The sequence below is a fragment of the Anaerolineales bacterium genome (assembly GCA_003105035.1).
Lineage (GTDB): Bacteria > Chloroflexota > Anaerolineae > Anaerolineales > UBA4823 > FEB-25.
Genome location: PQAL01000033.1, coordinates 115,344 through 230,686 on the forward strand (window position 1 = coordinate 115,344; position 115,343 = coordinate 230,686).

A 115,343-nucleotide genomic window follows, 5' to 3' on the forward strand; every position below is an offset into this window, starting at 1 on the left:
CAGCGCCCATCATGTACGTCTTCTTCTTGCTGATCATTGTTTTAGCGATCATGATCCGCCGACCGGAGGCAGTGGACGGTCGTACTGAGCTGGTCAAAACGCTTGAAATTGTGCGCGAGCAGCTTTACCGTCCACTAGATACTGTTGAAAGGGAGCATGTAGAAGCGGATTTGAATCGGGTGCTTGAGACAGACAAAGACAGCCTCCACCAAGATCTGGCCAGGAGGCTGTTGGACATCATACGCTCGGATACACGCACTGCTCCGGTTGAGGAACCGGTATGGTGGAGGCGCTTCATCACTAAGGTAGAAGCCTGGCTAACGGAAGTACGCTTGCTTTGGCTGATTGGCGCAGGGATGGTGCTCCTCGGATTCATGACATTGAAAAATCCGCTCCAGGTGTGGTTGGGGCTGGCTTTGCCCGATTCAACCATACTAAATTTCTTCAATGCACATTTTGGCAGGCAAATTTCGCCTGTGGATGCCCCCTCGCTCTACGGTACCCGTTTGATTTTAGAAGTAGTGGTAGGCTTGCTTTTGTTCGTTTCTGCCATCCTTTTAGCGATGGGGAAGAAGCGCCCTGCAATTAACCTGGGATATCTTAGCCTGCTGATATCGCTTACCGTGTTGGACATGCTCTTGTTCTACTTCGAACAATTTTCAACAGTGTTCATTGTCCTGGTTCAGTTCCTGGTCTTGTTTGGTATCATCTTTTACCGCAGGCGCTATCTGCAGATCAACACCTGATCCTCAGAGATACTGTTTGCTAATACGGGCTCATTAACGGGATTCCCATGTGGAGCGGGATTGGATTCAGCAGCTGGATAGCTCTCAAGATGCGTCTATCCATACTTGCTGACATGCGGTTTTCGATCAAACTACCCCCGGGGGTAGATTCATGGTTTAGGAGTATGCTGCGGGTCCTGGTCATGGTTGCCACCCCCAGGAGAGGGTTGCCCCTGACCATTCCCCGGCGTCGCTTGCACTGTGCCTGGATCAACCGGTTCTTGCCGGACTTCGGTGGGGGTATTACCCAGCGGCTGCATATTATCATTCTCCGATTGGGGAGTGCCCTGAGGATTTCCAGGGGAATTTTCAGGCTCTTCCGTTGTGAAATTATGCTTGATTTGCTGCTGGTTACGAGCACGCTCGCGAACCCGCTCCCTGAACCCTTTCGGATCTGCTTCTCCGTAGTTACTTAGCTGGACCTGTTCGTCCAGCCTTTGCTGCAGCTGGATCGCGGCAGGCTCAGCTTGGGCGGGTAGCTGGATGATCAAATCCTGCAGGGTAATCCCCTGGTTTTCCGCATTTCGCTTGATATTTTCAAGCGCTTGGATCATCTGTGTGTCATCCAGTTGGGTTGCATACTGCAGCGCTTCTTCCAGCTGCTGTTGGAAGCGTTCAGAGCTTTGCTGGCTCACCGGAATACCTTGATCCATCAAGGTAGAAATTTCATTCATCCTGCGGTTGGTGTATTCCAGGGTAAGCCTCAGTTTTGCCTGGGGTGAGCCAGTGAGGGATAAGCGCAGGTCTTCACTCCAGGATTTGAGCGGGTAAAGCGGTTGACCCGGCAGGCTATCCTGGGCAGCGTACACCGTCAGGCTGCTGCCTACCAACAGGATTAACAACGCCAGCATAGCGGCAGTCAGAACTTTCAGGATAGGACGAGTCTTCCAGAGGCTCATTCCCTTCATGCTCGCTGGAGAGACAGACTCTGTACTCGTCTCAGCTACGCGGGCCTGGCGGAACCCTTCTGACTGTTTGAGATATTTTGCCTTGATCTCATCAGCTGTAGCTGGATTCAACGGCGGGGTGGGGTGTAGTGGGGAGAATATTCGCTTTCCAAATTCGTCGATTTCTTTATCGGTTCTGCTCATTATATGCTTTCCTCATCGCCACCCAGGATACGCCGTAAGGCTGCCAGCCCGCGGTGTTGTAGGGCTTTTATTGCGCTGATCGGTTTGTTCAAGCTTCGGGCGATGTTTTCATTCTCCCATTCTTCAAGATATTTCAAGACAATTACCTGGCGTTGCTCCGGAGTAAGCAGGGTCAATGCCTGCCTGAGCTGTTGCCTTTCCTGGGAAATCGAGGCTTGCAGGTGAGGGTCATCTGTGTCACCGGATGGCAGGTCAGCCTCCAGCGCTACGATTAGCGGTACCTTGCTGCGATAATAATCCGTCACCCAATTGTGGGCAATCCGGTACAGGTAAGCCTGCAGGTAAGTGTCGGGCCCATTCTCGTGCTTGAGTGCAACTAAAAAACGACTGAACGTCTCAGACATACACTCTTTCGCCAAATCCTCATCACCCAGCAGGCGGTAGGCATAGCGGAAAATTCCTGGGCTGAGGGTGTCGAAAATCTCTTCGAGTGCTTTGCTTTCGAAGTTTTTCGCTCGTTCCAAGATTGCCTTGTCTGGGCTCTTCTTCATATTCTATGACGTAAATAACCGCGGAAAGAAACGGGTACTCCCAACCTTATCATTGTAATTGCGAATCATCCAGGTCAATAATTATAAATCAGCGGTGTGGATGACATCCGCACCGCTGATTAGCGTTTGTTAATTTCGGATTATCCTTGGTCACCCACCGGCTCGCCAGCCGGCATGCCCACATATACGGTGACCAGTGTGGCTGTAAAGACACCATCCAGCAGGTTACCATGGATCGCCACTCGATCACCGACGGCGAGCTGTTCGAATGGAATTGCCACCCTGTTTGAACCATCCTCTGCACTGCCTTCGGTTTCCGGGTTGCCCATGTTAAGGGCACCAGGCTCACCCATCTCTGACCCTTCATCGTTCCCCTGAGTGATCTTATAGATCTGGGTAGTATCAGTGAATTGTAGGGCTAATGTTTCACCGATATACTGCTTGACTTGGGCGTTCCCGTGGGTTAAGGTGACGGTGATGGTTTGAGTTGCAGGGTCAATCGCGCTGATCTCCCCCTGCAAGTAGAAAGGGCTGCGCATTCGCGATTGTGCTTGATTTCCATTGCCCTTTTCACCGTTGTTCCCATTCCCCCTGACGCCATTATTCCCATTTCGATCCTGGGTCTGCTGCTGCTCTTGTTCCTGGTTTCTATCCTGGTTATGCTGTTGGTCTTGTTCCTGGTTTCTATCCTGGGTCTGCTGCTGCTCTTGTTCTTGTTCTCTCACCTGATTTTTATCCCCCGAAGAGACAACGGTAGAATTCCCATTGCCAGGATTGGCAGCTACACTGTTCGGATTACCTGGTGTTTTTGCCATGACCGGGACAGCAAGAACTGCGAGCATGATCAGGATGGTGCCGATAACGGTCACTTTTTTCATTTCATTGGTCTCCTTTCACATTTCACCTGTGGAGTAGGTCTTACACTCACAATATTTATGACGCAGAATAACTGGCTGAGATATGGGACTGCGGGAAATCTCATAAAAGGTTAATCATGCATAGAGTTTTTTGATGCATGCATCCTAACTACCACGATTGGTGCATGATTATCCTAGTTAATACCCCTTAAAATCACCTAAATGGGGGATGACCTTTCATCAATAATTTCTATAATGTAATGGAAATAATCTGATAGGAGAATCATATGGCATTCAAACAACGCTTTATATTAACATCATTGGTAGTATTATTACTCGTAGGCTGCAGCGCGAAAAGGCCTACTCCTACTAGTACCAGCCCATGGACCGAAGAAACCGTAACCTTCACTAGCGCAGCAAACCAATTACGTGGTATTCTTACATTACCAGGCACACCCGGCCCTTATCCAGCCATTGTCCTCATCTCAGGCTCAGAAAACGAAGACACAGGTTTACGCCCCGGTGTATATGATTTATTCATGACGCATCAGGCTCACAATATGGTCCAGGCTGGGTTTGCCATCCTACGCTACGATCCACCTGGTGTTGGCAAGTCTACAGGTGACTCGCACTTCGAGACGTTGGATGACCGTGCCAGAGAATCGATGGCAGTCGTAGATTACCTCCAAACTCGGCGGGATATCCAGCTTGATCGAATCGGACTTTGGGGTATTAGCCAGGGAGGCTGGGTAATAGAAATGGCTGCTGCAGATAATCCCCAGGATATCGCCTTTATCATCTCGGTTTCAGGCTCTGGTGTGTCGGTGGCAGAGCAGCAGGTGTGGGGCGTTGAGACACAGAGTAGGGCAGCCGGCTTGTCTGAAAGTGATATCGCTAAGGCAGTGTTATTCGCCCGTTTACTGATTGACTGGCAGCTCACAAAACCGGTTTACCAGACAGCCAATGAAACTGCTGCAGCAATGCTCGGTGAAGGCCCGTGGCAAGATTTTAAGAAATTGATCTATGAACCAGGAGAAATTACACGATACGAGTCACTTCAGGCGGGGATTGGTATCCTGGAAACAATCCAGGATGAGCCCTGGACGAGCGCTTTGTATATAAAACAATTATATCTACCCCAGCTTCGCAGCATCACACCTGACCAGGCAGATGTCCTGCAAGGATCCTATGGAGATACTCTGCTCACTGACCCCAAAGATTTCTTACCCAGGGTCACATCACCAGTTCTCGCCTTTTTTGGAGAAGCTGACCAGCTAGTGCCCGCGCAAAAGAGCGCGGAGTTATACAAGATGTACCTCAACCAGGCTAGGAACAAGAATTTCAAGATCGTCGTATTTCCTGACGCTGATCATGGGCTTAATGGCGCGACTGATGAATATTGGAAGACACTATTTGAATGGCTTGGTGAGTTGTACAATACTTAATAAACCTTCATTGGAGAAATAGCTTTTGCGAGAAATCATTGCCTTTATGGTGAGGAATTTATTTATTAATACAGTCTCCAATCACTTAAATGGGTGATGACCAATCATCCACCCAGCGGATATAGTTGAGAAAACCTCATCAATTGGAGAGTATTATGAGCAATGGACATGGATTTGACCAACCCAGCGCATACCAGATCCGTCTTAAATGTATACTTGACCTTTCCTGGTTAATGGTTTGATGGCTTCACCATAATCACCGAGGTGATGAGACCGTCCTGGTTGGTGTCGTTCTCAATCGATCAGCTTTACAGGGCATCCTGGCCAAGATCAACGACCTGGGATTAACGATTGTTTCGATAGTAAAAATTAGTAAACTTGAAAGGGAGGAATGAATTATGGATAAAATGGCGATCCGTGTTCAATCACTGACGCGCGACTTTGGTAATGTGCACGCCCTGGATAGCCTTTCGCTGGAAGTCCCTGCCGGGATCGTTTTTGGTTTCCTGGGACCCAATGGTGCTGGTAAAACTACCACCATCCGTTTGTTATTGGGGTTACTTGAGCCCACATCGGGTCAGGCTGAGGTGCTGGGCTATGATACCCGGACACAGGGTGGTCAGATCCGCTCCCAGGTGGGCGCACTGCTCGAAAATAATGGCATTTACGAGCAAATGAGCGCTGAGGATAACCTGGAGTTATATGGCAGGGCGAACTTGATTCCAGCTGCGGACCGGAGGCAGCGAATCCAGCAGTTGTTGAATGAGATGGGCTTATGGGAACGACGCAAAGACCTTGCTGGAAGCTGGAGCAGAGGTATGAAGCAACGGCTGGCGCTTGCCCGGGCCATCCTGCATCATCCCCGTCTGGTCTTATTGGATGAGCCGACCGCAGGATTGGATGTGCAGGCGGCAGTGCAAGTGCGTGAGAGTCTGTCCAGTCTAGCGGAAAGGGAAGGGGTGACCGTCTTCCTGACCACCCACAACATGGCCGAAGCAGAAAAGATCTGCACTCAAATCGCGGTCATCCGCCGGGGGCGGCTGGTTGCCCTGGGTGCTCCCGATGAGCTGCGAGCAAAAGCGGGCAAACTGCAGGTGATCATCAGCGGAGGAGGATTTTCTGAGCAGGTGCTGGATATGCTGCGGAAACGGCCTGATGTGGAATCGGTTGAAAAGCAAAACCACCAGCTGGTGATTCAGATGCACACTACCCCAGACATCCCAACCTTGGTTAACCTACTCGCAGGCGAAGGGGTGCAGGTGACTGAGGTAACCCAAGGAAAAGCCAGCCTGGAGGAAACCTACCTGCTATTGATGGAGGAAGAAAAATGATCACCGATATCATGACAATCATTTGGAAGGAAAGTAAGGGCTTGCTAAAGCAGGGCAAGGGTCGTTCCAAGCCCATCCTGATCCTGCTGACGCCGGTTTTGATGTTTGGGATCATCCTCCCGATCCAGTTCCGGGAAGAATGGCTGACAATGGCCTGGTCACTGGCTATAGCATTATTCACACCATTGATTCTGATTGCGCCAACCATTTGTGAATCTTTTGCCGGCGAGCGCGAGCGACACACACTGGAGACTCTGCTTGCCAGCCGCTTGCCAGATCGCAGCATTCTTTTTGGGAAGATGATCATCCCCATTCTTTACGGTTTTGGAATGACGGTCTTTCTTTTGTTAATGAGCTTGATGGTTGTGAACCTATTGATTGGGGAAGGAAAGTTTCAATTCTACCCAATGAATATCCTGATCACTGATCTTGGATTTAGCGCTTTATTCTCAGGCTTGATGGCGACCCTGGGCATCCTGGTTTCACTTCGATCAGCAACCGTGCAAAGTGCTCAGCAGATGCTGATGATGATCGTCATCATTCCAATTTTTGGGCTCCAGGCGCTTATCTTCTTGTTTCCCATGGAAAAAACCAGGGAATTCCTGGGGAGATTCGATCTCAACCAGTTCCTGCTGATTTTTCTAGGAGCCATGCTGCTGGCAGATGTTGTCTTGCTCTTGGCTGCCATGGCCAGGTTCAAGCGATCCCGGCTCATGCTCAATTAGGACGGGGTAAGTCGCATATATTCCTCACCGGTCAAACTTAAGCAAATCGACGATTCGGCAAATGCTTCAACGAAATTGCCTTAAGAAAAGTGGGAATATCGATTTTACAAGGAGAAAAACGTCTCTAATAGGAGGCTCCTATGGAAAACAGCGAGAGAAATGTGAAGATTGACATCCCAACGCTGGTGGCAATATCGATCATTACCTGGGTGTTAGCGGTTTCTTTGCATGAAGTTGTTGGCCACGCGCTGACTGCAGTTTTTTTGGGGCTGGATGTCAAACTGGCAACGTCTACTGGAGTGGAAATTCTTTCAGACCAGGTGTCGTATGACCTATGGAGTACATCGAATGTAAGGACGCTCCTTGCTGCGGGGACGGTGATTAACTTTATCACCGGGGCAGCCGCGTTACTTATTCTGCACTTTCGGAAACCAACCTCCAAAGCGAAGCAATATCTCTTATGGCTGTTCGCAACATTCAGTTTTGTTATTGTGATCATGTACCTTGTTACCACAACTGCCATTGGCGCAGGTGATTGGATTGTCGTTGTACAAAATTTGAATCCGAGAAACCTATATATAGGCATCATCATTGGCATAGGGATTTTGCTTGCCCTTCCATGCTACGCATTGCCATTAAAGGAATGGATGCCTGACATGAAAGGCAACCGCCTGACGCTACTCAAAATTACCTTTATACCCGTAATAGCACTCACCATAACTCAAATTCTTTCGACTTTGAGAAGCCCTTACCTAAAAGAGTTGGGAGGGCAAAATCCAATGCTGGCTTCTACCTTTGTCTGTATTCACCTTGTTTTATGGGCGATCCTGGTAAATTTGATCCCTGTTCCCCGTTCATTGAGGGAAATTGAGAGCATTAGTTTAGGGCGATCCCCGATCTGGCTCGTCACTGGCATCGTGTTTTTCATTTTCTTTGTATTCATTCTTGGTGCTGGCATCGGACCTCTTAGCGGGTTGGGAGATTGAGGTGGTAATCGAGCTGCCAAACACAAGCATTCTACTTATTCAATCCTTGCATATTGATTTATGATATTGTACAGGCATGAGCGAAGTTCTCATCAGATTTGCAGATGATGTGTGGACACAGTTGACTTCATTAGCAAGGGGCTATTTCGAAAAGTTGATGTTGGATGGAGTATTTAGTCGAAGAGGGTAATATGACAGATCTTCCAAAGGTGATAGAAACAATTGAACATGGCTTGCTGAAACCAAGCGGTAAAAGTAGCCGACCACGAAAGAAAATGGAACTAAGCCAGCGTATGGAATATTATAAAGTACCTGGCATCAGCATTGCCATCGTGGACCAGGGAGAGCTGGCCTGGGCAAAAGGGTATGGCGTAATGGAGGCTGGCAAGGAGAGAGAAGTAGCTGCAGAAACGATCTTCCAGGCTGCTTCGATCAGCAAGCCGGTGACAGCCATGCTCGCTCTGCACCTGGTGGAGGCGGGGCTGCTTGACTTGGATGCAGATATCAATGATAGCTTACGCTCTTGGAAAATACCGGATAATAAATATACCCGGCTGCTTCCGGATGGTACACAATTGAAAGTCACTTTGCGCGGTTTGCTTTCCCACACCGCTGGGATGGGAATCAGAGGCTACGTCGGCTACCCAGCTGGTAGGTCACTGCCTACCTTGCTGCAGATTCTGAATGGCCAACCACCAGCAAACTCAAGGCCTGTGCGGGTGGTTCAGGCACCTGGGAAAGCTTTTAGATACTCTGGCGGTGGATATGTTGTGGTTCAACAACTGATCGAAGATGTGACAGGCAGATCCCTGACCGATCTTGCTCAGGAGAATATTTTCGACCGGCTTGGCATGTCAAGCAGCACATTCAATCACTTGCTGCCCGAAATTTATCTCCCAATGGCTGCCACTGCCCACCGTAAGAGTGGGGAACCAATTCCAGGTAAATGGCATACCTATCCTGAGAATGCCCCCGCGAGTTTATGGACTACCCCATCGGATTTGGCACGCGTGATCATCGAAATGATCAAATCTTATAATAATGAGTCAGCCCAGGTACTCTCACCACAAATGACTCAACAAATGCTCACACCGCAGATGGGCATCGCTACCATGGGATTGTATATAATCAAGTCGGGCGGCAGGATCAGGTTCGAGCACCCTGGATGGAACGAAGGTTTCCACTGCCTAATAATCGGTGACCTGACCACTGGCCAGGGACTGGTCTGGATGACCAATGGGGAGAATGGTAAGACCCTGGGTTGGGAGGTGACCCGTGGTGTGGCCAATATCTTTGGATGGTCGTGGTGAGCTGCCTGTGGAAAATCCTTTACGGAGATATATTCAGTACCTCAAATGATGGAATCGCGTAGATTGGGACGGAGTGGCATTATCGTCAGCCCATTGGGATTAGGTACCGCTCGCATGGCGGGATTGGGCTGGCGCGAAGACATCGCGCCTCAAGTCACTCCTGATGCAAAAAGGGAGGCTGTTCGTGGGATTCAGGCAGCGGTTGACATGGGCATCTCCTTATTTGACACCGCAGAAAATTATGGCCAAGGTGTGAGTGAGAGCATTCTGGGAGAGGCGTTGCAAGGCCGTCACTCCGGAGTTGTGGTGGTAACTAAGTTCGGCGAAGATCCCATCCCGGGCCAGGAGGATCCAAGGTCGTTGGAGGCTGCAGTCGTTCAGCAGAAATGCGAAGCCAGCTTGCGTCGCCTGATGTTTGATTGCATCGATCTTTATCTATTGCACCGCCGGGATTACCCGCTCGAGCGAGCTCCGGAGTTGATGCAAGTGCTCGAAGACCTGGTACACGCAGGCAAGATCCGCTATTATGGCTGGAGCACTGATGACATTGAGCGGGCCAGGCTGTTCGCAGGCGGAGAGCACTGCACTGCCATCGAGCATCGCTTGAATATATTCAACGATAATCCAGGTATGCTCGAGCTCTGTCAGGCACAGAACCTGGCCAGTCTGAACCGAGTTCCACTGCTCATGGGAGTGCTCTCCGGCCGCTGGTCGACCTCCACGAAGCTTAAAAAGAGCGACCCGCGTGCGGTATGGTTTAGAGACGAGGGCTTCTTGAAGCTGTTAGCCTGTACGCAGCAAATTGAACCGTACCTGCGAGCTGATGGTCGTTCATGTGTACAAGGAGCGTTGGGGTGGGTATGGGCACGCTCTCCTGTAACAATTCCGCTGCCAGGGTTTCGCAATATGAAGCAAATGAAAGAAATAGCGCAAGCACAGAAATTTGGCGCGCTGCCTGTAAATGCTATACAGGCCATCAACGCGCAATTGATGGTAATGGGGATATTTAGCTAAAGTTGGTGCTTATTAATTCCATGTCGATCATGGGCGATAAAAGATATAAAAGACGATAATTTTCTTGTTCCTTTTATTTTTCTCTATAGCACCAACAAGCAGAGGTTATGCTCGCAAGTGTTACAATTCACTTTTGATAACAGAGTGCGACAGTATTGAATGTAGATCAGATATGACAATTTGGCATAATCTAAGTGTTCAACAGGTTTGTGACCAGTTAGAAGCACCAGCAGTGGGGCTATCAGATGAGGAAGTCCAGGCAAGGCTGAGGCGCTGGGGCAGCAACCGTCTGCAAACCCGTAAAACGATTTCCCCAATAAAACTGTTCTTCAAGCAATTTGCGAACTACTTCATCCTCGTGCTCATTTTCGCAGCCGCCCTGGCTTTCGCAGTCAGCTTCCTGCCCGGGCAAGGTGAGCGTAAGCTGACCGCCTACTTCATCCTTCTAATTATCCTGGTCAGCGTGTTGCTGAGCTTCTTCGAGGAATATCGCTCGCAGCGCGAGCTGGAAGCACTGGGAAAGCTCTTGCAGTTCCACACGACTGTGTTGCGCCAGGGAGTACGGCGAGAGGTTGACGCTGAGCAGATCGTTCCTGGAGATATTTTAGTCTTATCACAGGGCCAGAAAGTAGCAGCGGATGCCCGTTTAATTGAAGCACACAGCTTACGGACGGATGAATCGACATTAACTGGTGAAAGCCTGGGGGTTGATAAGGGCGTTGAGCCAGTCCCGACCGATACAATCCTGGCAGAGCGCTCGTGTATGGTATATGGGTCAACATTCGTCACCCACGGTAGCGGGCTGGCGGTGGTGGTGGGCACCGGGAGTGCTTCGGAAGTAGGGCAGATCGCCACCGCCCTGGGAGTGATGAGTGAGCGGATGACACCCTTCCAGGTGGAGGTACGCAAAATGGCGCGCCAGATGACCTGGATCATCGGTTTTCTGGCGGTCCTGGTGGCAGCTATCCTGTATTTCGTTATGCATGAACCCCTGGTGGATGTGGCACTGAACACCCTCAGCCTGGCGGTTGCCACGATCCCTGAGAGCTTGCCGATTGTGCTGACCTTCGCCTTATCGCTGGGAGCGCGACAGATGAGCCGCCGTGGGGCGGTGGTGAGGAACCTGTCGGTGGTCGAATCGCTGGGGAGTGTGGATACGATCTGCACTGATAAGACTGGCACCCTCACCCAGAACCAGATGGCCGTGCAGCAGCTGATGGCTGGCGGTCAGCTGGTGAGCCTGGATAAAGATTTAAATTACGATGGGGCAGTCAATGCCTTGCTGCAGTCAGCCGTCTTATGCAATGAAGCTTCGATCGATGGCGGGGAGGGTGGAAAAGCATTGGGCGACCCGGTGGACACCGCTCTGCTTACCGCTGCCCAACAGGTGGGGATGGATATCGACCAATTACGTACCAGCGCTCCACGGGTGCAAATGATCCCGTTCAGCTCGGAGCGCAAAATGATGACCAGTGTCCATGAGCTGGACGGGCAGCTGGTTGCCTTCACCAAAGGTGCCCCAGGGATCGTCCTGGCTCACTGTTCTGTGTGTGAAGCTGGGGGGCATAAGTACTCGATGGATGACCAGCGCTGCCAGATTGTGCGGAAAATAATCCAACAGCTGCAAGGGCAGGGAATGTACGTGCTGGGCATGGGAAAAAAGCAATTGGCCAGTGACTATGATCGCTCCCAGGTGGAGCAAGAAATGAGCTTCATGGGATTGCTGGTGCTCATGGATCCGCCGAGACCGGGTGCGGATGAAGCCATCGCCAGGGCGAAAACAGCCGGAATACGCGTGGTGATGATCACCGGCGATAACGGCCTGACTGCCCAGGCGGTGGCAGGCAGGGTGGGGATTGGTCAGCATGTGGTGGATGCCCGAAACCTGGAGGGACTGACTAATTCCGAGCTATTTGAAGAGGTGCGGGATGTAGATATCGTCGCCCGGGCAACACCCCAGGTCAAGCAGATCATCCTGCAGGAGCTGCAGAAAGAGGGTCACTTCGTCGCCATGACTGGCGATGGGGTGAATGATGCCACTGCCCTCAAGCAGTCGGACGTAGGGGTGGCGATGGGCATGCGTGGTACCGATATCGCCAAGGAATCATCCATGATGGTGCTGCTGGACGATAATTTTGCCACCATCGTAGATGCCATCCAGGAAGGCCGGCGCATCTTCGATAACATCCGCAAGTTCACCAACTACCTGCTCAGTACCAGCCTGGGGGAGGTGTTCGTGGTGCTGATGCTATCGATTTTCGGGTATTTCCCCCTTTCAGCGGTCATGCTGCTGTGGATCAATGTGGTCACAGACCTGATCCCGGCCAGCGCCCTGGCAGCTGACCCGGCAGTGAAAAATGTGATGAAACGCAGGCCTCGTCGCCACAATGAACCGATCATGAACAAGGCGATTTATGCCACCATTGCTGGGAGCATCTTCCGCACGTTGATTGCTTACGGGCTGATCTTCTGGGTAGGCCTGCAGCTGGGTGGATTGGTCTACGCCCGCACGATGTTATTCACTGCCATCGTGTTGCACGCCTTCACTCGCGTAATGGTGGTCAGGCAGCTGGATGACCTTTCAATCTGGTCGAACCCGGCTTTACTGGTTAGCTATGCTGTGGCCGTAGGCTTGCAGGTGCTGGCACTATACACCCCCCTGCGTAATGTCTTCGGCGTGGTGCCGCTTGGCTGGCAGGCTTGGGTGGTTATGGTCGCCGTTACTGCTGCCTCATCATTCTTTGGAGTATATATGACGCGCTGGATCCTTAAATTAGTGCCACTGTGGGATGATAAAGGGCCCGCAACCGAAGGGCAGGTGTAAAGACTTCAGGGCGGATGGTGTGGTCAGTCGGGGTGAAGCATCCGCAACTGGTAATCATGGAATCTTCGACCCAAATTGGGTATGCTTTGCTCTTACATTGAGTCAGGGGGAAGCTTTGAGCCTCAGCATGCGGAAGGTGGATTCAAGCTCGAGGGCGTGCCGGTTGCGCGGCATTTCTCCCAACCCCATGTGCATACCGCCATACAGGTAATAACCCTGTTTTTCGCTCAGGTAGCGGGGTGGGAAGCAGTAGGTGCCGCGCTCAGTCCGGAAGGTTTCCAGGTGGGCCAACCCCTGGCTGAACCAGGCACTTTTTCGGCCGCTAGCAAAATGCGCCATCAGTTCGAGGAACAGCACCAGCTTCTCGGGCAGGTTATCACCCGGTAAACAAGCCAGGAATACGCGCCCGGCTGCATAGGGGCGGTGTAAATGGGCGTTCCAGATATAACCATCGGAGATTTCCTGGAAGCGGGGATCGAGCAGATACAGGACGATCTGCTCAACCTTCTGCTGGGTGAGTGGATCATCTTTGGGCAGATAAGCCATCAGATACAGGTCATAGCAGGTGGGTAAGCCGAGATATCCCCAATGGCTGTTGAAGTGTGGCCGATAAAAGAGTTTTGTGTCGCTGTGCATCGAATGTTGGCTGGGTGGCAAGCGCTGGCGTTCTGTTGCGCTCATGAAGAAATCGTAATCCTGCCTGCGAGCCAGCTCATAGAGCAGGTCGATGCGTTGTGCGATCCAGTATGCCACTCGCGGCTCAGCAAAGTACCCCAGACGCACCAGGAATGGTACCAGAATAAGGGCTTCTGCGTGGTAAGCCTCGCCATCCGCGATGGCAAAGTAAGGTGATACGTGTTCATCCAGGTCAGCCATCCCAGCCCGGAAGCCATATTCAGCCAATTTCGCTAGCACATTCTCAAGCGAGGCATCCATCGAGTGGTGCACCGGTCCACTGCCGAGCAGACCCAGCCAGTGATGCACTTCCTCGCAAACCAGCAGGTCGGCCAGAAGTGCCTGCCTGTTCTGGGAGTGATCCTCCACCTTTAATTGTGATGCTGTCAGCCAGCGCAGGATTGGACCACTTTCGTTCAATAAATGATTAATCGGTGAAGTATCCATAGGGAGGGTTGGTAAGAACACCGTTAACTATAACATGATGGGTCAAATATCAAATATGGGAGTAAATTTATTAATAAAAAGCAGCACTATGGTTCGGAGCTCCACAGTGCTGCTTTGAAAACTACCCTTTGTTCTTATTGAATGCAAGTCAGCTTAGCACCTGCCGTAACACGCGTGGCTGTGTAGGTTCCATCGAGTAACGTCGCATGGACGCTAACCTTTTGGTCGACAAGAAGTTCATCGAAGGTGATTGGTGTAGCTGCACCATCTGGATTGCGCAGCAGAAAGCGCGTGCCATCCGTGGTTTGGATGGTCACCGTCTGACTTATTGAGGGATTTCCGAGACGGTTTCCACAAGCCACATTAACAGTGATAGTGCGAGCATTAGAATCCAAGCTGGTGATCGTACCGGAAAGGGCAAAGGGAGTACGAACCCCATTTCCAAGTTGAACACCAGTACTGTTGCCATTTGCTGAGCCATTATTTGCCGGTCCGGGACCTTTGGCAAAAGCCGGGACAACTGCGAGGGCCAGCATGAGAATTACCAGGCCTATTCCTAATAGTTTTTTCATAGCTATTCCTTTCAAGAAATGAGATGGGTAGTGCAGTTTTGCACTTTTCTACTTACTATGACGTGTATTTAGATAATTAGATATGGGATGAATATAATATTCACAGAATATTCACAACCCGCATGGTTATAATTGCATGCGGAGTGAAAGCATGTCATGGAAACTTCTCACGATAGTCTGATGCATCGCCCTGAACAGTTACGGCGCGAAGCTGATACCCTGCTGGAAAGGGTCAACTTGCTTTCTCTGGTCAGCCCATATGGCCGGGTGGTATTCACCGGTAGCTACTACTTGAACGTCATGGTGTATCCTGACCTGGATTTATACCTGCCGTTGATCACGCTACCGCAGTTATTTACGATCGCAGCGCAAATTGCAGAGTGCAAGCTGGTGACCCAAGTAGTGTATGAGCCGAGTGATGATCCTGTGAACCTGCCCGGGGGTCTTTATTTAAAGGCGCGTTTTAATTACGGAGAATGGGGCAGACCATGGAAAATCGACATGTGGTGTCTGCCGCAAGATGTGATCCGGCGCAAGATGGCAGAGATGGAGCATTTTCGAGAGAAGCTGAGCCCAGAGATACGAGAGAAAATCATTCAATATAAATTATCGATCCTCACCCTCCAACACCGCACCCCCATGTATAGTGGGTATTACATATATAAAGCATTCATCGATGAGAACCTGGAGGATTATGAGCGTGTGACTCACTACCTGGAGGCAAACGGTATCCATATGGAGACTCACTGATTTAACCAAATCTTCAATGCTCAAGTTTAATCTATTCATAAGCTTTTTGAAGCTAATTATCGACGATACTAAGGCATAATAGAAATTAGTACTTGGGAGGCAATGATGCCAGATACTGATACGGTGCTCTTATTTACCCACAATGGCCTTGGGCACGGGGAGCAGGCTTTACAACATAAACTGGCAGGTACATACCTGAAGCTTTTGGATGAGCACAACCTGCTGCCAGGGGCGATATGCTTCTATACCGAGGGTGTATATCTGGCTGTTGAAGGCAGCCCGGTGATTGAAACGCTGCAATCCCTTGAGCGCAAGGGTGTGCCACTGATCTTGTGCTCCACCTGCTTGAATTATTACAATATTATGGACAAGGTGAAGGTGGGTATCGTGGGTGGGATGGGCGACATCCTGGAGGCACAGCAAAGGGCTGCCAAAGTGATCAGCCTCTGATCAGCCTCATCCGGGGGAGAGCGTATTCGGGAGGTGTGTGATGAAAAAGAATACGATTTACCTGTTCCAGGTGAAGGGCATCCCGATCGGGCTTGACCCGTCCTGGTTTCTTGTATTCGCCCTGGTGACCTGGATCCTGGCGGTTAATTATTTCCCATCAGAATTCAAGCAGTGGAGCCTGGTTCAATTTTGGTTGGTGGCTGCAGTGACAGCCATCCTGTTCTTCGTGAGCGTATTCCTGCATGAGCTGGGTCACTCGCTGGTTGCCTTGGGCTACAAGTTGCCCGTGAAGAGCATCACCCTGTACATATTTGGAGGGATTTCGGAGATAACTTCCTCGCCGGCCAGCCCGCTGCAGGAATTTGTGGTTGCCGTAGCTGGCCCGTTGACGAGCTTGCTTTTGGCAGCGTTTTTCTATGTGATACAGGTGCTATTTCAGGGTATCGCCCCGGTGTATGCCTCTGCCAAATACCTGGCTTACATCAACGCTTTGCTGGGCGTCTTCAACCTCATCCCGGGATTCCCGTTGGATGGGGGTAGGGTGTTTCGGGCCATCGTATGGGCGGTCACGCGTAACTTGCGCCGGGCAACGGAGATCGCCGGTTACCTGGGGCAGGCGATTGCCTTCATTTTCATCTTACTGGGGGTGTGGCTGTTATTCCGGGGAGACTGGATCAACGGCTTATGGATCGCCTTTATCGGCTGGTTCCTTGAGAGCGCGGTGGTAGGACAGGTGCAGCAGGAACGCATGCATGACCTGCTGGCTGGCCATACTGTGGATCAGATCATGAGCCGCTCGTGTGTGATGTCCCCGGCAGAGATCACCCTGCAGGAGCTGGTCAATAGTTACTTCCTGGGCCAGGGGCAGCGCTGCGTGGTGGTCATGCGCCTCGAGCAACCCGTGGGATTCCTGACCCTGCATAATATTCGTGAGCTGCCGCGTGAGCAGTGGGCCTCCACCCAGGCCTGGCAGGTGATGACCCCCATGGACAAGGTGAAGGTGACCGGTCCCAAGGTGGAGCTGGTGAAAGTTTTGGAGGAGATGGGGACTGATGGAGTGAACCAGATGCCGGTGATGCAGGATGGACAGGTGGAGGGCATGCTGACCCGCGAAGATATCGTTAATTACATGAAAACCCTGCAGAAACTGGAGAAGTAAGCTTGATTTCAGCCAGGTGATGTGGAGTGCTGATTGGATTTCAGGGGAATATTCCTTAGGCCTGATTACCAGGGTCGGTGCTACAGCCCTTCATCATAAACCATTTGCCAGGCATGCAAGCTCTTACAGGTCGATGCGCATTACGGCTTCATTGCCCATAAACTCACCCGTGAGGGTGAAACCATAATGGCGGTAAAACGGCTCGGGACCATCGTCACCTGGGTGGCAGCTGAGGGAGAGCGCGTGGGCATTGGGCCGAGTGCGTACATGGGCGATCAACAGGTCAAGGGCTGTTTTGCCGAAGCCGAGTTTCTGATAATGGGCATCGACCATGAAACGCCACAGGAAATATTCGCTCTCTTCCGGGTTATCGTACAGCATCAGGAAACCCACCGGCGTCTCGTCGGCATAGATAGCCCGAAACCAGGCCTTGGGTTCGAAATAAGCCTCGGCAATGGAGACCGAGTTGGGTGCAACGAAATGCTTTTGCACCTCACTAACATCCAGGCGGCAAATGACCCTGACGGTATCCGCGGTCACCTCGCGTAAACTGACGACCGAATTTCTGTTAATACTGGCGGGTTGATCGGTCATAGGATACTCCTCGGGATTGTAAGTATGTTTCAAGTGATCGCATAAATGGACTACTTACTATACAAGACGATATGCATTTTGCCAAGGGAGATGCCAGCCAAATGCGGAATTGCCTGGCGCAGTCCTATTTAGCCGGCATGTTATAATCCAAACCTGCGGTAAAACCAAATATTAATAGGTTCATATGCCATTTTGGACTATCTTCCTCATCGCCATAGGCCTGGCCATGGACTGTTTTGCAGTCTCGCTGGGGGTAGGGACTGCCGGCACAGCTGCAGGACCACGACCAACCTTCCGTTTGTTTTTCCACTTTGGCCTGTTCCAGGGTGGGATGACCTTGCTGGGCTGGCTGGCAGGCAAGACGGTTGTAACCTATATCTCCAACCTTGACCATTGGGTGGCGTTTGGTCTGCTGACCTTTGTGGGCGTGCGCATGATCATCGGCGGGCTGCGTAAGGAAGGGGAGCAGCCAACCATCCCCGATCCGTCACGCGGTCTGACCCTGGTGATGTTGAGTGTGGCCACCAGCATTGATGCTCTGGCGGTTGGGTTGAGCCTGGCACTGCTCTCGGTGAACGTGTTTTGGGCGGCGCTGTTGATCGGCGGTGTATCGGCTGCATTATCGTTAGCAGGTTTAATGCTCGGAAACCAATTGGGGACGCGTTTCGGCAAGTCGATGGAGGTACTGGGCGGGATCATCCTGATCGGGATCGGCTTGCGAGTGGTGATCACACACCTGGTAGGGTAACTGGTCGACTGTAAGCGTCGTACCCTGGTCATAAACGATGTATCAACCTCATATATAGCGCTTTCCTATGCAACCAATAAACAGTTTATAATTCCTAGAGTTCACAAGCATGGTTCCATACGGGCAATTGTCTGGGAATATCCCATATCTCACATCCTGGGCGATCGGGCTCACCATTTTATTTAAACCAACCATGATAGAAGTCTTGCTTTTTTATTCTTATTTTGGGGGGTCATAGGATGAGCGTGGGCGATCGATCCAGGTTTTCACCTATTCTTTCCATCCTGATCGTAATTGGGCTGGTCTTGATAAATTTCATCATTCAGATCGGCATGGTGCCCAATTATAAGAATGTGGGTGTGGATAGCGGCACTTTTGCCTACTGCGGGCAGGTGATTCACGATGGCGGGCTACTGTACCGCGATTGCTGGGATAACAAACCTCCCGGTGTCTATTATCTGAATGCAGCGGCCATCAGCCTGGGTGGTTCAAACCCTTTCTCCATCTGGTTACTGCAGGCCGTCTGGCTATCGGTTGCTGTTGTGGTATTCTTTTTCATCCTGAAAAGTATCTGGGATCATAAAGGCCTGGCAGCCCTGGGTGCCTTCATCCTGCTGGTATACGTGCTTTATCCGGGCATCTTCATGGGGGGTAATTTTACGGAAACATATGCTATCCTGCCGGCTGTGCTCTCGATTGGGGTGTTGTGGGCGTACCTGGGTTCAGGTCACAGGAGATGGCTGGTTATCCTGGGAGTGCTGGCTGCGTCTGGATTCCTGCTAAAGCCCACCTACATCGCCATGGGGTTGGCAACTGCCATCCTGGTCGGTTATCTGGAGATCAGGCGCAGGGATGCGAAACACCTGGTGATTAATCTGGCCATCCTGCTTGTCTCGGCTTTTATCCCCGTGCTCATCGTAGGCCTGTATTTTCTGGCCAAGGGGGATCTCGGTAATTTATGGTTTGCAGTATTCACCCATAATTTTACTTATGTCAGTGAAGGTATCTCACTGCGCAGCTTGTATGCGACGGCGCGCATGTTCCTCATTGAGCAGCCCATGGCAGCCCTGACGGTGTTGGTGGGAATCTCAGCCGGGGTGTTCATCTTCCAGAACAGGCAGCTCGTATTTAGCTTCCGCCAGCCCGCTGGCAGCGAGATTGAGCGCTTTACTCCCGGGGCGATGAGCTTACCAGACAGGCGCACCTGGCTTCTGGCTGGGGTGATGATTGGCTTGATCCTGGATATCGCGTTCCTGGCTTCGTCTGGGAAGAATTTTGGGCACTACCTGCAGGTGTTGTTGCCCGAGATGGTCGTGGTGATGGTATACCTGTTCGACTACGTCCGCCAGTCGTTGAAAATCACACGCTTCAGCCAGGGCTTGCAGGCAGGCCTGCTGGCAGCCATCATTGTCTTGATGCTGAGTGGTGGCATGGAGATCGTCGCCAAGGAAGCGCCCAGCCTGAGTGAATTAAAAACGTTCATCACCTCAGATGTTACCCAATACCAGCCCACCGAGCTCGAGCAATTTGTGATCGATAACTCATCACCGGATGACTCGGTCCTGGTTTGGGCTGGCCATCCCGGGATCAATTTTGTGACACAGCGCCGCTCACCCACCCGCTACATCTTTCTCCTGCACCTGTTTAACCCCACTCCGAATGGACCCAACGGTTTTGATGAATTCCTGAATGAGCTTAAGGCTGACCCACCTGAGCTGATCGTTGTCCAGCCGAATTCATCCGTTGGACTACCGAACCTGGAGAGCTCAGCCGAAACAATCTGCCCAGCCTGTGATCCTTCCACACTGAAAGGCTTGCTGGCGTTTAAAGACTATCTCGAGACCAATTACCATCAAAAATTCGCCATCTGGGATTGGGTCATTTACCAACGCATTCACTGATTACACGCCAACCGAACGTCAGATTTGCACTATTTTGCTGCTCGACGGTGGTATACTCAGCATTCGTGTATTCCCGTTCTGTTTGCATGCTTTCTCAAGTTTAATCATCATTTCGCAGAGGTCAACATGAAGGTCCATACCATCCGCTACTCACTTCTCGCCATTTTGCTAATGGCATTATTGCTGTCAGGCGCCTGCACCAGCGTTAGCCCATTACAGGCGGGAACCCAGCGCATATCAATTGCCAACAATGGTGCACAGGCTGAACTACGCTCCAAGCAGCCTTCCATCTCTGCCGATGGCCGCTATGTGGCTTTCACCTCTGATGCCTCTAACCTGGTGAAAGATGACACCAATGGTGTATCGGATGTGTTTGTGCGTGATCTGGTGAAGAACACCACCACGCGGGTATCGGTATCGAGCAAAGGCACTGAAGGGAACAAATCATCCTATTGGCCGTTCATCTCAGCCGATGGCAGCTACGTCACTTTCACTTCCGATGCGGACAACCTGGTTGAGAATGATAAAAACGGTGCTGGTGATGTCTACATCTCTGATGTGCATAATGGTGTCACAGAGCTGGTGTCGATCGGACCGGATGGCAGCGCAGGAAATGATCTATCATTCTGGTCTTCGGTTTCAGAGGATGGGCGCTACGTGGTATATATGTCGAATGCCACTAACCTGGTACCGTCTGATATCAACGATTCCTGGGATGTATTCATGCGCGACCGGCAAAGCGGTGTGACCAGCCTGGTCTCACTTGGTTATGATGGCAGCCAGGCGAATTCGCAATCGGAATACCCGGTGATCTCATCGGATGGCCAGAGTATTGCCTACGCCTCCGATGCCACGAATATCGTGAGTGATGACACGAATGGATACCGGGATGTGTTTGAATATGACCACAAGTCGGGTAAAACCATCCGAGTATCGCTGGCTACAGATGGGACGCAAACCAACGAAGGTACCCAGGCGTTTGTCATCTCCATTTCTGCCGACGGTCGCTATGTGGCCTTCCCATCCCTGGCCACCAACCTAGTGCCTGGAGACAGCAACCATGCCTGGGATATCTTCGTCCATGACCGTAACAAGCGTGAAACTGAGCGTGTGTCAGTTGCCAGTGACGGTTCCCAGGCAGATGCGGGTTCATACGGTGTAAGCATCTCGGCCGATGGGCGTTATGTGCTCTACGGCTCGAATGCCACCAACCTTGTGGCTGATGACACCAATGGTGTGATGGATACCTTCCTGTATGACCGGCAAACAGGCAAAACGGAGCGTATATCCATCGCCACAGATGGCACGCAAGGGGATGATTCTTCAGGCCTCATGTTGATCGCCCCAGTTGGGATCGATTTTGCTTACGGGACGTTGCTCTCATCAGATGGAAGCCGGGCGGTGTACATGTCGAATGCCACCAACCTGGTGACAGATGATACCAATACAGCACAAGATATCTTTATATTTGTGAAGTAGTGCGCTGATTCGGGGATAATCAGGAAAGGAATCAGCATATAATAAGTTGGCGAGGGAAATTTTGTAAAGGCGCAGCGCGGCTGTGCCTTTACTTTTTTCGTGGGGTGGCGAGGGCGATCGACAGCAGCCGGATTATTTCTTTAAGGTCAAATCAGTGAACAGCTCGTCCAGCTGCTGATACCAGGTTTCGTCCATTTTCGCCACATTGGTGGGGATTTGCTTGCGCAGCTTCTCCACCTTGACCACCGGTACAGGGGATGAATTAACCTCTAACTCGACCGCGGGATGGGTGAACACTACCACCGATTTTACGGGGACTTTCTCTTTGGGAATCTCCAACCGCTCGAGATGACCTTTAATCAGGCTTTCAGCACTACGCGTGGCTTTAATTGGATCTCCCAGGTGCTCTTCAACGATATACCGTAATGCCCGGCCAATCGTCATGGACTCTTTCCATTTGTTGTTCTTGTAGGAAAATACCCCGGCCAACCCGATCGTTTCGAGAATGATCACCCCTCCAGGGGTCAGCAGCACATGGTCACATGGCAAAGACGGATAATGATAAATATGATAACTGTCATTCAGCGATTTCAATGCTGCATCCAGCTTTTCTTCGGGGCGCGGTTTTCGTACCCAACGGTTGGCGAAGTAGATGCCCACCATGGATACCCCCAGGCCCGCCACCATCAGCACGAAGGAGAAGTTGGCTGTACTTTGCACGAACAAGGGCAACAACACACTGCCCAGTAAGGCGATCAGGCCTCCGATGCTCATCACATTGGAGATGCGTGCCCGGCTTTTTATTCGCTGGTGATCGATGATTGTTTTCATGGTACCCGGTATAACCTCTGGTGAATGGGGGTGAGCGCGTTATACAGCTGGCGGTATTCTTTATAAAGGGCATCGTAACGGGGCCAGTTGGAAGTCTCGGGTTGTACCACCTGGCTGATCTCGACCAGCTGGTCGACCTCGTCCATGCTGGAGTAAACGCCGAGCCCAACAGCCACCGCCAGGGCTGCGCCAGCCGCACCGGCTTCAAGGTGATTCTTCACCACGCTAACCGGCCGTCCGGTTACATCACTGATAACCTGCACCCACAAACGGCTGTTACACCCGCCGCCGATCGCGTTGAAACCATTGATGTTGAATCCTACCTTTTCCATCGCCTCGGAGATCCAGCGCAGGTGGTATGCCACCCCTTCCATCACCGCCCGCACCATGTGCCCCTTGGTGTGGCTCAGGCTCATGCCGATGAATGCCCCACGGGCGTAATGGTCAAGCACCGGAGCGCGCTCGCCCGAAAGCCACGGCAGGAAGATCAACCGGTCAGCACCTGCGGGGGTTGCCTCGGCCATGGCGCTGAGTATTTCATAACTTGACCTGCCGCTGGCACTGGCCTGTTGCCTTTCGGCTTCACACAGGGCATCGCGAAACCACATCAAGGCCCCGCCGCCCGTCTCCATCTCGCCGGCGATGATGTATTTGTTCGGATCGATGTGATTCAAACCCCAGAATGGCTTAACTGGATCATTGCGAAAGGTAGAAGTCGATACGCCGATCCAGGTGGCCGTCCCAATGCACAGGTGCACCTTACCTTCCTGGTTGGCACCCGCTCCTGATTGGGCCACAGCCACATCGCCCGCACAGATCACTACCGGGGTGCCCTGCTCGAGGCCAGTCTCAGCGTCAGCCTGAGCAGTGATCTCACCGATCACGGTTGTGCATGGGTAGGCAGGCGGAAGTTTCTCCACCGGGATGCCCAGCTGATGGCAAACTTCTTTCGACCACTGCTTGGTATACGGGTCAAACAGGAAATACACCGAGGCCCCCACCCAATCAATGGCGATCTTGCCTGTCAATTTGAAAAGGATATACTCCTTGCAATCAAGCAGGTAGGCAGTTTTATCCCAAACCTGCGGCATCTCCTCCTTCAGCCAGAGGATCTTCGGGATGCTGTCCTTGGCGGTGGGGATATTGCCGGTGTGCTGGTAGATTTGAGCAGCCATGTTACCGTGACCCACCCGGTCGGCTTGCTGCACGCTACGCAGGTCGAGCCAGCTCAGCATGGGAGTAAGCGCTTCCCCATGCTCATCGACGGGCAAGGTGTTCCACATCTGGGCAGAAACTCCCACGCCCAGCACCTCCGCTGGGTCGATGCCTGATTGTTGGATGACCTGACGTGTGGTGGCAGCCACCGCCCGCCATAGCTCATCCGGGTCTTGTTCAACCCATTCGGGGTGGGGATAGGATATCCCATAGGGTTGGTAGGCCGAGTGCAGAACCTGCCCGCGCAGATCGCAAAGCACAGCCTTGTTGCCACCTGTACCGGTATCGTGTGCCAGGATGTATTTTTTCATCAGCTGATCAGGCTTTCTTGGCAGTGATTTGCAGGATCATTAATGGCGCACCTCATCGGCCAGCTCCCGGAACGCATGGATGAAACGCTGGTTTTGTTCAGGGGTGCCGATGGTGACGCGGATAAATCCGCGCGGCATATTGTGGCCGCTCATCGGCCGGATAAAAATTCCCCTGGCTTCCATGCGGTCGCGGATCTCAGCCGAGCTAAGTCCCAATGCGGAAGCATCGATGAGCACGAAATTCCCTTCGGATGGGTAGGCGCGTAGTCCGTCCATTTGATTGATCTCTGCAAAGATCGTGTCTCGCCCGGCGATGACATTCTGCCGTTTGGCTTCCAGGTCGTCGCTGTCCTCAAAGCCGACCAGGGCCGCCGCAATCGAGATCAAGCTGACATTCCAGGGGATGCGTACCCGGTTGAAATAACTGGCCAGGTGCGGGTCGCACAACAGGTAGCCAATGCGGAACCCCGCCAGGCCAAAAGCCTTGGAAAAGGTGCGGTTTACCATCATATGCGGGTACTGTTCCACCATCCTGGCGCGGCTTTCCACTGTGTTCTCCAGCTCAAAGTAGGCTTCATCGAAAAACACGGGGATACCCAGTTCGAGGATGCGCAGCAGGTCATCCAGCCTGATCTGGTTACCGGTGGGGTTGTTGGGTGAACAGATGAAGATCAGCTTGGTCTTGGGTGTGACGGCATTCAGCAGGGCTTTCATATCCCAATAGAAGTCTGCGGTCATTGGTACTTGAACTGGCACTCCCCCGGCAACGCGCACGCGCGCTTCGTACATCGGGAAGGTTGGGATGGAGATCACCGCTTCATCTCCTGGCCCAACGAAGGTGTGCACCACGAAGTTAATCACATCGGTGGAGCCATTCCCCAAGACGACGTGCTCAGCACTTAACCCAGCGGCTTGCCCCAATTTTTGCCGCAGCTTTGGCCCTGATCCTGGGTACAGGTTTCCCAGCCTGGCAGCCTCAAGGATGGCTTCCACCACTTTTGGGGAAGGGGCAATCAGGTTTTCATTAGACATCAAGCGGATTACCTGGGGATTTTCCCAGGCGATATCCATGTGTTTATCGCTATAAGGTTCCGCAGCCTTTACCCACGGAACGACATAATCTTCAACCAATTTCATTCCATTCTCCAATTATCAAAATTATGCGGATCACAATTGCACCGGTTAACGGTGCAGCTCTTCCACATCCTTATACCATTTGACCTTTTCGCCGATCCGCGCCCGGGCCTTCCACCGCAGGGTCTTGGGTGCAGCATCGATGCGTTGTTCGACCTCATGGATGCGATCACTGATCACCGTGCGGTCTGCCTCGGGCAGGCGGTCATAGCGCAGGAGGGCTTCTTCGAGCAGCTTGAGGTTGCCCGTCACCGTACGCCAGAAGCCCCAATCATTTGCCAGGGTCTGTGCGATGAGGCTGCCATTAATCGTTTCCTTGTCGCTGTCACCAATGGGATGCTCTCGCAGGAGCATGATCGTGTCGATCTGGTCTTTCTCGTTGATTTGCACGATCTGCATTTTTTCAAGCAGCAGCTCAGCCAGGGGCAGGGTCAGCTGCTCAACTTCCAGACGACCGACGAAATGTATCGGATGGCAAAAATCCAGCACATTATAGAAAATGTCGATATGGCGGTCGAAGACATGGTCGTGGAACAGCATCCGCCGCTCACCGAACAGTTGGGTCACCTGCTTATCCTCGTGGTAGCCTAATTCAGTTAAAACTTGCTTGATCCCCTTGGAAAAGCGGGGATAGGAGGCAAAGTCAAGATCTGTAAACACCCGCCCCAGCTCATCTTGCAGGTAACCAAATTGTGGGCAATGAGTCCTGAACGCCAGGGCACCAATCAAGCGCATGATGATGTTCGCATACGGTTCATCACGCAAGGCTTCCAGGATGCGGGAGCGTTCACTGTAAAAGTCTTCTAAAATTTCGCCATATTTTGCCATAATCACCACCAATACTAACCAGAGATTAAAAGGTGACCTTTCACCTTGCCATTTTCCAGGTTGATAATAGCTGCTTTCAGGATCCCTTCGGCATACTCACTGCCAGCATTAATCGCTAGGGTGTGCCCAATACGCACATGCCCGGGTGATTCATGGATATGCCCGTGCAGGGTGAGCATCGGCTGTACTTTTTCGATCCATGCTTTTACTGCCGTCGAACCAGCCGATTTCATCACCACCTGGCCCCCCTCGGTAATGATTTTCAAGTTCTTATCGAGATCCGGGCAGGTATCCAGGCCGGAGCTGAAGGGAGGCACATGCAGCACAGCAATGGTGTGTTCGGGATTGTGGATCATCCCTGCCAATGTATCCAGCTTGCTGGCAAGCTGATCTTCTTCGATATCGCGGGCGCACAACCAGGGGGTCATGTTAGCATTTGAGCAGCCTACAATTTCGTACCCCTCCTCCAGCTCGAAGTGGGCCATATCGGGATTGCGGATATGCTGGAATTGACTGACCACTTCATCGATGGAAGCAAAATCGTCGTTACCTGCCATAAAATACAGGGTGGAGTTCAATGGAAGCAGTTTTTCCTCAGCCAGGGTCATCCATTCCTGCACGCGCTGGCACATCTCGTCTTCAAAACGGTGAGCCATTTTATCAGGCTGGTTTTCCAGCTCTTCAGCTTCCTCTTTTTCAAGCACGATGGGGTAGAAACCCACATTGCTGATGTTCTTTTTGATTTTGTCAAGCTCCTGGGGGGTGGTGGCGGTTTCTTCCTTTCCAAACCAGCTCCCAGTATAACGCCCGTGACCCTGGTGGATCACCGGCACCATGGCTTTGCCTGTCACATCCCCACCAACGATCAGGATATTCGCCTTATATTGCATGCTGGCAGACAGGAACTTGCGAAATACGACGTCTGAGCCATGGAAATCAGACCCGTATAGGATGCGGACCGGCTTGCCTGATTGAGATGATTTGCCAAATTTCATTAACAACTCCAAATATCTTTACTCAACTATCATGGATCGGTGGGAACCACCCACCGATCCATGAACTTTTCCTATCCGGGCAGAGATGATCTGGCGCAGATAAGAAGTAAACAGGTATTATACAGGAGGAACCGACTGGAAGGTCCAGTTGATATCGATGCCCTCTTTTGATAGGCGGTACCAGCGGGCAACATAAAATACGATGATGCCACTGATCACGAAGCCTGCCAGGGTTCCGAGTGTGCCAACCCCGATACGGCCACCGACCGCCGGGTATAAGAACGAGGCAATGATCATCCACAGCAAGTAGGTCATGGTGATACCGCCTACGATCGTGATGACTGGAACCTTGCCAATTCTCCGTTTTACGAACGCGCTGGCGTTCTCAAAGATATCAGGTTTTGTGAATGGCAACAGGGTAATCGCCAAGACGGGCACCAGCTGGGTACATACCGCGAAGAACACAAAGTTGAGCTGGGCACCCATTACACCACCTGTGGCTGCATCGATCACGCCGACTTCGGCGATCAGGGTAATGATGAGGATGGCAATGATCGGGCTATGCAGGGTTGGGTGGATGAAGCAGACTTTTTCGGGGATCAGGCGGTCGAATGACCAGGCGAAAATGATCCGGCTGCAATAGAAGAAGTAAGTCTGTGCCAGGTTAATCAGCGTGTATACCCAGGCAATTGCCACCACCCATAACAGGATCAAATTCGGTCTCAGGATGCTTGCGTAGAAGGTAATCCACGGCATAGGATTCGCATCGGTCACCCCGGCATTGCTCAAGTAAGATTCTGCTGCGATCCATTCCAAAGGTACCAGTCGTTGGAGCAGCAAAGCGGCTGAGACGAAGATCGCCCAGGTGACTAGCAAGGAGGACCAGCTACCCGCCAGGAGGGTCTTCTCAGCCTGCTTCACCTCGCCAGCGAAGAAGGTCGGGATGTAATATCCATAAAAGATCCAGAACCCCATGATCAATCCTGCCAGGGTCATGATCGCCACATTTGGATTGATCACCATACCATTGGCTTGTGCCAGGGCAATGCGTCCTTCGTAACTGCCTGCCCCCATGAATTTATCCCAGGCGGCAGGGAAGGCATCCTTGCCTGCAGTGCCGAGCTGGAAATACAGGATCGCCCAGGCGATTAAGCCCAGGAAGAAGCCGACCTCAAGGATGCGCAGGATGGTGCGGGTAGGCAGGATCATGGTGATGAAGGTGATGATGGCACATATTGTGCCGATCACGATGATGCCTGTGCGCGTGGACGACCAGTCAGCAAATGCCGTGAAGGAGGGGTTATTAGCAATAATCCCCATGGACCGGAACAGTACAGGGAGCGCCGTTTTGGGTATCCAGGCAATGAGGGATCCAGCAACCATGGCGCTGAAGATCACCAATGTCCAGCTGGCCGCGAAAGCCAGAGGGGCATTCAATGTGCGGCTGGCCATCGTATAGTCGGCCGCTGAGCGTGGCATGGTGGCGCCGATCACTGAGTAGGTGTAGGCATGGAACAAGCAGAAAAACATGGCTACAGACAGCACACCGATAATGCTGCTGCCTGGCCACACACCGGCGACCCACGAGAATGGGATGAGGCCGGAGGATGAGAGGCTGATGCAGTGGACACCGAAGACCATCGCACCGAAGATGCCGATCGTCCTGACGAGGCCTGAGCTTTTGCGTGCGTATAGTTTTTTATCTGTTGCCCCCGTAGGGGCTACGATTGATGCCATTGTGACATTCTCCTTATCATGATGGTTGAATCAATAGTAAATCACTGGAAAACTGTTGCTCATTTCTGGTTGGTCTCCGATTCTGCCTCCTTTCCTGGCGCATCCGGCCTCTCCAGAGAATCCACCCCTTCGGGATCAATATCGGTATGGATGCGAGCGTAATCACTGAGTAAGAAATCCTGGAAAAACACGACTGGCTTGGCTGTTTCACGGTTATAGATCAGGCGAGACAACATCAGAAGCGGAAATCCCTCCTCGATCCTGAGCTGTTGAGCGACGGTGTCAGAGGCAGCCACCGCTTCCACGTGCTGTGAGGTACGTCCAAGCTTAATCCCATACACTCCCGTCAAAAGGTCGATCGTAGCGGTTTTTTCTAGATCCCAGTCTTCCATTTTGGGGCAACATTGGCAGGGAAAATAGCCGCGCTCGAGGATTACCGGGTAACGGTTAGCAAAACGCAGGAGAACCAGGTGATAGAGGGGATCGCCAATCTCGATTTCCAATATCTCCGCAAGACGGCGACTGGCGACAATCTCGCTGAACTCCAGCAACTGGGTCGTGGTGGCGATGTTCCTGCGCTGCATGGCCTTTACGTAATCCACCATCTCCACCCATTCGTAGGTGACCTTTGGTTTAGCAACATAAGTGCCGGAGCCATGCTTACGTTCCAGTAGCCCTTCATTGACCAGCTCCGTGAGGGCCTTCCGAACGGTCATGCGGCTTACTCCCAGGTCTTCACTGAATTCCCGTTCCGATTGGATCTTGCTTTCCGGCTTGAGCTTGCCCGAAAGGATCAATTCGGCAATATATTCCTGGATGCGCGTGTAGAGCGGTTTATTGAGGTCTTCGCTCATTTACCACTTCCTGTTTATGACTAAAATGATGTATTAATCAATAAAGTGGTTCGTGGTATAGATCTATTCGATATTTTCACCGAATCTGCACGATTTGCCCAAAAAGAGTTACTTTTCAACGATAATTACACGGGAATTTAGCAATATTCTGGATATTATAATCATTTCATAAGAAATGACAAGAAGAATCCACCCATTTTTTAAAACTCGTTGGTTTTCATGGAAATTAGCAAAAGTGGTATATGGTATACTCGCCAACTTGGATTTTATGACTGCCTAAACTGTCTGTGATCCATGCCACAGCCTTGTTGGGGGTCTAACAAAACAGATAAGTATTCATAAAGTAGTGGAATTTTTCTGGAAAACGTATAAAATAGAGATGGTAGAAACTGCTTGACAAGAAAGCTAACAATGTGACCTCATGGATAAGTATATTGATATCGACGCGCTGACCCGTAATGTCACTGACGAGATCTTCCGCATCTTTAAGCAATCACCTGATTCTTGGGTACGGAAGACATTCGGCCCGTTGATGTGGCCGCCAGCCCATCGCTTTGCTGAGCTGGCTGGCACATTTGATCGTTTGGTAGCTGAATTCAGTTTCAGGGAAGCTGCGCGTCAAATGGCGGTCAGGTTTGTCAAATATTATGAAGCATATAATACGGAGAATATTCCCACCGAAGGGCCACTGCTCATCTCCTCCAACCACCCGGGCACGATCGATTCACTGATCATCGCTGCCAGCATTCCCCGGCCCGATCTGAAAATCGTTGCCACAGGAATCCCATTTATCCAAGGTATTCGTAATGCAGCCGATCACCTTATCTATGTTCCCCGAAAAGGCATGCATGAGCGCATGATGGTCGTCCGGTCCGCCATCGATCATCTTAAACAGGGTGGGGCAGTGCTGATCTTCCCAAGCGGGCGGATCGACCCCGACCCGGCATTATCGCCAGAAGCCATGAAAGACCTTGGCAAGTGGTCGCGTAGCGTGGAATTAATGTTGAAGCAAGTACCTCAGACCCAGGTACTGTTATCCATCGTGAGCGGTGTTGTATCGGCTCACTGGCGCTGGAATATATTCGTGCGCTTGATGGGGGATGATCTCAAGCAGCGCACGGTAGCCGAAGTCTTACAGGTCATCCAATCCATCTTCCTGCCGAAATTAAATATGGTGGAACCACGGCTTACATTTTCAGATCCGATATCTACTGAAGAACTCACCAAGCCGGACCAGGAAATTCTGGATGTGATGATCGAGCGCGCCCGCAACCTGATGCAGGCTCACATGGCAGAAGGGCAGAACCTGCTGCCCGTAAGGACTGAAATTGCCTGATCATCCTCCGGCTTGCGGATAAGTAAAGTCACCAGGAAAACTAGCTAAATAGCTCATATTTCCGAAGTCCGATACAACAGAATCGATCATTATGGATTCTGTTGCACGCCTTCGATCTTCATCACCGAAGTTTCTAAGGTCATTTTGCTATCCGCGTAGCGAAGCTTGTAGATATTCAAACCATCATAGAAAACTTCAAAGACAAAGGTCTGTGGATCAGACCAGTAGCCTCTGACAGCCTTTCCATCGTCTCCCATCCGGTATTTCCCGTCCAGGCCAACTGTCCAAACAACCTCCTGGCCATCATCATTCATGAATAACTTTGCTTCTTTGTTGCCATTGAACTCAAGACGAATATAACTTATACCAAGGGGATTTGGCTTCAGGTTATAGGTCTTTCCCGAGATCGTTCGAGCTGTGTCCGGCATGGAACTGGAAGGCCAGGGCTGGGCTGCCTGCCCCAGCGCGGCGACAACCGACTCCAACTTTGCTACACCCGAAGGGTTGGGTGGTAGGGAATTTTCCGGATCGATAAAGGCTGCTTCCAGGATCTTACCTGCCTGGTCATACTCGAAACCGTTGCCTGTGACAACCACTATGGCATTAAATTGGGGGTATACCTTGATGGTTTGGCCGCCCCTTCCAAATGCAAAATAGCTATCCTCGGATACCCACCAGCCATAACCATAATCATCCGAAGGGGTAATACTATTGTAGGGTTTGACAGAATCTGTCACCCATGTGGGAGGGATAATCTGCTTGCCATCCCAAAAGCCTTGGTTAAGCCATAAATATCCCAGCTTGGCAGCATCCAGCGGTTTCAGGAACAAATCACCCCATCCATGAGTGTACCCCTGGGGGTCAGCCTGCCAGTACACATCCTGGATGCCCAGTGGTGTAAAAAGGTTTTTCTGAGCATATTCTTGCTCAGTCATCCCGCTGGCTTGTTGGATAATTGCAGAAAGCAGGTGCATACCGGGGCTATCGTAACAGAAACTGGTACCCGGTTCCCTTACCATCTTTCGATCCAAGGCCTGTTGCACCCAATCCGGCGTGGCGCGCATTGCATCTAAAGTCGGCTCGTCACGGGTGAGGCAACCCGATTCATAACCATTGGTATTACTCACCAGGTCCCGGATGGTCATGCTCTCCTTCCAATCATCCAAATTAGCAATTGTGCGGTTGGGGAAAAAAGACAGCATGGGTTGGTCGAGCTGGATCTTCCCTTGACCAATCGCCAATCCGATCAGCGTGGTGGTGAAACTTTTCGTGACCGATGCCAAATCATGCGGGATGGAAGGGTCGTATGGGTAAAAATACGCATCCAGCAACACCCGGCCATTGCGGATGATCAGCAAGCTATCAATCAGGGCTTTATTTTTCTTGAGATTTTGTAATCCTTCCGCAAGCTTAACCGAATCAAAGCCTTGTTGCTCAGGGGTGCTGGTCCGCCATCCTTTGGTCGGCCAGAATGCTCCAGTAGAATCATCAGAGCCTAACCTCGGGATGAGAATGGCAGCCCCGACTCCAAGGGCTGCCACCAGGACAACGATTACGGCTGCTGTGATGATCGTTTTTTTATTCATTTTTCCTCCCATCGTGATGTTGCTTAAGTAATGAAATCGGTCGGTTCAGGTTTTGCTGGAGTCCAGCTCACCTTGTCCTGTACTAAATAGAATCTGCAGCATGAGCAGTCCGATGGCATAGATCAGCAATAATACCGGTGCCTTTGCCTTATCTATGGGTTTCAGCATGGAGAACTCGATCAGCGGGGCAAACATAAAGATGATTGGGATGGAGCATAGGATAAGGAGTATCAACATTTGTAAAGGCGCAGTAGAGAAAGTTGCCACGACCAATCCACCTGCGCCTGCCAGTAGTGACCAGGAGGTAAACTCGATCATCAGTGGGTTGCCGAAATCATATGTGGCTGGTCCGAATAAATAAAACCCGAATGCCAGCCAGGCAATCATGGCTCCTGCAGTTAGGGACGGCACCCGTGTGTAGCGGGCAAGCAAGCTCATCAGCACCACGAAGATGATTTCTGTTACCAGGAGAAAACCCAAAATTGCCCAGCCGCTGTCGTGGAAATCCTGGAAGGCAACACCAGTTGTGGCTGGATTGGCTGCCAGCACCCGGGCCCATAAGACCTCAGAAATCAACACCAAGCTGAATAACAGCACGGCATACACCACTACCCCGATCAGGGTTGGCAGCGGTTTGATTTTCCGCCCTTTCAGCCACCCAAGGGTGATCGTCACCCCGACCGCAACAATAGCAACCACACTCAAAAGCATATTAATCCAATACGGTTAAGTTACGATCCCGACAATAGGCCAGGTGATGAAGGAATAGTCTTTTTCCTGGGTCACCTGGCTCAAATCGAGAGCGTCGAAGTAACGGATCCGTTTAAGCATGGCCTCACCCTGGCTGTGCACCAGGCTGGGGTCCACACCATCCACGGTGTCATTGGGGCTATGGTAGCGCGTGCCGGTGCGATTATTTTCTAACTCTATGCCAGGCAGTCGTGAAGAAAACATGTCGAAGTCACTGTCAAATCCCGAGCGTTTATTATTAACGCCATACGACATGGCAAAAACACGCGGATTGGCTTTCGCCAGGCTACAAACCAGCCAGCCATCTCCCTGACTGGTCTGTTTCAGAGTGGTCGGACCATGCCCTGGCCAGGAGTCGAAAACAAATACGAGATCGATCTGGTCGGATAACGACGACATCATGAATGCAGTCGACCCCATGTAACCAGCTTCTTCACCATCTGAGAAAAGGAAAATAATGTCGTTTCGAAGTTTCTCTGACGAGAGCAGCATGCGGATGGCTTCCAGCATTGCTAGGGTCGAAACACCATCATCACCTGCTCCGGGTGCACCAGAGTGTGTATCGTAATGACCAGTGGGAGGGAATTTTCCGGTCGGTTGGCTTCCAGGGATACTTACAATGATGTTCAACAGGTTTCCAGTAGCCTGAGTTTCGGTAGAACCCCAGCTTCATTAAGCTTCTTGAGTAAATATTCAGCCACCTTTGCCTGAGCTTATGAACCCATTTGGTGCGGTTGAGCGGCTACTACCTGCAGGTCTTGCATCTCGCGCTCGGCAGAAAATTTATTGGTCGGAGCGCTGGCAGGGGTTACATTTACCGCCATGATGGGGATCAGGCCGATGACGATGATGAGCAGCAATGTAGCAGCCATGATCACGTGTTGTAATTTCAGGATTTTTTAAATGTACTTCATAGCAGGCAAGCTACCTCCTGTTAATGTATGCTGCAGTGATGGTCTTATGCCTCACATTTTTGCCAGGATATCTGCTTTCTTGGCCTCGTAATCCGTCTGAGAGATCAAGCCATCGTCCAGCATCTTCTTGAGATTTTGTAACTTAACCTGGGCATCATCTGAAGGGGCAGCAGTCGCATGGATAACCTCGGGTTTCTTTTTCGATTGTCGTCCAAGCCAGGTGCCGAGTCCCAGGATGATTGCAATAAGTAGCACGATGGGTAGGACGCAGTACAATAGAATACCTTTGGCCAGTATCGAGCCGATGAAAGGTGCAATATTGGTCGTGACGCTGCCTTCCACGGTCGAGCCATTGGATTTGTGGATCGCGATATCATCACTGGACAGGATCAGATCGCCGTGGATCACCGATCCTTCTGCCATGTAGACATCTCCAGAGGTCAATGCTACGTCTCCCCCAACCTGGGAATTCTTATCCATGCGCAAGACACCACTGGTGAGCAGGATTGTCCCGGTCACCCGGCTGCCTTCTTCGAGGGTGACCGTGCCCGATGTGACAAAAAGGTTGCCGTGCATGGTTTTACCCTTGCCGACGATATAATTCCCTGAAAACGAAGCACTCATGCAGCTGGAAAGGATCAAGGAGATCAGCACTAAAAAGATTAGAGCAATTTTTCTGTTCATTTTTCCTCCAAGGGTTTAGATCCATACTCTGGTACCATACCTGCCGCTTTATACCTGGGGGGCACGTTTGGTTTTATCTTTGAATATGGCAGCACCGATGAGGCCCCCGATCGCGCCGACAACGATGTCAAAAATCACTCCAAAGAATGTGACTAAAATATTTCCAACTACGCCTTCTACTCCGCCCATATTGATCTGATCTTCCGGAGACATAAACATATTCATCTGGTTGACGATGCCTGCCATGCCTGCCACGCCAATAAAGCTGAGCAGGAAACCGATCACACCTGCGATAACACCGGCAGTTACTCCCACCCAGACGCCTTCTTTTGTGGTGAGTGAGCCACTCATGCGTTTGTACAGCCAGGTGGCGAACAACGGTCCCACCCAAAAACCTGCACAAATCAGACAATTCACGAAGTTAATGAAAGGAATATTGGTAAGTGCCAGGGTGATGACAGCGCCAACCAGGCCAGTTATGAGGATGTTCTTGGTATTCATTTTTATTCTCCTGTGTGGGGTTTGGATGTGTGGATTGCTTCGATCAGGCTTATATAAGGGCTGCCTTTTTGCACGAATGCGTCAGCACCAGCTTGCTTTGCACTTTCCACATTAGCGGGAGTTGAATGCACACTGAGGATCACGATACGCGTGGCTAAGCTTCGTTGTTTTATCTCTTGTGTGGCCAATAATCCATCAAGGACTGGCATCTCCAGGTCCATGATGACAACATCTGGCTTGAGGCGTTCGGCCTGTTTAATGGCTTCCTGGCCATTTCCTGCTTCACCGACGACCTCCAATTCTCCCGAGAGCTGTAGCAAGAGGCGCAGCTCCTTGCGAACCTGGGGCATATCGTCCACGATCAGGACTCGAATTTGCTGTGTTTTGGAATGGACATCAGAAGATGATATTGCCATGGGAGGCTCCGGGTTGCACTCCTACCCATCATATAGGAATTCAACCTGAAACACACCCGGCTTGGGTCGGAATGTCACTGCTATCCGGATGTATTTATTTTCTAATCCACAAGGTGGAAGGAGCTCAGACGTTCGTCCTAGGGCGAAAGTAGTAGTACTTTGAAAACCTTAATTGGTCTTGTCGGTACGCAGCTCGGAAATCAGGCTGCGCATCTCTGCCAGGGCTGCCTGGGTAAGCTGCTGTAATTGCTCGAGCTGCGGGCGTATGCGTTGCGGATCACGCTCTAGCAAAATCTGGGTCGATCTCGTATTGAGGATAATACCGAACATGGTTTGCGAGACTGAGTCATGCAGTTCACGCGCCAGCCGGTTACGCTCTTCAATCGCCGCAATTTGCTCCACCTGGCTGGCATATTCCTGCAGTTGGGTATTCTTTACCCGAAGCTCAGCTAACATCGTTTCGCTGTGTTGCTTTGCCTGTTCAACTTCCTGGCTGGCTATAACATAAGAAAGCACGGTAATGCTGCCCGCAATCGGGATCAATGCTAAAGCCAGCCCGAGAATCATTCCCTTCCAGACGATCAAGCCGATGAGTATTAATGCACAGAATACCCCACACCAGGCCCAGCGGTCTTTTGCCTGCAAAACCAACGCCATCTGATAGCAAATCAGGGTGAACAATGACATGATGATATCCAGATGGGGTGGCAGCGAAATCATACTCAAAATAATTACCGACTGTAGCAGGTAGATTACGTAAAATCGCTTTTTTGGCTGCAAGGGACGGAAAGATACCAGCAGGAATAGGATGAGAAACGCGAAAACTAAGCCGGAATACCAGGTGAAAAGGCTGGGGTACTTGGAATAACTGTATGTGACCACCCTCAGCAGGAGGGCGCCACAAGCCATGAACAAGGGGATTACCCCGACCTGGATTCTCAGTGGTGTGTTGCGGATGTGTCTATCAATGACGGTCATCGATTCCAACCTTAGCTCATATCTCCACCAGGTGATTTTTTATTGCATATATGGCGAGCTGGGTCCTTTGGCTCAGGTGGAGTTTGCTCAAACTATTACTGATATGTGTCTTCACTGTTTTTTCACTGATATAAAGCTCTTTTGCGATCTCACGATTATTACGTCCCAATGCTACCAGACAGATCACTTCTTTCTCGCGGCCGGTAAGTTCTTCTTTGGATATTTCCTGGGAGGCCGAGTTCACCTGAGACACCTGGTCCATCAATCTGCGGGTGATATCCGGATGTAAGCGCGCGTCGCCGCGTTGGACCGCCCGGATCGCTTCCACAAGCTCGTCTGGTGAGACATCTTTTAATAGATAACTGGCAGCACCCGCTTGGATGGTGGAAAATACTTTATCATCATCTGAAAAGCTAGTCAGTGCGATAATCTTGGTCGGAATACCAGACTCACGTACTTTACGAATGGTGGTGATGCCGTTCATCCCAGGCATGACCAGGTCCATCAGTACAACATCCGGATGGTGCAGCTCGATCATCTCCAGTGCTCTCAGGCCATCCTCAGCTTCACCAATCACCGAGATATCTGCATGCAATTCGAGAAAGGTCCGCAGACCCTGGCGCACTACCTGGTGATCATCCACGATCAAAACTTTTATGATTTCGTTTTCAGCCATCACAGTTAGTCTCCAACTGGTAGTTTTTTTTCAGGTGGATTCGTGTGCCTTCACCCGGAGCAGATTGGATCTTGATATCCCAGTTGATCTCATTCGCCCGTTCGTGCATCCCCGGTATGCCCAGACCAGAACTGCCAGACGGATATACCCTAGAAAACCCTGTGCCATTATCTATGGCTTCAATCCACATTGGATCATCCAGATGGATTTGAAAGCTTGCCTGGCTAGCTTGGGCATGCTTAATGATATTGTTTAATGCTTCCTGGAGGATATGAAATAGTGCCTGGTCTTCTTGAACTGATAGAGTCTGTTCTCCATCAATCTGAACGGAGACAGCTAACCCATCTGAGATCCGCCTGCGCTCGACCTCTTTTTGGAATTCGGCAACCAAACCTATGCCAGCCATATGGTCGGGTCGTAATTCTGAGATGAGGGTGTGCATCTCTTCCAGCGCCCCCTCGACAAGCTGGTTCAAACGGTCAAGTTGTCCGCTCACCCGGGTGGGGTCACGGTCCATCAAGAGTAAGGCGGATTGGGTGGTCAAGGTCATGCTGAAAATCGTCTGGGTGACTGAATCATGCAGCTCACGCCGCAGCCGTTGACGTTCATTAGCGATTCCCAGCTGCCTGCGTGTGTCCGAATAAGTTTCAAGCTGTTGATTGGCTGTCTGAACCTGGTTCATAAGTTTTCGGAGATCCTCGTTAGCGACCTCTGCCTGGCGTGTGGACAACGAATAGGCACACAGGAATATGATCACCGATCCGAACAAGAGCACGTTAATCAAGGCTGCTAGCACTCCCTGGAGGCTGATGAACCGGTAACTGATCAGAATAAAGAAGATAACTAACCAGGCTATCCGGCTAGCACGGTTGACCTGACGCATCACCTGCATGCCCAGGATGCCAAATAGCAACGAATAATAATCGAATTGCTTCAGATCGGGATTGTAAAATAACAGGCAAACCAGGGTGGTTTGGACTAGTAAATAAAAATGGAAGTACCTATCGATGCGAGGCGATAGCCATTGTTCTACGAGGAAAAGCGCCAGGAAACCGAGTAACGCCTCCACTACAAAAGCCAGATTGGCGGTATCACGATTAGTCAGAGCAGAGCGGAGCAGGATGGCGGCGTAAGTCAGCCCCGCTGCCAGTAAGAAAACACTCTGGTGCATCCTTTCGGTCGTCTGCCCGCTTCTCATATATGCTTATCTTTTTTTGGTTAGTGACACCTAGAATCATAGCATGAAAACAAGATAGCATTGATTGGATGGATACGGTAATAAATTATCCATCATCGATGCGTGATCATTTACATTATCCCGATAATCAGGCTCGTTTTCATCTAGAATCAGTTGTGTTATACTGCAGATATATATTATTGGTAACCGAACGGCTGCACAAGTGTTTTACGGGTCATTACTGGTAAATGCTGCATCCGGGGAACGAGATTTATGGTTGTTTATGATCTATGTATTGCCTGGAATTGGGCATACGATGCTGACTTTGTAAGTTTGCTTGAGCAAAGTTGCTTATCCAGGGGGATGACATTACTGCAAATCAAGCCGGATAACCTGCCGCAGATGTTAAATATGCTCGTGGGGGGTGAAATCCACTGCCGGGTGTTCTTTGACCGCGCCTCCGATGTGGATAGTCAATTCTTACCTCTCGTCCAGTGGGTGAGTGAAGATGCTGTTGTCTCGATCAATCCTTACGAACAGGCTTCACGCACCTGGAACAAGGCAGATATTCATACCATGCTGCTCGTGGAAGGCTTGAATGTGCCCCCCACGATCATCCTACCGCCATTTATCGAATACCCCGAGCTGCCTGAGATGGACCTGGGTTCTCTCGGTGAACAATTTACTATAAAGCCAGCGCATGGCAGTGGCGGGGTCGGTGTGATGACCAATGCTACGACGTGGAACCAGGCATTGACAGTTCGCCAGGAACATGCCACCGATCATTATCTGCTGCAGGCACACATCACCCCGGTAGAGCTGGATAGCCGCCCCGCCTGGTTCAGGGTGATCTTTTGCAGTGGTCAGGTATTCCCTTGCTGGTGGAATCCATCCAATCATATCTATGCGCCAGTCACCGAAGCGGAAAAGCTATGCCACCACCTGCATGCTTTAGATGAAATCACCACTTCCATCGCTAATTTATGCGGTTTGGACCTGTTCTCCACTGAGATCGCGCTGAACTCTGATGGGAAATTCACGATCGTGGATTACGTAAACGACCAGATTGACCTGCGCCTGCAATCCACCACCCCCGAAGGTGTGCCAGATGAGATCGTCAGGGCAGTCGCTCACCAGCTGGCTTGCCATGTGGAAGGGTATGCCTGCCCTGAAAGATTGCCCCAGTCCAAGCTATCGAAAGTTGATCGGTGATCGTATATACAGATTACCCGAGAGAATAACCCCAAGTTTTAGCGGGGGGATTCACAATAATTTATCATAATCTCATTGGCGGGTTACGCAAACTGGATTATGATTTAGCCTTGTTCCAGGGGAATGGGAATACGGGCAATTATCGATGAATGACGTTCTCAAGTTACTCAAATATGCAAAACCTTACTGGCGCCGGGCAGTGGTGGCTTTAGTGTTGCTTTCCACCCTGGTGATTTTTGACCTGTGGATCCCCACGCTGGTGAAGAAGATCATCAATCAAGGGATCAACCAGCAAAACCAGGCTGTGGTCATCCAGACATCGCTGATGATGCTGGGTATATCACTGGCGAGTTTTCTCATTGCGGTTGGTAACAATATCACCTCCGTACAGGTAAGCGAGAATTATGGACGCGACCTGCGGGATGCTATCTTCTCCAAGATCCAGACTTTCTCATATGGAAATCTCGACCGGATGAAAACCGGCCAGCTGATCGTCCGGTTGACGAGTGACTCGGGGGCAGTCCAGCGCCTGGTACAGATTTCGCTGCGTATTGGCACCCGCGCTCCGTTGCTGATGATCGGTAGTCTGATCCTGATGTTTTACACCAGCCCAACCCTGGCGCTGTGGATCGTCCCACTATTAATTGTGACGTCTATTGTGATCGTCTTTTTCATTGGCCGGATGGAGCCGCTTTTCCTCAGTGTGCAGCAGAAGCTCGACCGGCTGAACAACGTCTTGCAGGAGAACATCGCCGGAGCACGCATCGTGAAAGCTTTTGTGCGGGCCGATTTCGAAAACCGGCGCTTTGAGACTACCAATGAAGGCTTTACAGAACAGTCTGTGAAGGTGATGCGCTTTATGTCTACCATGTCACCCGCGCTGACTGTTTTTGTGAACTTCGGGGTGGTGATTGTCATCGGTGTGGGAGGGTTAAAAGCCATCAACGGGACGATGACCACCGGCGAAATTGTGGCGTTCACCAATTACCTCACCACCACTATGGTGCCCCTGGTGATGATGACCCAGCTTTCGCAAGTCTGGGCAAACGGCATCGCTTCAGCTAAAAGGGTCAACCAGGTGTTGGATGTCGAACCGGAAGTCCAGGATGTGCCAGGAGCATTAAGCATGCCTGCAAAAACCCCCGGGAGGGTGGTATTCGAGAATGTCAGCTTTCATTACAATGGCTCGGGGGACGAACCCGTGCTTACGGATGTGAATATCACAGCCGAAGCAGGCCAGACGATTGCCATCCTGGGGGCAACTGGTTCGGGCAAGACCAGCCTGGTCAACCTGATCCCACGCTTATACGACCCTTCCAACGGTCAGGTGACCATCGATGGAGTGAATATCCGGGAGCTGAAGCAGGAATCGCTATTGGAAAATATTGCTATAGTACCCCAGGAGTCGGTGCTATTCAGCGGGACCGTGAGGGATAACATCCGTTATGGGCGCCCGACGGCTACAGATGAAGAAGTGATTGCCGCGGCGAAAGTCGCCCAGGCGCATGACTTTATCATGGAGTTAGCCAAGGGTTATGACAGCCATGTAGAACAACGCGGAGCAAATTTCTCTGGTGGTCAAAAGCAGCGCCTGGCAATCGCCCGAGCCTTGCTGCTGAAGCCGCGCGTGCTGATCATGGATGACAGCACCAGTGCAGTGGATGTGGAGACAGAAACCCGCATCCAGCAAGCTCTGGAGGACCAGGAATATAAGCATACGACTTTTATGGTCGCCCAGCGCATCAGCACAGTGCTCAATGCCGACAAGATCATCGTCATGGATGAGGGCCGCCTGGTAGCCCAGGGCACGCACAAGGAGCTGATGAAAACCAGCCGGATCTATCGTGAAATCTATGATTCCCAGCTTGGCAGCGGAAACCATTCCATGCGTGCCTTGTCGCCCGAGTTGGAGGAGGTGCCTCAATGAGCACCCAGGCAACCGGCTACGGGGCAGGTAGCGTGCGCGTGGCGATGATGCAACGCCGGCCTACGGACCCTGGGAAGATCGAAAAGGCAAAAAATCCCCGCAGCGCTGTGATGCGCCTGGCTGCATACTTATTACCGTTCAAGGTTCAGCTGGTGTCGGTGCTGGTGTTCGTGGTTATCTACACCTTGTTAGGCCTGGCCGGACCTTACCTGATTCATATTGCCCTGGACAATTACATTATCCCAGGAAAAGCAGCAGGTTTGGGGTGGGTCATGCTGATTCTGGCAGTCTCTTACCTGTTTAATAACGTGTTCCAGGCTATCGCCAACTGGATCATGTCAAATGTCTCGCAGCGCGCCTTGAAGAGCATGCGCAAAGACTTGTTCACCCAGCTACAGCTGCTGCCATTGAGCTTCTATGACCGTAACCAGTCGGGCGAGCTGATGAGCCGCCTGACCAACGACATTGACGCCATTAATCAGGCAGTATCGCAAAACGTCACGTCGCTCATCGCCAGTGTGCTTTCAATGGTGGGTATCCTGCTGACCATGTTCCTGATGGATTTTTGGTTAGCCCTGGCTTCCCTGGTTGTGGTTCCGATTATGTTTGCATTCACCAATTTTGTGGCCCGCTACACCCGCAGGGGATACCAACAGCTGCAGAAGAATCTGGGTGAGCTGAACGCGGTCATGGAAGAGTCGATCAGTGGTGAGAAGGTCATCAAGGCTTTCCGGCGGAATGAGTCAGTGCTGGATAATTTCCGCACGCGCAACCAGGCAGTATTCAAGGCAGGTGTGACCGCCAATAGTTATGCCCTGCTGCTCATGCCCATCACCAATGTGCTGGGCAACCTGTTTGTGATCGTGATCGCCGGGCTGGGTGGCTTGTTGGCATTGCAAGGCAAGGTATCGGTGGGCGTCATCGCCGCTTTTATCTTATACGCGCAAAACTTCATCAACCCACTGCGTAACATCGCCAACATGTACAATTCCATCCAGGCCGCGTTAGCTGGCTCGGAACGGGTCTTCGAAGTCATCGATACAACGACCGAGATCGGCGATGTGGCTGAAGCCTATTCATTGAAGACAATCAACGGCGACGTAAATTTCGAGCAGGTGAACTTCAGCTACATCCCCGGCAAGCCGGTGATCAAGGATATGTCGTTGCAGGCTAAGGCCGGGCAGATCATTGCCCTGGTTGGCCCGACCGGAGCCGGGAAGACCACACTGATCAACCTGCTCTCACGCTTTTATGAGATCGATGAAGGCAGCATCACCATTGACGGCAAGGACATCCGCCAAATCTGCAAAGATGACCTGCGCCAGCAGCTGGGCATCGTCCTGCAGGATACCTTCTTGTTTTCTGACTCGGTGATGGAAAATATCCGCTTTGGCCGGCTGGATGCCACGGATGAAGAAGTTGTTCAAGCGGCACACATGGCCGATGCAGACCACTTCATCAGGCAGCTACCAGAAGGCTACCAGACGATCCTCTCGGAGCGGGCTGGCAACCTGAGCCAGGGTCAACGCCAGCTGCTGTCTATTGCCCGGGCGATCCTGTCTGACCCGGGCATCCTGATCCTGGATGAAGCTACCAGCTCGGTGGACACCCGCACGGAAGCGCGCATCCAGAAAGCCCTGTTGCGTCTGATGGAAGGACGCACCAGTTTCGTGATCGCCCACCGCCTGAGCACCATCCGGGAAGCCGATAATGTGATCGTGATCAACGAGGGGGAAATCGTGGAGCAGGGCAGCCACCAGCAGCTGCTGGATAAGAAGGGATTCTTCTATAAGCTGTATACGGCGCAATTCAAGGGGCAGGAAATCTAGTAAATAAACCTGAATCCCAGCATTATTAATCACCACTAAATAGTATCGGCTACCGGTTTACGGATTGTTGATGAGAAATATACCCAGGATCAGGGATGGGAAGCCCACGACCATGTAAGGGATCACGGCAGCCATCATTTCCGGTGTAATCTGTCAGCCGTTGGAGATGCTACACAAAAAGTAAAAAAAATCAGCCCAGGGATGTCAAGATAGCCCCCAAAATCGATAAGTAATTTCCCCACAAATGGCGATTGCCTTTGCCCTTTTTCGCTTGCTTCGTTAAGAAGGGAGCATTGATAATGCGAAAGATGATTACACCAATGATCAGAAATGCGATGATTTCTGCTACGCTACTTTTGGGTATGGTCATTTGTTTAGAAATACAAAGGCAAGCTCAAGTAGATGAAAAGCAATAAGGCACATGAGAATGGAATAGCCCCAAGGATTATCCCAATCAACGCAATGCCTGTTCCCGCCTCACCGGACTTCTTGATCTGAAACAGGGCGACTATCCCGCTGATTATGGCAGTGAGTCCGGAGAGTGGCATGAGGATATAAGCGATCAACAGTAGGGGATTTTGACTGGAAGGAATCTCAAGGTTGGAAGTATAAACAATAACTACGCAAAGAACGGCTATTATTCCAGCAATCAGGCTCACCAGAGAAGCGATATTCCTGCGATAGGTCTTGGGTGTGTCTTCCATACCTGCCTCCTGTGAGTGCTAAGATTTGCCCTGATAATCGGATGTAATCAGAGTATATAACAGATTTATACGTCAAATACGAACTATCTGGGAATTAATAATATCAAAATCCCCCAAGATGACTTGACGGATCGTAATTAATTTAATCCATCGACTGATACTGAAGCGCCCTGTTAAAAAACCGACATGGACCGTTTACTTGAGGATCCCATGTTCGTAAAGGTAGAGAAAAATCAGGATAAAGAGCAACCCAGCCCACATGAAGCAGCCAAACGCAATGGTAAGCCATTTACAGCCTGCAGGTTTATTTTTATATACAGTGCGTGCCAACCAACTGATCAGTAACCCTGCTGCTACGAAGGCTGCGAGTATATAGGGATTATCACTGAAATCCTGCATAACGCTTCTCCCCTCGCAGCCTGTTCACTTGTGAACTCGGCTCATACCCTTGCCAGGCACGTGACCAGCTCTACCTTGTTTTTGCCAGCTGGCGAATGCGCTCTAGCTTGAGCTCTCCGACTGCACCCCAACCCTGCACACCCTCGGGGACGGTAGGGCGGAACTGCTCATATAGCCCAAAAGCTCGCCGCTCCAGCTCATGGGGAGGATATGCGTGCGCCAGAGCTTCAAGTGCCTGGCGTGCTTCGTCTAGCCCTGGACCGAATTTCTTTTCAAGGTAACGCTCGACGCTTTGCGGGTCGATCGCTTCGTCCTTATTGGTTGCCCGCAGCCCATGCTCGGTTTGCACAGCTGGGATACGCCTGCCGACCACTTCGACCCACAGCACCTCACCTGGTTTCCGCTCCCTTGGCTTTTTACTGGCCTTTTCATCCAGCTCAGCTTCTACCTTCGTGTAAATACCCAGCCGCTGACCTTTGGATTGGGCAGTCAACCCTGCTACCGCTTTCCCGAGGGTCAGGGCTTCTTCGTGGTTATACCCAAGTCTTTCAGCTACAATTGCACCCCACAGCGTTAGCACCGGGGCACGGTTGATTTTAATTGTGTCAGTCATTTACTCATCCCTCCTGTTGACATGCATCCCCATTATACAATCGACCCAGATTGAGAAGGCGATGATTCGATATTTTCATCGCTGATTTTAATTATTGACAACCATTTAGATTTTTCTATAAAATATTTAGAAAATAAATCCAGGGCGGTTATTCCTTAAGCAGCTCACCAGGCTATCTACAACTTCATCAAGCACCGCTAGGTAACTAGAAACAGGTATCTATTGGAGGGGAGGTGATCACTGTCATTAGTTGCTTGTCTACTGTGAACCGGTAGATATCTCAAGTAGGATTGACTAACGACTGCCAATGTTTTGATAGAGCCAATCTAAACCGTAAATGCATTTTTACCCTGAGGAGGATAGCATGAGGCGCAAAATTCATGTTCGCAGTGTCCTGATCGTAATGCTGCTGGCGATTTGTTTCGTCATACCCGCCAGCGCAACAAAGCCTGTTCACGAAAGAGAAGCCATTGAAATTGATTTTCCTGACTGGGACACCTGTGGGCCTGTCTTAGGGGTCTGGGTGGCTGGACACCTTGATATGAGGGGAAGTTCATTTTTATGGTTCGATAAAGATGGACAAATAGTAGGTGAAACTTTTACAGGCTCTAATGTAGGAAGTGTTTCGTATGAAGACAGAACTGTCCATACACGGGCGAGTGGACTAACCAGAATCACATATCTTGGTTTTGAAAATGGAGTCTGGAGAGACAGGGTCGAGATTTCTGGTACTTCATGGATCATGGCGATTCCTGGTCATGGTGCGGTCGTCGGCACTTCCGGGCGATCGGTCTTCGAGGAAGCTTGTGTTGAGGTCACTCCGGGGGACTGGCAGTGCTCAATCACTTCATACGAATGGTCAGGTATATCTTTTGATGATCAAGAACTACTATGTAATTACCTGGTCTACGGTGAGTAATAAGGAATAGCGCGGATTTTATCGAATCTTTACAAATAGGGGCTGTCCCAAAAGTAACTGAGACAGCCCTGCATCATGACGTACGGGCGAAGCATTCAGATGGTGCCGGTTGATGTCAGATCGTCAGGCTTGAATGCTTCGCCCCTACCGCCATACAACCGGCATGAAAATAAGGAACGGACGCTTTTTGCCTTTCTATTATTTATTATTAAGATAAGCACCCCCCTATCAACCAGCATAATTAATGTGAGGTCAATCTACCAATCCAACGGGTGATAGAGTGGGTCTTTGACGGGAACTTCGAAGGTGATATTGCAACCAGGCATTCATAGCAACACCTCGATCATCGACAGGCGACCTGCATATACCTACTCATACTCATTCATCCTGGCACACTGGTAAAAAGATATCCATCTATTTGGACAGCCCATTTTTCTGTATCATAACAGCATAGTTCACCATCAAAGCTCACAGAAAATAGCTGAGTAATGGGCATTATTAAAATCGCGGTTACCCATTCCGTATAAATAATTGATAAGCAAAGGCAAAAATTACCAGCAGCCCCAGCGCCCCTAAAATGATTCCCGCAATACTGATGCCTTTTCCCTCTCGGTGATCCTCTCTAATTCGTTGCAAAGAGAGGATGCCCGTGGATATGGCTGTAATTGCTGCGCTTATGCTGATTGCAGGCGTGCAAATGAAAAGCAACAAACCAATCCCATATTGATATTCAGGGGGCAGTAATCTTGCCAATAGGATATCCAGCGGATAAACCAGGATCGAAATGATGCCAGCCACTAAACTCACGATCGAGGCGTTGTTTTTGGGTTGTGTCGATTGGATTGTTTCCATTTTTCTTTTTTTGGCTACCTGCTCTTAGCTTGCTGATTAGTTGGTTTCAATATTTTTCTCGAAATGTTAATCAGATTTTGCTGAAACCAAAATGTGCTCATTATTCTAAGTTTATCACTGGATCAATGTCAATCACAGACGCAGCATTTATTTTCCTACCCAGTTAATTTGATTGCCTCTGTCGTTCCTTTCCAAGGTGACCGTGCCAAAGGGAAGTTTGACATTGCGGATACTATCGCGCAGGAATTTTTCCAGGTGTGCACATGGATAACGTTCAGCTGTGCGTTCGCCATACGTGAGGCGCATTTCAACTGCCAATCTGGCCAGTATTTCGGGATTTGTGCGCATAAAGCTTCTGACCCAAGCCATCATGCCCATATAAAAGTCCAGCTGGACGATAATTTTCTTGCAGCGAGTGATCTGTTGATGGGTGAGTACGCTGAAAATTGCCTGGTGCCATTTCTTCACGCACATCAGGAAACCCGGCTAGAGGTAACAAACAATATGTTACGCCTTCCCATCCTGTCTGGTGAAGGCCACCGGAGGATAGTTTGGAAAACCCAAGCTGGATTCCCTTTGTTTTTAATATAAACTTAAGCAGAAGTGGAAAATATAATAACGAAAATTTGTTTATTGATTCAAAATAGTTCAATACGCTCAATTTTTTCACTACGAGCAGGATGTCTACGATGAGCTCACCCCAGATTTGTCTTAATGAAGCTTAATCCTGCACCTCTTTACACCTTTTTTCATTGGGTTACAATTGACCATGGGGGTGGAGGAGGATTCAATGGAATCAGAAAAACAGCCAAAAAGATCAAATCTCAATCCCATTTGGTGGGTGATCATGGTCGGCCTGCTGGCCTGGAACCTGTATGCATTTTGGCCACGCAGCCAACCGCAGATTACACTGCCATACAGCAGTTTTATCGCGCAGGTAAAGGATGACCACGTAAAAACGGTACAGATCAGTGGTAGCTCAATCAAGGGTGAATTCACCCAGCCAATGCCGGGGTCTGATTTGATATTGCCCACGGCACCGGTTCCAGGCACAACGGTTGGATCCACCACGCCAGTCACCTACACCACATTCACCACCACCTACCCAGAAGTAGTTGGTGATACGACCTTGCTCCCATTATTGACCGCACACAACGTTGAAGTTAGCGTTACACCCTCATCCAGCCCATTGCTGGCTTTGGTGCTAACCTACGGTTTGCCCATCCTGCTGATGGTGGGTTTCCTGGTGTTATTGGGCAGGCAGGCTTCACGCGGGCAGGAAACGATCTTCTCTTTCGGGCGCAGCAAAGCCCGCCGCTTCGTGGAGGATAATAACAAGGTCACTTTCAAGGACGTAGCCGGTGCGGATGAAGCCAAGCGAGAGCTGAAGGAGGTGGTGGATTTCTTGCGCAGCCCGCAGAAATACCATAAATTAGGGGCGCGCATCCCACGCGGGGTGCTGCTGGTGGGGCCTCCCGGAACAGGCAAAACGCTGCTTGGTCGGGCAGTAGCTGGAGAAGCCAACGTCCCATTCTATAACATCAGTGCCTCTGAATTCGTCGAGATGTTTGTGGGAGTGGGCGCCAGCCGGGTACGCACCCTGTTCGAACAGGCAAAAACCACCGCACCTGCCATTGTATTCATCGACGAGCTGGATGCAGTGGGTCGTCGCCGTGGGGCTGGCATCGGCACCGTGAACGATGAACGCGAGCAGACCCTCAACCAGCTGCTGGTGGAAATGGACGGGTTTGATGCCAACCATGAGATCATCATCCTGGCTGCCACCAACCGGCCAGACGTGCTCGACCCGGCCTTGTTACGCCCGGGCCGCTTTGACCGCCAGGTGAATGTCGCATTACCTGACCGTAAGGGCAGGGAAGGTATCTTGCAGATCCACACCCGTCAGATCAACCTGGCCAGCGATATCGATCTCAACACCCTGGCGCGCTCCACAACAGGCCTGAGTGGGGCAGACCTGGCTAATTTATGCAATGAAGCCGCCCTGGTCGCCGCCAGCAAGAACCACGACAGCGTGGATATGCAGGATTTTGAGGAGGCCATCGACCGTATCATCTTGGGAGAGGTGCGTCCATTGATATTAGAAGAGGAAGACCGGCGCATCGTGGCCTACCACGAGTCAGGGCACGCCCTGGTGGCATGGCTGACGCCGAACACTGACCCGGTCCACAAGGTAACCATAATTCCGCATGGGCGTGCCCTGGGGGTGACGGAGCAGATGCCAGAAGAAGACCGTTACAACTACACCAAGGATGAACTGCTGGCACGCATCCGTGTGATGCTGGGCGGGCGCTCAGCTGAAGAGATCGCCTGTGACGATATCACTACCGGGGCAGAAAATGACCTGGTGGAAGCTACCCGACTTGCCCGGCGTATGATCACCCGTTGGGGGATGGGCAGCATCGGCCTGCAGACGATCGATACGGATGAAACACAACCCTTCTTAGGTTATGAGCTGACCCAGGGCAGGGACTATTCTGAACAGACTGCCGCGCTGATTGATCGCAACATTCAAGCGATCCTTGACCAGTGCCATAATGAGGTAAAATCCATGCTTGAGCGCGAACATGCTAAGCTGGATGCCCTGGTGGATACATTGCTTAAGGACGAGACCATTGACCAGGATGACCTGGAGCGTATCCTTGGCCCACGTGTAGGCGCAGCGATGCTCGCAGTAGATTCTAAAGCGTAAGCATCGAGATTAAGAATAAATAACGTAAGGGCTGCCCCATATAGTTTTTGGCAGCCCTTTTCGTTTACTAATATTTATTTACCAAACTTGAGGTTTACCGTAGCTTAGCCAACAGCACTATTTCACTGGAAGGAATCTCTGTGTATGTCGGAAATACCAGCGGATATAGCCTGATTCGACTGGTAAAATGCCCAACTCGTACGCCTCGTTGTTCAGCGGCATACCTCCAGTAATCTCGAGATTTCCACCCTGGGCAAGCATCTCCTGGATGGTGATAGGCGGTGAGCTGCTGAAGCCATGCTGGAGCAAGGTGGTGTAATTCGGAGCAGGGATCACCTGATCTGCAACTGTCTCACATTCTTCCTTTTCATCATTGTATCTCTCCGCATGAGCTCCGTACGTCACCGTGGCTGAGCCACCTTCAGATTGAAGGTCTCCCACCGAAAAGGCATAGCCGTCATATGTGCCATCAAACTTCATAATAATGTTACCGCCTGCCTCAAGCCCATGGGTCAGGTAGTTGTGGCAATTATCACGGTCATACTTGCCGTATTTCACCTCGTCAAAATCAAGCTTCACCGTATCTTCACCCCGAAGGGCGTAGGTTTTCACATTGGTCGCCATCATCACGCGATGATCCTCTGTCCACATTGGCCAGCCGGATTCACGAGCATATCGCTCAAGTCCCGGGTTCGTGCCGCTCAGGTTTAAAGCAACACTGATATGCCCAAGCCACTCGTCGCATTCGGCCAGCTCAGCGATTTTATTATTCATGGCATCCACTTTGGCCGAGCTGCCTCCCACCAGGATGAGCAGTTGTAATACATTTGTCATTTCGCGGATGCGAGCACAATTGGGATCTTTCAGCAGGTCATCCGCCATCTTCTCCACCAGTGTAGCAGCCTCATTCAATAATCTGGCAGCCAGTTCAAGCTCCCCAAAGGCAGTCGCCAGGTCGGCTGCCTGGAGTAAATGGGAGACAGCCGAAGGTCCTGGGTAGCTGGCAGCATAGGCTTCAGCAGCTTCCGCAAGCTTACCCAAGCGGTTTACCATTTCCTGTTGTGACTCGGGGCTGTTCGAGCCGGTGCGCGTATGCTCCCATTCCATGATGCGACCCCATTCCTGTACATCGATTAAGGCATCCTGATAGGTCTGGTCATCGCTGGCGAATATGGGACGGAATAAATGCTTCATGGCGGATAGTCCTTGCTGCAATAAAAGATCTGGCAAAACCGCTTCAACATGCGGTACAAATAATCCAATGTGAGAGCTGAGCTGAGAGACAGTGCACAACAACCCCCCATCTGATTCTGGTATGCAAGCCCCATCGTCTACCTGCCATTCTCCGGCTTGCGCATCGAAGATCGCCAGGGTTGGATTGGCAGGCAAGTTCACATCGGGTGAGATTTTTATGGAAATCGCCTTCCCGGGTGTTATAGACACGGCAGTACCATCATCCGTGCTTCCCTCGATGGCCAATACAAAGGCCAACTCCATCTCCGCGCCATTGTTAAGCGGTGCCTGGGCTGGTCCAACATTGTGGACGTTTACGGTCGTTGCCTCAAGGATCGTCGGTAAAGGTGAGACAGAATCTGCTGGAATCGAGATCCCTGCTTGTAACTGACCAGCCTCTCCAACTTCCAGCCTGGCTTCTTCTCCCGAATTCACCAACAGGAAAGCCTGGAAAGGTGTGAGGCGGCTTTCGAAGAAGGCGGTCCCGTTGATCGGCGTCCCTGGCCTGGTAAAAGAGGTGGCATAACCCAAAGACTTGACTGCCAACCAGCCTTCCGAGCTGCCCTCCAGGTCTCCTGAAACCGCCCCGTTGATGTCGGTGATTGCATCCGCTACCAGGGCATAAGGGACAGGTGTTACATCTGGATCGAACACAAATCCGAGCACAGATGGGTTAGCTGAACCAGTAGTGGTTTGTAATGGCTGTTCACTGACCGCATCTGAGGCCTCAGGATTGATGGATTGCGTTTCAATGGTTGATTGCACATCAGTCCCAGTGATTTGCTCTCCTGCTACCGTGGGCTTTGAAGGCTGGCAGCTGGGGAGGGAAGCACCGATCAGCGTGATAATGATTATCAGGCACAATACCTGAGCAGTTGTGTGGGTTTTAGGCAAGTGCATGGGAACCTCCACTGAAGGGATGACCGTGTGGAAAGGATATTAAAGAAAAAAATCGAAATCCTTGTTAGAGGATTTCGATTTAGAGTTCAGGCCTTCGTTATAAAAAAATCCCCACAATGCTGGAGCCTGCATGGATGGGTCAGTTGTAATTTAGATGATATCACATTATGTTGTGAATTTCAACACGAATAGCAACCAAGATATTCGCCCTTGGAAAAGAGATTTAGCACTATCCAACGTCTATTTATTGATATCCTATGCTGCTTTGCTGGACTAGAAATTAATCTATCTATCCGTAATCAAAAATTCTAGCCATCACCTTTCAAGTACTTATCAAAAAACTCGATCGTGCGCCTCATCGCCAGGTTGAAATAATTGGCAATATCATGGTCATTGCCAGGATACTCGTAATATTCCACTGGATAAGGTGAGCCACTCTCCAGGATCGCCTGGTACAAATCTTGCGAGAACTTCACCGGCACTTCGCTATCCCCAACATCGTGATGAATTTGGAGTGGTCCCGATAAATCTTGCAGGTACGAATTTGCGGAGATCTGCTTCCAAAGATCAGGGTTTTCTTCAGGGGTACCGAATTGGCTCTGCCACACATCCCGCCAGCGAACCTGGTAATCCGGGTCGGGGGATAGCGTCGGGTCCCTGGGTGGGATATGGTGCCAGCAGCATAACAAGTCGGGATATGACGCGACTACCCCCGACCAGATCACCCCAGTTTTGATCTGGGATGAAATGACCATAGCGCGAAGGGTAATGAAGCCTCCCATGGAATGGCCCCACATGCCAATCCGCTGTGGATCTGCTTGTGGGAAGGTCTGCAGGGAAGAAACAGCGTTCAGTGTGTCGGTGGTATAGCCTGGGTTGCCGTACGCTCCTCCGGCATCTCCTTCTGAGCGGTCATGTCCGCGGTAATCGATCTTAAACACGATATAACCACTGCGTGCCAGCTGGTCGACGTAAGAAATATATCTTTGAGTGGTCCGGTAGGCCATTGGAGCGATGTAGCCATGGTTGAATACGATGGCAGGCCAGCCAGCTTCAGGCTTCTCACCAAAGGGAACGGTCAACAGGCCGTAAATCTTCAGTCCATCCGATTTATACCAGGCGATATAGCGGTAATAATTTGCACCCGTTTCCAGGGTTTGCTCAATGGTGATCTGGCTGCCTGGATAAGCTTTACCCCTGGCAACGGGGATACTCATTGGGTGGGGAATGGGTGTGGAAGTGGGAACCAGGGTTGGGGTAGGTGTTGCCGTCTCAGTCGGTGTACTGGAGGGCAGCGGCGTGCTGCTTGGTGAGGTGGTGACACTCGGGAGCGCCGTCAGCGTCATGGCAGGTGAGGTGGATGCCTGTGAGGGGGTATGATTAATGGTTGGGATGCACCCATTACTGCTGATCATCATCACCAATAAGAGCACAGAGATGGCTGCGTAATGTATCTTCCGGGGAGATTTCACCATAATGGCCTTGACGAGCGGATTATTATAAGGCTTGTTATTATAATCGCACAGACTTTTTAATAAATAGGCAGTAAGAAATAACCAGCTATTCCTGAGATCTCAGGTGTCTGGTGGTTGTTGCTGGATTAAGCTAGAAATGAGCGATGCATTCCGGCCAGTAATGGCCTGGCACCAACGCAGCTGGTGATTATTGCTGCCTAAATATTTTGGTGGCCTCAATTGCGGATAAAACAATCGATATATGCTAAAAAGCCCCGATGCGGTTCGGTGATTCTAACGGGATGGTTTGCCCCACATCCCACATTTCGACGATCTTACCTTGCTCGAAGCGGAAGATGTGCACGACTGCCATCCCGGGCTCACCGGGTTTGAGGATGATATTCGAGTGCACAGCTACCAGGTTGTTCTCCCCCAACACATTCTTGACCATGATGCGTTTATTCGGGAATTGGGCATGGTTTTCGAGCATCCCTTCTTTCAAAGAGTTGAGGTCGGCCGAGTAATACATATTGTGGTGTTTACCATGCATATTGACATAGGTTTGGTAAGCCTCATCGATGTTCCCAGCCACTACCAGCTGTAGAAAATCAACTGCGCGCTCTTTCTGTGCCTGTATGCTGTCCCGATTGGTCATATCCACACCTCCACGAAAACCTTCAATCCTTCGTTGGTAAACCTTCGTCCATCATCTCAGGGTGAGAGTCGGCAACTAAATTCAGCCCGATGCAGAATTCCAGATACGCTGTAAAATCGGCTAAAACCAACGCAAAGCCGGATGCCGAATCCATGGCCTGCTCGACAATCTTATCACCATTCCCACTGAAACCTGAATTCGTCATCGCAACATACGTTCCTCTGCCAGGTCGTTGCTGGAAAAACCGCTTGAGAGAATCCGAGATCCGGTCCACAACCCAATCCAGCAGGCTGCGCTTGCCGGGCTCCAGCGCTTTAACGTCACGCAGGGTGAAGACGCCGAACATTTCCCAGTCCCCGTGGATCCACCTGCCGGCTTTCAACCTGCCACGCTGCGGGTAAACCAGAACCGGGTGGTGATGGTTGGATCAACCAATGCCTCGTAGACCAGCTCAGCTGGCTTCCGAATCAACATGCCTGCCCTGGCGATTGGAACTTGCGATAGCGATCGCTTGTCCATGGATGGATTAAGCTGATGTGGCAGGTTGGTAGGTCAGTAGCACGTTGCCGTTTTTGAATACCTTAGTATTGAGCAGGTTGAATTTGAGGTCTTTTCCGTTCACCTGGAATAACGCTCCACCTGTGCCCAGGATCACCGGATTAACCATCAACCGGTATTCATCGATTAAGCGATGGTTAGTGAAGGTGGCTGAAAGGTTAGCACTCCCAAAAATGAATAAATCCTTGTTGGAGCGCTGTTTTAGCTTGCGCAGCTCATCCACGGCATCTCCCTTGATTAGCTGGGTATTGCTCCAATCTGCTTTTTCCAGCGTCCTAGAAAATACATATTTGGGGATGGAATTCATCTTCGCCGCCACGGTTGGATCGTCATTAATGGCAGCTGGTGTCGGCCAGTAGGAGGCCATGCCCTCGTAGGTAACCCGCCCAAAGATCAACCCACTGGCGGTATCCAGCTGTTCGATCGAAAATTGGTTAAACTCGTCATCCACACTGTGCCAGGCAATGTCCCACTTGTTCATACCTTCGAAATACCCATCCAAAGTGATTAGATTGAACATGATTACTTTGCTCATTGGTAATTTTCCACCTTTGTTTCGTTCGCTGGTTTGTGATTAGTTAAGAATTATCGTCACCGGCATGGCTGATCGTTGCATAGACGCCTCAACTGCCGGTGACGATTGTGTGCTTCAGCCACACCCTCGCTCCTGTCAGGCCTGCCCCGTCAGAGAAGGTTTCTGGTGAGGATTTACCCCTACCATCCTTGTCCTCCCAGGTGCGTTCGTTTCAAGGCTGGATAATAGCCTGGTAGAGATCTCAGCAATCTCATCCACGGCAGCCAGGAATGCTCCCTCATTGGCTTTAGAAGGATGGTGATATCCACTAATTTTACGCACGAATTGTAAAGCAGCCGCATGGATCTCCCCTTCGCTGGCTGGTGGCTCGATATTGTAGAGGGTGTGAATGCTCCTGCACATGCTTCACCTCAGGCAACTGGCGAGTTTATCGAGAGACTGATTCCAACCCTGGCGGGCATTGTCCAACATGTCACCCTCTGGAAAGCCGCAATGTTCGAGGATCATCTTAGTTTGTCCCCCAATATCCTCAAGTGTCACTTCCACTTCCATGTCCAGTGGTTTGTCTGAACCCATCCCATAATACGAGGCTGGAACGACATTGCCGTTCTCGTCAGCAAAGGTGTCAGTATAGACGAGGCGTTGATTTTCAACGACTTCTTCGTACTTGCCCGTATCCCAATATTGTTTACCATCGGGTGCCTGCATACTCACCAGGAACTTACCCCCTCGACGTACCTCCAGGTTAGCATACGGTGAGGTGAAATCCTTAGGCCCCCACCAGCACTTGTACTGCATTGGCTCCGTCCACTGTGCCCATACTTTCTCGCGCGGGGCATCGAAGATGCGGGTGATGGTGATGCAACCATCCGTTCCTTTTTGTTTTTCCATAGTTGCCTGCATTTGTCCTAGCATTGAAACAGGTGCCAGAAGTTCATTTAATCGGCTGGTCATGGCGGCTGTGCCCTCCTCCATCCCCCATTGGAGCATCTGGTCGCGATCCTCCACCGAAGGGAACAGGATCTTGGTGATGATGATCGTCTTCCCATCTTGCTCTCGAAACTCCTCTGTGTAGAGGGTCACGTGATCTGGCACGCCTTCATATTCTGATGTGTATACCAGGCGCTCAGGAATACGCACGCTATGGTACACACCATGGAATCCATATTCCTTACCTTGCTCGTCACGCTGGAGGAACCGCCATGTGCCACCCGGCATGACCACCATGTTGATCACCCTGGTCTGGAACCTGGCTGGCCCCCACCACTTGGGGATTTGCAGCGGATCAGTAACAGTTTTATAAACGACCTCCCGCGGAGCGTCGAAAGTTTGTGTAATGGTCACCTCCTGTAAGCCAGGAGGAACCTTAAGTTCATAGTTAGCCATTTTATTTTCTCCTTTCGTGTTTTTTTTTACCGTCTCCAACACATTGCATTATTTCAGGCATTGTTCAAGCTTATCGAAGGATTCATTCCAGCCTTGCCGGGTTTGTTCGAGGATCTCTCCCTCTGGCAGGCCACAGTGTTCGAGGGTCATCCTGGTTTGGCCCCCTAAGTATTCCAGGGTGACTTCAACTTCCAACTCCAATGGGAGATCGGAGGTCATCCCATAATAGGAGGCTGGTACGACATTACCGCGCTCATCTGCGAATGAGTCGGTGACGACGAAACGATTAGGTTCAGCAATTTCCTTATAAACCCCTGTGCTCCAGATCTGCTTTCCATCTGGACCAACCATGCAATTGAGATATTTCCCTCCAACCCGCAGGTCAACCTGGGCGCCGCAATAGTTGTAATCCTTGGGACCCCACCAGCACATATACATGTTCGGATTGGTCCATTCCTGCCAGACCCGCTTGGGAGAAGCGTTGAAGGTACGGGTGATGATCAGGCTTTTACCATCCTGCATGGTATAAGCTTTACCCATCATCGGATCTCCTTTGATCCTGGCAAGTAGCTCGTTAAAACGCTCATCACCTTCGGTAAATCCCTGTTCCATGCCTTGCGCGATCATCCCATCCCTATCCTGGACCGACTGAAAGATATTCTGCTGGGTGACAATCGTTTTACCATCCTTCTCATCAAAGCTCGTGGTAACCAGGATGACATGCCCCGGCATACCTTCCCACTCGAAGGTGGAGATAATGCACCGGCTGGGCTCAAGTGAGTGGTAGATACCGTGGAACGCGAAGAGGTTGCCCTGAGGATCGCGCTGGAGGTAGCGCCAGACGCCACCTTGCAGTACATCCATTTTTTCAACAGTGGTGGTCAGATTGCGCGGTCCCCACCATTCGGGAATGAGCTTCGGATCGGTGTATATTTTATAAACAAGATCGCGGGGGGCGTCGAACTTGTGGGTGATCACCAGTTCCAGGCTGCCTGGAATGGCGGAAAAAGTTGGTTTTTCCATCAAAATTCTCCTTTCTTTACAAATTATCATTTTCTATACTCACAACATATGTACATGGTTTCAAGCGTGTTGTTTGGCGGTCCTTACCTCTGGTGTTCTGCTTAGAGTCTCATTACCATGTCAGCGAGTTCTGGGTTTCATTTCACCTTATGCCACGATCTACTGGCTTGGAAAAACTCGGTGTGTTTATTCTTCGGTTTCATGCTTTCCCGTCGAGCCGGTAAGACAGAGCTATTGCCCCCGAGGGAAAAGGTTTTATCCATTGGAGATGAAGATTAACTACATGATCAAGATCCTGGAAAAAAGGCTTGCCTGCTCCAATTTCAACAGGATGAACTACAAGCTGGATCTCATCCACTAAGTGATTTTCTATAAATGGTTGCACCAGGCTTGCACCTCCTCCCAGAAGGATCACCCCCTTCGTGCTGGCTTTAATCTTCATGAAATTTTCTGGAAGAAACTGCCTCATCAACCTGGTATTCCAGTCAACCTTTGTCAAGGTGGTTGAATACACGATCTTCGCCATGGGGTTTAATGCCTCGGCAAAGTGACGCTCACCAGAACTGATATTCGGATCGTTTGAAGCGGTAGGCCAGTAGCTGGCCATCATATTGTAGGTCACCCGCCCGAAGACAATCAGGTCAGCATGGGAGAGCAGGTCGGCATAGAAATCGTGTAAATATTCATCAGCGATTGACCAGTCCAGCTCATGATGCGGGCCTTCGAAAAAACCATCCAGGCTGATGTTCATTGACAGAATAACCTTTGCCATGTGCTTCTCCTATCCCTCTCCCACTAAGATGCAACATATCACAAATTTGACGGTGATGATGATACCAGTTCGATCAGACAAACGATTAAATAACCCCAAGATAATCAGAGTATCTTCATCCCAATAGTATGATTTTAGAACTGGTGTCCTACCGTGTCAAGACACACGGCATTAATATTCGATAATAATCAGACAGAACCTGGATTTTCAGTTTAATTATCGAAATACGGGGCACTCTGATCGGGTGATAGCCTGGTAAGGCACAGAGTACCAGCAATATTGAATTCATAGCTAAATATTTGCATACCTGGCGGGCAGATCAACCAAGAAATGATATGCGAGCTAAAAATTTGTCTGCTTTAGAAATTAGCTTTAATCCTTACTAAACGAATTTATTCCCATGACCCGAAAGGTTTTCTATAGAAGGATGTCTTGCGTTAATCGCCTCTGTGTTTGGCTTTTTAGCCTGTGGACCCATATTCAACCAGAAAAAAGTTGATTGAAAAAAAAGATAGCGATCGCCAATTTGGCAGTGATCTCCGAGATACTGACTGTCGTAATCAATTCTATTACCAGCCCAATTAGCAGGATTTTGAGGCGCTTATGTTAAGGCGCGATTGTAAACCTGGCATCAATCTCTTGATAATTTTTCACTAACCATGTTTGCCTTTTCCGTGGGCATCCTGACGACCATTGAGAGACCTGCAGCCAGTATGCCAAAGATGACACTTCCTGTTATGAAGCTTACCTACTTGATGGAGAACATCATCATCAGGTACCACAACACAGCCAGATTGGAGCGCTGGATGACAAAGCCGAAGAAATAAATTAAGGCAAACACGATTAGCAGTCCGAATAGTAGAAGGACGATGTCGAGCAATCGCCATGCACCTTTTCGGCCTGTGATAAGGAACCAGAAGAGGGTTGGTACCAGGAACAGCAATGAAAACGGATTGATGATCATGAAGTACAGCGCGCCAAGGCCCACGATCATAAAGGCCAGGCTTTTGACGACCCCAAAACTTGGAGTTTTTACATCCTTAACAAAGCGTTGCAATATACGACGAGAAAAAAAGTAGAACGCAACCAGACTGGCGAGAAATATAATCACAGCAGGCCAGTGCGGGGTGACGATTACCGGGTCTTTCGTAGTGCCAGGATAAACAGCATATTTATCCATCAAGCCTAAGGCAACCAATAGATAAAGAACCAATAAGGAAGCAACTAGCGGCAGCCACAGGCTCAGGAAGTGAGGCAGTGCGCTTGCCCACCTTGCTAACTTGGTTCTAAAATCAGTTCGAGCGAAGGAGACTGCACCAACAAAAAATATTGCCGTGAAGCCGATGAAGAGTGAGTATAGAGCCGGCCCGCGAAAGAGCTGGTGGCTCGCTTCAAAGTACAGGTATGGCCCGGGGATATTCGGAAAGGACTGCATCGAGAGCAGTTGGCGGATGAGGGCTTCAGGGATACGTCCGGCGTGGTAGAGCGTATCAGCTGATTCGTACTCCATTGTGTCAAGTGGCGTGTGGTAGGTAGACCAGCTTAACTCGGCTGATTCAGGAGGAATTACCCCCGCGAATCCGATGGATGGTATTCCAAGGGCAACCATAGGTCCTTGGTCCATAAATGAAATTGGGACTGCCTGGTCTAAAATCTGGTCAATCGGAGCACGGAGCTGGACAGTCCATAGATCTCCAGCTGCTTCAGCTACATCCTGTGCCATTAGGGGTAGCCAGATCTGCCCGTATTTTCGGAACTGGCCAACAACCTCAACTTTTAAGCCAGTGTAGAGCGCTTTACCGACATTGTCCAGAGAGATACCTGCGATAATGTTATCTGGCATGGCATGGGTCTGAAGGTAGCGTCGAGTGCCAAGCATGCCATACTCCTCTCCATCGGTTGCGACATAAGCCAGGGAGTACGGGAGTGGCTTCTCTGCATAAAACACCTTCCCAAGCTCGAGCAGAATGGCAATCCCCGAGGCGTCATTATCCGCTCCTTCAATGGTGGTGGATGCTTGATCAAGGTGAGCTACTACCAGGATTTCCTTATTCGACTCACCTGGCAACGTACAGACAACATTGTTCATAGCCACCGGCACGCTATAGTTTATTACTGTCCAGGTGTCGATTTGGCAAGACCATCCATAAGCAATCATCTGCTTCTCAATCCATTCTGCAGCCAGGTGATTGTTTGGTTGACCGCTGGAACGGTTGGGAAATTGGCTGGCAAATTGACCTTGTAACGCAAAGGCGTTTTGCTTATCAAAGTTTAATGAATCAGGGTCATAAGTTATGAGTGATTGAGGTTCTGCGCTGCATGCGGTTAGGATAAGTGTGACAAATAAAATAATTCCTACATATTTAATATTCATGTTCGTCATTCTCGTCTCTCCATTAACTTTTGGCTCAAATAGTGTTCTTTAAATCTTTTCGTGAAGGAAATCTTGTCAAGCTCAATCCTTTTTGTGCCAGTGACCAAAGCATTGTATATATTTTGTCTCGTGTAGGCTGATTTTCCTTAGTTGCGTTGTTGGGTGTGTGAAGAAATCTTCCTACTTATAGCTTTATCATTGCATAAAATTACTGCCAAGAGAAGCTGGCGGGCTGCCAAAAACCGCCATTTTTACACAAACAGACCGAATTTGATTGCCTACCGGAAGAAAAACCCTCCCTGGTCTATCGACAAGGGAGGGCACAAGTGGGGGTCAGTTATGGGGGTTGGTTGATTACTTGTTATTGACCCCCACTTCCAGTTGGCGGTGATACTTGAGCACACCCAGGTTGGCAAAGGCACCTTTGGCGAGGCTGCCGTCTTCGTAGATGGGGAAGGTCATATCCGAATCACGTAGCTGCTTGAGGGTTTGGGCCAGGCCAATGGTACCGAACTCCCGGGTGCGCGTGGTGTGGTCCAGGTCGATCATCTCGGTCAGGATAGTCTGGTTGGTGGAGGCTTCTTGTAAAATGCGCCCATCCGGATCAATGATTGTTGATCGGCCACCACCCCAGGTGCCGACGCCATTGACACTGATGAAGTAGCACTGGTTAAATAAGGCATTTGCCCGGCACATGACCAATTCCAGCTCACGGTCAGAGGTTGGAGTCAGCGTCGGCTGAAGGATAACTTCAGCGCCTTTCCAGATCAAGGTACGTGCCACCTCTGGGAACCACATATCATAGCAGATGCACAGGCCAAATCGACCCACATCCGGGATATCGAAAACACAGAACTCATTTCCCGGTGTTACCCCGTTTTCATACGGCAACCACGGGAACATCTTGCGATATTTGCGGATGACCTCTCCTTGGGGTGAAATTACCAGGGCGGTGTTGTATAACTTATCACCATCCACCTCGTACATTGAACCTGGGATCAGCCAGCGGTTCAGGCTACGTGCCAGGTCGCACAACTTTTCGGTAAGCGGGCCGGGGATGGTCTCAGAATTCTTTACCCGCCAGTCACGGTCCTGCGAGCTCACAAACTGGTCAAGACCGGGCACTACCAGCTCATGGAACATGATCAGCTGTACCCAAGGGAAAGATAGAGTCAGGTTGGTAGCAATTTCCTTCATTTTATCCACAGTAGCCTGGGCATCAAACGCCACCACCTGCATTTGGACTCCAGCAATACCAAATAATCGGCTCATAAAATCACTCCTCATTCACCATATGGCAGGCGACTAACCTATTGGTTTTGACCTGCCTTAAAATCGGTTCATGCTCCCAGCAGATTGATTGGACCAATGGGCAACGCGTATGGAAACGGCATCCTGATGGCGGATTGATCGGGCTGGGGACATTGCCTTCAAGAATAGTAAGCTCGCGGGGATTATCTACATCGGGTAAGGGGATGGCACCAAACAAAGCTTGCGTATACGGGTGAAGCGGTAGTGCAAAAATGTCATCCGCTGGGGCAAGCTCCACCAGCTTTCCCAGATACATCACCCCGATGCGATCACTGATGTGCTGCACGACGTTCAGATCATGCGAGATAAAAACGTACGTCAGGCCGTGTGACTTGCGCAGATCATCCAGCAGGTTGATTATCTGCGCCTGCACGGAGACGTCTAAGGCGGAGGTAGGCTCATCCAGCACGAGCAACCTGGGGTTTAGCGCCATGGCGCGCGCCACCGCCACGCGCTGGCATTGTCCACCCGAAAGCTCGTGGGGGAAGCGGTCAAGATGTTGGCGACCCAGGCCTACCTGTTCAAGCAGCTCAAGCACTCTGCCCCTGATCGCACTCTTCTCCACTTCCTTGTGGGTGACCAGCGGCTCAGCCACCACCTGCTCAATCTTCATGCGCGGGCTGAGTGAAGACAGGGGGTTTTGGAAGACAATCTGCATCTGTTGGCGCATCTGCCGCATCGCTTCACCACTCAGGGTATTCAAATCCTTTCCATCAAACAATACCTGCCCGGACGTGGGCTGGATCAGCCTTAGTATGATGCGCCCCAGGGTCGTCTTGCCGCAGCCCGACTCTCCCACCAGACCGAAAACTTCCCCGTTCTCAACCGCAAGGTCCACGCCATCGACAGCATACACATAACGAATCTTACCGGTGAGCCAGCCGCCTGGCAGGCGAAAATATTTCTTGAGCAGGCGGACTTCCACCAGGGGCGTCATGCGCTTACCGCCTTTGGGTTTTCAGGATCCACCAGGAAGCAAGCACTGTTATGGCCTTCTGTGATTTGGTACAACGGGGGCACTTCCTGTGTGCAGCGTTCGAAGGCATACTGGCAACGCGGGGCAAACGGGCAACCGGGCAGGGCTCCGGGGTTGGAAGGCACCACACCAGGAATGACGGCCATCTTTCTCCCCCGGTCTCCAAGGCGGGGTACTGCTTCCATCAGCCCGCGTGAATAGGGGTGTTGCGGATTTTTGAATACCTGGTGTTTGGTACCAATCTCTACCACCCTTCCAGCATACAGGATCACCAATCGATCGACGGTTTGAGCCACCACCCCCAGGTTATGCGTGATCAGGATGGCTGAAATATCGAACTGCTGTTGGAGCTCTTTCAGCAGCTTGAGTATCTGTGCCTGGATGGTCACATCCAGGGCTGTTGTGGGCTCATCCGCGATAAGCAGCCTCGGCCGGCAGCTGAGGGCCATGGCAATCATCACCCGTTGCTGCTGCCCGCCAGATAGCTGGTGGGGGTAACTTTCAAGAATACGCTGTACGTCGGGTAAGCCAACCGCCTGAAGCATGATCGAAGCATGGGCCTTTGCCCCGCTTTTTGAGAGCGGCGTATGGCGCCGGATGACGCGGATCATCTGGTCGCCAATGGTAAACACAGGGTTAAGCGATGAGCTGGGGTCCTGGAAGATCATGGCTACCTGGCTACCACGCGCCTTCTCCATTTCAGCCTTGGGAAGCGTTAGCAGATCAGTGCCATCCAGCAGGATCTCCCCACGAGTGATGCGTGCTGAACGGGCCAGCAAGCGCAAGATGGTCAGCCCTGTGACGGTTTTACCGCAGCCTGTCTCGCCTACCAAACCAAGTACCTCGCCTTTTTGCACATCGAAACTAATGCCGTTCAAGGCTTTCAAGTCACCCCGCGAGGTCTTGAACTCGAGGTACAGGTCGCGTACTTCCAGCAAGGTGCTCATCGATACTGCCTCGGGTCGAAGATATCACGCAACGTATCGCCCAACAGGTTGAAGGCCAGTACGACGACGAAAATCGCCAGGCCTGGGAAGGTTGAGATCCACCATTGTTCCAGGATGTAGGTACGACCTTCCGAGACCATCAGGCCCCAATCGGGCGAAGGAGGCTGCGTGCCTAAACCCAAAAACGCCAGACCGCCCATTGCCAGGATGACTGTTCCAAGGTCAACCGTGGCCTGGACGAGGATGGCGGAGATTGTGTTGGGTAGGATGTGGCGCAGGATGATGACTGAATCACGCACACCGATCGCTTGGGCTGCTTCCACAAAGTAGCGCTCTTTCAGGCTGATCGTGACGCCACGCACCAGTCGCGTATACCAGGGCCACCATGAAACGATCAGGGCAATAGCGGCGTTTTGCAGACCCCGGCCCAGGGCGGAGGCAATGGCCATGGCCAGCAGGAGGGATGGGAAAGCCAGGAATAGATCGGTGATGCGCATGATCACTTCATCTACCCAGCCGCCTTTGTAACCGGCGATAGCTCCCAAGGGTGCTCCGATCAACACCGCGAACAGCACCACACCGATGGGTACGATCAAGGCAGGGCGCGCCCCCACGATTACACGGCTGAGTACATCCCGGCCGAGTTTGTCACAACCGAATGGGTGCTCTATAGAAGGTGGGCACAGCGAAGTTGGCACATTGGTTTTCCCCGCACCTTGCCCAGGGTAAGGTGCCACCTGGTAGGCAAATATTCCAATCAGGATAAAAACAATGATAACAATGGTGCTGATCAACGAAAGGGGGTCACGCAGGATGACATTCAGCACATGCCTGGAGGTGCGGGTGCTCTGGATTTCGGGCTCAACGGTTATTGCAGGTAAGGATGACATATTATTTCAGAGAAACACGCGGGTCAATCCAGGCCTGGAGCAGATCAACTCCCAGGTTAATGAGCACATACATGGTGGCCCCATACAGGGTGATGCCCATGATGGCGGGGTAATCGATATTCAGCAGGGAATGGACAGTGAATAAGCCCAATCCGGGCCAGTTAAATATAATTTCGACGAAGAAAGTACCGGTTAAGGCATAGGCGAAAGTCAGGCCAATGACGGTGAGCGAAGGACTGATCGCGTTCTTTAATGCGTATAGATATACGATCACTGTCTCCCGGATGCCATAGGCGCGGGCGGTACGGATGTAATCCTGTTCCAGCACTTCGAGCATGGTGGCGCGCGTCATGCGGGCTACAAGGCCTGCTGGATAGGCTGCCAGGGTGAGCGCTGGGAGAATTAGGTGAAAAACCACGTCCTTGAAAGCGATCCAGTTGCGCATCAGCAAAGCATCGATCAGAAGGAAATTCGTGACCGGGTCGATCGGATTGGTGAAGCGTAATTCATTACTGAACCTGCCTGCCAGGGGTAGCAGGTCCAGCCGACGGAAAAATAGTATTTGCAACAAGAGTCCCAGATAAAAAGCAGGCAGAGAAACGCCGATGATGGATACAGTGCGGACAAAAATATCGGTTGGTTTCCCCTGCCAGCGGGCGCTCAGTACACCCATCGGCACGCCGATGAGCACAGCCAGCAGCATGCCGGTAAAAAGCAGTTCCAGGGTAGCGGGCAAGCGGGTTGTCAACTCTGTTAGAACCGGGCGCTTGGTGCTTATTGATGTCCCCATGTCACCATGCAACAGGTCACGCATGTAAATGTAGTACTGCTCTGGTAAAGACTTATCCAACCCTAATTGTGCAGTCACCCGGGCGATATCTTCGGCCCGCGCTTTAGGGCCGATGTACAACACCGCCGGGTTGGAGGGGATGACCCGCGCCAGCGCAAAGGTGATGATCGATACCCCGATCAGCACGAATATTGAAGTGATCAAGCGCCGGATGATGTATTCAAGTCTGCGCATAAGGCTCCCAAATAAGGCGGGCCCGCAATGGATAAATGGTGTGTAAATGGGGTAGGGAGCGGGCTAGTTGATCCCGCTCCCCTTTTCTTGCCAAGTTATTGCGCCGGAGTCAACTGGTAGAACCAGAAGGGCGTGAAGGGATAGTTCAAGTTGTACTCGAAGCCGGCAATGTGATTAGGTATGACGTAGGCAGCCATGGTGTCAAAGAAGAATACACCTGGAGCCTTATCAACCAAGTAGTTCATCGCTGTGATGTAATCCTGCTGGGAGGCAGTAGGATCGGTCACTGTTTCACCAATAGCCTTGTCGAGCGTAGTATTGTATTCCGGGTCGTACCAGTACGACAGATTGAAGGCGGTCACATTCAGGTGAGGGGCTGCCTCAGCGCCATAGAACATTGACCACAGGTTGTCTGAACCGGCATCGGAGTAGGTTGGCCAATAGAGCAGGAGGAACATGTCTTGGGCATTAGCCGGGTCAGCTTTGGCTTGCTCCCATTGCTGGCTGAACAGGATAGGCTCGATGGTGACATCGACACCGATTTGGGCGAAGGAATCCTTGATCAGCGGGGCGAACAGGGTTTCAGCAGGGTTTTCGGAGGCATGCGTTAGACGAATGGAGAAACCACCATCGGGGTAACCTGCCTGGGTCAGCAATTCCTTGGCTTTGTCCAGGTCATACGTGTATTGAGTCACCTGGTCAGACCACGGCCATACGCCCTCAGGGACGGGGCCTCGGCTTTGTGTGCCAAGCCCAGTCACAGCAATATCGATGATGTCCTGGTAGGGAATCGCATAAGAGAGCGCCTGTCGCACAAGTGGGTTATCCAACGGTGGTCGCAAGACGTTGAAGAAGCCAACGTAATTGAAGAATGACTTTTCGCGATACACCTTGTAATCCGGGTTACCATCGAAAGAGGTCAGGTTCTGGGTCGGAATGGTGCCTGCCAGGTCAACTTCACCACCCTCAAGCAGTTGCTGCTGAGTGGTGGCTTCTGGCACGATCTGCACCAGGACGATGTCATAATTGTTTGGCTGCCAGCCGCCCCAATAGTTATCGAATTTCTTAAACACCACTTCCTGATCGGGGGTAAAGGAATCGAGCATATAGGGGCCAGTCCCAGCTTCCTTACCTGTCTCATAGTAGGCTCCATCGGCTGCCACGGCTTCCAGGGCTTTGGGGCTGATGATCCAGGCGCCGTAGAGTGAAGAGGCAATCAGGTCCATTGGTGCAGAATAGGACAGGTTGAAGACTACCGTATAGTCATCGGGTGTTTCGATGGTATCGAGGGGCAGCCAGATAAAGGAGGCACCACCATGATCCTTGGCAGCTTCGATGGACAGTTTGACCGCATTGGCGGTCATCGGCTCACCATCATGGAAGGTGACGCCCTGGCGTAGATGGAAGGTCCATGTCAGGCCATCCGCGCTGGATTCCCAGCTCTCCGCCAGAAGGGGGGTGAAACGTTCAGCAGCGCTTGGAGGGTTGATGCGCAGGAGCTGCTCGTACATGTTTGCCATGTAAGCCGCTTCAGTAGAGAAGGACTTGACCGGATCCCATGTGGTGAAGTTGGCTGTCAGGGCGATGCGCAGCACTGTGGGTGCCTTGGTGGGCTCTGGTTTGGGTACCTCCGTGGGAGGCACTTCCGTCGGGGGCACTTCGGTGGGTTTTACTTCAGCGGTGGGCGGGGTAACCGGTGCCTCAGTTGCAGCAGGGGTAGCCGTCTGCCCGCCACAAGCGGTCATCAAAAGCACAACCGCCAGCAAAATGAAAATGACCAAACGATTAGGTTTCATGACGATTCTCCTCTCTTTTATTTGAGATACTGTTAGAATACTATCATATCCGGTTTGCAAAATCTTTGCAATTTATGAAGCCCTCCACGTTGCTTTCAACTAAATTTCTGCTGCCACGGCCAGGACGGGGCTATTTACCCAGGCCGCATCTCATCCAATGGCTTAATAATCATCTGGATAGGCGCATGGTATTGATATCTGCCCCTGCAGGTTATGGAAAGTCCAGCTTATTGGCTGAGTTCCTGACGAGCATTGATCTGCCTGCAGCCTGGTACCAGCTTGATCCCACTGATTCTGACCCATATATCTTTATGACCTATTTGATTGAGGCCATGCGGCGGATGCGGATGACCCACCTGCCGCGTGGCGCCATCCTTGGCCAGAATGCCGAGGCGTTGCTTGAAAACCCGCAGTCCATCAGCGAGCCACTGCAGGTGATGACCGTCTTGATCAACGAGTTGAGCGAGCAGTTGAATCAACCCTGCTTGGTTGTGATGGATGATTATCATTACATCACGTCTCTGGTCGTCCACCAGCTGGTGGATTATCTGCTTGAGAATGCACCACCAGTTTTTCACCTGGTGCTTTCAACGCGCATTGACCCACCGCTTTCGCTGGCTCGCCTGCGCGCACGTGGCAACCTGGCAGAGCTGCGCTTGAATGACCTGCGCTTTAGGGAAGATGAGATTAGTGAACTTTTACAAATGGATGTGCCGGGCTTGTCAACAGAAAGCCTCAACATGCTGAATGAAAAAACTGAGGGATGGGCTGCAGCTTTACAAATCGTACGCTCATCCCTGGCTGGCTGTGATTCGGCAGGGGCATCGGAAGTGATTTCGAGCCTGAGTGGTTCGCAAAGGTTCGTTTTTGAATATCTCACCGATGAGGTCTTTCGACGCCAGCCGGAGTCTACCCAGCAGTTTTTGTTGCATACAGCCGTACTGGCTCAGATGGATCAGCCGGCCTGTAATGCACTGACAGGGATGAGTGATGCCCAGGAAATGCTGGAAAAACTGGAGGAACAGAACATCTTCGTCACCAGCCTGGATGTCCACAGGCAATGGTATCGTTACCACTATCTGTTCCGTGAATTTTTGCTCAGCAAATTGCGTCGTGAACAGGTTGAGCTATTAAAAAAGCTTGAAGGTGAGGCTGGACGTTACTATGAAGCTCTCTCCGAATGGGACACAGCCTTTCAGCATTATCTCCAGGCAGATGAGCCTGAATCGGCTTCACGCTGTGCGTGTAGTTTTGCTGCAAACTATGTCGAGAGAGGCCGCGTGGAAGCCTTACACCGCTACCTTTCCAGCCTACCACCCGATGTTATCAACCGCTACCCGGAGCTTTTACTTCAGCTTGGGAATGTATACTGGCGCATGGGTAAGTCGGGGTTAGCAGTGGCTGCCTATGAGAAAGCTCAGACTGCGTATCTTTCGGAATCAAATGCCTCGGGGGTCAGCCGGGCGCTCACTTGCCTGGCTGAGGTCGATAGGTCTCAGGGGAATTACCAAAAAGCTGAAGGGTTGGCTTCAGAGGCCTTACATGCTGCACCTGCCAATGACCATGCTTGCAAGGCAGAAGCACTGATCGCTTTGGCTAAAAGCACGGGCTTCCTCACGGGTATGGATCGCGGCCGATCACTGGCTGAGCAGGCAGTCAGTGAATCGCGTCTTGCAATGGGAAGCTTATCCCCTTTGGCTATGGCTGGCTTCCTCCAGTCGCTTGGGCAAATCTGCTGGTGGGCAGGTGACCCGCAGGCTGCGGTGGAGCACGCACGGGAAGCCCTACGCCTAGCACCGGATGAGCTTTCTCCCATGGCCGCCCAGGCGTATATATTGCTGGTCAGCCCCTATCTTTACTGGCGTGATTTCCAAAATGCCCTGCATTATGCTGAGCGGGGCTTGGGCATCGCTCAAACCCTCCACCTGACGGAGCTTCTCCCTGCGGCTTACACCGCTCTGGGTAATGTGCTTACCCGCCTGGGAGAAATGGCGAGGGCAGAATCAGCCCTCAAACAATCCTTGGAGCTGGCCAGCCAGTTGGGCACAGCTTCGTATGAACGGATGCTGGCTACGGGTTATCTGGCACTAAACCTGTGTAGCCAGGGCCGTGTGGATGAAGCCTGGCAGCTTGCTGAAGGTGCCCTGTGGGTTTACAGGGGTCATCCGGACGCGTATGAAGTGTACGTCTGCCGCAGTGTGCTGGCAGATACGGCCCTGGACAAAGGCATGTTAGCAAGGGCAGAGCAGCTCTATCTTGAGCTGGTGGAAGTGGGAGAGCGCAGGCAATTCCGCATCCCTCTTGCCCTGGTGTACCTCGGATTAGCTTACATCCACCTGGTTAGTGGACGCAAGGAGACGGGCATCGAGCACGCTAACCACGCTTTACGCTTGATCGAACCAACCGGGGCATTTCAGTTGTTCATCGACCAGGGAGAACGCTCGCGGGTTGTCTGTAATGCTTTGATGGAAGCTGGCTGCCGTACTCCCTTTATCGAGCGTGTGCTTGAGAATTTACCATCAACACACCGCAGGGGAGTGATCACTTTTAGCGATCATTCTGCCATTATGGTACATTGCCTGGGAAGTTTTCGGGTATACCGGGGAGGTGAGGAGCTCACCCATGAACACTGGGTATCGGCCAAGGCGCGCGACCTTTTGGCTTATTTCGTCACTTATCGCACCGAGCATATTCCTGCAGAGCAAGCTTTTGAAGCCATCTGGTCTGAAAAGCCCGGACGTAGCCTGACGGCTTTCCACACGGCACTGTCACGCTTACGAAGCGCTTTAAAGGGGCGGGACCCTGCACCGCGTTTTATCCTGGTTGAAGCAGGTGAGTATCACCTGGACATCGCCCGTTTTAGCATCGACGTGGAAGAGTTCGCAGCAGCCATGGCTAACGCCCGGGCAGCAACAGAAGATGAAGCCCTCGCTCACTGGCTGGAACAGGCGATCAACCTGTACCAGGGAGAATATTTACAAAACCTTTATTATGATTGGCTTCTCCACGAACGCAGGCGGCTAGCTCAAGAATATCTGGGGATACTCAGGCAGCTGGCGGATTTCCATTTTACCCATGAACGGTACACTCGCTCGTTGGATCTGTTGCATCGCGCCTTGCGCGTGGACAATTTGCTGGAGGAATTGCACTGCCAGGTGATGAGGGTATACTGCGCCCTGGGTGATCGGGCTGGATTGATGCGCCAGTATCAGGATCTGGTTGAGATTTTAGCGGATGAGCTGGGGGTTCAACCTTTACCCACCACTGATAAACTTTATACCCGCTTGCTCTCGGTGCTTGCCGGGTAAATTTCACCAGGCGGGTGAGCAAGTCAGCCAATTTCTACCTGTCTTCCTCGATCCGAAATTCTCATGTTCGGATTACCGAAGGTATTCTGTCGAATTTTTCTCAAGCATTGCGATAATAGATTTTTAGTAGACCGGCTTATGGATGTGTATTTTCAGGCCAGCGACGGTGAATTTTGCCATTTTCGACCCACCATATTTCGTCGGCGAAACGATCGATAAAATAACGGTCATGGACCACAACCAGCACAACCCCGCCGAATTGACTCAGTGCTTGCTCGAACTGCACCCGGCTGGGTATATCCAGGTGATTTATGGGTTCATCCAGCAGCAAGAAGTTACACCCCTCCGCGACCAGTTTAGCCAGTAACAGGCGGGTGCGCTGGCCGTAGCTAAGCAAGGAGATCGGTTTGAGTGGCTCAGGGCCGGTGAATACGAAATAAGCTAAAAAGTTGCGTACCTGGGTCTCGTTCGGGAAGTAATTCAGCAACATTTTCACAGGCGTTTGATCTGGATCCAATCCTGACTGGTCCTGCTGCAGATACCCCAGCTGGACCGTGCTACTCAAGAGCATATTGCCACCCAGGACAGGCATCTCTCCGGAGATACAGCGTAGCAGGGTGGTTTTCCCACAACCATTAGGCCCGGTGAGAGCCACACGCTGTCCGGCATGGATTTCCAGGTTGATCGCTTCAATGAGCGGTCGCGCAGTATTGTAGCCAATACTCACTTCTGCCATGCGCATCACCGAGCGACCCAGGTGATTAGCCTTGTCGAATTCCAGCTTCATTTCCCGGCCGTTGGAGGGTTTATCCACCCTATCATCCGACTCCAGATAGCGATCAAGTTTTTTCTGGCGTGATTTAGCTTTTTTGGCTACCTTCTTGGCAATGCCCTGCTGGTACGACTTATAACCTTTCTGCTTATAGTCACTGCCTCCAATTCGTATTGACGAGGCTTCACGCTCGGTTTTGGCAGCCTGTTCACGTGTACGGAGAATATCCTGGCGCATACGGCGAATTTCCGCCTGCTGGTCATGATAAGCAGTCCATTGGTGCTCAATCTCTAGCTGCCGTTGTTCCACATAAGCTGAATAATTCCCGGCATACTGCTTGATGGTGTGGCTTAAAGGATCCAGCTCAAGGATATGAGTTACCGTATGATCGAGGAATGTCCGGTCATGCGAGATGATCAAGGTTGCACAGGGTGAAATGACCAGCCAGTTTTCCAACCATTCCAGCATACTGATGTCTAGATGGTTGGTAGGTTCATCTAATAATAACAGCTGGGGATCATCGAGCAGCACCAACGCCAGAGAAAGGCGAGTTTGCTGGCCACCGCTCAGCATTCCTACCGTCAAAGCCGGATCGATCTGGTCCAATCCCAGACCTGCCAGGATATGCGTTACCCGTTCCGTATCGTCGACCTGAATTTGCTGCAACAAGGCGTCATACGCAACTTGCAAAGCCTGGTCATCAGGCTGCTTCGCCAGGGCTTCTGCCGTTGTTGCCAGCTGAAGATCTATATCCGCTGGCAAACCACGATGCAGTCGGATCACTTCCTGTACATATAGGCTCGGATCGGGTTCGAGCGCCTGGGGTAGGTAACCGATACGCAGGGATGGGTCGCGGCTTACCGATCCACCGGTGGGCTGCTCCAGCCCCGCCAGGATACGCATCAGGGTGGTTTTACCGCTGCCATTCGGCCCTACCAGGCCAGTGCGTTCACCGCTATTCAGGCTGAAGGATACATTTTCAAATAAGGTTTGGATATCAAAAGATTGCGTTAAACGATGCACGGTAAGCATAATCGCCTCGGTTCTGATCTGAGCAATTCTGTCAACCCCGCTATCCGGGTGGATAAACTGGTGTAGAAACGATCAGTGAGAGCTGCTTACCGCGTCATGTTCTTTGCGTACCTGTCCCTTGTTTTGTAAACGCATATTAATCCACAGCGCATCACATGTCAAGGGCAGTCGCACTACTCGCAATTGTTACCTTGAAGTTGTAACCGATTAATAAAGCTCTCATCGAAATTACAGAGCATCCGGAGCTAGAACTGATATACTCCGCGGAGAAACAGGTGGGTATGGTTCTTATTGATCAGATCAGGCAATTTATGGCTGGGATCGACCTCACGCAACTTGCGTCACTGGGATTGTTCAGCTATCTAATTCTGGCACTACTGGTTGCCATAGAAGGGCCAATTGCCACCCTGCTTGGGGCAGCAGCAGCTTCCCTGGGGTACATGAACCCAGCCCTGGTTTTCTTCGCTGCTGCAGCAGGTAACCTGACGGCTGATACGCTTTGGTATTACCTGGGTTACATCGGCAAGCTTGATTGGGTCAACCGCTTCGGCCAACGCCTGGGGGTAAGCCTTGAAAAGCTGGTTCGCTTGGAAGACATGCTGCGTGAGCATGCGCCCAGGGTACTCTTCGTGTCAAAGCTGACCGTCAGCCCGATGATCCCAGCGTTGATCTCTACCGGATTGATCAGGTACCCCTGGCAGCGCTGGTTCCCGGCAGTCTTCGCCGGTGAAATGATTTGGACCGGCTCTTTGGTGACGATCGGTTACCTTGGAGTTCAAGCCATCAAAAAGGTCGAGTTGGGATTGGAACACGCCATCCTGGCTGGTACGGTAATTTTTATTGGCTTGATCATCTATTTTGGACGGCAATTCCTCAAGAAAGCGGAGAAAGTTCCAGATTCAACCATTAAAGAGGCAGGAGATGGGCATGACTAAACCGATGCGCATCCTGATAGCTACTTCAACCTACGCCCCAGCCAGGAACGGGCAGGCTGTTTTCACTACCAACCTGGCAGAAGGGCTGGTTGCACGTGGGCATCCCGTGCTGGTGGTTGTGGATTCTTCTCACCGAAAAGGTTTACACACCTTCCGAAACGGTGTTGAGGTGGTAGAGCTTCCCTCGATTGGCTTGAACTTATTCGATGCTGGGGTGAACTTCACTCCCTTTCCAGGAAACCAGGTACGTCAATTAATCAACAAGTTTCAGCCAGACATCGTTCATATTCAGGACCATTACCCGGTTTGCAGGGCTGCTCTGCATATCGCCAGGCAATTGGGAATAATAACTGTCGGCAGTAACCATTTCATCCCCGAAAATCTTGCTCCGTATATCCCTGGATATTCCTTAACCAAGCCGCTGATCGATTGGGCTTTATGGCATTGGATGCTAGAAACCTATGGCCACCTGGATGCCATATCTGCTCAATCCTGTGCAGCAGCCGAGATTTTATCCCACCAGGGACTGGCGATGCCCGTCTCTGCCATCTCCTGCGGCCTGGACGTGAGCCGGTACAAGTTTGACCCACTGACAGACCGCCAGGCCTACCAGCAACGCTATGGTCTTGATCACACGAAGACCATCTTCATGTTCCTGGGCAGGATTGATGGTGAGAAACGGATCGAATTGCTCATCAAAACGATGCAGCAGCTGCCGCGGGACGATATCCAGGTGGTGATTGCCGGGAAAGGCAGGGCTGAAGATAAGCTGCATATAATGGCGGCTAATTTACTGGCTAATAAAAAAATTGTGTTTACCGGTTTTATCCCTGATGAAGATCTGCCCGGATTATTGAATAGCGTAGATATATTCGTGATGCCCAGCGAGGCTGAGCTGCTCAGCATTTCCACGCTGGAAGCCATGGCATGTGGGTTGCCGGTGTTGGTGGCCGATGCCCTGGCTTTGCCAGAACTGGTGAGGCAGGGAGAAAATGGGTATTGTTTTAAAGCTGGGGATGTAGATGACCTGGCAGGTTATATGATCCTGATGGCTGACCACCCTGAACGATGGCCAGCGATGGGCCTGGTCAGCCGGAAGATTGCCATGGAGCACAGCCTTGATCACGTCATCAATGAGTTTGAGCAGCTTTACCAGCGGCTTGTCGAGCGCACATCTGTCATACCCAGTAAACAGCCAACTAAAATGCCACTGAAGGCATGAACTTTTCAAATTCACTGGCCAGCTTTGCCCCCCGTCTTTATGTTAATCAAATTATTAGCCACATAGCCTTGACCTTTAATTTGCCAGGCTGTAAAATCAATAATTAAGACATAATATGTCTAATTAAGGAGGATATTTATGACGAACCATACGATCGTACATATTGAGTTAGCAGCAAAAGACCGCAAGGCATTGAGCAAATTTTATGCCGATGTGTTCGGCTGGGAGATCGAGCACATTGATGGTATGAATTACACAACGTTTAAGGCTGGGGATGGCGTGGGTGGAGGTTTCAATCCAGTAACCGATCAGAATCCGGCTGGGACAGTGATCGTTTATATTAATACCGATGATGTCACCGCTTCACTAAATCAGGTGATGAAGGCGGGCGGAACCATCCTGGTTCCTGAGATGGAAATCCCCAACACTGGAAAATTTGGTATATTTCGCGACCCACAGGGGAATATGATAGGATTATTCAAATCCTATCCGATGCCCTAAGGGGATGAAAAGTAAATACAAACTGCATGCATTAAACTGTAATGGAAATGAGTCGGGTTTGTAAAAAATAACCCGACTTTTTTATTTATAATGGGAAGCATGGCGATTTCCAGGCAGCGCATAACTTTTTACTTGAAGCGCATCATCCCATTAATAATCATTTTCCTGGTAGGTAGCAGCCTGGTGTATGACCGTTCACTGGTTGGTGGGCACCAAACGCTGAACAATCTTCCTGAATTAACCTTAGCTGGAGTCCGCGAGCTGCTGGTCGTCGCCCCTCATCCAGACGATGAGTCTCTCGGTCCAGGAGGTCTCATCCAGGCAGCCCTTGCGCAGGGCATTCATGTAGAGGTGGTAGTGGCGACCAACGGTGATGGCGAGGAGATCGCTCCGGCTGCCCTGGGGATGGGGGTCATCCCAAAAACCGCTGATTTTATCGCCATCGGGAAAGCAAGGCAGCAGGAATCCATGGCTGCCCTACAAATAATCGGTGTACCACGCGAGGACATAAATTTCCTGAGTTATCCTGACCGGGGAACCAAGCCAATGTGGATGGCAGATTGGAACACCCAGTGCCCGTATTACTCCAGTTATACCAAGTCAACCTCCAGCCCTTATCCCCTAACATATGACCGCCAGGCAAGCTACTGCGGTAAGGATATCCTACATGACCTGCAGTCAATCATCTCCAGCCAGAAACCAGACCTGATCATCCTCCCCCACCCTGATGATCAACATCCTGATCACCTGGCAATCAGTAACTTTACCCGCATGGCTGCTGCGCTAGAACTCCAATCAAACGCAGCCTACCATCCCAAGTTATTCGGATATCTGGTCCATTATGGATATTACCCTGCCTGGCGAGGGTTTTATCCTGACAAACCCCTGCTACCGCCCCTGCCATTGACTGGAGTGAACTATTCCTGGCAGGTTGCCTTGCTCTCTCAAAAGCAGGAAGCCACGAAAATGACAGCCATATCCAGTTATTCATCCCAGATAAAAATGATGAAAAACTTCCTGGTCAGCTTTGACAGGCTGAATGAGCTGTTCATGCCGGTCTCGTTGCCAGTTTTGTCTGCTCAGGCCACCAGTGGCTTACCGGCACCCTACCTGACCGGAGGCGGCAAGGATTATCTTGAGCCAGGTCGCGAAACCTCACGCCTGCTTGTCGCACCAGGGGCTGATATCATCGGCTGGCAGATTGAGCGACAGGGTGACAAGGTATCCATTACTGTGATCATGAACGGAAAACTAATCGATGGGATTAAATACACGATTTATCTCAAAACTCGCGATGGCCAGACCCAGAAATACCAATTATCTGACCAAAAAGAAGCCCAAGCTTCCGCATCATTTACCATCTCGATTAGCCTGGCAGAATTGAATTACCCCTCATTGGTGTCATTTTCAGCGGAAACACGCCAGGATGTGCTTCTGGATGCTTCTGCATGGGAATTTATCTTGCTTGATTACCCGCCGCTCGCTCAAGCCACACCAGTGCCACAATAATCATCTCCCATGGCAGAAATCAAGATCCGACCCTATCAAGCCTCCGACCAGCAGGCCGTTTACCAGATCGCCGCTGATACTGCGTTCTTTGGCGAGCCAGTGGAGGCATTCATGGATGATCGCCGCTTATTTTGTGACCTTTTCATCAGCTATTATCTAACTGCCAATGCGCAGTACTGCTGGGTGGTTGAGGATGGAGCCCAGATCGTGGGGTACCTGCTGGGTAGTACGGAAAACCCGATTCGCTCCAGGCGATGGCAGCAGCACATCCTTTATCAGGTACTTCCAGGTGTTTTAAAAGGGCATTATCACATCGGCATGCGGACCATCCGATATGCATCTGGTATGCTGGCAAGCTACCTGAGGGGAGAAGAACCACCCGTAGACAAAGCTGCCTACCCAGCCCACCTGCATGTCAACGTACGGGAAAATCAGCGCGGCAAAGGCATCGGAGCAAAGCTCATTACAACCTACCTTTTACAATTGGCTGATCAAGGCCTCCAGGGTGTGTACCTGCACACTACCAACCATAACCAGGCAGCCTGCCACCTGTATGAGAAGCTCGGTTTTCAAGTGCTCAGTCAGCGGCCCAATGGTTACTGGTCTCATTGGTTCGGGTTTCCCGTTGATAACCGCAGCTATGGTATAAAATTGGATCAATTCAAGGCATCAGCAGCCGCAGAAAACAGGTAAAAAGCTTATCCATGTTAATAAAAATCATACGCCCGTATGTTATCCTGAATGTAGCGGTCACTGCAGATGGTAAGACCGATACTTACAAGAGAGAAGCCGCAAGCATATCCTCCACAGAAGACATGCACCGCGTGGATCAGCTACGAGCCAGTGTGGATGCTATCCTGGTCGGAGGCCGGACGTTAATGGAAAACGATCCCAGGCTTACGATCAAGTCTGCCGAGTTGCAGGAGCAACGCATTCGGCAAGGTCTCACTCCAAACCCGACAAAGATCGGAGTCATCACACAGGCTGAGCTGGCACCTGGTTGCCGCTTCCTGATCTTCGGGCCTGCGGAGAAAATGATCTTCACCACCCGCCAGACGAGCCAGGAGCAAATCAACGGGCTTGAAAAGCTGGGTGCCAGCGTGTTTATCATGGGTGACGAGCGAGTGGATTTGATCGAAATGATGCACCAACTGTGGCAGGCGGGTATCCGCCGGGTGCTGGTCGAGGGCGGAGGCACGCTCAACAGCGAGCTCTTACGCCTGCAGCTGGTGGATAAGATCAATATCTATTTGGCGCCCATGATTTTCGGTGGTAAAACGGCACCGACGTTCGTCGACGGCCTGGGTTTCAACAGCGAAGAAGCCGTCAGACTAAAATTATCCGGTATCGAGCAACTTACAGGTGATGGGATCGTACTTCATTACCTTCCCATTTATGAAGAAAGTACATCTTCAACACAATAGGAGATCAGCATGCCATTAAGTCATATGCAAATCAAGGAGATCCTGGAAGAGAACGCCTGCCATGAGTGTGAGGGGTTTGGCAAGGATCATATCTGTGTATCGATCGCCTCCATTGCCGATTTACCGTCACGCTTCGGCGATTTCCAGGTGGTGGCTTTTTACAATAACCGTGACGGCAAGGAACACGCCGCCTTCGTCCACGGGGATATCACCGACCGTGAGAATGTACCGGTACGGATGCACTCAGAATGCCTGACTGGCGATGTGGCAGGTTCATTGCGCTGCGATTGTCGCGACCAGTTTGAAGCAGCCATGCGCATGATCGGGCAGATGGAGAACGGTGTTTTGCTTTACCTGCGCCAGGAAGGCCGCGGTATTGGCTTCACCAACAAGATCCGTGCGTATTCGCTACAGGATGCCGGCTATGATACCGTCCAGGCTAACCTGGCGCTGGGCTTCCGCGATGACGAGCGTGATTATTCCGTGGCAGCCCACATGCTGGAGTCGCTCAAGATCAGGTCAATTCGCTTGATGACCAATAACCCACTCAAGCTGAATGAACTCACCCGCTTCGGAGTGAAGGTCACCGAGCGTATTCCCCTGGTCATTCCTCCCAATCCGTACAACGAATTCTACCTGCGGACCAAAGCCGAAAAATCGGGTCACCTGATGACCTTTCCTAAGGATGTACACTTTATGGAGCAGATCGACCGGCCCGTGATCGAGGGCATGTCGAAAGAGCAGATCAGCGCCTGGCAGGATAGCGACCTTGGCGACCACGTAACTGATAATAAGAATTAATGGGGTGGATATGGCAGCAGACAGCGAACGTGTCGTATTAATCACGGGAGCCACGGGCGGGTTAGGCCGGGTGGTTGCCCAACGTTTTGCGCAGGCAGGTTATCAGCTTGCCCTGGTCGGTAGCCAGGCTGGTAGGCTAGCCGAGCTGGCTGGTGAGCTCACTGTGCCCGTTGAACGGGTGCTGACCTTTGCAGGCGATCTCACCCAACCCGATACAGCCGGCAATCTTCGCCAGGCAGTTTTAGACAAGTTCAACCGCGTGGATATCTTGCTGCACTTTGTGGGCGGATGGATCGGTGGAAAGGGATTCGACCAGGTGACGAGCGATGACCTCGCCACGATGCTTTCCCAGCACGTCTGGACGACATTCTACCTGGCCAAGGCATTCATCCTAGATATGCGCGATCAGGGTTGGGGCAGGCTGATTGTGATCTCGTCGCCCGTTGTGGGAGCTCCCCCAGCCAGGAACCTGCCTTACACACTGGGAAAATCAGGCCAGGAGGCTTTGGTGCTCACGTTGGCTGAAGAGCTGAAATCCAGCGGGGTGACTGCCAACATCCTGCGGGTGCGCACGATCGACACCCAGCAAGAGCGTGATGCCTCGCCATCAGTTAAGAATTCGTTTTGGACGACACCTGAAGAGATCGCATCGGCGATCGAGTACCTGTGCTCCGAAGATGGGGCAGTGGTGAATGGGGCGCGCCTCCCCCTGTATGGCAGCCCGTGAGTCCGAAAACACATCACGTAGATTGGTGTCCATCAGCTGAATGTCTATCCAGGATAAGCTCTTCCGACGAAGATCTCATTGCCCACGGGCATACAGCCGGGAATAGATGCTGAACACCTCGTAAATACCCATCAGGTATTGGCGTGTCTCATCATAGCGGATGATTTCCACAAACAGGTCGGGGTCACCCTTGGCGAGTGCCTGCCAGGCGGCAGCATTTCCCGGGCCACCATTGTACGCTGCCAGGGCAGCATACAGGTCACCACCCAGGTTGTCGCGCTGGTCAGCCAGGTAATCCTGACCCAGTGTCAGGTTTACTTTCGGCCGCAGCAGGTCGGATTGGGTGAAATCTGCCGGCCAACCCAGGCGAGAGACGATGTTTTCACCTGTAGCAGGCATGATCTGCATCAACCCATATGCCCCGGCGCTGGATTGAATGGACGGGTCAAACAGGCTTTCCTGCCTGATGGTGGACCAGACGAACAATGGATCGAAGCTGTAAGCTTGCGCGATCGGAGCCACCAGGTCGGGGTAATAGGCACCGAAGCGTATATGGCTGAATAACACGGGGGCAGTTAGCGTGCCGGCGTCATCCAAGCCTGCCAGGTCCAGCACCTGCCTGGCCGCGAGGATAGCCTGGCGGTACATCCCCAAATCGGATAGATACACAGCCAAACGGTAGGAGGTGAGGGGATTCCCGACAGCTTCATCGCGCAAGTTGTTAAACTCAGCTTCAGCGTGGTCGTACAGGCCCAACCGCCAGAATTCCTGCCCGCGAATGAAGCGCGGGTCGCTGGCCAGTGGACCGGGGACCGAAAAATCGGCGCTGGCAGGAAATTGAAAGGTGTTCTGCATCCACTGCTCCGCCTGGCGGAGCTCAGATTCACGGTCAAGTCCAAGGTCAATAGTAGCAGGGGGAGTGAATGGGAGGCGATCGTTCGCCAGGTCGCGAGCACGTTCGGAATAGTAGCCGGTGGGGTCGATGGAAGCGGCCTGCTGCCAGGTGCTCTTCGCAGTGTCGCTATCACCCTGGGCCGCCTGGGTTTTTCCAAGCCAGAAGTATGCTCCCGCTCGTTGGGCAGGGCTGGTAGCCAGCGTTTGCGCCTGCCAGAAAATCGTTTGAGCTGAAGGATAATCTCCGAGGCGGTAATAACACATGCCTGCCAGGAATGCGGCTCGATAAACGTAGTCGGAATTGGGGTATTCGGTGGCGATGCGTTGCCAGATCTGGGCTGCATCTGCCAGGCGGTCATCCCGTTCGGCTACCCGTCCGGCATCGAATAAAAATTCGGCCGCACGTGGGTGGGATGGCGCGGCTGCGACAACATCGAGCAAGGTTTTCTCTGCTGCAGCATAATCCTCCTGGTATGCCCACTGGGTGTAGGCTTTATCCTCCCAGGCAGAATCCCATACCGGGCTGGTTGCATCGCCCTGGATGACTGCATCCCAGCTGGATAGGGCGCCTTCCAGGTCCTCCTGGTCGCGCAGGATCAAGCCCTGGTAATATTGGGCAGTCGAAGAATCCGAGGGATTGAGGGCAATATATCGGTCAAACGCGGAGAGCGCGACGCCGTACTGCCCGGCATTGAAATCCACGATACCGCGTTGGAGCTCACTGACCGGGTAACCCGAATTAACCAGCTCTACCAATGCAAGGTAGGCGTAATACGTCTGGGGGTAATTGATGACGGCATCCACGTAAGCTGTCGTCGCCTGGTCAGTCTGACCTTGCGCGGTATACATTTGACCACGGGCATAATCGATCTGGGCTTTGATATCCTGAGAGGTGGTGCGATTGAAAACATCATCATAAACCACACCTGCGGTGGCATAGTCTCCCAAGATTGAATATGTCTGGGCCAGCTTAAGCTCAAGGTCAAAATTTGTGGCTAGCCTTGGAGATTGGGTAGCTGAGATGTATGCAGCCAGTGCGGAGCTGTAATCGCCCCCGGCGGTGTAGGCATCTCCGCGCCGCTCATTCATGAATGCATCCAGGATGCCGGGACGGATGGCAAGATAACTTGCAAAGGCTTCAGCGGCTTCTGAAAAGCGGTCAAGCTGTATGAAGGTTTCACCCAGGTAATACCAGGCATCAGCAGCCTGAGAGTAGCCCGGGTAGTTGTCAGTCACCTGCCGGAATGCACTCAGCGCATTGGGAAAGTCATTCCTCAAAAGGTATATTCGCCCCTGACCGAGCATTCCGGCTGCCTGGATGGCCGGGTCAGCCGTAGTGGCTAAGGCGCTGGTATATTCTGCTAAGGCGGTGTCGTAATCACCATTGAATAAAGCCTGGTCCGCACTGGCAACATATGCTTCCGGGACTGGGGTGGGCGTAAAAGTCGGGTTGGGGGAGGCAGTTGGGACGCTTGTGGGTTGCAAGGTCGCTGAGGACAGCACCACTGGTGCTGAGGAGCTGGGAACGCCAGTTGGGTTCTTGATAGCTACCGAACAAGCCTGAGTCGCGATCATAATCACCGATAATAAAATTTGGAACTTCTTCATGCAAGCGACTATACCCGGGAGAGGGAGTGGTGTCAAGGAGCGAGGATGCTTACGTATATCCCGACAGAATCAGCCCACAGTAGTGTGAGATCTGGATGGATGTTTACAGGAGTTAACTCGTCTTGTATAATGACAGACCGACGCATCATTTTGCAGGAGCCATATATATGAAAGCCAGGATTCTTGACCCGCAGGTAAAAGCATACAGCAGCATGGATGAGAAAGCGTTATCCATCGCATACCTGAAAGAAGGTGATGAGATTAATTTTGGCTCACCGAAGAAAAAAGCCGGCAAGCTGTGGGTGCCGATTGTTTTATCCAGTGGGCAGCAGGCGTATATCTCCGGGGATACGCGCCTCTTTGTCATCCGTGAAGCTGCCTTGATGCAGGCGAAGGTGGATGTTTTCACGGAACCATCTGCTGAGTCGACCATCAAATATCAGCTCAGCCGCAATGCTAAATTTTCCATTCAGCGGGTGATCAAAGGTGGAAGCCAGGATTGGGTGCGCATCAAGGATACCAACGGGAATGAAGGTTACGTCTTTGGCGATACGCGCATCCGGCTGTTCCAACAGAAAACCAAGGCGATGGGTAAGAAGAATATCTTGACGGGTGTTATGTGGCTGTTGATTGGGGTGGTGATCAGTTTTTCCAAAATTACCGTAACGAGCGGGGGTAGTTTTACCGTGCTTGGCTATGGGGCGCTCCTATTCGGCGCAGTGATGCTGATCTACGGCCTGGTGCAGTTCTTTACTTCAACAACTTAATAAAGGGCAGTGGGGTAATCGCAATGATGTCAGGAGATCGTGACATATTCGAACCCACACTGACGAGGTGCGGATACCGCTGTGATCTATGCCTGGCATACAGGCGAAATGTCGAAATACATCCGTTCAACCAGCAATTACTAAGCGATGGATGGTACCAGTACTTCGGTTTCAGGATCGAGCCGGAAAAGATCATCTGCGATGGCTGTATGGCGAATGGCCCAATCTTAATCGATCGAACATGCCCAGTGCGTCCGTGTGTCATCGCCAGAGGCATTGAGAATTGTTCGGCATGTGCGAATTTCGCCTGCGAAAAGCTGCAGGAGCGGATTGTCGAGTATGATGAGGTATACACCAGAATCGGTGGCAAGATCCCGGATGACGATTACCTCAATTTCATTCAGCCCTATGAAAATCGGCGCAGGTTGGAGCATTATCTGAAAACCGGAGAAGTCATCCGATGAGGTGAGCATCTCCCATAGATTGGGCGATGTGGATGCATACCATATTTGAATCGATGGACTCTCACGAATATTTTATAGGTTCATCCTAGACATACTGGCAGGCAATGATGGAGCTGATCACACCCCGACTATTGATAAGAGAATTCACGGAGTTAGATTTTCCTGCCTTGCGTGAGATCGACTCCCAACCCGAAATGCATACCTACGAGAGGGAGCTGCCTGATGAGCAAGCTACACGGCTGTCTTTGCAAGAATTCATCCGGGAGCAACAAGAGCTGCCCCGCACCTGCTGCCGTCTGGCGATCACCATTCCACCCGAGGATACTGTCAGGGGCATCATCAAGCTCTCCAGGCAGTGGGCAACCATCCGCGAATGGGAAGTAGGTTGGGCAGTCCACCCGGATGATTGGGGGAAAGGAATTGCAACCGAAGCAGCCTGGAATCTGATTGACTGGGGATTCAGGGAGTTGCAGATCCACCGCATCGTTGCATTCTGCCATGTGGAAAATAATGCATCGATAAGGGTGATGGAGAAGCTAGGCATGCACCGTGACGGCCGGCTGCGGGAGACGCGTTGGTTGGATGGGAAGTGGAACGATGAGCTCCTGTATGCCATCCTGGATAGGGAGTGGGAAGCGGAACAGAAACCCCGCCAGGCTGGTTGATGCGTGAATTTCTCCTTGATTCATGACCAGCAAGCGATTATAATGTGGGCCTATTCAGTTCGGGCGCGTAGCTCAGTTGGTCAGAGCGCACGGTTCACATCCGTGAGGTTCGGAGGTTCGAGCCCTCTCGCGCCCACAGAAAAACGATCATATCCGTGTCCCCACAGGGGGGATGATCAGGTTTCGGAGGTTCGAGCCCTCTCGCGCCCACAAGCAATCTTTGAATGCAATATCAGCTACCAGGTAATAAGCCAAGGACTGCCAGATGCTTAATCGGCAGTCCTAAATATTTAAAGGCTTAGAGTGATAAAGTTCATCAAAGAACTGTCCAGAATGGTGAAGCAGCTCTTTTTAATCAATGTGTAAGGGCGTACTCCGCACGCAGCAAGATTATGTTTACAATTAGGAGGAGTCAATCTGCCCTTGCAAATCCCTTTTCGGTGTTCAAGTATAGGCTTCAGGCAGCCTTAATCACCTTTCCGATAACATCTAATTCTTATTATGTCTCAGCGCTTCCAGGGCCCGTTCTGCTGCCCAAGGAACCGTCACCATCGGTTCAAGGTCTTCCAGCGCCTGGTAGACTCTTTCCTCGGTGGAAGTCAAATTGCCACTATCCTTAAGCACATGCAGGATATGGTGAGCGCTCTGTCGCAACCAGGTTGAATCGGCATCTCGCATCAGTGCTTCCAGGAGGGCAGGGATTGCTTGACGTCGAAAACCCAGCAACGCATTAGAAGCCGCCCAACGTACACCTGCATGCTCGTTCTTTAGCTGTTCAACGAGGGCGGGTATGGTATTGGTGTTCTGGATTCCCTCGAAAACCTTGATGATTTCCCAGCGCAGCTGGGTATCAGCAGTGGTTAATGTGTTTAGAAGCTCAGGGATTGCGAATGCTCCGATACAAGTCAGGATCTCGCGGGCTTGTAAACGATCAGAGTCGTTCGGGACTCTCAGCTGGGTAATCAAAGTGCCGACATTTGCTCGGGGTAGTTCTTCCATGCAATCGGCAGTGCGGTTTATCCTACTGACAATTGAATTATTCATAGTAACCATTTCCTCACGGAGAACTTTTCAATATTATTCTCCGATATTTATGATGATTAATATACTAATTTAGATACATATTATCCTATATATTAATACAGTATAGGTCGATTGTCAACTTATGCCCGTATTAAGCCTGCTACGGTGAAGCAGCAACGCAGGAATAGGGTCAATTAATCTTTATTCAGTTTTATCGGGCAGCAGCCCTCGTGAAGATATTATTGATGAAACAAGACCAGCTAAAGCGCATCAGGCGATTGAACGCCTCGAGCGGCAACGAAGCGGTGAATCCTTGTCCGGGCTCCTTGTATTCTTCTAGCTGTTGTGTTTGCCCTGGGAAACGAAAGGGAAAACCATTTGCAGGCTGGGATTCGATACCCAGAGGGGGGCGCCTAACCTGGTAATACAGATCCGTGGCGCATTTATTTTAATTTCAAGGGATAGAACACACCGATCTGAGAGGTGGTAGGCATCGGGAAAATTCCTTCCTGGGTCGAATTGATATCCTGTACCGACAGAAAGGCACGTGGGTGAGTTTCGTGGATGATGGATAGGACATATTTAAGGTTCCTGCGACGGACGATGGTATAGATCAATGTGACCGCTCCATTCGCTCCTGTCCCTTCCACAGAGGTCACCCCATAGCCGGCGGTGCGCAAATGGTCGATCAGCTGGGCAGCATGCTCCTGCACAATGGTCAGCACCACCTGGGTGCCAATTGCAAGGCGCGATTCGATATACATCCCCACGTAGTTACCAGCCGCAAAACCAGCCGCGTATGCTAAATAAGCTAGGATATTGTTGGCATGACTGACAATTTGAGAAACGATGGTGATCCAGATGAAAACCTCGAAAAAACCCAATATGGGTGCAACGTTTTTTTTGCCCCGTGAAATAAAGATGATCCGTAGTGTACCCAGGGTCACATCCATCACCCGGGCAAAAAACACCATCAGGGGAATGACTAGATACACATAGTAGTTGCTATCGATAAAACTCATTGCAGACCTCCTCACTCATACCAACAAAGTTGGGCACACCAGGGTTCAGATGTTGCTTGCACATACATATGTTCTGATATAGTGAAAACCTACGATTGATTGTCGAGTTATACTTGAAAACATGAAGATATCCGCCGCGTAATGATACTCAATTAACCAGAGTTAACCAGGATTGTGTTCTTCTGGTGTATTATCAATTTTGGAAAGCTCATCTATGCAGGAGCTTTCAGTGATGAGAACCAAAACATCGCCAGGCCTGATTACTGTGTCTCCGTGAGGAACCACGATCTGCCCCTTTCTGCGTATCGAAGCCACAAGGCAATCTACTGGCCAGGCAACATCCCGGACAGGCTTGTTGGCACACACTGTGCCTTGTTCGACCTGGAATTCCTCCACATGCATATCACTGGGGGCAAGCGCACCTAATTGGAGTTGGTGGATCCGGTGGCGCATGGCTGCTTTGCGGGTGAGGGCAGCATCGTAGGCACGGATCACATCTGTCCGGCGGAGCAGCCCCAGCAATGTACGAGGATTCTCAGGTGACACCACAGGCATGCGACCAACATCCCTTTGGGCCATCTTCCTCAGCGCAGAGCCAATGGTTTCATCGGGATATGCCACGATCAGGTCATGTGTACATGCCTCCCCGATGCTCACAGACGACCATTGGTCAGCATCGGTTGCATCCATATCTTGTAGCGTGAATATACCCACCAGTTCGTTCTGGGCGTTAAGCACTGGAGCGCCGTGATGGTGGGTTTTGAAGAAAAATTCGGATGCATGGCTGAGACTATCCGTGTCGCGCAACGTGAAGGCAGCTGGTTGCATTACTTCTTGCACCAGGATGGTCTGAAGGATTTCCACATCCTTGCCGCGTTCAAGGCGGATTCCTTTACGCCTCAGGCTCAGTGTATACACCGAATCTTGCACCAGACGCTGAGAAGTTACCTGGCTAACGACCACTGCAAACATAACCGGCAGGATGATGTGATAATCATTGGTCATCTCGAATAACAGAATGATAGCGGTCAGTGGCGCATGGACTGAGCCTGCTAATACGGCTGCCATCCCGACCATGGCAAAGGTTGCCGGGTTGATACCTAATGCTGGAAAAACGATGTTCGATATTTGACCAAATGCTCCGCCGAGTGTAGCCCCAATGAAGAGAGACGGAGCAAAGACACCTCCGATAAATCCTCCAGCCAGGCTTGTGGGGGTTAAGAACAGCTTGGCAACCATCAGGATGAGCAATAAGCTCACATCGGTAATTGATCCATTCAGGATGTTTCCGATAGTGACGTATCCAATCCCAAGGACTTGCGGAAGGAACAGCCCGATGATCCCGAGAAGGAGACCAGTGATAGCTGGTTTTAGCCAACGCGGTATCTGCGAAATATATGCAAACGCATCCTTAATAATGAACAGCAGCCGGATATATACCGCAGCGATCGGGCCAGCCAGGAGACCTAAAAGTAGATAAAGCGGCAGCTGCCAGTTGATGCTATAAACATAAGGGGGAATTTGAAAGGCAGGTTGGGTGCCGGAGATAGTCTGGGTGAGAATTGCGGACGTGACTGAAGCAAGCATCACCACACCAAAGGCAGCGCCACTGATCTCACCTAAAATTATCTCTAATGCAAAGAAGACGCCAGCGATGGGTGCATTAAACGCAGCGGAGATACCACTGGCTGCTCCGGCAGCTACCAGGGCACGCATCCGCTCATCGGAGAAGTGTAATCTCTGCCCAACCATTGAGCCCAGATTCGCACCGATTTGCACCGACGGATCTTCAGGACCGACGGATGCACCACTGCCAATTGATAGCGCAGCTGCAACCATCTTAGCCGGAGCTCGCTTATAACGCAGGCGGCCTCCAGTTAGAGCGACTGATTCCATGATGCCCGCCACACCGCTATGCCGTTCTTCCCCGATGAAAAAGTGGGATATGGCACCAACAAGCAAGCCACCCAACACCGGCAGGACAAATAAGGTCCACTTACTTATGGTGGATAACCAGCTGCCTAACTTACCATATTCCAGCATGAAGGTCAGCTGTATGATTTCTTTGAAGAGCCAGACACCCATAGCGGTTGCCAGGCCAACCCCCACTGCTAAACCCCATAAGATGAGGGTGTCCGATAATTTTAAGCGGTTGAACCAGTTGCGAAAGCTTGTCATTTACTAAATCATATCTTATGTTAGCTTGTCATCAACCTTAGAGTTGTTTAATGCGTGCTTTACTTCAGGAATTGCCTCACGCTCGCATAGCAGGGTAATTATGTCGCGCGTATGCAGGACGGTATCGCCGTGCGGGATGATCACCTCGTCACCGCGCTGGATGGAAACCAACACAGCACTGCGGGGGATGTCGAGCTCGGAGATCGATTTCCCAACCGCATCAGAAGAGTCGGATATTGGAACCTCAATAAATTGGGTGCGGGTTTCGGTTTTTACTGGCTGGGCAGCGTAACCTTCACTCAATTGGGCATCCACCTCACTGGCCAGCAGGTCAAACGTCTCGTCAGTAATCACGCCGTCATGACGTAAGCTGAGCAATGCAGATCGCTGGGCGCGCAGGAGCTCACGCCAGCCGGTTTCCAATTCCTCAGCTTCAAGGGTAGGGTCTGCCAGCAGCTGGCCACGCACCTGTTCAGCTAAAAGACTGGCCTGCTCGGTGATGCCATGTTTTAGTTTATCCCTGGTAAGGCTGGATAGCATCCCGTCATTGTGCAGGCGATCCAGACGTGAATCGGCACTTCGCAATGCGGTTAAGCGGGCGTGATTCAGCTCGTATTCTAGCTGGGCGTCGTTACGCGTGATGATCTTCAAGCGTTTGACCAAGGGTGCCATGGTTGTGCTCTGTACCAACAGGGTAAAAAGAACAACTCCAAACGCCATCGTTTGCAGTAAGTCTGCCTGGGCACCCAGAGCCACCGGCAGGCTGAGCGCCAGAGCCAGGCTGATGGCTCCCCGCAGGTCTCCCCAATTGAGAATATGCTGCCAGCTCATTGGAATCGGTTCAGCTACTCGTTTTCCCACCCAACATAGGCCATAGACAACCACACAGCGCGCCACAAAGACCGCCAATACCGCCCACAAGATGGGTTGCCAGGCATTTACCAGGGTAGTGATATTAACCTGCAAACCAATCAATAAAAATAAGATTGAGTTACTCAGAAATGTGGTGTATTCCCAAAAATTAAAAATCACGATACGGCTGGTAGGGCTCATTGATTGCTGGCTGGTATTGCTGGTCACCAAACCCGCAATCAGAACGGCCAGGATGCCGCTAACCCCAAGCCGATCCGCCAGCAGGTAAGAACCAAAGGCCAAGATCGTGGTCAATGTGGTTTCGATTAGGTAGTTATCTACCCGGGCGATGACCTGGGAGATCACCCAGCCTACCGCCAGCCCAACTGCAATGCCGCCAAATGAGACGATCAGGAAGTTCCACATGCCCGCAAACAAGTTGTACTGGCTGGTAAGGACAGCAGTAAGCACGAGATTAAAAAGCACCACTGCAGTACCATCATTAAATAGGCTTTCGCCTTCGATGAGCACTGCCAGGCGTTTTGGTACACCCAGAGAGCGGAAAAGTACCACCACGGCCACCGGGTCGGTAGCAGACATCAATGCACCAAAGAGCAACGCCATAGGCAAGCTGAGGTTGATTCCTAAGGCCATGGTGCCAGCAACAATCAGCATGGTGATGACTACACCTGGGACTGCCAGTAGTAGGATGGCTGCATAATTTCGACGTAACTCCTGAATATTCAAGTGAAAGGCAGCTTCAAAGATCAGGGGTGGTACAAACAAGGCCATGATCATCTCTGGAGTGAGTTCAAACTTAATCGTGCTTTGGAAGGTGATCACCAGCCCCACGACTACCAATGCAACTGTGTAGGGAATACGCAAGCGCCTTACCGCGATGGCAACGATAGATACGATGACTAATAGCTCGATGATGATGGTTTCAGTGGACAAGAACTGTTCCATGGTTATCCTGACTCTCTGGCGCGCTCATGGAAATCATCTTTACAATTACCGGATGATCCGCATGTCATCTTACCTTAAATCGATTTAGCAGGCAAGCAAGAACCAGCACCTCAGGAGGTGACTACCCGGAGAGTAAATTGATGATGATATAATTTTTTATGGAGGGCAAGAACATGAGCCACACCGATGAATTTCGCATAAAGCCGGGTAGCGAGGTAAATCTCGCCAAGATTGATCCGGCATACCATGGTGAATATCAAAATGAAGATGCAGCAAACAACGAGCTTCAGAAGTATGCCGAACGTTTAAACGAGCTACAAGCCTTGATGTACGCCGAGAATAAACACGCGTTGCTGATCGTTTTACAGGCCATGGATGGAGGCGGCAAGGATGGGACGATCAGACATGTCATGTCGGCTATGAACCCCCAGGGGTGTTCGGTGGTGGGGTTCAAGGTTCCGACTGAGGAAGAGCTGGCGCATGAATTCCTTTGGCGAGTGCATCAGCGAACACCCCGTAAGGGGCACATCGCCGTCTTCAATCGATCGCACTATGAGGATGTTCTGGTAGTCAGAGTACATAACCTGGTTCCCAGGCGAGTGTGGGAGAAGCGTTATAACGAGATCAACGCCTTTGAACGTCAGCTCACCAACAGCGGCATGACTATCGTAAAATTCTTCCTGCATATCGATCAGGATGAACAGCTCCGGCGCTTCGGAGACCGGCTGGACGAGCCAGACAAACAGTGGAAGATCAGCGAAGCTGATTATGCTGAGCGAGAATTTTGGGATGATTATCAACAGGCTTATATGGACGCCTTGAGTAAGTGTAATTTTAATTATGCACCATGGTACATCATCCCTGCCAACCACAAATGGTATCGCAATCTGGTGATATCGCAAATCCTGGTTGAGACGCTAGAAAACCTGAAGTTGCACTATCCTGAGCCTGCTACAGACCTGGCAAAGATCCGAAAGCTTTACCATACGGAAGTGGCGGAGGCATCGGGTAAGACGGTCCCCGAGCAAATACATGAAGTGAGAAACGGTAAGAAAGAGAAAAAGAAGAAAAAGAAAAAAAAGGACAAATAGGGGCTGATCATCAACCAACGACCTGGATATATACCAGTGGGGAAACACCGGGTTAAGCGCCTGCCTTTCTGTCTGGTATGTTTGGAATACGGTTGCACTTCTAATTATGCGCGTCAAGAAACCAAGTTAACAAACGATGGTTAAAAAAAAACAAGGTTAGGTAAAAGCCTAACCTTGCCTAATAAAAAAAATTTTTTACCGGAGTGGCCAGAATGTGGGTAGAAATATCCGCAGCAGGGTGTCACCGATCAATCCAAGAATGAATAGGCCGCCAACCAGGCGATTGTGGTTGAAATTAAACGCCGAGAAAAAGGTGGGCCAGAACGGGAACCCAGGGGGGGCAACCTCAGGACGGGGCTTGGATAAGATTTTTATCGCAGTGATCAAGCGCCGGATGGCGAAGAATATGATCAGCATCAGGGGAGTGAAATATTGGGGGATAAATATCAGGTATAAAACGACCAGGTAAATCAACACCAGGGCAGCGATATTTACATAACGGGCAGCTGTCTGGCCGATCCTGACGGGTAATGTTCCAACGCCTTTACTGGCATCTTCCTTCATCTTATCGATGTGCTTGCCTATATTAATACTGACTACGCTCAGTCCGAAGGGTACACCTGCCAGCACCACATACCATATATTGTTCAGGTTGCCATTTTGACCAATTGCCAGGACGATGTAAACCCCAGCTACCATGATCGGGCCCCAGATCAGGAAGATAGCCAGCTCACCCACCCCGAGATATTTTAGCGGATAGGTATAGAACAGCAGTACGAGTGCCCCCAAGGCGAAAAAGCCAATGACAATCGGATCGAAGTGGGCATAAAAGAGGGCGTATACGCCTGACAGAAAAGCAATCACCCCACTTACCAGGAGCCAGGTCAGTTGCTGAGGTTTCGTCCAAAAGCCCTGCACCAAGGGATGAACGCCGTATTGGGTGCGGAAGTAGTTATCACTATCCACCCCACGACTGAAATCCGTGTAATCATTGAGCAGGTTGTTAGTCCCATGTGCAATGAACAAGCCTACCGTCATAACCAGCCATGGAACGAAGGAGAAATAATCATCCCGCAGTGCCAATAGACCAGCAATCACACACGTATAGACGGTAACCAGGGTGACTCCTGAGCGGGTAGCTATCAGCCACTTCGATATAACATCCAGCTTCTCCCACTCAGTCTTGCTGTCCATCTTTACCAGTGACCAGATGGCAGTTTTCCACATTGAAAAATTTATGTTCATAATGATCTCCTCCTTATGCTTATGGCGAAAATTGCACCAATTACCCACCAATAAGGAATATCACCGTACATACAACCGCTAGAATTATACCGATATATATAGCACAATTCCAGGAATTTTGCCTGTATTCATCCTTAATTAACCATGAGATTATGTACTAGATTGGTTGGATCCATTCGTGATTGCCTGTGAAGATCTCAATATATTCGCTTTTGATGATGCCACTCCCGCCTTTCACCCATCAACTAATCTTGAATTGCTGCAGTAATGAATGATATGTTTAGATAATCAAATCGGCAGGATATAATACTCAGGTATGGATCATGCTGTGCTTAACTCCACCCCCGTTACCCGTGTTCTGGATGAAAAGGGAATACCTTACCGGTTTTTCCGCCATCCTGGTGTGGTTCACACCTTGGAACAGGCTGCACTCGAGCGGGGTCAGAAGCCTGAGCAAATTATCCGCTCGATCGTCTTCCGCCTCTCGCGGGGTGGTTTTGTGATGGTTCTCGTGGCAGGGGATCACCAGGTGTCGTGGCAGGCGTTACGGCGACACCTGGGCACATCACGCATCAGCATGGCGACAGAGGCGGAGGTGCTGGAAGTCACTGGTTATCCAAGAGGGGCTGTCTCACCCTTTGGAACCATACAACCCTTGAGACTCCTTGTCGATCGAGGAGTATGCCAGCAGAGAGAAATTTCGATTGGCTCCGGTGTGCGCTATACCACAGTGATCATGCAACAGGAAGATTTTCAGCGTGCTATTGGGCAAGTGGTATATGGGGATTTTGTTCAAAATAATAATGATTCACCATAGAATCCTACCAATAAATTTATACTAGATTATTAAATAACTTCCTGAGGCTATAATTTTCTTCTGAAGGATGAACTCATTGTAAAATATCTCTGATAGCCGATTGTGTATATTTGTCATGTAGCCATGCTTTAACCAGATTACCAATCTTTCGCAAAACATCTCAAAATTGAGGTAGGCCCAATGGTCAATAAAATCCTGTCAGGAACCAGATATCTGCTAGCGATTGCAGTGGTTGTTAGCCTTCTCGCCGCCATTACTCTCCTAATCATCGCAGGCGCCGAAACCGTACAAATAATCATTAAAGCATTTTCCACGCGCCTGGATGCTAAAGCAGAAAAACTAATGGCGGTCACGTTTATCGAAGTGATTGATATCCTTTTACTTGGAACAGTTTTTTACATCACATCTTTAGGTTTATACGAGTTGTTTATCGATGAAAACTTACGTACACCTTCATGGTTGCACATCACTGATCTAGATGATCTGAAATCCAAGCTCCTCAGCGTGATCGTAGTGATGCTATCCGTAACATTTTTAGCACAGGTGGTTAACTGGGATGGAGAGCGAAACCTGTTGTTCATGGGGATTGCTATCGCAGCGGTGATATTAGCTATAACATTCTTTATTTTCTGGAGGAATAATAAGGAGTAGGCAACAGCAGCTAATTACTGACCCTGAGCACGATTCTTGCAACGTCCTTAGCGTATCCTAAATTGTAAAGCGGAGGTATCGGCGCATGGAGATCATTACCCCAATTTTGAATGTGGTATTCGGTATCGTCCTGTTGACTACCGGGAAGAAGTTGTACTGGCTTATGGTGGGAGTCGTGGGATTTTTCTTCGGCTTAGCACTGGCAACTCAGTATTTAGCCTTCGATCCGCCCTGGCTGATCTATGTTGTGGCCCTACTGGCTGGTGTTGTAGGTGCGGTGCTCAGTATCTATCTGCAAAGATTTGCCATCGCGCTGGTCGGGTTTATCGTCAGCGGTTACGGCGCCTTGTATGTTGCCGGGTTGTTCGGAATCCAGGCTCAACCATTCAACTGGATGGCATTTATTGTCGGTGGGATCGTTGGCTTATTCCTGGTTGCGAGCGTCTTTGATTGGGCGCTATTTATCCTTTCTTCCTGGGCTGGTGCAACCCTGATTACCCGTACCGTAACGGGCGGCATTGGCATGGAAGATAATCTGGGGTTAATCGTATTTTTTGTGCTGTTTGTCATCGGTATCATACTACAAGCAGGATTGTTCAAAGAAAAACCCAAGACAGTTTCAGTCGAAGTCAAGCCAGAAGCCTTGCCACCCAAAAAGGATGAATAGTCAAGGTTAATTATTCTCATATCTTCTGAAAAACATAACGAGTGGGCAAATTGACGGGCAATCGTCGTTACCCACTTGTTTTTATTACCCCGATATGTATTTTTTGATGAATCACCAGTTCCCAAAACGTTTGTCGTAATTTTTAAATCACCATTAAGAGATCAAAAAGACTCCAACCTCGTGGAGAAGGCTTGGAGTCTTTTATATCTGGGTAGTTTATCGATCGTGAACTTAATTCATCAGCCCGATAAATTATTACAAGATAAGACAGGCATAATGAACGAGTTTTTCTATTTGATGATCAACGTAACAGGATGAGTGCAATGATTGAGCTGGCAGATTGGCTGATCTGCGGCCAGTAGTGGATAACAAACGTAGCTAATAAGACCAGGATTAACAGGATGATAATGAAGATCAGAATCCTGCGCCGAACAAGTGCTCGATCAGCTTTTGGCTTGGCTTTGGGTTTACCTGCTTGCGGGATATCGTGTTGTGTTTGTGCAACAGGCAAAACAGCTGAGGCTTCATCCAGAGCTGCGGGGTTAAGATTGCTGCCGCAGAAACCACAGTATCTCGCTTCTGTGCGGACTGGTTGCAAGCAATTTGGGCAGATGGTTGGCATATTTTCTCTCCTCGAGACCCTACTGGCACGAATAAGCTTGTCGCTGATCAATCATGCGGGGTTGTTTATGATCCATGAAGTATGGTTACATTTCTCCTAATTACAATCCACCCGAATATCTCATGGCCTGGTGACGGTAAAATTATCAAAAAGAATATCAGTGCCAGGGATATCATAGGTACCAGCCAGCAAGCCGACATTTCCCTGGGTGAGGTCGGAATCGTTTTGCTGGTCGAGTAATTGCCCGTTTACATAGAGGCTGAGTACATCACCAGCACAATCAAAGCGCATATGGTTGGGTTGTGTACCCTGTCGGATGGTTTCACTGAATTGCAGCTCGCTATAACCAAGTTGATCAGCTGACCCACCGATCACCTTCAATATGCCATAATAGCCATCACTGCTGATCACGCCATAATAAAAATCATCCGCACTCTGATACCGGCATATGATTCCATAATCATTATCGTCCGGGCCGCCATTTTTCGTCGCATCCACTTCTATGTGTACGTCGCCGAATGAATTATCACCGGGGTTCGCCCAGCTATCTGACAGGTCGGTATAAACAATAATCCGATATGTGTCACTATAATAATCTGTAAAGTAATCCGCCTCATCCACGCGATCCCAGCCTGACTCTGGGTCCGAAAAATCATCAAAGAGCAGCAGGTTCGGGTCGGTTGGGGCAGTGCTGGTCTCTATTAAAGGTATGGTGTCAACCGGGATGATGACTGCCAGGCTCGTCGGTATTGGTATGATTGTTGACGATGAAAACGGCAGGTTTTTCACCAAACGGGAAGCTGCGAGTGCACCGATTCCACAGCATAAGAAGATCAGCACTACTCCAAAACATCCCACCAACCACCAGATCTTATTACTGTAGATCCCTTTTGGTTTCTCCGGTGAGATTACCGTTGGAGCAGGCGGTAAGACTTCCGGCTCTCCAGGGATTTGCACCTCACTGATTACAGGTTCGGTGAATAACGGTTCTACCGGAGATACTTCTGGTTGGACCGGTAATGGTGCACCACAATAGCTGCAAATGACCGCATCGTCGGGATTTTCTTTCGTACAAAATGAGCAAATCATAAACACCTTTCCATTGTTTGCAGTGTAGTAAAACAAAGACTTATTCTGTAATTATGTTCATCTCGGTTGTTCATGGCTGGGTCCATGGAACAGTCACCCAATTTGTATACCCATGCTTTTCCACGCCATAGACACGGGCATGCGATGGTTCAGAGCAACCTGGCTCGTCGATAACGGTAAGCATGGTTTCCCAAGATCCAACTGGAAGAAACACCAGGTCACCTCCCTGGCACAACCAGGCTTCAACCAGGTAGGGGTATTGCAGGCTATCGTCACCCGCTCTCAGATCGAGCGAATTCCAGGAGATAGTTACGCGATCACCATCACGCACTGAGGCGACGCCAGTCAGCGGGCCATAATAGGGTGATTGGGGGAGTGGCAAAGAAGCAGGTGCTAGACTCAGCACTTCACCCTTGATATCCATCAAGGTGGCTTTAAGCCAGCAGGGATTGTTCCCACCAATCGCCTGCACCAGGATCCAGGATCCTGTTTCATTGCGCCCGATGATATCCAGGGTATTGCCAGTGTACAGGCCATATTTATATAAATACGCTGCCCCAGGTCCATACCGGCAATTCGATTGTTCCTTGACCGTACCCCTCAGGATGGCATAGGTAGGTGTGATGGTTGGAGTGAAGATGGGTGTGAAGGTAGCTGTTGCAGTATCTGATGGCGAGGGACTGGTAGTTGTAGGTGAAGGCGTGGTTGTGGAGGATGGCTGAGCAGTTGTTGCAATGGTTGAGGTAAACGTTGGGTAGAGAGTATCTGTTGGGGCTAAGGTAAACTGTGCCGGCAGCGAATTTGACACCATAGCCGTAGCAGTAGCTATGGTGATACCTTGGGTCTGAACAGGTGAATTACAGGCTGTGCCCACCAGGATGACCATACTCATTAATGCGAGAAAGCGTTTAATCCAATAAAATGATCTGAACATTATGTTTATGACTGCGGCGGTGTCAATAGGATAACACTTTCACGACCAGAACCGAGATATTATCCTCTCCACCGCATGAATTAGCCTCTTCGATCAACTGGTCACAGGCTGCCTGCGCTGACGGGGCTGCCAGGACAATTTCCTGGATCTTCTGATCATCAACCAGGTTCGTCAGCCCATCCGAACAGAAAAGCAGCCTATCTTCAGGAAAAACCTGCTGGAAGAAATAATCCGCATCCGCATCCGGTTTTTCACCCAGGCTGCGGTAAATAACATTACGCTGGGGATGAACGCGGGCTTCTCCGGGGCTGATCTTGCCGATTGAGACCAGGTGCTGGACAAGTGAGTGATCAGTGGATAGCTGTTTGATCACGTCCTGGGTGATCAAATATATCCGGCTGTCACCGATATGCCCTAAATATGCCTGGCTGCCGACGATCAACCCAAGCACGAGGGTTGAGCCCATATCATTATTAGCATCCTTGCGAGCTTCAAAAACAGCCTGGTTGGCTGAGTCCACGGCGCGTTTGATCCACTCGTCGAATTCTTCATACGAGGGGTTTTGGAGAGCCACAAGCTCGAACGCGCCGATTTGGGCGATTGCTTCAATCACCTTACTGCTGGCAAGCTCACCCGAAGCATGTCCACCCATGCCATCCGCCACAGCCACCAGGCAAATCGGTTGGATGATACCCTGGTTCATGCGGCTGAGCTCCATACATAGCAAGCTATCCTCATTATTTTTCCGTACTTTACCTGAATGTGAACGCCTGCCGAGCTGGTAATCCAGATTTAGCCGGGATGCTCCTGACGCCTTGGCCAGGCTCAAGTGCCTGGCAAATTCTGCCCCACTTGTAAAGCCTTCCCCAACCAGTGCTTTTTGGAAGAGCCCATTTAGGACAGAGGGCAGGTATGGGTCAAGGCTGTATGTTGTTTTCCCGGTCATCCAAAAATACATTGCCAATGCCAGCTGGCGTAGATTGTTGATTTTTTCACGGTCAGTCAGCAAGGGCAGGATACGGGTGCTGGTAAAGCTCCGCCACACGGGCTTCCCATCAACGATCCCGATGCTGGATTGATCGAGCTGCTCTCCTAATGCCACACCTTTTGCCTGCATATAATCGAGAGCCTGTGCCAGCTGGATGCCCCAGTCCAATACATCGGGTACTTCCGGTTGGAATGGCAGGTCTTTTGAGAAGGGGATTACCATGCAATAGCGGCTACTGGCATTGAATTCCTCATTGAATACAGCCACGGGTGGATGGATATTGGGGTGGACCAAGTGCAGATCGATAACATGGGGAATATAAGAAAATTTATCGCTATCGGTTTCTTTTAAAATTAAAGCAGGTGGCTGAAGATCTAGAGGTTGGCCACATTGGATGCAGTATTTTTCAACTGCCACGCCGATAGGGATATGGACCGTGCGGCATTCAGGGTTGGAGCATACCCGCACTATAGGATTTTCGCCCTGAGGTATCTCCTTGACTGTATAGTGATTTTCATGCTCACTTTGGAAGATCAGCGTGGCATATTGGAAGCGCTCACCAAATATCGTTCCATCAGGCCGCTTGGAGAAACCAGGCAAGCTGACCAAAGGCTCGATGGGCGGGGTTTTACGTGGTTGCTCAGGCGGTAGAGTAGCGGCGGGTACCTCAGCGGGTTTGACCGGGGTCGGCTTTGAGAATAATATCGTGCCACACCTGACGCAGAACGCTGCTTCAGGCCGGTTTTCAGCTTTACACTTCGGACAGATCACCATATGCATCTCCTTACCAACACGTAGACCAAAAATTCTATTCTATACAAAATCACCACATACTTAAGTTTGTTATCTCAATCAACCTGACGTACCTGGATCTAGATTGTGCTTCATCAAGAACCCATTCTGTTGCATCAAAGCCGACAGGGCTATCCATCGAGGTGTCATCTATATTCCTTCAAAATTCCCGAAGCTATTTTTATTCTAATATAAACTTGTCCTCATAGTCTACCCGGTGGTGATGAGCATGGCATGGATGGCATGCTTTTGAAAACGCCAAACCTTCCCTATTTTTAAAGCCGGTAACTCTCCTCGCCGTGCCATGGAGCGTATCGTTTCCGGTTGTAGCTGGAGATAAGTCGCGACATCCTCGACGGTCCACAGCGGGTCTGAAGATGAATCGGTGCTATCCATTTCGTGTTGGCTTATGCTTCCACGCAAGTCATTGACTTCCACGCTGGGATTATCCATAAGCCGCCTCCTGGCAAGATCATTAACCGGGTTCATAAGGGAATGAAGCATATCCTATAAGTTTATACCTGTTATTACTTATTCGCATTGCTATTTACTGGTATGCATGAATCATACCAGAGGAAGAATAAGTACACATTGAAAACTATGGCAGGTTTTGTTGATAAGGAAGGCGTTCAGCTTGCATCCCTGGAAAGGTCTACCTGACGACCATCGATCCAGACAAGCTTCACCTGGAGGTCATGATCAAGGAGTACCAAATCCGCCGATGCACCCACAGCCAGGCCATACTGAGTCCTTTGCGGATAGAGCACGCCGGCAGGCACCCGGGTGACAGCCAGTATAGCTTCGTCCAATGTGCAGCCTGTAAATCGGATCAGGTTTCGGAGTGCCTGTTGCAAATAAAGCAGGCTGCCGGCCAGGGTTCCATCTGGGAGCCTGGCAGTTTCGCCGTCATGATGAACGATATGATTCCCCAGCTGATAATCTCCTGTGGGCATTCCCAGGCCAGCCATGGCATCCGACACCAGGCAAGTTCGTCCGGGGCCGAGAGTTTTCCAGGCAAGCTGAACCGTGGCAGGGTGAAGATGTTGTCCATCGGCAATCAGGCTGCAGGTCAGGCGTTCATCCAGTAATAAAGCACTTACTAAACCAGGCTGGCGGTGATCTTGGGCAGGCATGGCATTAAACAGGTGGGTACCTGAACGGATCCCAGCCTTGATACCAGCCTGGGCCTCTTCGTAGGATGCCATCGAATGGCCTGCCGCAACGCTGACCCCATGCTTCACCAGGCTCATTATCGCCTCCAAGGCACCGGGCAGCTCCGGGGCAAGCGTAACGAGCCTGACATGTTTCTCAGCTGTCCAATCCTGGTATTCTTGACCTTTAGGTAAACGTATATGGCTTAAATCATGGGCACCGCATTTGCGTGGATTGAGGTACGGCCCTTCAAGGTGGAGGCCTAACACCTTGGCGCCTCGATATCCGGGTGGAGGTCCTTTGGAGAGAATTGTCTGTGCTTTCTGCACAGTTGCTGGCGGTGAGGATACGATGGTCGGTAGAAATGAGGTGGTCCCAAAGGCTGGCAGATATTCACCTACCTTCCAGATTGACTCAGGATTGGTGGTAATATCCATCCCCAAAGCACCATTGACTTGCAGGTCGATGAAACCTGGAACCAGATTTTGACCTTGTGCGTCGAAACGTTGGGCATTTGGCGGGCAAGCTACATCAGACTCACGGCCGACAGCTGTGATAGTCTGATTGTCGATGCAAAGAGCTGCATGGTTTATCTTGCCTGAGGCTGTATATAGAGTGGCATTCTCTATGTAGATCATTTCTCGATTTGCCTGTAATGCCAGAAAAGGGAATAGACCCGATGTTGATGATGTTCAGTACTTGATGGTGATCATTAGAACCCCATGGGTCTTCGTGCTGAAATAAACCACATTGGGGATGGTGCTATCAAAACTGATCGACAAAACCGTTTGCCCTGATAATTGATTATCAACGAATTTCCAGCTGTCACCATCATCAGTAGAATAATATGCACCTGAGCTTGTTCCGGCAAAGATCACTCCCGGTCGATCAGGGTCCAAGGCGATGCAAGTCACAGTCTGGTATGAAAGCCCCAAGGGCGTAAAATTGCCTGCCTGGTAACGATAGATCCCCGTGTTCGTGCCGGTATACACCACGCCTGGCACACCTGGCGAGGCCGCGACCGAATAAAAATCCACGGGCAGGAGTGCCTGGTTCCAGCTTTTCCCTCCATTCGTGGTGTATTGCATACTCCCAGGGGTGTTCGTAGCTGCATATACCAGGTTGGGATCGCTGGTGTCAACTGCGAGGTCATACACAGATTGTCCACCAAGTTCAGCGGGATACCAATTTAATCCCCCATTTGTGGATTGATACACCCCAGATCCCCCAGTACCCAGGTAGACGATCGACGGATTTGATGGAGCATATATCATGGTGAGTAAATTTTCGTTAGTCATTGTCACCGAATCAATATGCCCCTCTGACTCGGCAAAGTCTTCTTTCATGTCTAGCGAGGCATTTGGGTGATCCGCTGGATAAGCTGGATCGGAGGTGTCAGATAGAGGTAGGCCGATTCCTATTTTCACCCACCCCTTACTGCTGTTCAAGTCGTTCCGGTACATTCCACCGGTATCGGTCAAGGCGTAAAGCAGCCTATGGTTACCCGGATCAAGCGCAAGTTCATGAACAAATTTATCTTCCAATCCTAAATTAATCTCTTGCCATGTCTGGCCCTGATTGATCGATTGATACACTCCAGCTCCATACACACTGGCAAAAACGAGATATGGATCCGTGGGAGAATGAACGACTGAAGTAACCATGGCATTGTTAATACCCGTGTTGCTGCGTTGCCAGCTGACAGTAAAATCCGTACTCGCATAAAGTCCATCCCCCAACGTTCCAACAAACAAGTTACTAGTCTTTCTAGGATTTACAACGATCGCATACAGGCGATCGGGTAACAAACCAGCATATCCCCAATTTCTACCGCCATCGATGGTCTTTAATACCCCATGACTGAACGAAGCGACATAGACAGTATCAGCCGAGAAGGGATCAAGCGCCATGCTATAAACCATCACATTGGGTATGCCACGATTCGCCCCTGTCCATAAGTCACCACCGTTAATCGTTCGATACACACTATCGTAATGCCATACTCCGTAGTATAAGGTGGAAGCGTAATCTGGCTGAGGGCTAATGATGATCGATCGCCCTGAAGGATCATTGATTCCTGTATTTACCACCCCCCAGGTGGCACCTGAATTATCACTTCTGAATGCATTGTTTTCATGCAATGCAGCAAAGACCTGTTCATGTTGATTGGGATTCACGGTGACGGAATATGCCCAATCCTTCACCCCAATACCCCCCACGTTTTCTAGAGATGGTTGCCAGGTCTGACCACCATTGCTTGATTTATACAGGATTCCGTTCCAGGGAGGGAAACCGTTATTCGATTCGCCTCGCGTAGCTGCATAGATTATTGATGGATTAACCGGGTCAATCGCCAGGCTGTAGACAATGGCTGGATTTTGCATGCCAGTGCCAGACCAACTCCAGGTATTTCCCCCATCGACAGATTTATACACCTGGTTATGGTAAGTTCCTGCATAGAGTATCCATGGTTTTTTGGGATCAATCGCCAGGGAATAAACTTCTAAGTTCGCAAGATCCCAGCTTACCGATGACCAATATTGCCCACCATTGATGCTCTTATACACCCCTGAGCCAAATGTTCCTACATAAACAATATTTGGGTCGATAGGGTCAGCCGCAGCCGCGACGATTGTCCCCCCATAAGGACCAATCCATTTGGAAGTACCATAGCTGAGAAGGGGTAGATAGAGACTATTTGATGCGTTTTGCCCCACTGAGTTACTTTGCTTCCCGAGACTTAAAAATATGACAATGATGGCTGGGATGATGAGAAATTTAAGTTTCGCCGGCATAGGTGTGTATTATATACGCAAAACCCTAAATGTTCGTTATACTATAATCACAAAAATCGATTATTTCTTAAGAGAGTTGCTATTGTGGCTAAACATATCTTGATAGTTGACGACGATGCATTGATGAGGCGCAGCTTGGCCTTTAACCTGGAACAAGCTGGCTTCCGGGCCAGCACTGCCGAGAGCGCTGAGACTGCTTTTTCACAAGTGAGGCTGGAACGGCCCGACCTGATTCTCCTGGATATCAGCCTGCCAGTTATGGATGGCCTGGATGCCATGCGCCAATTTAAAGACCAATTCGATCTCCCCGTGATCTTTGTGACTGCCCGGCGGCGCGAGCTGGATGAAGCACTGGGTTTGGAGCTCGGTGGTGATGATTACATCACGAAACCGTTCGATTTTAATGTGCTGGTCGCGCACATCAAAGCCGTGTTGCGCCGGTTTGATCGCACCACTGCCACTCCAGCCATCCCCCCTGACGAGGTGGTGACTGTTGGCGAGCTGATTGTGGATCCTAAAAGTCATGCAGTCACATTACAGGGAAAAACCATCAATCTCCCCCGGCGCGAGTTCGACCTGCTGCATGCCCTGGCCTTGCAACCGGGGCGTGTGCTTACCGTCGACGAGCTGCTTGGCACCGTCTGGGGCGCTGAATTCATTGGTCAACCCCAGGTGGTCTATGTTCATATCCGCTGGCTACGAGAAAAAATCGAAGAGGATGCCAACCATCCCCGCCGGATCATAACCGTGCGTGGCGTGGGATACAAGCTGGTGGCGGAGGCTTTCTGATGTTTCGAACCCTACGTTCTCGTCTTGTGCTCAGCCATGCACTGCCGCTCCTGGTAATCATCCCGATCATCGGCGTGGCCTTGTCCAATCTGATTCAAACCCGCGTGCTTTTGCCCAGCCTGTCGCGATCCCTGATGACCAATGCGGTGCTGTTGGCAAATGTGACCGGAGACCAGTCGCAGTTATGGTCAAACCCGGTGTATGCAGAGTATTACCTGACTCACCTGCGGCATGATATCAGTGCACGTGTGCAATTCCTCACCCCAGGCGGCCAGCTGCTGGCTTCATCTGAGGTAACCGAAGCCCCGCTGATTGGCATGGTGCTTGATTTTGCCGGGGTAGCCCAGGCGCGCAGTGGGCAGGTGGCCAGTTACACATATAACAACCTTGCTTCGGCAGCTGAGGTCATCGATGTATTTGTGCCCGTGCTCAACCAGAATCAACAGCTGATCGGTATCCTACGCATGTCATACACGTATAATAACCTTTCAACTGAATTCACTCGCTCCCGGTACGTGATCGTGGGGATCTTAGCCCTGGGCTTGTTGGTGGGAACCATCCTGGGTTGGAGCCTGGCGCTAAACCTTAGTAAACCCATCCGAGAGGTAACGCAGGCAATTAATGATCTGGCCCATGGGAACCGCCAGGCACAATTGGCGGAGCGCGGTCCGGCTGAGATCCAGCTCCTGGCACAGTCCTTCAACTCGCTGAACGAGCGCCTGACCAATTTAGAGAAAGCTCGCAAGCAGCTTCTGGCTAACCTGGTACACGAGTTAGGCCGCCCGCTTGGGGCGATCCGCTCGGCAATCCAGGCGTTGGCCAGCGGAGCAGACCAGGATCCCCGATTATTAGCCGACCTGACGACTGGCATGGACGATCAAGCAGCCAGGCTCCAGCATCTCTTAGATGAACTGGCTCACTTGCATGATCAGGTTCTCGGGCCACTGGAATTGGAATATCAAAACTTGAAGATCAGTGAATGGCTGCCGGTCGTGCTGCGACCCTGGCAGGAAGTAGCCCATGATAAACATCTTTCCTGGCAGACCGAAATTCCAACCGAACTACCGGAGATATCTGCTGACCCGAACCGCCTAGCTTCGGTAGTGGAGAATCTGGTCAGCAACGCGATTAAATATACCCATTCAGGGGGTAGTGTATCAGTCAGCGCGGGAGTTGAGCAGGAAGAGATTTTAATCCAGGTGAAGGATAACGGCTATGGGATTGCCACTGAAGAACAGGAGAGGGTATTCGAGCCATTTTATCGTGGCAATCAGGGGCGACGCTTCAAGCAGGGCATGGGCCTTGGGCTGAGCATCGCCCGTGACATGGTCGAAGCCCATGGTGGATGGATCAGCTTGCAAAGCCAACCTGGCGAGGGCAGCACATTTACCATACACCTGCCTGTAAATGGAAAGCAGGTAAATTTCTAAACAAGCGGACTACCAATTATCCGGTCTCAAAAAATCCAGGCATAGCAATTGCCTGGATTTTTTGTTGGTCACAGGTGGAGGTTGGTCTTGTAAATCGCGGTGAATACAACGCGCCACGTTGAAGCTCACAGTAATCGGTAATGTATTAGTAAGACAGGTAAAAGAACCTGCCTTTTCCATAAAAAGTGATTTCATAAACTTAGCTTAAGCTATCCATAGGGGATGGATAAGGACAAAATGGTGTTTCCGGTCTATTATGTAGGCTGTTGTAAAAAGGGTTCAAAAATAATATCGGAGGATACCATGAAAACCAAAGTTGTAAGTTTAGCAAGTATAGCCCTAATATCAGTCATGCTGCTCTCTGCTTGCAGTGGATTAGCCGCCCTCTCGCAGACATCCAGCCAGGTGAATGTCGCCCAAGCAGCCCAGGGATCCACTGCCATATCGACGCCTGTAAATAGCGCCAGTAGTGGTTCATCCAGCACAGTGAATAATAGCACCACCTTGCAGACAACCACAATCCCAAATTCGGACCTGTTGACTGCCTATCAGAACACGCTGGAATCGATTTACGCAAATATTAACCCTCAGGTGGTCAATATCAGCGTTTTAATCCCTGCCACCAGCAGTAATTTCCAAAATATCCCTGGTTTCAACAATAATGGGAATAACAACAATAATAATTCACAAGTTCCCCAGTACTCACAGGCATTGGGATCCGGGTTCTTCTGGGATACCAATGGCAATATCGTGACTAATAATCATGTGGTCGATGGCGCTACCAAGATCGATGTAACCTTGACTGATGGCACCACAGTACCGGCTACGATCGTTGGTCAGGATCCCTACAGTGACCTGGCAGTAATTAAAGTCTCTCTACCTGCTGATAAAATCCATCCCGTCACCATGGCCGATTCGAGCCAGGTGAAGGTCGGTGAGATCGCCATTGCCATCGGTAACCCCTATGGTTTTGAAGGTTCCATGTCAGTCGGTAATGTTTCCGGCCTTGGCCGAGATCTGCCTTCCAGTACTGTCGATCAGACCACCGGTGCTTCCTACTCAATCCCTGATATCATCCAAACTGATGCTTCCATCAATCCCGGTAACTCGGGTGGTGTGCTGGTCGATATTCAGGGCCAGGTGATCGGCGTTACTTCGGCAATTGAATCGAACAGCGGATCGAGCTCAGGTGTTGGTTTTGCCATCCCGGCAGAGATCGTTTCGAAGGTCGTCCCTTCCTTGATCAGTACTGGTACATATCAGCATCCGTATCTTGGTATCAGTGGTACCGACATGAGCCCCGATATCGCCCAGGCAATGAACCTGCCAGCCGATACACGCGGCGCACTGATTGCAACGGTCGTGGCTGGTGGTCCAGCAGCCAATGCAGGCCTCAAAGCCAGTGAAACAACCGCAACAATCAATGGTGTCCAGGGTACGGTCGGTGGTGACGTCGTCACGGCAATCGATGGTACTCCCATTACCAGTATGTCGGATCTGATTGCCTACCTGTCCATCCACACCCAGGTTGGCCAGACCATCAACCTGACTATCCTGCGCAACGGCCAAACTCAGACCGTCCCGGTGACCCTGGGCAGCCGCCCAAGCCAGTAGATTTCATGGTTTTCTCCTTCCGCCTCTCTCAGATAGAAATATTTGAGAGAGGCGGAGTAGGGTATAGATTGGGGTGAGAAATGAATAATCGTCGTGTTGTACGGATCTTGCTCATTTTGTTTATCCTGCCCATATTTTTAGGGGTGGGATTTTCTGGCGGCATACTGGTGGATCACTTTTTGATAGGACCCACGGTGGCTTCCGCCCAAACGCAAACACAGTCCAATTCCCTTGACTTAATAAATCAGGCTTATCAAATCATACAAAAGAATTACGTGGACCATAGCGCCTTGCAAACAACCCAGCTTGAATATGGAGCAATCAGTGGCATGGTTGATGCGCTTGGTGATACCGGGCATAGCCGGTTCATGACGCCGGAGATGGTGAAATCGGAGAACAACTTCACCCAAGGTTCATTTGAAGGCATTGGTGCGGAGGTCACTCAAAATAGCAATGGGCAGACGGTCATCGTCGCCCCGTTTGACGGATCCCCAGCCAAGGCCGCGGGGGTTAAACCCGGCGATATTATTGTCAAAGTAGACGGTACTGATGTCTCTGGTATGAGCCTATCTGACGTGGTTAGCAAGGTGTTAGGACCAGCGGGCAGCAAGGTAACCCTCTCCTTACAGGATCCTTCCACTGGTGCTACCCGTGATGTAACGATCACGCGTGCAAAAATCACAGTAAAAAATGTCACCTGGATCATGCTACCCGGCACGACCATCGCTGATATCCGTCTTGCAGGGTTCAGCCAGGGTGTGACTGCTGATCTGCAGAAGGCATTGCAGCAGGCCCAGGCGCAGGGAGCCACGGGGATCATCCTCGACTTGCGTAATAACCCGGGTGGTCTACTTAGTGAAGCTGTTGGCGTCACCAGCCAGTTCCTGGGCAGCGGTATTGCCCTCCTGGTCAAAGATGCCCAGGGGCAGGAACAGCCCATTGCAATCAAGCCGGGTGGTGTGGCTTTGAACATCCCTATGGTCGTGCTGATTAATCAGGGAACTGCCAGCGCAGCAGAAATTGTCTCGGGGGCTTTACAGGATGCCCACCGAGCCACGATTGTCGGGGAAACAACCTTTGGAACCGGGACGGTCTTGAACGCTTTTCCCCTTTCTGACGGGTCACAAATCCTGCTGGCAACAGAAGAATGGCTTACCCCGAATGGCCGGGTGATCTGGCATAAAGGCATCGCCCCGGATGTTTCTGTAGCTCTGGCGAATACCGTTTCGCCATTTTTACCAGAAGGCGCACAAGGGACAACAGCTGCACAGCTACATAACAGCCAGGATGCACAATTATTGAAAGCGATCGACCTGCTTTCTCAGGGGGCGAATTAAGGCGAGAAACAGCTAAGAAGTTAGATTGGTGTACCCTCCCTGGAAGTCCTCTCCTCCCTTCCGGGGAGGGTTGTGTTTAAGGGAGGGGAAAAATATCGCAGTATTTGTTGCAATTTCGGGTTATTTCGGGGATATATTGAGATTTTCAGCCATATAAGGCAATACTTCGTCAATTTCGGTTGCATTTTGACCGACTGGGTGCAGTTGAGTGCAGTTTGAGTGCAGTTTTATTGGAGTGATGAGATTATCAATGAGAGTTGCAGCGTTACGTTGCTGACTGTCAGTCGAATGTGAATATGTATCGAAGGTCATGCTTATTTTTGAATGCCCCAGGATACTAGCAACCGCAGTGGCTGGGATCCCATTATTTATCATAATAGATGCAGCCGAGTGACGGCAATCGTGAAATCTAATTCTAGGCAATCCTGGGGGCAGAAGTCGTTTGAAAACCTGAATCATGTAGCTCGCACAAATCGGACCACCTATTTCATTCGTGAAGATCAAGTCATAGTCGATCCACTTGTTGCCGGCTGCAATTCGCATTAATCTCTGTCGCTCATAATGATCCCGCAAAACCTGGATAATCTGTTCTCCAATTGGAACAGTGCGTTTGGAAGATTTCGTCTTCAGCGGTTGGAACATAGCGGATGAGTTAGGGCTTTTACTAAGTTGCCATTCGATCCTGATGGTATGCTCAATCCAATCGAGGTTCTCCCAACGGAGACCAAGAAGTTCACTCCTGCGCATTCCTGTTGCCAGAGCCAGGTGGAACAATGCCACCCATCTATGTCCATCCACAGCTGCAAGGAATTGACTGGCTTGATCTTCAGACAGAATCTTTCTCTTCACTTCTGACTCCTTTGGAGGATGAGCAGAAGATACAGGATTCCGAATAATTATGCCATCATCTACAGCTGCTCTGAGTGCGCTATGCATCAACTTGTGGATCTTCATCACCGTAGGTATTCCAACATCCTGGTCTTGCAGGCGGACATATAAAACTCTCAAATGTGCTGTCTTCAAATCCTTCAGAATGATATTGCCAATATTGGGAGCAATATACATACGACACAGCTGGCTATAATGAGACCAAGTGGATGGCCTCATTGCACCTTTTTCAGCGACCAGCCAATCATCGAGATATCTACCAAGTTTTACTTTGGCACTGGCGTAGTTCAGTCCATCGTCGATTTGATTCTGGGTGTGCCTGATCCAATCCAGGCAAGCCTGCCGGCTTTTTGCTGTAAAACTCAACCGGTGTCCCTGCAGGGTGAATTGAACACGCCATTTTCCATTCGGCATCTGAAGTATGGTTCCCTCGTTATTGCCGCGTCTTTTCGCCATTTCCTTTACTCCTTATTCGGTTTCAAGGAAAGGCGACCCGCATATTCAATTGGTAAGGTACAATTCCGCCTTTTGATTTTAACATGCACCGGAAACCTTGGACAGAGCGTACGAGGCGGATTTGCAGCAACCATGTCAGATATTGAAAACATTATTTGCTGAAATCGTATGCAGAATAAATATTGAGTTTTATGAACGCCTCTAGATCCTCCTGTCGGACGCGGCGGGATTTGCCGATCCTTACGGTCGGAAGCGCACCCGATTGCATAAGGGCATAGCAGCAGGACCGACTTAGATGAAGTCGAAAAGAAATATCTGAAACCGTCAATAAAGGCTCAGCATTGATTTTTACATTATTGGACTGTTGATTATTTTCCATTCTATTCTCCTGATACCTCATTCAGCATTATTTACAATATGCACTAATCTGTATTTCACCTGCACCATATGACCGAAAAAAGTTCAAAAAACGAAAAAAATTCGTGTGAACCACCCCACCCGCTTGCGTAACTCGACTATCAAACATTATTGCTGCCCTCCCCCCTTGCCTGGTAGATTAATCGAGCTGCGCATATATCTCACTATAAATCGTATCATTTTTGACCTTTATTATTTTCTTGTGGCTTCTCATTGGTGATTCGTCTGTCAGGACTATGAGGCCGGTACGATCGGGCAGCCTCTCCTGCTTCTCGGATGAGCTGTATCAGGTAGTCAGGCACATGACCGTCCTGTAGCTTGGTCATAAATACTTGCTTCTGGCTGGGTGTGAGATTCCTCATCTCTTCGGATAAGATAGTAAGAAGATCCAGCATAGGCAATATCTCCATTGATCACGCAGGTTAACAAATCGATCGGATCCATCCTTAATCCAAGGACCTCTAGGAATAACTCAGCTCCGTTTGGGTTCAAAAAGAAATAGAGACAATCGATGATCGTCAACCAGCTAGATCTCGAATGATGAAGATCCAAAATAGCACGCACAACTACTACGGCCGCCAGGTGAACAAAAGGATCCACTATTGCCAGCGATGATGTTGGATCCGGTGTCGCATCTAGATCCCAATATGGATGCCTTGCTTGTGATTGTTGCTTATCCTGATTCATCGAAAGACCCATATAACACAGCTAGTGCTTCATCGATCGAGTTGACAATAGCAACCTGGCCTTGCCAGGCTGAAATCCAGATAATCTCAGCTTCAGTCAACCGGTTTCCACGACCTGCCGGATTTTTGATCTCCATTAAAAGGTTGTGATTATGCCAGCCGATCAGGATATCCGGGCAGCCACAACCCACGCCAGCCAGAATATGAACACTTGCTCCTGCTGCGCGTAAGGCTTTCACGATCTCGGCTTGATTAGCATCCGGTCTCATGCCTCAACCAGCTTGATTTCACGAAAGTTACAGCGTTTTTCATTCAATCTCTCCATAAAAATGGTCTTTTTAAATGCGAGTTTTAACTTTTAAATGCGAGATTTTGCCACTTTGTTAAACTTTCCCTTAAAGGAAATTTTTTTGGTAATTAATGCAAAGTGCCAAAAACTAACATTATGATTTAAAAGTCGCATTTAACACTCCCTTATTTTCAACCCTAAATAAGACTTGTTACCGTCCTTACCACTTAAAAAGCCATGTTCTTTTAACCGGTTGGTGACCCAGATCTTGGAATGCTTACGGAGCTCATCCTCTCCCTGCTCCTGGCACCAATTTCGCCAGGCTGTATAAAACTTATCCTTCTCGATCGAAAAATCGGGGTGTTGCTCGCAGTTCTCGGTGATAAATTGCATCACCTGGTCCTGCTCGGTCCTGTATTCGATGGTCGCCTGTTTGACCGCCTTGGGCATCTGTAACCCATCATTCTTCCAGAATACGCATCCCAGGATAGCCCAATTTAAGATCCCCGGCATTTCTTTACCAAAGGTATCCATGAGCTCTCCCATCGGTCGCTTTACGTCATCTGGGATCGTCACTGGAAAAGGCACCACCCGGATCCGCCTCCAGAAACCCAGATCGGTCCCCTCCACTTTCGGTTTGTGATTGCCATACAGCCATATCTTGTGGCTGGGTTCAAAAGTGAAGGGATTTGAGAATAGAAAGCGTGCGGTAACTGCATCGCCACCGGTGAGATCCTTGGCGAGTGATTCATTGATCTTACGGCTCGCGGCGATCTCAGACGCCAACACTAATCTTGCGCCAGCCATTGCTGCAATGTGAGGATTAGCCACCGTGCCTAAGTTCCGGTTTGCCATCAGTGCGTCGATGTCGATCCGCTTGGCATAATCACCCAGTAAACGCCTGATCACCTCCGTGAACACACTTTTCCCATTTTGCCCAAGCCCGAATAAGAAAAACAGGCAATGCTCGTCGATCCGCCCGGTGAGGGTATATCCGACAGCTTTCTGTAAGAAATAAGCTGATTCCTGGTCCCCGCCAGTGAATAGATCCATGGATTTTTCCCATTCCTGGCATTGCGCTTTTGGGTCGAATTCAACATTCGAGATCTTGGTGAGCATGAGGGCTGGATCATGGGGCAACAGGTTGCCAGTGGTGAGATCGATAACCCCGTTGGCCACATTGAATAGCATCGGGTGGGTGTCCAGCTCTTCAGGTCTTACCCCCACATAAGGTTTTACACATGCCAGCATGTTTTCGATGTGAAAACGCGCCTCCGATCGGAGGGCATGTTTGGCGGTCGCCTGGCGAGTTTGATCATCTTTTGCATTATTCGCCTCAATGTAGATCGCCCGGACTGTTTCATGTGCCAGCCGGTAGATCTCAGCGGAATCGTCCACCATCCAGCGCCGGCCATCCCAGCTCAGCCATTTTTCCCAGGCAAAGCAATACCTGACCCTATCCCGGTGCATGGCTAAAAATCGTTCTGCGTTTCCCAGGTCAGTGAATGGGTATTCTGATTGCTTATTCTTAATCCACTCCACGACACCATTGATCTCATCATCTGACACAGGATGATCACCACTATCAAAACGCTCATCCCTGATGGTCTTGAGGGTAGCCCTGATCTCCTCTTCACCCATGCCGGTCTTCCGTAAGCTGCCTGCAATAGAGGTCAATGACTGATGCCTCTCCCCCTGGTTGATCACTTTTCCCAGACGAGCTGCAGCCGTCTTAGTTTGGACTGGCAATGACCTCACATGACCGTTCAATTTCGACCGGATCCAGGTTGGCAATTCGATCACTTCGGTATCGCTAGGATTCAGCTCGAATTTATATGGATTGGTGGTGGAGCTGGGTGGCACCAGGACGTAACCCGAATTGGCACGAATATCCACTCCTTGCCCTAGAACCCCTGCCCCGGACCTGATATCGGTCCCCTCTGGGTACAAAAAGTAAAGGTGCTGACCCCGGTTTCCGGTAGCCACTGTCACCGTTTCTATGGGACCTGGATTTTCCTCCCTCATCAGATCCCAGGTATGAAAGCCGCCCGTCTCGTGATCAATGTCGAGAACAATGATTCCAGATCCGCCGGCTTTTTTATCACCGGTCCTTAGTCCCCAATTTGCATCTGGCCATCGATCATGCCATTGCTTGATCTGGTCAAGATCCGTCGTGGCTGAATAGAAGCCGTTCTCGACGAGGGGATGTTTTCCAGGACTTGTGCAGTCTGATCGGCCGCATGAGCAGTGACCGTTCATCATCCAGGTAACAGGGAAGATCGGCCAACCCCTGTTAGCATAGAACCGCAGTTTTGAAAACTTGATATCTTCCATGCTCAGCATTGATTCGGGAGGGGTTTTATTTGAAGAACACCCCTCCAATCGATCACCAGGGAATGTCATTATCCGGCGGTTCAGTGGGTGGAGGCGGAGTGGGTGATGGTGGGACCAAGGATGCAGCTGCAACCGATTTAGCCTTGGTGTGAGGAGCTGCAATTACATCCATGATCCGGTTAAAGTCACCACCGTCCTTCGTGTATCGTTCTACATTGACCAAAACTCTTTTATTAATCAACCTGGAGGCAAGAAAATCCGCAGCTGGATCGAATTCATTGGCTAGGGCTGCTCGAGCCCATCGATACAATTTTGATTTTTCGCTGTAATTCGCTGAGCACCAGGCGAGCAGGTCAACACTTCCCTCGGTATATTCCAAACCTTCGATACCGTCGGTCAGCACGTGGAACATGAGTTTTATTTGTTCGCCAAAATTACCGGTCGTTTTTTCCAGACTGTTGATTGTCGCCCGGTAAGTTCCAGCTGGTATCAATAAGAATGTTTTTTTGGGTATAGAAAAATCGCTCATTTTGTTCTCCTTTTTCTGATTGTCTAATTTCCATTCGTTTTTGAGTTAATAAGATAGTTGTGTATTTTGTCAGTGTGTGCTCCAATTCTGGCCTTGGCGGATAACAGTTATCCGGTGAGAAACAAACGCGAATTTTCTTTTGATATTTCCAGCCGGCAACTAAGCCACCTTGCAGGTTGGTTTTTTCCATGCTAGGCACTAGTGTGACTTTTTCCGTATATGAGATATTCATCGTCAACATTCATGAGCCCGTAAGGTTGGAACCTGACTGATTTTCCAAAGACAATTGCCGGCAACTCGCCTGCACGAATATGAGGGTAAATTTGTACGAAAGAGACCTGAAGGATCTCTGTAACCTGAGCCGGCCGTAGGAGCTGTTCAGGAGGAATTTGTTGATCTGACATTGGTAGCTTCCTGATTATCTTGCACTCTCAAAATTTCGTTAGGATCGAGAAGATTTCTTCGCAGTAGCTCATTGCGAATAAGAAGATACACTTCAGATCTGGGATCCCGTACCTCATCTCTCGCTAATTGTGCAAGAGCCTTTGCCTCGATCTCATTCAGGTAGACTGTTATTTTCATCGTCTCTCGCAAATAAAATCGGTCATAGTTTTTCCTATGACCGATTAAACACTGTGCGAGTACAAATTGAGTATCTATTGAGTTCTAATCGAGTTCCAATTTTGTATTATATACTCGAGCCGTTTTAGCGCTTCTGCTCGTGTTTTATATGCCAGCTTATAAAATCTTCCATCCTTCTTGATTAACCCCAATTCCACTGCTTTTTGTAAGTATCTATAGAACCTGCCCTTTGATACAACCGGATAACCATTTTCACTTCCAAATGTGCTGGATAAAAAGTCATCTATTTCTCTACCGCCGATATACGGCCTATTTACCCATTCTATGCATGCTTTTAAGTAATTATGTAATTTAAATAATGATTCTGTAGATTCCAAATTCGTATTCTCGATAGCCACAGGGTGATCATCAGCATTGCTAATAATTTCTAATTTTTGCTTATTATCTAAATCCTCATAGTTAAAACCTAAAATACTATTTCGCAAAGATTTCCTGGCATCCGGGTAATCGTGACTAAGGTCTTTTAGTAAGGAGTTGAAAATCTCCCACAGATTTTTTTTTGGCCAACCAACTGGCTCCCAAAATGTATACTCTATTTTAAATCGATGATCGCTCAGTCGTTGACTAGTGACAGTGATAATCTCAGCAGTCTGTCCATTGTACGTGCATTGAATGGCAATAAGTGAATCGAAGTCAATGGAGAATTCTAAAATTTCCAAGTATTTGTTTTCATCTATTTCTTTTTGACCGTTCATGATGTCTTCGAAATTTTCTGGCTCGGTGTAGATCTTATTTGGTCGTATGCGTCCCTTCAGCCATTGCCAGAAAGGCTTAATGCTGCGCATATCTTCAAGCTCGAAACA

106 protein-coding genes, 1 tRNA gene and 3 pseudogenes (2 of these 110 cut by a window edge) are annotated in these 115,343 nt (G+C 50.6%); 42 read left to right on the forward strand and 68 right to left on the reverse strand.

The window, feature by feature from the left end; genetic code table 11:
• On the forward strand, positions 1 to 746 hold the 3' portion of the coding sequence (locus C3F13_13550) for a hypothetical protein (protein PWB51462.1). 340 nt of this gene lie to the left of the window's left edge; only the last 746 of its 1,086 coding nucleotides appear in the window; its start codon lies off the left edge, out of view; its stop codon occupies positions 744 to 746.
• 149 nt (positions 747 to 895) lie between these two features.
• On the opposite strand, the gene C3F13_13555 is transcribed toward C3F13_13550, so the two are convergent.
• The 3 genes from C3F13_13555 to C3F13_13565 all read right to left on the reverse strand — a co-directional run bounded on the left by C3F13_13555 (position 896) and on the right by C3F13_13565 (position 2,966).
• Positions 896 to 1,876 carry a hypothetical protein gene (locus C3F13_13555; protein ID PWB51463.1) on the reverse strand — a complete coding sequence of 327 codons (981 nt, stop codon included), beginning with the start codon at positions 1,874 to 1,876 and terminating at the stop codon, positions 896 to 898.
• Positions 1,876 to 2,427 (reverse strand): hypothetical protein, encoded by a 552-nt coding sequence (locus C3F13_13560; GenBank protein ID PWB51464.1) that lies wholly within the window; start codon positions 2,425 to 2,427, stop codon positions 1,876 to 1,878. The genes C3F13_13555 and C3F13_13560 overlap by 1 nt, the downstream gene beginning before the upstream one ends.
• A gap of 140 nt (positions 2,428 to 2,567) precedes the next feature.
• The gene (locus C3F13_13565) at positions 2,568 to 2,966 is read right to left on the reverse strand and encodes a hypothetical protein (GenBank protein ID PWB51465.1); all 399 of its coding nucleotides are present in this window, start codon (positions 2,964 to 2,966) and stop codon (positions 2,568 to 2,570) included.
• Between the two features lie 12 nt (positions 2,967 to 2,978).
• Between C3F13_13565 and C3F13_13570 the strand changes: the two genes are divergently transcribed.
• The 8 genes from C3F13_13570 (at position 2,979) to C3F13_13605 (ending at position 12,919) form a co-directional block, all read left to right on the forward strand.
• Positions 2,979 to 3,419 (forward strand): hypothetical protein, encoded by a 441-nt coding sequence (locus C3F13_13570; GenBank protein PWB51466.1) that lies wholly within the window; start codon positions 2,979 to 2,981, stop codon positions 3,417 to 3,419.
• A 152-nt stretch (positions 3,420 to 3,571) separates the two neighbouring features.
• Entirely contained in the window at positions 3,572 to 4,729 is a 1,158-nt protein-coding gene (locus tag C3F13_13575) for a hypothetical protein (protein PWB51467.1), read from the forward strand.
• Between the two features lie 398 nt (positions 4,730 to 5,127).
• A complete protein-coding gene (locus C3F13_13580; protein PWB51468.1) occupies positions 5,128 to 6,060 on the forward strand; it encodes an ABC transporter ATP-binding protein in 933 nt (310 codons plus the stop codon).
• Complete coding sequence (locus C3F13_13585; GenBank protein ID PWB51469.1) at positions 6,057 to 6,785, forward strand: ABC-2 type transporter; 729 nt, start codon at positions 6,057 to 6,059, stop codon at positions 6,783 to 6,785. Before C3F13_13580 ends, C3F13_13585 begins: the two co-directional genes overlap by 4 nt.
• 140 nt (positions 6,786 to 6,925) lie before the next feature.
• Entirely contained in the window at positions 6,926 to 7,771 is an 846-nt protein-coding gene (locus tag C3F13_13590; protein ID PWB51470.1) for a hypothetical protein, read from the forward strand.
• A 164-nt stretch (positions 7,772 to 7,935) separates the two neighbouring features.
• Complete coding sequence (locus tag C3F13_13595; GenBank protein PWB51471.1) at positions 7,936 to 9,081, forward strand: serine hydrolase; 1,146 nt, start codon at positions 7,936 to 7,938, stop codon at positions 9,079 to 9,081.
• Between the two features lie 45 nt (positions 9,082 to 9,126).
• On the forward strand, positions 9,127 to 10,095 hold the full coding sequence (locus C3F13_13600; GenBank protein PWB51472.1) for an aldo/keto reductase: 969 nt from the start codon (positions 9,127 to 9,129) through the stop codon (positions 10,093 to 10,095).
• A gap of 172 nt (positions 10,096 to 10,267) precedes the next feature.
• On the forward strand, positions 10,268 to 12,919 hold the full coding sequence (locus C3F13_13605) for a haloacid dehalogenase (protein PWB51473.1): 2,652 nt from the start codon (positions 10,268 to 10,270) through the stop codon (positions 12,917 to 12,919).
• 102 nt (positions 12,920 to 13,021) lie between these two features.
• On the opposite strand, the gene C3F13_13610 is transcribed toward C3F13_13605, so the two are convergent.
• Together C3F13_13610 and C3F13_13615 are read right to left on the reverse strand one after the other, a co-directional pair.
• The gene (locus tag C3F13_13610; protein ID PWB51474.1) at positions 13,022 to 14,041 is read right to left on the reverse strand and encodes a hypothetical protein; all 1,020 of its coding nucleotides are present in this window, start codon (positions 14,039 to 14,041) and stop codon (positions 13,022 to 13,024) included.
• A 134-nt stretch (positions 14,042 to 14,175) separates the two neighbouring features.
• A complete protein-coding gene (locus tag C3F13_13615; protein ID PWB51475.1) occupies positions 14,176 to 14,613 on the reverse strand; it encodes a hypothetical protein in 438 nt (145 codons plus the stop codon).
• A 180-nt stretch (positions 14,614 to 14,793) separates the two neighbouring features.
• On the opposite strand from C3F13_13615, the gene C3F13_13620 reads away from it, so the two are divergent.
• The 3 genes from C3F13_13620 (at position 14,794) to C3F13_13630 (ending at position 16,972) form a co-directional block, all read left to right on the forward strand.
• Positions 14,794 to 15,363 (forward strand): hypothetical protein, encoded by a 570-nt coding sequence (locus C3F13_13620; GenBank protein ID PWB51476.1) that lies wholly within the window; start codon positions 14,794 to 14,796, stop codon positions 15,361 to 15,363.
• A 102-nt stretch (positions 15,364 to 15,465) separates the two neighbouring features.
• Complete coding sequence (locus C3F13_13625; GenBank protein PWB51477.1) at positions 15,466 to 15,813, forward strand: sulfurtransferase-like selenium metabolism protein YedF; 348 nt, start codon at positions 15,466 to 15,468, stop codon at positions 15,811 to 15,813.
• Positions 15,814 to 15,853: 40 nt separating this feature from the next.
• Positions 15,854 to 16,972 carry a peptidase gene (locus C3F13_13630; GenBank protein PWB51478.1) on the forward strand — a complete coding sequence of 373 codons (1,119 nt, stop codon included), beginning with the start codon at positions 15,854 to 15,856 and terminating at the stop codon, positions 16,970 to 16,972.
• 123 nt (positions 16,973 to 17,095) lie between these two features.
• Here C3F13_13630 and C3F13_13635 read toward each other — a convergent pair whose 3' ends face one another.
• A complete protein-coding gene (locus tag C3F13_13635; protein ID PWB51479.1) occupies positions 17,096 to 17,566 on the reverse strand; it encodes a GNAT family N-acetyltransferase in 471 nt (156 codons plus the stop codon).
• A gap of 184 nt (positions 17,567 to 17,750) precedes the next feature.
• On the opposite strand from C3F13_13635, the gene C3F13_13640 reads away from it, so the two are divergent.
• From C3F13_13640 to C3F13_13650, 3 genes are all read left to right on the forward strand, one after another.
• Positions 17,751 to 18,314 carry a hypothetical protein gene (locus C3F13_13640; GenBank protein ID PWB51480.1) on the forward strand — a complete coding sequence of 188 codons (564 nt, stop codon included), beginning with the start codon at positions 17,751 to 17,753 and terminating at the stop codon, positions 18,312 to 18,314.
• A 239-nt stretch (positions 18,315 to 18,553) separates the two neighbouring features.
• Positions 18,554 to 20,215, forward strand: coding sequence for a hypothetical protein (locus C3F13_13645; protein PWB51481.1), 1,662 nt, complete (start codon positions 18,554 to 18,556; stop codon positions 20,213 to 20,215).
• 126 nt (positions 20,216 to 20,341) lie between these two features.
• Positions 20,342 to 21,694, forward strand: coding sequence for a hypothetical protein (locus tag C3F13_13650; GenBank protein ID PWB51482.1), 1,353 nt, complete (start codon positions 20,342 to 20,344; stop codon positions 21,692 to 21,694).
• 132 nt (positions 21,695 to 21,826) lie between these two features.
• Here C3F13_13650 and C3F13_13655 read toward each other — a convergent pair whose 3' ends face one another.
• The 7 genes from C3F13_13655 to C3F13_13685 all read right to left on the reverse strand — a co-directional run bounded on the left by C3F13_13655 (position 21,827) and on the right by C3F13_13685 (position 29,599).
• Positions 21,827 to 22,525, reverse strand: a complete 699-nt coding sequence (locus C3F13_13655; protein PWB51483.1) for a hypothetical protein — start codon at positions 22,523 to 22,525, stop codon at positions 21,827 to 21,829.
• Entirely contained in the window at positions 22,522 to 24,051 is a 1,530-nt protein-coding gene (locus C3F13_13660) for a hypothetical protein (GenBank protein PWB51484.1), read from the reverse strand. The genes C3F13_13655 and C3F13_13660 overlap by 4 nt, the downstream gene beginning before the upstream one ends.
• Before the next feature lie 39 nt (positions 24,052 to 24,090).
• The gene (gene hisC / locus C3F13_13665; protein PWB51485.1) at positions 24,091 to 25,188 is read right to left on the reverse strand and encodes a histidinol-phosphate transaminase; all 1,098 of its coding nucleotides are present in this window, start codon (positions 25,186 to 25,188) and stop codon (positions 24,091 to 24,093) included.
• Between the two features lie 45 nt (positions 25,189 to 25,233).
• Positions 25,234 to 26,013, reverse strand: a complete 780-nt coding sequence (locus tag C3F13_13670) for a hypothetical protein (protein ID PWB51486.1) — start codon at positions 26,011 to 26,013, stop codon at positions 25,234 to 25,236.
• A gap of 14 nt (positions 26,014 to 26,027) precedes the next feature.
• Positions 26,028 to 27,008 carry a metallophosphoesterase gene (locus C3F13_13675; protein ID PWB51487.1) on the reverse strand — a complete coding sequence of 327 codons (981 nt, stop codon included), beginning with the start codon at positions 27,006 to 27,008 and terminating at the stop codon, positions 26,028 to 26,030.
• Positions 27,009 to 27,125: 117 nt separating this feature from the next.
• The gene (locus tag C3F13_13680) at positions 27,126 to 28,745 is read right to left on the reverse strand and encodes a hypothetical protein (protein ID PWB51488.1); all 1,620 of its coding nucleotides are present in this window, start codon (positions 28,743 to 28,745) and stop codon (positions 27,126 to 27,128) included.
• Between the two features lie 59 nt (positions 28,746 to 28,804).
• Positions 28,805 to 29,599: a hypothetical protein gene (locus tag C3F13_13685; protein PWB51489.1), complete on the reverse strand. Its 795-nt coding sequence runs from the start codon at positions 29,597 to 29,599 to the stop codon at positions 28,805 to 28,807.
• Positions 29,600 to 30,020: 421 nt separating this feature from the next.
• On the opposite strand from C3F13_13685, the gene C3F13_13690 reads away from it, so the two are divergent.
• Positions 30,021 to 30,935, forward strand: a complete 915-nt coding sequence (locus tag C3F13_13690; protein ID PWB51490.1) for a hypothetical protein — start codon at positions 30,021 to 30,023, stop codon at positions 30,933 to 30,935.
• Between the two features lie 89 nt (positions 30,936 to 31,024).
• Here the strand turns inward: C3F13_13690 and C3F13_13695 are convergent, their stop codons facing one another.
• The 9 genes from C3F13_13695 to C3F13_13735 form a co-directional block, all read right to left on the reverse strand.
• Positions 31,025 to 32,533 carry a 6-aminohexanoate hydrolase gene (locus C3F13_13695; GenBank protein PWB51491.1) on the reverse strand — a complete coding sequence of 503 codons (1,509 nt, stop codon included), beginning with the start codon at positions 32,531 to 32,533 and terminating at the stop codon, positions 31,025 to 31,027.
• A gap of 33 nt (positions 32,534 to 32,566) precedes the next feature.
• A complete protein-coding gene (locus C3F13_13700) occupies positions 32,567 to 33,232 on the reverse strand; it encodes a hypothetical protein (protein ID PWB51492.1) in 666 nt (221 codons plus the stop codon).
• A gap of 15 nt (positions 33,233 to 33,247) precedes the next feature.
• Complete coding sequence (locus C3F13_13705; protein PWB51493.1) at positions 33,248 to 33,904, reverse strand: hypothetical protein; 657 nt, start codon at positions 33,902 to 33,904, stop codon at positions 33,248 to 33,250.
• A gap of 332 nt (positions 33,905 to 34,236) precedes the next feature.
• Positions 34,237 to 34,869 carry a hypothetical protein gene (locus C3F13_13710; protein ID PWB51494.1) on the reverse strand — a complete coding sequence of 211 codons (633 nt, stop codon included), beginning with the start codon at positions 34,867 to 34,869 and terminating at the stop codon, positions 34,237 to 34,239.
• A gap of 48 nt (positions 34,870 to 34,917) precedes the next feature.
• Complete coding sequence (locus C3F13_13715) at positions 34,918 to 35,370, reverse strand: hypothetical protein (GenBank protein ID PWB51495.1); 453 nt, start codon at positions 35,368 to 35,370, stop codon at positions 34,918 to 34,920.
• Positions 35,371 to 35,372: 2 nt separating this feature from the next.
• Positions 35,373 to 35,786, reverse strand: a complete 414-nt coding sequence (locus C3F13_13720) for a hypothetical protein (protein PWB51496.1) — start codon at positions 35,784 to 35,786, stop codon at positions 35,373 to 35,375.
• A gap of 168 nt (positions 35,787 to 35,954) precedes the next feature.
• Entirely contained in the window at positions 35,955 to 36,764 is an 810-nt protein-coding gene (locus tag C3F13_13725; protein ID PWB51497.1) for a hypothetical protein, read from the reverse strand.
• 16 nt (positions 36,765 to 36,780) lie between these two features.
• The gene (locus tag C3F13_13730; protein PWB51498.1) at positions 36,781 to 37,440 is read right to left on the reverse strand and encodes a DNA-binding response regulator; all 660 of its coding nucleotides are present in this window, start codon (positions 37,438 to 37,440) and stop codon (positions 36,781 to 36,783) included.
• Positions 37,433 to 38,638 carry a hypothetical protein gene (locus C3F13_13735; GenBank protein ID PWB51499.1) on the reverse strand — a complete coding sequence of 402 codons (1,206 nt, stop codon included), beginning with the start codon at positions 38,636 to 38,638 and terminating at the stop codon, positions 37,433 to 37,435. The genes C3F13_13730 and C3F13_13735 overlap by 8 nt, the downstream gene beginning before the upstream one ends.
• 252 nt (positions 38,639 to 38,890) lie before the next feature.
• On the opposite strand from C3F13_13735, the gene C3F13_13740 reads away from it, so the two are divergent.
• The 3 genes from C3F13_13740 to C3F13_13750 all read left to right on the forward strand — a co-directional run bounded on the left by C3F13_13740 (position 38,891) and on the right by C3F13_13750 (position 43,585).
• The gene (locus C3F13_13740; GenBank protein PWB51500.1) at positions 38,891 to 39,829 is read left to right on the forward strand and encodes a hypothetical protein; all 939 of its coding nucleotides are present in this window, start codon (positions 38,891 to 38,893) and stop codon (positions 39,827 to 39,829) included.
• 145 nt (positions 39,830 to 39,974) lie between these two features.
• Positions 39,975 to 41,756, forward strand: coding sequence for a multidrug ABC transporter ATP-binding protein (locus C3F13_13745; GenBank protein ID PWB51501.1), 1,782 nt, complete (start codon positions 39,975 to 39,977; stop codon positions 41,754 to 41,756).
• 44 nt (positions 41,757 to 41,800) lie between these two features.
• Positions 41,801 to 43,585: a multidrug ABC transporter ATP-binding protein gene (locus tag C3F13_13750; protein PWB51653.1), complete on the forward strand. Its 1,785-nt coding sequence runs from the start codon at positions 41,801 to 41,803 to the stop codon at positions 43,583 to 43,585.
• 190 nt (positions 43,586 to 43,775) lie between these two features.
• On the opposite strand, the gene C3F13_13755 is transcribed toward C3F13_13750, so the two are convergent.
• The 4 genes from C3F13_13755 to C3F13_13770 all read right to left on the reverse strand — a co-directional run bounded on the left by C3F13_13755 (position 43,776) and on the right by C3F13_13770 (position 45,301).
• On the reverse strand, positions 43,776 to 43,955 hold the full coding sequence (locus C3F13_13755; GenBank protein PWB51502.1) for a hypothetical protein: 180 nt from the start codon (positions 43,953 to 43,955) through the stop codon (positions 43,776 to 43,778).
• Positions 43,956 to 43,959: 4 nt separating this feature from the next.
• Entirely contained in the window at positions 43,960 to 44,289 is a 330-nt protein-coding gene (locus tag C3F13_13760) for a hypothetical protein (GenBank protein PWB51503.1), read from the reverse strand.
• Between the two features lie 195 nt (positions 44,290 to 44,484).
• Positions 44,485 to 44,688 carry a hypothetical protein gene (locus tag C3F13_13765; protein ID PWB51504.1) on the reverse strand — a complete coding sequence of 68 codons (204 nt, stop codon included), beginning with the start codon at positions 44,686 to 44,688 and terminating at the stop codon, positions 44,485 to 44,487.
• A 70-nt stretch (positions 44,689 to 44,758) separates the two neighbouring features.
• Complete coding sequence (locus C3F13_13770; GenBank protein PWB51505.1) at positions 44,759 to 45,301, reverse strand: hypothetical protein; 543 nt, start codon at positions 45,299 to 45,301, stop codon at positions 44,759 to 44,761.
• Between the two features lie 364 nt (positions 45,302 to 45,665).
• Between C3F13_13770 and C3F13_13775 the strand changes: the two genes are divergently transcribed.
• Positions 45,666 to 46,220, forward strand: coding sequence for a hypothetical protein (locus tag C3F13_13775; protein ID PWB51506.1), 555 nt, complete (start codon positions 45,666 to 45,668; stop codon positions 46,218 to 46,220).
• Positions 46,221 to 46,730: 510 nt separating this feature from the next.
• On the opposite strand, the gene C3F13_13780 is transcribed toward C3F13_13775, so the two are convergent.
• Entirely contained in the window at positions 46,731 to 47,072 is a 342-nt protein-coding gene (locus C3F13_13780) for a hypothetical protein (GenBank protein PWB51507.1), read from the reverse strand.
• A gap of 147 nt (positions 47,073 to 47,219) precedes the next feature.
• A complete protein-coding gene (locus tag C3F13_13785) occupies positions 47,220 to 47,546 on the reverse strand; it encodes a hypothetical protein (GenBank protein PWB51508.1) in 327 nt (108 codons plus the stop codon).
• A gap of 295 nt (positions 47,547 to 47,841) precedes the next feature.
• Here C3F13_13785 and C3F13_13790 point away from each other — a divergent pair, with 295 nt between their 5' ends.
• Positions 47,842 to 49,782, forward strand: a complete 1,941-nt coding sequence (locus tag C3F13_13790) for a cell division protein FtsH (protein ID PWB51509.1) — start codon at positions 47,842 to 47,844, stop codon at positions 49,780 to 49,782.
• Positions 49,783 to 49,899: 117 nt separating this feature from the next.
• Here the strand turns inward: C3F13_13790 and C3F13_13795 are convergent, their stop codons facing one another.
• From C3F13_13795 to C3F13_13880, 18 genes and pseudogenes are all read right to left on the reverse strand, one after another.
• The gene (locus C3F13_13795; protein PWB51510.1) at positions 49,900 to 51,915 is read right to left on the reverse strand and encodes a hypothetical protein; all 2,016 of its coding nucleotides are present in this window, start codon (positions 51,913 to 51,915) and stop codon (positions 49,900 to 49,902) included.
• A 308-nt stretch (positions 51,916 to 52,223) separates the two neighbouring features.
• Positions 52,224 to 53,132, reverse strand: coding sequence for an alpha/beta hydrolase (locus C3F13_13800; GenBank protein PWB51654.1), 909 nt, complete (start codon positions 53,130 to 53,132; stop codon positions 52,224 to 52,226).
• A 502-nt stretch (positions 53,133 to 53,634) separates the two neighbouring features.
• Positions 53,635 to 54,024, reverse strand: a complete 390-nt coding sequence (locus C3F13_13805) for a polyketide cyclase (protein PWB51511.1) — start codon at positions 54,022 to 54,024, stop codon at positions 53,635 to 53,637.
• Positions 54,025 to 54,046: 22 nt separating this feature from the next.
• Positions 54,047 to 54,543, reverse strand: a pseudogene (locus tag C3F13_13810) (polyketide cyclase).
• 7 nt (positions 54,544 to 54,550) lie between these two features.
• Positions 54,551 to 55,117: a riboflavin biosynthesis protein RibD gene (locus tag C3F13_13815; GenBank protein ID PWB51512.1), complete on the reverse strand. Its 567-nt coding sequence runs from the start codon at positions 55,115 to 55,117 to the stop codon at positions 54,551 to 54,553.
• Between the two features lie 135 nt (positions 55,118 to 55,252).
• Positions 55,253 to 55,519 carry a DUF2277 domain-containing protein gene (locus C3F13_13820; protein PWB51513.1) on the reverse strand — a complete coding sequence of 89 codons (267 nt, stop codon included), beginning with the start codon at positions 55,517 to 55,519 and terminating at the stop codon, positions 55,253 to 55,255.
• Between the two features lie 3 nt (positions 55,520 to 55,522).
• A complete protein-coding gene (locus C3F13_13825) occupies positions 55,523 to 56,032 on the reverse strand; it encodes an ATPase (protein ID PWB51655.1) in 510 nt (169 codons plus the stop codon).
• A gap of 48 nt (positions 56,033 to 56,080) precedes the next feature.
• A pseudogene (locus tag C3F13_13830) lies at positions 56,081 to 56,503 on the reverse strand (ATPase).
• 48 nt (positions 56,504 to 56,551) lie between these two features.
• Positions 56,552 to 57,046, reverse strand: coding sequence for an ATPase (locus tag C3F13_13835; protein ID PWB51656.1), 495 nt, complete (start codon positions 57,044 to 57,046; stop codon positions 56,552 to 56,554).
• A gap of 9 nt (positions 57,047 to 57,055) precedes the next feature.
• Positions 57,056 to 57,526 (reverse strand): annotated as a pseudogene (locus C3F13_13840) (ATPase).
• A 199-nt stretch (positions 57,527 to 57,725) separates the two neighbouring features.
• Positions 57,726 to 58,298: a deaminase gene (locus C3F13_13845; protein PWB51514.1), complete on the reverse strand. Its 573-nt coding sequence runs from the start codon at positions 58,296 to 58,298 to the stop codon at positions 57,726 to 57,728.
• 748 nt (positions 58,299 to 59,046) lie between these two features.
• Positions 59,047 to 60,681: a hypothetical protein gene (locus C3F13_13850; protein PWB51515.1), complete on the reverse strand. Its 1,635-nt coding sequence runs from the start codon at positions 60,679 to 60,681 to the stop codon at positions 59,047 to 59,049.
• Between the two features lie 345 nt (positions 60,682 to 61,026).
• Positions 61,027 to 61,944: a carbon-nitrogen hydrolase family protein gene (locus C3F13_13855; protein ID PWB51516.1), complete on the reverse strand. Its 918-nt coding sequence runs from the start codon at positions 61,942 to 61,944 to the stop codon at positions 61,027 to 61,029.
• A 4-nt stretch (positions 61,945 to 61,948) separates the two neighbouring features.
• A complete protein-coding gene (locus C3F13_13860; protein ID PWB51517.1) occupies positions 61,949 to 62,920 on the reverse strand; it encodes a hypothetical protein in 972 nt (323 codons plus the stop codon).
• Positions 62,917 to 63,906 carry a peptide ABC transporter ATP-binding protein gene (locus tag C3F13_13865; protein PWB51518.1) on the reverse strand — a complete coding sequence of 330 codons (990 nt, stop codon included), beginning with the start codon at positions 63,904 to 63,906 and terminating at the stop codon, positions 62,917 to 62,919. Before C3F13_13865 ends, C3F13_13860 begins: the two co-directional genes overlap by 4 nt.
• The gene (locus C3F13_13870; protein ID PWB51519.1) at positions 63,903 to 64,796 is read right to left on the reverse strand and encodes a D-ala-D-ala transporter subunit; all 894 of its coding nucleotides are present in this window, start codon (positions 64,794 to 64,796) and stop codon (positions 63,903 to 63,905) included. Before C3F13_13870 ends, C3F13_13865 begins: the two co-directional genes overlap by 4 nt.
• A gap of 1 nt (position 64,797) precedes the next feature.
• A complete protein-coding gene (locus C3F13_13875) occupies positions 64,798 to 65,820 on the reverse strand; it encodes a peptide ABC transporter permease (protein PWB51520.1) in 1,023 nt (340 codons plus the stop codon).
• 95 nt (positions 65,821 to 65,915) lie between these two features.
• Entirely contained in the window at positions 65,916 to 67,616 is a 1,701-nt protein-coding gene (locus C3F13_13880) for an ABC transporter substrate-binding protein (protein PWB51521.1), read from the reverse strand.
• A gap of 74 nt (positions 67,617 to 67,690) precedes the next feature.
• Here C3F13_13880 and C3F13_13885 point away from each other — a divergent pair, with 74 nt between their 5' ends.
• Positions 67,691 to 70,924, forward strand: coding sequence for a hypothetical protein (locus tag C3F13_13885; protein PWB51522.1), 3,234 nt, complete (start codon positions 67,691 to 67,693; stop codon positions 70,922 to 70,924).
• 136 nt (positions 70,925 to 71,060) lie between these two features.
• On the opposite strand, the gene C3F13_13890 is transcribed toward C3F13_13885, so the two are convergent.
• Entirely contained in the window at positions 71,061 to 72,728 is a 1,668-nt protein-coding gene (locus C3F13_13890; GenBank protein ID PWB51523.1) for a hypothetical protein, read from the reverse strand.
• A 281-nt stretch (positions 72,729 to 73,009) separates the two neighbouring features.
• Here C3F13_13890 and C3F13_13895 point away from each other — a divergent pair, with 281 nt between their 5' ends.
• The 8 genes from C3F13_13895 (at position 73,010) to C3F13_13930 (ending at position 79,847) form a co-directional block, all read left to right on the forward strand.
• A complete protein-coding gene (locus tag C3F13_13895; GenBank protein ID PWB51524.1) occupies positions 73,010 to 73,663 on the forward strand; it encodes a hypothetical protein in 654 nt (217 codons plus the stop codon).
• Complete coding sequence (locus C3F13_13900; GenBank protein PWB51525.1) at positions 73,650 to 74,885, forward strand: glucosyl transferase; 1,236 nt, start codon at positions 73,650 to 73,652, stop codon at positions 74,883 to 74,885. Before C3F13_13895 ends, C3F13_13900 begins: the two co-directional genes overlap by 14 nt.
• A gap of 138 nt (positions 74,886 to 75,023) precedes the next feature.
• On the forward strand, positions 75,024 to 75,386 hold the full coding sequence (locus C3F13_13905) for a VOC family protein (protein ID PWB51526.1): 363 nt from the start codon (positions 75,024 to 75,026) through the stop codon (positions 75,384 to 75,386).
• A gap of 90 nt (positions 75,387 to 75,476) precedes the next feature.
• Positions 75,477 to 76,895 (forward strand): hypothetical protein, encoded by a 1,419-nt coding sequence (locus tag C3F13_13910; GenBank protein PWB51527.1) that lies wholly within the window; start codon positions 75,477 to 75,479, stop codon positions 76,893 to 76,895.
• A 9-nt stretch (positions 76,896 to 76,904) separates the two neighbouring features.
• Positions 76,905 to 77,588, forward strand: coding sequence for a hypothetical protein (locus C3F13_13915; GenBank protein PWB51528.1), 684 nt, complete (start codon positions 76,905 to 76,907; stop codon positions 77,586 to 77,588).
• An 11-nt stretch (positions 77,589 to 77,599) separates the two neighbouring features.
• Positions 77,600 to 78,319: a 2,5-diamino-6-(ribosylamino)-4(3H)-pyrimidinone 5'-phosphate reductase gene (locus C3F13_13920; GenBank protein PWB51529.1), complete on the forward strand. Its 720-nt coding sequence runs from the start codon at positions 77,600 to 77,602 to the stop codon at positions 78,317 to 78,319.
• Positions 78,320 to 78,328: 9 nt separating this feature from the next.
• Positions 78,329 to 79,120, forward strand: a complete 792-nt coding sequence (ribA, locus tag C3F13_13925; GenBank protein PWB51530.1) for a GTP cyclohydrolase II — start codon at positions 78,329 to 78,331, stop codon at positions 79,118 to 79,120.
• A gap of 10 nt (positions 79,121 to 79,130) precedes the next feature.
• Positions 79,131 to 79,847: a hypothetical protein gene (locus tag C3F13_13930; GenBank protein ID PWB51531.1), complete on the forward strand. Its 717-nt coding sequence runs from the start codon at positions 79,131 to 79,133 to the stop codon at positions 79,845 to 79,847.
• Positions 79,848 to 79,922: 75 nt separating this feature from the next.
• Here the strand turns inward: C3F13_13930 and C3F13_13935 are convergent, their stop codons facing one another.
• On the reverse strand, positions 79,923 to 82,349 hold the full coding sequence (locus tag C3F13_13935) for a hypothetical protein (protein ID PWB51532.1): 2,427 nt from the start codon (positions 82,347 to 82,349) through the stop codon (positions 79,923 to 79,925).
• Between the two features lie 167 nt (positions 82,350 to 82,516).
• Between C3F13_13935 and C3F13_13940 the strand changes: the two genes are divergently transcribed.
• From C3F13_13940 to C3F13_13955, 4 genes are all read left to right on the forward strand, one after another.
• The gene (locus C3F13_13940) at positions 82,517 to 83,116 is read left to right on the forward strand and encodes a hypothetical protein (GenBank protein ID PWB51533.1); all 600 of its coding nucleotides are present in this window, start codon (positions 82,517 to 82,519) and stop codon (positions 83,114 to 83,116) included.
• 23 nt (positions 83,117 to 83,139) lie between these two features.
• Complete coding sequence (locus C3F13_13945) at positions 83,140 to 83,580, forward strand: hypothetical protein (GenBank protein PWB51534.1); 441 nt, start codon at positions 83,140 to 83,142, stop codon at positions 83,578 to 83,580.
• 104 nt (positions 83,581 to 83,684) lie between these two features.
• Positions 83,685 to 84,245, forward strand: a complete 561-nt coding sequence (locus tag C3F13_13950) for a GNAT family N-acetyltransferase (GenBank protein PWB51535.1) — start codon at positions 83,685 to 83,687, stop codon at positions 84,243 to 84,245.
• 61 nt (positions 84,246 to 84,306) lie between these two features.
• Positions 84,307 to 84,381 (forward strand) — tRNA-Val (locus C3F13_13955).
• A gap of 353 nt (positions 84,382 to 84,734) precedes the next feature.
• Here the strand turns inward: C3F13_13955 and C3F13_13960 are convergent.
• From C3F13_13960 to C3F13_13975, 4 genes are all read right to left on the reverse strand, one after another.
• Complete coding sequence (locus tag C3F13_13960) at positions 84,735 to 85,298, reverse strand: hypothetical protein (protein PWB51536.1); 564 nt, start codon at positions 85,296 to 85,298, stop codon at positions 84,735 to 84,737.
• A 413-nt stretch (positions 85,299 to 85,711) separates the two neighbouring features.
• Positions 85,712 to 86,290, reverse strand: coding sequence for a hypothetical protein (locus C3F13_13965; GenBank protein PWB51537.1), 579 nt, complete (start codon positions 86,288 to 86,290; stop codon positions 85,712 to 85,714).
• 162 nt (positions 86,291 to 86,452) lie between these two features.
• Positions 86,453 to 88,468 carry a chloride channel protein gene (locus tag C3F13_13970; protein PWB51538.1) on the reverse strand — a complete coding sequence of 672 codons (2,016 nt, stop codon included), beginning with the start codon at positions 88,466 to 88,468 and terminating at the stop codon, positions 86,453 to 86,455.
• A 15-nt stretch (positions 88,469 to 88,483) separates the two neighbouring features.
• Positions 88,484 to 90,286 (reverse strand): Na+/H+ antiporter, encoded by a 1,803-nt coding sequence (locus tag C3F13_13975; GenBank protein PWB51539.1) that lies wholly within the window; start codon positions 90,284 to 90,286, stop codon positions 88,484 to 88,486.
• A gap of 173 nt (positions 90,287 to 90,459) precedes the next feature.
• Between C3F13_13975 and C3F13_13980 the strand changes: the two genes are divergently transcribed.
• Positions 90,460 to 91,377: a polyphosphate kinase 2 gene (locus tag C3F13_13980; GenBank protein PWB51540.1), complete on the forward strand. Its 918-nt coding sequence runs from the start codon at positions 90,460 to 90,462 to the stop codon at positions 91,375 to 91,377.
• A gap of 195 nt (positions 91,378 to 91,572) precedes the next feature.
• Here C3F13_13980 and C3F13_13985 read toward each other — a convergent pair whose 3' ends face one another.
• A complete protein-coding gene (locus C3F13_13985; protein ID PWB51541.1) occupies positions 91,573 to 92,622 on the reverse strand; it encodes a prenyltransferase in 1,050 nt (349 codons plus the stop codon).
• A 316-nt stretch (positions 92,623 to 92,938) separates the two neighbouring features.
• On the opposite strand from C3F13_13985, the gene C3F13_13990 reads away from it, so the two are divergent.
• The 3 genes from C3F13_13990 to C3F13_14000 all read left to right on the forward strand — a co-directional run bounded on the left by C3F13_13990 (position 92,939) and on the right by C3F13_14000 (position 94,757).
• Positions 92,939 to 93,439 (forward strand): hypothetical protein, encoded by a 501-nt coding sequence (locus tag C3F13_13990; GenBank protein PWB51542.1) that lies wholly within the window; start codon positions 92,939 to 92,941, stop codon positions 93,437 to 93,439.
• A gap of 180 nt (positions 93,440 to 93,619) precedes the next feature.
• Entirely contained in the window at positions 93,620 to 94,090 is a 471-nt protein-coding gene (locus C3F13_13995; GenBank protein PWB51543.1) for a hypothetical protein, read from the forward strand.
• A gap of 85 nt (positions 94,091 to 94,175) precedes the next feature.
• Positions 94,176 to 94,757, forward strand: a complete 582-nt coding sequence (locus tag C3F13_14000) for a hypothetical protein (GenBank protein ID PWB51544.1) — start codon at positions 94,176 to 94,178, stop codon at positions 94,755 to 94,757.
• Between the two features lie 301 nt (positions 94,758 to 95,058).
• On the opposite strand, the gene C3F13_14005 is transcribed toward C3F13_14000, so the two are convergent.
• The 7 genes from C3F13_14005 to C3F13_14035 all read right to left on the reverse strand — a co-directional run bounded on the left by C3F13_14005 (position 95,059) and on the right by C3F13_14035 (position 103,129).
• A complete protein-coding gene (locus C3F13_14005; GenBank protein PWB51545.1) occupies positions 95,059 to 95,379 on the reverse strand; it encodes a hypothetical protein in 321 nt (106 codons plus the stop codon).
• Positions 95,380 to 95,499: 120 nt separating this feature from the next.
• Positions 95,500 to 96,468, reverse strand: a complete 969-nt coding sequence (locus C3F13_14010; GenBank protein PWB51546.1) for a hypothetical protein — start codon at positions 96,466 to 96,468, stop codon at positions 95,500 to 95,502.
• Positions 96,469 to 96,538: 70 nt separating this feature from the next.
• A complete protein-coding gene (locus C3F13_14015) occupies positions 96,539 to 97,360 on the reverse strand; it encodes a hypothetical protein (protein ID PWB51547.1) in 822 nt (273 codons plus the stop codon).
• 64 nt (positions 97,361 to 97,424) lie between these two features.
• Positions 97,425 to 99,170, reverse strand: coding sequence for a hypothetical protein (locus tag C3F13_14020; GenBank protein ID PWB51548.1), 1,746 nt, complete (start codon positions 99,168 to 99,170; stop codon positions 97,425 to 97,427).
• Positions 99,171 to 99,392: 222 nt separating this feature from the next.
• Complete coding sequence (locus C3F13_14025) at positions 99,393 to 99,686, reverse strand: hypothetical protein (protein PWB51549.1); 294 nt, start codon at positions 99,684 to 99,686, stop codon at positions 99,393 to 99,395.
• Positions 99,687 to 99,811: 125 nt separating this feature from the next.
• Positions 99,812 to 100,972, reverse strand: a complete 1,161-nt coding sequence (gene nagA / locus C3F13_14030; GenBank protein ID PWB51550.1) for an N-acetylglucosamine-6-phosphate deacetylase — start codon at positions 100,970 to 100,972, stop codon at positions 99,812 to 99,814.
• 54 nt (positions 100,973 to 101,026) lie between these two features.
• Positions 101,027 to 103,129 (reverse strand): hypothetical protein, encoded by a 2,103-nt coding sequence (locus C3F13_14035; GenBank protein PWB51551.1) that lies wholly within the window; start codon positions 103,127 to 103,129, stop codon positions 101,027 to 101,029.
• Positions 103,130 to 103,252: 123 nt separating this feature from the next.
• Here C3F13_14035 and C3F13_14040 point away from each other — a divergent pair, with 123 nt between their 5' ends.
• The 4 genes from C3F13_14040 (at position 103,253) to C3F13_14055 (ending at position 108,299) form a co-directional block, all read left to right on the forward strand.
• Positions 103,253 to 103,918: a DNA-binding response regulator gene (locus C3F13_14040; GenBank protein ID PWB51552.1), complete on the forward strand. Its 666-nt coding sequence runs from the start codon at positions 103,253 to 103,255 to the stop codon at positions 103,916 to 103,918.
• Positions 103,918 to 105,348 (forward strand): hypothetical protein, encoded by a 1,431-nt coding sequence (locus C3F13_14045; GenBank protein ID PWB51553.1) that lies wholly within the window; start codon positions 103,918 to 103,920, stop codon positions 105,346 to 105,348. Before C3F13_14040 ends, C3F13_14045 begins: the two co-directional genes overlap by 1 nt.
• Positions 105,349 to 105,570: 222 nt before the next feature.
• Positions 105,571 to 106,962 (forward strand): hypothetical protein, encoded by a 1,392-nt coding sequence (locus C3F13_14050; protein PWB51554.1) that lies wholly within the window; start codon positions 105,571 to 105,573, stop codon positions 106,960 to 106,962.
• Positions 106,963 to 107,042: 80 nt separating this feature from the next.
• The gene (locus C3F13_14055; protein PWB51555.1) at positions 107,043 to 108,299 is read left to right on the forward strand and encodes a S41 family peptidase; all 1,257 of its coding nucleotides are present in this window, start codon (positions 107,043 to 107,045) and stop codon (positions 108,297 to 108,299) included.
• A 120-nt stretch (positions 108,300 to 108,419) separates the two neighbouring features.
• Here the strand turns inward: C3F13_14055 and C3F13_14060 are convergent, their stop codons facing one another.
• From C3F13_14060 to C3F13_14095, 8 genes are all read right to left on the reverse strand, one after another.
• Positions 108,420 to 109,643: a hypothetical protein gene (locus C3F13_14060; protein ID PWB51556.1), complete on the reverse strand. Its 1,224-nt coding sequence runs from the start codon at positions 109,641 to 109,643 to the stop codon at positions 108,420 to 108,422.
• Positions 109,644 to 109,794: 151 nt separating this feature from the next.
• On the reverse strand, positions 109,795 to 110,022 hold the full coding sequence (locus C3F13_14065; GenBank protein ID PWB51557.1) for a DNA-binding protein: 228 nt from the start codon (positions 110,020 to 110,022) through the stop codon (positions 109,795 to 109,797).
• A gap of 214 nt (positions 110,023 to 110,236) precedes the next feature.
• A complete protein-coding gene (locus C3F13_14070; protein PWB51558.1) occupies positions 110,237 to 110,455 on the reverse strand; it encodes a hypothetical protein in 219 nt (72 codons plus the stop codon).
• A 278-nt stretch (positions 110,456 to 110,733) separates the two neighbouring features.
• Complete coding sequence (locus C3F13_14075; protein PWB51559.1) at positions 110,734 to 111,015, reverse strand: hypothetical protein; 282 nt, start codon at positions 111,013 to 111,015, stop codon at positions 110,734 to 110,736.
• A 194-nt stretch (positions 111,016 to 111,209) separates the two neighbouring features.
• Complete coding sequence (locus C3F13_14080; protein ID PWB51560.1) at positions 111,210 to 113,438, reverse strand: hypothetical protein; 2,229 nt, start codon at positions 113,436 to 113,438, stop codon at positions 111,210 to 111,212.
• Positions 113,422 to 113,898 (reverse strand): hypothetical protein, encoded by a 477-nt coding sequence (locus tag C3F13_14085; protein ID PWB51561.1) that lies wholly within the window; start codon positions 113,896 to 113,898, stop codon positions 113,422 to 113,424. The genes C3F13_14080 and C3F13_14085 overlap by 17 nt, the downstream gene beginning before the upstream one ends.
• 191 nt (positions 113,899 to 114,089) lie before the next feature.
• Complete coding sequence (locus C3F13_14090; protein ID PWB51562.1) at positions 114,090 to 114,302, reverse strand: hypothetical protein; 213 nt, start codon at positions 114,300 to 114,302, stop codon at positions 114,090 to 114,092.
• A 252-nt stretch (positions 114,303 to 114,554) separates the two neighbouring features.
• A protein-coding gene (locus tag C3F13_14095; GenBank protein PWB51563.1) for a hypothetical protein crosses the window boundary here: on the reverse strand, positions 114,555 to 115,343 show its 3' portion. Its footprint extends 24 nt past the window's final position; 789 of the gene's 813 nt are visible here — the last part of the coding sequence; the start codon falls outside the window, past its right edge — the gene reads right to left on this strand; its stop codon occupies positions 114,555 to 114,557.

Excerpts from the sequence above, each read along its gene's own strand:
- C3F13_13555 (PWB51463.1), bottom strand. The coding sequence starts at position 1,876 with ATGAGCAGAACCGATAAAGAAATCGACGAATTTGGAAAGCGAATATTC.
- C3F13_13560 (PWB51464.1), bottom strand. The coding sequence starts at position 2,427 with ATGAAGAAGAGCCCAGACAAGGCAATCTTGGAACGAGCGAAAAACTTC.
- C3F13_13565 (PWB51465.1), bottom strand. The coding sequence starts at position 2,966 with ATGCGCAGCCCTTTCTACTTGCAGGGGGAGATCAGCGCGATTGACCCT.
- C3F13_13575 (PWB51467.1), top strand. The coding sequence starts at position 3,572 with ATGGCATTCAAACAACGCTTTATATTAACATCATTGGTAGTATTATTA.
- C3F13_13580 (PWB51468.1), top strand. The coding sequence starts at position 5,128 with ATGGATAAAATGGCGATCCGTGTTCAATCACTGACGCGCGACTTTGGT.
- C3F13_13585 (PWB51469.1), top strand. The coding sequence starts at position 6,057 with ATGATCACCGATATCATGACAATCATTTGGAAGGAAAGTAAGGGCTTG.
- C3F13_13590 (PWB51470.1), top strand. The coding sequence starts at position 6,926 with ATGGAAAACAGCGAGAGAAATGTGAAGATTGACATCCCAACGCTGGTG.
- C3F13_13595 (PWB51471.1), top strand. The coding sequence starts at position 7,936 with ATGGAGTATTTAGTCGAAGAGGGTAATATGACAGATCTTCCAAAGGTG.
- C3F13_13600 (PWB51472.1), top strand. The coding sequence starts at position 9,127 with ATGATGGAATCGCGTAGATTGGGACGGAGTGGCATTATCGTCAGCCCA.
- C3F13_13605 (PWB51473.1), top strand. The coding sequence starts at position 10,268 with ATGACAATTTGGCATAATCTAAGTGTTCAACAGGTTTGTGACCAGTTA.
- C3F13_13610 (PWB51474.1), bottom strand. The coding sequence starts at position 14,041 with ATGGATACTTCACCGATTAATCATTTATTGAACGAAAGTGGTCCAATC.
- C3F13_13615 (PWB51475.1), bottom strand. The coding sequence starts at position 14,613 with ATGAAAAAACTATTAGGAATAGGCCTGGTAATTCTCATGCTGGCCCTC.
- C3F13_13620 (PWB51476.1), top strand. The coding sequence starts at position 14,794 with ATGCATCGCCCTGAACAGTTACGGCGCGAAGCTGATACCCTGCTGGAA.
- C3F13_13625 (PWB51477.1), top strand. The coding sequence starts at position 15,466 with ATGATGCCAGATACTGATACGGTGCTCTTATTTACCCACAATGGCCTT.
- C3F13_13630 (PWB51478.1), top strand. The coding sequence starts at position 15,854 with ATGAAAAAGAATACGATTTACCTGTTCCAGGTGAAGGGCATCCCGATC.
- C3F13_13635 (PWB51479.1), bottom strand. The coding sequence starts at position 17,566 with ATGACCGATCAACCCGCCAGTATTAACAGAAATTCGGTCGTCAGTTTA.
- C3F13_13640 (PWB51480.1), top strand. The coding sequence starts at position 17,751 with ATGCCATTTTGGACTATCTTCCTCATCGCCATAGGCCTGGCCATGGAC.
- C3F13_13645 (PWB51481.1), top strand. The coding sequence starts at position 18,554 with ATGAGCGTGGGCGATCGATCCAGGTTTTCACCTATTCTTTCCATCCTG.
- C3F13_13650 (PWB51482.1), top strand. The coding sequence starts at position 20,342 with ATGAAGGTCCATACCATCCGCTACTCACTTCTCGCCATTTTGCTAATG.
- C3F13_13655 (PWB51483.1), bottom strand. The coding sequence starts at position 22,525 with ATGAAAACAATCATCGATCACCAGCGAATAAAAAGCCGGGCACGCATC.
- C3F13_13660 (PWB51484.1), bottom strand. The coding sequence starts at position 24,051 with ATGAAAAAATACATCCTGGCACACGATACCGGTACAGGTGGCAACAAG.
- hisC (PWB51485.1), bottom strand. The coding sequence starts at position 25,188 with ATGAAATTGGTTGAAGATTATGTCGTTCCGTGGGTAAAGGCTGCGGAA.
- C3F13_13670 (PWB51486.1), bottom strand. The coding sequence starts at position 26,013 with ATGGCAAAATATGGCGAAATTTTAGAAGACTTTTACAGTGAACGCTCC.
- C3F13_13675 (PWB51487.1), bottom strand. The coding sequence starts at position 27,008 with ATGAAATTTGGCAAATCATCTCAATCAGGCAAGCCGGTCCGCATCCTA.
- C3F13_13680 (PWB51488.1), bottom strand. The coding sequence starts at position 28,745 with ATGGCATCAATCGTAGCCCCTACGGGGGCAACAGATAAAAAACTATAC.
- C3F13_13685 (PWB51489.1), bottom strand. The coding sequence starts at position 29,599 with ATGAGCGAAGACCTCAATAAACCGCTCTACACGCGCATCCAGGAATAT.
- C3F13_13690 (PWB51490.1), top strand. The coding sequence starts at position 30,021 with ATGGATAAGTATATTGATATCGACGCGCTGACCCGTAATGTCACTGAC.
- C3F13_13695 (PWB51491.1), bottom strand. The coding sequence starts at position 32,533 with ATGGGAGGAAAAATGAATAAAAAAACGATCATCACAGCAGCCGTAATC.
- C3F13_13700 (PWB51492.1), bottom strand. The coding sequence starts at position 33,232 with ATGCTTTTGAGTGTGGTTGCTATTGTTGCGGTCGGGGTGACGATCACC.
- C3F13_13710 (PWB51494.1), bottom strand. The coding sequence starts at position 34,869 with ATGAACAGAAAAATTGCTCTAATCTTTTTAGTGCTGATCTCCTTGATC.
- C3F13_13715 (PWB51495.1), bottom strand. The coding sequence starts at position 35,370 with ATGAATACCAAGAACATCCTCATAACTGGCCTGGTTGGCGCTGTCATC.
- C3F13_13720 (PWB51496.1), bottom strand. The coding sequence starts at position 35,786 with ATGGCAATATCATCTTCTGATGTCCATTCCAAAACACAGCAAATTCGA.
- C3F13_13725 (PWB51497.1), bottom strand. The coding sequence starts at position 36,764 with ATGACCGTCATTGATAGACACATCCGCAACACACCACTGAGAATCCAG.
- C3F13_13730 (PWB51498.1), bottom strand. The coding sequence starts at position 37,440 with ATGGCTGAAAACGAAATCATAAAAGTTTTGATCGTGGATGATCACCAG.
- C3F13_13735 (PWB51499.1), bottom strand. The coding sequence starts at position 38,638 with ATGAGAAGCGGGCAGACGACCGAAAGGATGCACCAGAGTGTTTTCTTA.
- C3F13_13740 (PWB51500.1), top strand. The coding sequence starts at position 38,891 with ATGGTTGTTTATGATCTATGTATTGCCTGGAATTGGGCATACGATGCT.
- C3F13_13745 (PWB51501.1), top strand. The coding sequence starts at position 39,975 with ATGAATGACGTTCTCAAGTTACTCAAATATGCAAAACCTTACTGGCGC.
- C3F13_13750 (PWB51653.1), top strand. The coding sequence starts at position 41,801 with ATGATGCAACGCCGGCCTACGGACCCTGGGAAGATCGAAAAGGCAAAA.
- C3F13_13755 (PWB51502.1), bottom strand. The coding sequence starts at position 43,955 with ATGACCATACCCAAAAGTAGCGTAGCAGAAATCATCGCATTTCTGATC.
- C3F13_13760 (PWB51503.1), bottom strand. The coding sequence starts at position 44,289 with ATGGAAGACACACCCAAGACCTATCGCAGGAATATCGCTTCTCTGGTG.
- C3F13_13765 (PWB51504.1), bottom strand. The coding sequence starts at position 44,688 with ATGCAGGATTTCAGTGATAATCCCTATATACTCGCAGCCTTCGTAGCA.
- C3F13_13770 (PWB51505.1), bottom strand. The coding sequence starts at position 45,301 with ATGACTGACACAATTAAAATCAACCGTGCCCCGGTGCTAACGCTGTGG.
- C3F13_13775 (PWB51506.1), top strand. The coding sequence starts at position 45,666 with ATGAGGCGCAAAATTCATGTTCGCAGTGTCCTGATCGTAATGCTGCTG.
- C3F13_13780 (PWB51507.1), bottom strand. The coding sequence starts at position 47,072 with ATGGAAACAATCCAATCGACACAACCCAAAAACAACGCCTCGATCGTG.
- C3F13_13785 (PWB51508.1), bottom strand. The coding sequence starts at position 47,546 with ATGTGCGTGAAGAAATGGCACCAGGCAATTTTCAGCGTACTCACCCAT.
- C3F13_13790 (PWB51509.1), top strand. The coding sequence starts at position 47,842 with ATGGGGGTGGAGGAGGATTCAATGGAATCAGAAAAACAGCCAAAAAGA.
- C3F13_13795 (PWB51510.1), bottom strand. The coding sequence starts at position 51,915 with ATGCACTTGCCTAAAACCCACACAACTGCTCAGGTATTGTGCCTGATA.
- C3F13_13800 (PWB51654.1), bottom strand. The coding sequence starts at position 53,132 with ATGAGTATCCCCGTTGCCAGGGGTAAAGCTTATCCAGGCAGCCAGATC.
- C3F13_13805 (PWB51511.1), bottom strand. The coding sequence starts at position 54,024 with ATGACCAATCGGGACAGCATACAGGCACAGAAAGAGCGCGCAGTTGAT.
- C3F13_13815 (PWB51512.1), bottom strand. The coding sequence starts at position 55,117 with ATGAGCAAAGTAATCATGTTCAATCTAATCACTTTGGATGGGTATTTC.
- C3F13_13820 (PWB51513.1), bottom strand. The coding sequence starts at position 55,519 with ATGTGCAGGAGCATTCACACCCTCTACAATATCGAGCCACCAGCCAGC.
- C3F13_13825 (PWB51655.1), bottom strand. The coding sequence starts at position 56,032 with ATGCTAGGACAAATGCAGGCAACTATGGAAAAACAAAAAGGAACGGAT.
- C3F13_13835 (PWB51656.1), bottom strand. The coding sequence starts at position 57,046 with ATGATGGGTAAAGCTTATACCATGCAGGATGGTAAAAGCCTGATCATC.
- C3F13_13845 (PWB51514.1), bottom strand. The coding sequence starts at position 58,298 with ATGGCAAAGGTTATTCTGTCAATGAACATCAGCCTGGATGGTTTTTTC.
- C3F13_13850 (PWB51515.1), bottom strand. The coding sequence starts at position 60,681 with ATGACGAACATGAATATTAAATATGTAGGAATTATTTTATTTGTCACA.
- C3F13_13855 (PWB51516.1), bottom strand. The coding sequence starts at position 61,944 with ATGAGCCGATTATTTGGTATTGCTGGAGTCCAAATGCAGGTGGTGGCG.
- C3F13_13860 (PWB51517.1), bottom strand. The coding sequence starts at position 62,920 with ATGACGCCCCTGGTGGAAGTCCGCCTGCTCAAGAAATATTTTCGCCTG.
- C3F13_13865 (PWB51518.1), bottom strand. The coding sequence starts at position 63,906 with ATGAGCACCTTGCTGGAAGTACGCGACCTGTACCTCGAGTTCAAGACC.
- C3F13_13870 (PWB51519.1), bottom strand. The coding sequence starts at position 64,796 with ATGTCATCCTTACCTGCAATAACCGTTGAGCCCGAAATCCAGAGCACC.
- C3F13_13875 (PWB51520.1), bottom strand. The coding sequence starts at position 65,820 with ATGCGCAGACTTGAATACATCATCCGGCGCTTGATCACTTCAATATTC.
- C3F13_13880 (PWB51521.1), bottom strand. The coding sequence starts at position 67,616 with ATGAAACCTAATCGTTTGGTCATTTTCATTTTGCTGGCGGTTGTGCTT.
- C3F13_13885 (PWB51522.1), top strand. The coding sequence starts at position 67,691 with ATGAAGCCCTCCACGTTGCTTTCAACTAAATTTCTGCTGCCACGGCCA.
- C3F13_13890 (PWB51523.1), bottom strand. The coding sequence starts at position 72,728 with ATGCTTACCGTGCATCGTTTAACGCAATCTTTTGATATCCAAACCTTA.
- C3F13_13895 (PWB51524.1), top strand. The coding sequence starts at position 73,010 with ATGGTTCTTATTGATCAGATCAGGCAATTTATGGCTGGGATCGACCTC.
- C3F13_13900 (PWB51525.1), top strand. The coding sequence starts at position 73,650 with ATGGGCATGACTAAACCGATGCGCATCCTGATAGCTACTTCAACCTAC.
- C3F13_13905 (PWB51526.1), top strand. The coding sequence starts at position 75,024 with ATGACGAACCATACGATCGTACATATTGAGTTAGCAGCAAAAGACCGC.
- C3F13_13910 (PWB51527.1), top strand. The coding sequence starts at position 75,477 with ATGGGAAGCATGGCGATTTCCAGGCAGCGCATAACTTTTTACTTGAAG.
- C3F13_13915 (PWB51528.1), top strand. The coding sequence starts at position 76,905 with ATGGCAGAAATCAAGATCCGACCCTATCAAGCCTCCGACCAGCAGGCC.
- C3F13_13920 (PWB51529.1), top strand. The coding sequence starts at position 77,600 with ATGTTAATAAAAATCATACGCCCGTATGTTATCCTGAATGTAGCGGTC.
- ribA (PWB51530.1), top strand. The coding sequence starts at position 78,329 with ATGCCATTAAGTCATATGCAAATCAAGGAGATCCTGGAAGAGAACGCC.
- C3F13_13930 (PWB51531.1), top strand. The coding sequence starts at position 79,131 with ATGGCAGCAGACAGCGAACGTGTCGTATTAATCACGGGAGCCACGGGC.
- C3F13_13935 (PWB51532.1), bottom strand. The coding sequence starts at position 82,349 with ATGAAGAAGTTCCAAATTTTATTATCGGTGATTATGATCGCGACTCAG.
- C3F13_13940 (PWB51533.1), top strand. The coding sequence starts at position 82,517 with ATGAAAGCCAGGATTCTTGACCCGCAGGTAAAAGCATACAGCAGCATG.
- C3F13_13945 (PWB51534.1), top strand. The coding sequence starts at position 83,140 with ATGATGTCAGGAGATCGTGACATATTCGAACCCACACTGACGAGGTGC.
- C3F13_13950 (PWB51535.1), top strand. The coding sequence starts at position 83,685 with ATGATGGAGCTGATCACACCCCGACTATTGATAAGAGAATTCACGGAG.
- C3F13_13960 (PWB51536.1), bottom strand. The coding sequence starts at position 85,298 with ATGGTTACTATGAATAATTCAATTGTCAGTAGGATAAACCGCACTGCC.
- C3F13_13965 (PWB51537.1), bottom strand. The coding sequence starts at position 86,290 with ATGAGTTTTATCGATAGCAACTACTATGTGTATCTAGTCATTCCCCTG.
- C3F13_13970 (PWB51538.1), bottom strand. The coding sequence starts at position 88,468 with ATGACAAGCTTTCGCAACTGGTTCAACCGCTTAAAATTATCGGACACC.
- C3F13_13975 (PWB51539.1), bottom strand. The coding sequence starts at position 90,286 with ATGGAACAGTTCTTGTCCACTGAAACCATCATCATCGAGCTATTAGTC.
- C3F13_13980 (PWB51540.1), top strand. The coding sequence starts at position 90,460 with ATGAGCCACACCGATGAATTTCGCATAAAGCCGGGTAGCGAGGTAAAT.
- C3F13_13985 (PWB51541.1), bottom strand. The coding sequence starts at position 92,622 with ATGAACATAAATTTTTCAATGTGGAAAACTGCCATCTGGTCACTGGTA.
- C3F13_13990 (PWB51542.1), top strand. The coding sequence starts at position 92,939 with ATGGATCATGCTGTGCTTAACTCCACCCCCGTTACCCGTGTTCTGGAT.
- C3F13_13995 (PWB51543.1), top strand. The coding sequence starts at position 93,620 with ATGGTCAATAAAATCCTGTCAGGAACCAGATATCTGCTAGCGATTGCA.
- C3F13_14000 (PWB51544.1), top strand. The coding sequence starts at position 94,176 with ATGGAGATCATTACCCCAATTTTGAATGTGGTATTCGGTATCGTCCTG.
- C3F13_14005 (PWB51545.1), bottom strand. The coding sequence starts at position 95,379 with ATGCCAACCATCTGCCCAAATTGCTTGCAACCAGTCCGCACAGAAGCG.
- C3F13_14010 (PWB51546.1), bottom strand. The coding sequence starts at position 96,468 with ATGATTTGCTCATTTTGTACGAAAGAAAATCCCGACGATGCGGTCATT.
- C3F13_14015 (PWB51547.1), bottom strand. The coding sequence starts at position 97,360 with ATGAGTATGGTCATCCTGGTGGGCACAGCCTGTAATTCACCTGTTCAG.
- C3F13_14020 (PWB51548.1), bottom strand. The coding sequence starts at position 99,170 with ATGCATATGGTGATCTGTCCGAAGTGTAAAGCTGAAAACCGGCCTGAA.
- C3F13_14025 (PWB51549.1), bottom strand. The coding sequence starts at position 99,686 with ATGCTTCATTCCCTTATGAACCCGGTTAATGATCTTGCCAGGAGGCGG.
- nagA (PWB51550.1), bottom strand. The coding sequence starts at position 100,972 with ATGATCTACATAGAGAATGCCACTCTATATACAGCCTCAGGCAAGATA.
- C3F13_14035 (PWB51551.1), bottom strand. The coding sequence starts at position 103,129 with ATGCCGGCGAAACTTAAATTTCTCATCATCCCAGCCATCATTGTCATA.
- C3F13_14040 (PWB51552.1), top strand. The coding sequence starts at position 103,253 with ATGAGGCGCAGCTTGGCCTTTAACCTGGAACAAGCTGGCTTCCGGGCC.
- C3F13_14045 (PWB51553.1), top strand. The coding sequence starts at position 103,918 with ATGTTTCGAACCCTACGTTCTCGTCTTGTGCTCAGCCATGCACTGCCG.
- C3F13_14050 (PWB51554.1), top strand. The coding sequence starts at position 105,571 with ATGGATAAGGACAAAATGGTGTTTCCGGTCTATTATGTAGGCTGTTGT.
- C3F13_14055 (PWB51555.1), top strand. The coding sequence starts at position 107,043 with ATGAATAATCGTCGTGTTGTACGGATCTTGCTCATTTTGTTTATCCTG.
- C3F13_14060 (PWB51556.1), bottom strand. The coding sequence starts at position 109,643 with ATGGCGAAAAGACGCGGCAATAACGAGGGAACCATACTTCAGATGCCG.
- C3F13_14065 (PWB51557.1), bottom strand. The coding sequence starts at position 110,022 with ATGGAAAATAATCAACAGTCCAATAATGTAAAAATCAATGCTGAGCCT.
- C3F13_14070 (PWB51558.1), bottom strand. The coding sequence starts at position 110,455 with ATGCTGGATCTTCTTACTATCTTATCCGAAGAGATGAGGAATCTCACA.
- C3F13_14075 (PWB51559.1), bottom strand. The coding sequence starts at position 111,015 with ATGAGACCGGATGCTAATCAAGCCGAGATCGTGAAAGCCTTACGCGCA.
- C3F13_14080 (PWB51560.1), bottom strand. The coding sequence starts at position 113,438 with ATGACATTCCCTGGTGATCGATTGGAGGGGTGTTCTTCAAATAAAACC.
- C3F13_14085 (PWB51561.1), bottom strand. The coding sequence starts at position 113,898 with ATGAGCGATTTTTCTATACCCAAAAAAACATTCTTATTGATACCAGCT.
- C3F13_14090 (PWB51562.1), bottom strand. The coding sequence starts at position 114,302 with ATGTCAGATCAACAAATTCCTCCTGAACAGCTCCTACGGCCGGCTCAG.